At 61.7% G+C, this 115343-nt stretch carries 97 protein-coding genes and 7 pseudogenes (2 of these 104 running past the window's edge); 57 read left to right on the forward strand and 47 right to left on the reverse strand.

The window, feature by feature from the left end:
* Positions 1–1724 carry the 5' portion of an OsmC domain/YcaO domain-containing protein gene (locus tag AYR47_RS23535; protein WP_061437168.1) on the reverse strand. Its footprint begins 475 nt before the window's first position, so only the first 1724 of its 2199 coding nucleotides appear in the window; it begins with the start codon at positions 1722–1724; its stop codon lies off the left edge, out of view.
* 162 nt (positions 1725–1886) lie between these two features.
* Here AYR47_RS23535 and AYR47_RS33475 point away from each other — a divergent pair.
* The 3 genes and pseudogenes from AYR47_RS33475 to AYR47_RS23545 all read left to right on the forward strand — a co-directional run.
* Positions 1887–2159: pseudogene (locus AYR47_RS33475) on the forward strand (PAS domain-containing protein); the annotation flags it as partial.
* 258 nt (positions 2160–2417) lie between these two features.
* On the forward strand, positions 2418–3452 hold the full coding sequence (locus AYR47_RS23540) for a methyl-accepting chemotaxis protein (protein ID WP_420492076.1): 1035 nt from the start codon (positions 2418–2420) through the stop codon (positions 3450–3452).
* Between the two features lie 82 nt (positions 3453–3534).
* A complete protein-coding gene (locus AYR47_RS23545) occupies positions 3535–4155 on the forward strand; it encodes a LysE family translocator (RefSeq protein ID WP_061437171.1) in 621 nt (206 codons plus the stop codon).
* Here the strand turns inward: AYR47_RS23545 and AYR47_RS23550 are convergent.
* Genes AYR47_RS23550 through AYR47_RS23560 form a run of 3 tightly spaced genes read right to left on the reverse strand, consistent with a single transcriptional unit; the run spans position 4142 to position 6872 of the window.
* The gene (locus tag AYR47_RS23550; protein WP_061437173.1) at positions 4142–5320 is read right to left on the reverse strand and encodes an arabinose transporter; all 1179 of its coding nucleotides are present in this window, start codon (positions 5318–5320) and stop codon (positions 4142–4144) included. The genes AYR47_RS23545 and AYR47_RS23550 overlap by 14 nt on opposite strands.
* A 13-nt stretch (positions 5321–5333) precedes the next feature.
* The gene (locus AYR47_RS23555) at positions 5334–6200 is read right to left on the reverse strand and encodes an SDR family oxidoreductase (RefSeq protein ID WP_061437175.1); all 867 of its coding nucleotides are present in this window, start codon (positions 6198–6200) and stop codon (positions 5334–5336) included.
* 15 nt (positions 6201–6215) lie between these two features.
* Positions 6216–6872 (reverse strand): O-methyltransferase, encoded by a 657-nt coding sequence (locus tag AYR47_RS23560; protein ID WP_033896570.1) that lies wholly within the window; start codon positions 6870–6872, stop codon positions 6216–6218.
* Between the two features lie 111 nt (positions 6873–6983).
* Between AYR47_RS23560 and AYR47_RS23565 the strand changes: the two genes are divergently transcribed.
* Positions 6984–7649, forward strand: coding sequence for a TetR family transcriptional regulator (locus AYR47_RS23565; RefSeq protein WP_033896571.1), 666 nt, complete (start codon positions 6984–6986; stop codon positions 7647–7649).
* On the opposite strand, the gene AYR47_RS23570 is transcribed toward AYR47_RS23565, so the two are convergent.
* Positions 7603–8124 (reverse strand): GNAT family N-acetyltransferase, encoded by a 522-nt coding sequence (locus AYR47_RS23570; protein ID WP_061437177.1) that lies wholly within the window; start codon positions 8122–8124, stop codon positions 7603–7605. The two genes, AYR47_RS23565 and AYR47_RS23570, sit on opposite strands and share 47 nt — an antisense overlap.
* A 102-nt stretch (positions 8125–8226) precedes the next feature.
* Between AYR47_RS23570 and AYR47_RS23575 the strand changes: the two genes are divergently transcribed.
* Positions 8227–8787, forward strand: coding sequence for a cysteine hydrolase family protein (locus AYR47_RS23575; RefSeq protein WP_061437179.1), 561 nt, complete (start codon positions 8227–8229; stop codon positions 8785–8787).
* 9 nt (positions 8788–8796) lie between these two features.
* Here AYR47_RS23575 and AYR47_RS23580 read toward each other — a convergent pair whose 3' ends face one another.
* The 3 genes from AYR47_RS23580 to AYR47_RS23590 are packed head-to-tail and all read right to left on the reverse strand — an operon-like array spanning position 8797 to position 11278.
* Positions 8797–9258, reverse strand: coding sequence for an NUDIX hydrolase (locus tag AYR47_RS23580; RefSeq protein WP_061437181.1), 462 nt, complete (start codon positions 9256–9258; stop codon positions 8797–8799).
* Positions 9259–9274: 16 nt separating this feature from the next.
* Positions 9275–9718, reverse strand: coding sequence for an HIT family protein (locus AYR47_RS23585; RefSeq protein WP_061437185.1), 444 nt, complete (start codon positions 9716–9718; stop codon positions 9275–9277).
* 48 nt (positions 9719–9766) lie between these two features.
* Positions 9767–11278, reverse strand: a complete 1512-nt coding sequence (locus AYR47_RS23590) for an FAD-dependent oxidoreductase (protein WP_061437187.1) — start codon at positions 11276–11278, stop codon at positions 9767–9769.
* A gap of 50 nt (positions 11279–11328) precedes the next feature.
* Here AYR47_RS23590 and AYR47_RS23595 point away from each other — a divergent pair, with 50 nt between their 5' ends.
* Positions 11329–11826 carry a MarR family winged helix-turn-helix transcriptional regulator gene (locus tag AYR47_RS23595; protein ID WP_033896578.1) on the forward strand — a complete coding sequence of 166 codons (498 nt, stop codon included), beginning with the start codon at positions 11329–11331 and terminating at the stop codon, positions 11824–11826.
* Positions 11827–11878: 52 nt separating this feature from the next.
* On the opposite strand, the gene nirD is transcribed toward AYR47_RS23595, so the two are convergent.
* Entirely contained in the window at positions 11879–12241 is a 363-nt protein-coding gene (nirD, locus tag AYR47_RS23600) for a nitrite reductase small subunit NirD (RefSeq protein ID WP_061437189.1), read from the reverse strand.
* Positions 12241–14781 carry a nitrite reductase large subunit NirB gene (gene nirB / locus AYR47_RS23605; RefSeq protein WP_061437191.1) on the reverse strand — a complete coding sequence of 847 codons (2541 nt, stop codon included), beginning with the start codon at positions 14779–14781 and terminating at the stop codon, positions 12241–12243. Before nirB ends, nirD begins: the two co-directional genes overlap by 1 nt.
* 622 nt (positions 14782–15403) lie before the next feature.
* Between nirB and AYR47_RS23610 the strand changes: the two genes are divergently transcribed.
* The 3 genes and pseudogenes from AYR47_RS23610 to AYR47_RS33485 all read left to right on the forward strand — a co-directional run bounded on the left by AYR47_RS23610 (position 15404) and on the right by AYR47_RS33485 (position 21467).
* On the forward strand, positions 15404–19378 hold the full coding sequence (locus AYR47_RS23610; RefSeq protein WP_061437193.1) for a bifunctional nitrate reductase/sulfite reductase flavoprotein subunit alpha: 3975 nt from the start codon (positions 15404–15406) through the stop codon (positions 19376–19378).
* 232 nt (positions 19379–19610) lie between these two features.
* A pseudogene (locus AYR47_RS33480) lies at positions 19611–20564 on the forward strand (cache domain-containing protein); the annotation flags it as partial.
* Positions 20565–20762: 198 nt separating this feature from the next.
* Positions 20763–21467 (forward strand): methyl-accepting chemotaxis protein, encoded by a 705-nt coding sequence (locus tag AYR47_RS33485; RefSeq protein WP_420492077.1) that lies wholly within the window; start codon positions 20763–20765, stop codon positions 21465–21467.
* Here AYR47_RS33485 and AYR47_RS23620 read toward each other — a convergent pair.
* The 3 genes from AYR47_RS23620 to AYR47_RS23630 all read right to left on the reverse strand — a co-directional run bounded on the left by AYR47_RS23620 (position 21457) and on the right by AYR47_RS23630 (position 24063).
* Positions 21457–22251 (reverse strand): alpha/beta fold hydrolase, encoded by a 795-nt coding sequence (locus AYR47_RS23620; protein WP_061437194.1) that lies wholly within the window; start codon positions 22249–22251, stop codon positions 21457–21459. The genes AYR47_RS33485 and AYR47_RS23620 overlap by 11 nt on opposite strands.
* Before the next feature lie 77 nt (positions 22252–22328).
* Complete coding sequence (locus AYR47_RS23625; RefSeq protein ID WP_016979969.1) at positions 22329–23231, reverse strand: LysR family transcriptional regulator; 903 nt, start codon at positions 23229–23231, stop codon at positions 22329–22331.
* A 55-nt stretch (positions 23232–23286) separates the two neighbouring features.
* Positions 23287–24063, reverse strand: coding sequence for a nucleotidyltransferase domain-containing protein (locus AYR47_RS23630; protein ID WP_033896585.1), 777 nt, complete (start codon positions 24061–24063; stop codon positions 23287–23289).
* Between the two features lie 136 nt (positions 24064–24199).
* Here AYR47_RS23630 and AYR47_RS23635 point away from each other — a divergent pair, with 136 nt between their 5' ends.
* Entirely contained in the window at positions 24200–25150 is a 951-nt protein-coding gene (locus tag AYR47_RS23635; RefSeq protein ID WP_061437197.1) for a SphA family protein, read from the forward strand.
* Positions 25151–25156: 6 nt separating this feature from the next.
* Here AYR47_RS23635 and AYR47_RS23640 read toward each other — a convergent pair whose 3' ends face one another.
* Positions 25157–26185, reverse strand: a complete 1029-nt coding sequence (locus AYR47_RS23640) for a UV damage endonuclease UvsE (RefSeq protein WP_033896587.1) — start codon at positions 26183–26185, stop codon at positions 25157–25159.
* A 172-nt stretch (positions 26186–26357) separates the two neighbouring features.
* On the opposite strand from AYR47_RS23640, the gene AYR47_RS23645 reads away from it, so the two are divergent.
* From AYR47_RS23645 to AYR47_RS23655, 3 genes are all read left to right on the forward strand, one after another.
* Complete coding sequence (locus tag AYR47_RS23645; protein WP_061437199.1) at positions 26358–26771, forward strand: DUF2231 domain-containing protein; 414 nt, start codon at positions 26358–26360, stop codon at positions 26769–26771.
* Positions 26768–28060 (forward strand): PQQ-dependent sugar dehydrogenase, encoded by a 1293-nt coding sequence (locus AYR47_RS23650; protein WP_033896589.1) that lies wholly within the window; start codon positions 26768–26770, stop codon positions 28058–28060. Before AYR47_RS23645 ends, AYR47_RS23650 begins: the two co-directional genes overlap by 4 nt.
* 70 nt (positions 28061–28130) lie before the next feature.
* Entirely contained in the window at positions 28131–29051 is a 921-nt protein-coding gene (locus tag AYR47_RS23655; protein WP_033896590.1) for a bifunctional helix-turn-helix transcriptional regulator/GNAT family N-acetyltransferase, read from the forward strand.
* 37 nt (positions 29052–29088) lie between these two features.
* On the opposite strand, the gene AYR47_RS23660 is transcribed toward AYR47_RS23655, so the two are convergent.
* The gene (locus AYR47_RS23660) at positions 29089–30492 is read right to left on the reverse strand and encodes an MFS transporter (RefSeq protein WP_033896592.1); all 1404 of its coding nucleotides are present in this window, start codon (positions 30490–30492) and stop codon (positions 29089–29091) included.
* A gap of 143 nt (positions 30493–30635) precedes the next feature.
* A complete protein-coding gene (locus tag AYR47_RS23665) occupies positions 30636–31166 on the reverse strand; it encodes a GNAT family N-acetyltransferase (protein ID WP_033896593.1) in 531 nt (176 codons plus the stop codon).
* A gap of 153 nt (positions 31167–31319) precedes the next feature.
* On the opposite strand from AYR47_RS23665, the gene proP reads away from it, so the two are divergent.
* Both proP and AYR47_RS23675 read left to right on the forward strand, forming a co-directional pair.
* Positions 31320–32822 carry a glycine betaine/L-proline transporter ProP gene (proP, locus tag AYR47_RS23670; RefSeq protein ID WP_033896594.1) on the forward strand — a complete coding sequence of 501 codons (1503 nt, stop codon included), beginning with the start codon at positions 31320–31322 and terminating at the stop codon, positions 32820–32822.
* Between the two features lie 52 nt (positions 32823–32874).
* On the forward strand, positions 32875–33387 hold the full coding sequence (locus tag AYR47_RS23675) for a GAF domain-containing protein (RefSeq protein WP_061437201.1): 513 nt from the start codon (positions 32875–32877) through the stop codon (positions 33385–33387).
* Here the strand turns inward: AYR47_RS23675 and AYR47_RS23680 are convergent.
* Positions 33380–34201, reverse strand: a complete 822-nt coding sequence (locus tag AYR47_RS23680) for an AraC family transcriptional regulator (RefSeq protein ID WP_033896597.1) — start codon at positions 34199–34201, stop codon at positions 33380–33382. The genes AYR47_RS23675 and AYR47_RS23680 overlap by 8 nt on opposite strands.
* Before the next feature lie 98 nt (positions 34202–34299).
* Between AYR47_RS23680 and AYR47_RS23685 the strand changes: the two genes are divergently transcribed.
* Together AYR47_RS23685 and AYR47_RS23690 are read left to right on the forward strand one after the other, a co-directional pair.
* Entirely contained in the window at positions 34300–35511 is a 1212-nt protein-coding gene (locus AYR47_RS23685; RefSeq protein ID WP_016979981.1) for an MFS transporter, read from the forward strand.
* 109 nt (positions 35512–35620) lie between these two features.
* Positions 35621–36787, forward strand: coding sequence for a GGDEF domain-containing protein (locus tag AYR47_RS23690; protein WP_061437203.1), 1167 nt, complete (start codon positions 35621–35623; stop codon positions 36785–36787).
* On the opposite strand, the gene iolG is transcribed toward AYR47_RS23690, so the two are convergent.
* On the reverse strand, positions 36784–37788 hold the full coding sequence (gene iolG / locus AYR47_RS23695; protein ID WP_061437204.1) for an inositol 2-dehydrogenase: 1005 nt from the start codon (positions 37786–37788) through the stop codon (positions 36784–36786). The genes AYR47_RS23690 and iolG overlap by 4 nt on opposite strands.
* A gap of 34 nt (positions 37789–37822) precedes the next feature.
* Positions 37823–38849 (reverse strand): annotated as a pseudogene (locus AYR47_RS23700) (LacI family DNA-binding transcriptional regulator).
* A 125-nt stretch (positions 38850–38974) separates the two neighbouring features.
* On the opposite strand from AYR47_RS23700, the gene AYR47_RS23705 reads away from it, so the two are divergent.
* The 3 genes from AYR47_RS23705 to AYR47_RS23715 are packed head-to-tail and all read left to right on the forward strand — an operon-like array spanning position 38975 to position 41909.
* Positions 38975–39811, forward strand: coding sequence for an SDR family oxidoreductase (locus AYR47_RS23705; RefSeq protein WP_033896604.1), 837 nt, complete (start codon positions 38975–38977; stop codon positions 39809–39811).
* A complete protein-coding gene (locus tag AYR47_RS23710) occupies positions 39811–40944 on the forward strand; it encodes a phytanoyl-CoA dioxygenase family protein (protein WP_061437206.1) in 1134 nt (377 codons plus the stop codon). Before AYR47_RS23705 ends, AYR47_RS23710 begins: the two co-directional genes overlap by 1 nt.
* Before the next feature lie 41 nt (positions 40945–40985).
* A complete protein-coding gene (locus AYR47_RS23715; RefSeq protein ID WP_033896606.1) occupies positions 40986–41909 on the forward strand; it encodes a sugar ABC transporter substrate-binding protein in 924 nt (307 codons plus the stop codon).
* A 95-nt stretch (positions 41910–42004) separates the two neighbouring features.
* Here the strand turns inward: AYR47_RS23715 and AYR47_RS23720 are convergent, their stop codons facing one another.
* Positions 42005–42427, reverse strand: a complete 423-nt coding sequence (locus AYR47_RS23720) for an MAPEG family protein (protein ID WP_061437207.1) — start codon at positions 42425–42427, stop codon at positions 42005–42007.
* Entirely contained in the window at positions 42420–42725 is a 306-nt protein-coding gene (locus AYR47_RS23725) for a DUF2834 domain-containing protein (protein ID WP_061437208.1), read from the reverse strand. Before AYR47_RS23725 ends, AYR47_RS23720 begins: the two co-directional genes overlap by 8 nt.
* Before the next feature lie 84 nt (positions 42726–42809).
* On the opposite strand from AYR47_RS23725, the gene AYR47_RS23730 reads away from it, so the two are divergent.
* Both AYR47_RS23730 and AYR47_RS23735 read left to right on the forward strand, forming a co-directional pair.
* Positions 42810–43598 carry a helix-turn-helix domain-containing protein gene (locus AYR47_RS23730; RefSeq protein WP_061437209.1) on the forward strand — a complete coding sequence of 263 codons (789 nt, stop codon included), beginning with the start codon at positions 42810–42812 and terminating at the stop codon, positions 43596–43598.
* 54 nt (positions 43599–43652) lie between these two features.
* A complete protein-coding gene (locus AYR47_RS23735; protein ID WP_061437210.1) occupies positions 43653–45362 on the forward strand; it encodes an amidase in 1710 nt (569 codons plus the stop codon).
* 169 nt (positions 45363–45531) lie between these two features.
* Here AYR47_RS23735 and AYR47_RS23740 read toward each other — a convergent pair whose 3' ends face one another.
* Both AYR47_RS23740 and AYR47_RS23745 read right to left on the reverse strand, forming a co-directional pair.
* Entirely contained in the window at positions 45532–46002 is a 471-nt protein-coding gene (locus AYR47_RS23740; protein WP_061437212.1) for a RidA family protein, read from the reverse strand.
* Complete coding sequence (locus tag AYR47_RS23745; protein WP_061437214.1) at positions 45999–46217, reverse strand: DUF6434 domain-containing protein; 219 nt, start codon at positions 46215–46217, stop codon at positions 45999–46001. Before AYR47_RS23745 ends, AYR47_RS23740 begins: the two co-directional genes overlap by 4 nt.
* Before the next feature lie 247 nt (positions 46218–46464).
* Between AYR47_RS23745 and AYR47_RS23750 the strand changes: the two genes are divergently transcribed.
* The gene (locus AYR47_RS23750; RefSeq protein WP_016979456.1) at positions 46465–46896 is read left to right on the forward strand and encodes a nuclear transport factor 2 family protein; all 432 of its coding nucleotides are present in this window, start codon (positions 46465–46467) and stop codon (positions 46894–46896) included.
* 28 nt (positions 46897–46924) lie between these two features.
* Here AYR47_RS23750 and AYR47_RS23755 read toward each other — a convergent pair whose 3' ends face one another.
* A complete protein-coding gene (locus AYR47_RS23755; RefSeq protein WP_033896612.1) occupies positions 46925–48250 on the reverse strand; it encodes an aminotransferase-like domain-containing protein in 1326 nt (441 codons plus the stop codon).
* A gap of 90 nt (positions 48251–48340) precedes the next feature.
* Here AYR47_RS23755 and AYR47_RS23760 point away from each other — a divergent pair, with 90 nt between their 5' ends.
* A complete protein-coding gene (locus tag AYR47_RS23760; RefSeq protein ID WP_061437216.1) occupies positions 48341–49231 on the forward strand; it encodes a DMT family transporter in 891 nt (296 codons plus the stop codon).
* On the opposite strand, the gene AYR47_RS23765 is transcribed toward AYR47_RS23760, so the two are convergent.
* A complete protein-coding gene (locus AYR47_RS23765; RefSeq protein ID WP_038841845.1) occupies positions 49228–49782 on the reverse strand; it encodes a YceI family protein in 555 nt (184 codons plus the stop codon). The genes AYR47_RS23760 and AYR47_RS23765 overlap by 4 nt on opposite strands.
* 134 nt (positions 49783–49916) lie before the next feature.
* Between AYR47_RS23765 and AYR47_RS23770 the strand changes: the two genes are divergently transcribed.
* Together AYR47_RS23770 and yghX are read left to right on the forward strand one after the other, a co-directional pair.
* Positions 49917–50411: a PaaI family thioesterase gene (locus AYR47_RS23770; RefSeq protein WP_033896616.1), complete on the forward strand. Its 495-nt coding sequence runs from the start codon at positions 49917–49919 to the stop codon at positions 50409–50411.
* A 43-nt stretch (positions 50412–50454) separates the two neighbouring features.
* Entirely contained in the window at positions 50455–51342 is an 888-nt protein-coding gene (gene yghX, locus AYR47_RS23775) for a YghX family hydrolase (protein ID WP_061437218.1), read from the forward strand.
* On the opposite strand, the gene AYR47_RS23780 is transcribed toward yghX, so the two are convergent.
* Positions 51339–52523, reverse strand: a complete 1185-nt coding sequence (locus AYR47_RS23780) for a DUF2252 domain-containing protein (protein WP_061437220.1) — start codon at positions 52521–52523, stop codon at positions 51339–51341. The genes yghX and AYR47_RS23780 overlap by 4 nt on opposite strands.
* A gap of 78 nt (positions 52524–52601) precedes the next feature.
* Complete coding sequence (locus AYR47_RS23785; protein ID WP_061437222.1) at positions 52602–53480, reverse strand: LysR family transcriptional regulator; 879 nt, start codon at positions 53478–53480, stop codon at positions 52602–52604.
* A gap of 128 nt (positions 53481–53608) precedes the next feature.
* Between AYR47_RS23785 and ampC the strand changes: the two genes are divergently transcribed.
* Positions 53609–54763, forward strand: coding sequence for a class C beta-lactamase (ampC, locus tag AYR47_RS23790; protein ID WP_061437224.1), 1155 nt, complete (start codon positions 53609–53611; stop codon positions 54761–54763).
* A 21-nt stretch (positions 54764–54784) separates the two neighbouring features.
* Here ampC and dctM read toward each other — a convergent pair whose 3' ends face one another.
* The 8 genes and pseudogenes from dctM to AYR47_RS23830 form a co-directional block, all read right to left on the reverse strand.
* The gene (dctM, locus tag AYR47_RS23795) at positions 54785–56065 is read right to left on the reverse strand and encodes a C4-dicarboxylate TRAP transporter large permease protein DctM (RefSeq protein WP_033896621.1); all 1281 of its coding nucleotides are present in this window, start codon (positions 56063–56065) and stop codon (positions 54785–54787) included.
* Positions 56065–56697, reverse strand: a complete 633-nt coding sequence (locus tag AYR47_RS23800) for a TRAP transporter small permease (RefSeq protein WP_061437226.1) — start codon at positions 56695–56697, stop codon at positions 56065–56067. The genes dctM and AYR47_RS23800 overlap by 1 nt, the downstream gene beginning before the upstream one ends.
* 173 nt (positions 56698–56870) lie before the next feature.
* Positions 56871–57855: pseudogene (locus tag AYR47_RS23805) on the reverse strand (TRAP transporter substrate-binding protein).
* Positions 57856–57957: 102 nt separating this feature from the next.
* On the reverse strand, positions 57958–58773 hold the full coding sequence (locus tag AYR47_RS23810; RefSeq protein WP_061437228.1) for an HpcH/HpaI aldolase/citrate lyase family protein: 816 nt from the start codon (positions 58771–58773) through the stop codon (positions 57958–57960).
* A gap of 18 nt (positions 58774–58791) precedes the next feature.
* Entirely contained in the window at positions 58792–59985 is a 1194-nt protein-coding gene (locus AYR47_RS23815) for a CaiB/BaiF CoA transferase family protein (RefSeq protein WP_033896625.1), read from the reverse strand.
* A 9-nt stretch (positions 59986–59994) separates the two neighbouring features.
* Positions 59995–61344 carry an MmgE/PrpD family protein gene (locus AYR47_RS23820; RefSeq protein ID WP_061437230.1) on the reverse strand — a complete coding sequence of 450 codons (1350 nt, stop codon included), beginning with the start codon at positions 61342–61344 and terminating at the stop codon, positions 59995–59997.
* 10 nt (positions 61345–61354) lie between these two features.
* A complete protein-coding gene (locus AYR47_RS23825) occupies positions 61355–62518 on the reverse strand; it encodes an acyl-CoA dehydrogenase family protein (protein WP_033896628.1) in 1164 nt (387 codons plus the stop codon).
* Between the two features lie 28 nt (positions 62519–62546).
* Positions 62547–63365: an FAS1-like dehydratase domain-containing protein gene (locus AYR47_RS23830; RefSeq protein WP_061437232.1), complete on the reverse strand. Its 819-nt coding sequence runs from the start codon at positions 63363–63365 to the stop codon at positions 62547–62549.
* A 131-nt stretch (positions 63366–63496) separates the two neighbouring features.
* On the opposite strand from AYR47_RS23830, the gene AYR47_RS23835 reads away from it, so the two are divergent.
* The gene (locus AYR47_RS23835) at positions 63497–64396 is read left to right on the forward strand and encodes a LysR family transcriptional regulator (RefSeq protein ID WP_033896643.1); all 900 of its coding nucleotides are present in this window, start codon (positions 63497–63499) and stop codon (positions 64394–64396) included.
* Here the strand turns inward: AYR47_RS23835 and AYR47_RS23840 are convergent.
* The 4 genes from AYR47_RS23840 to AYR47_RS23855 are packed head-to-tail and all read right to left on the reverse strand — an operon-like array spanning position 64383 to position 70599.
* Entirely contained in the window at positions 64383–67259 is a 2877-nt protein-coding gene (locus AYR47_RS23840; RefSeq protein WP_061437234.1) for a bpX6 domain-containing protein, read from the reverse strand. The genes AYR47_RS23835 and AYR47_RS23840 overlap by 14 nt on opposite strands.
* Positions 67252–69048, reverse strand: coding sequence for a hypothetical protein (locus AYR47_RS23845; protein ID WP_061437236.1), 1797 nt, complete (start codon positions 69046–69048; stop codon positions 67252–67254). Before AYR47_RS23845 ends, AYR47_RS23840 begins: the two co-directional genes overlap by 8 nt.
* A complete protein-coding gene (locus AYR47_RS23850) occupies positions 69035–69481 on the reverse strand; it encodes a bpX5 domain-containing protein (protein ID WP_061437237.1) in 447 nt (148 codons plus the stop codon). The genes AYR47_RS23845 and AYR47_RS23850 overlap by 14 nt, the downstream gene beginning before the upstream one ends.
* Complete coding sequence (locus AYR47_RS23855; protein ID WP_033896635.1) at positions 69478–70599, reverse strand: AAA family ATPase; 1122 nt, start codon at positions 70597–70599, stop codon at positions 69478–69480. Before AYR47_RS23855 ends, AYR47_RS23850 begins: the two co-directional genes overlap by 4 nt.
* 91 nt (positions 70600–70690) lie before the next feature.
* On the opposite strand from AYR47_RS23855, the gene AYR47_RS23860 reads away from it, so the two are divergent.
* From AYR47_RS23860 to AYR47_RS23875, 4 genes are all read left to right on the forward strand, one after another.
* Positions 70691–71011, forward strand: coding sequence for a hypothetical protein (locus AYR47_RS23860; protein ID WP_061437239.1), 321 nt, complete (start codon positions 70691–70693; stop codon positions 71009–71011).
* Between the two features lie 94 nt (positions 71012–71105).
* Positions 71106–72920 (forward strand): serine hydrolase domain-containing protein, encoded by a 1815-nt coding sequence (locus AYR47_RS23865; RefSeq protein WP_061437241.1) that lies wholly within the window; start codon positions 71106–71108, stop codon positions 72918–72920.
* Between the two features lie 17 nt (positions 72921–72937).
* Positions 72938–73729 (forward strand): MipA/OmpV family protein, encoded by a 792-nt coding sequence (locus tag AYR47_RS23870; protein WP_082461374.1) that lies wholly within the window; start codon positions 72938–72940, stop codon positions 73727–73729.
* 123 nt (positions 73730–73852) lie between these two features.
* Complete coding sequence (locus AYR47_RS23875) at positions 73853–77908, forward strand: hypothetical protein (protein WP_061437243.1); 4056 nt, start codon at positions 73853–73855, stop codon at positions 77906–77908.
* Positions 77909–77914: 6 nt separating this feature from the next.
* Here AYR47_RS23875 and AYR47_RS23880 read toward each other — a convergent pair whose 3' ends face one another.
* Both AYR47_RS23880 and AYR47_RS23885 read right to left on the reverse strand, forming a co-directional pair.
* Complete coding sequence (locus AYR47_RS23880; protein ID WP_033896639.1) at positions 77915–79192, reverse strand: ATP-binding protein; 1278 nt, start codon at positions 79190–79192, stop codon at positions 77915–77917.
* On the reverse strand, positions 79193–79900 hold the full coding sequence (locus AYR47_RS23885) for a winged helix-turn-helix domain-containing protein (RefSeq protein ID WP_028616383.1): 708 nt from the start codon (positions 79898–79900) through the stop codon (positions 79193–79195).
* Positions 79901–80057: 157 nt separating this feature from the next.
* Between AYR47_RS23885 and AYR47_RS23890 the strand changes: the two genes are divergently transcribed.
* Positions 80058–81257 (forward strand): MFS transporter, encoded by a 1200-nt coding sequence (locus AYR47_RS23890; RefSeq protein ID WP_033898479.1) that lies wholly within the window; start codon positions 80058–80060, stop codon positions 81255–81257.
* Here the strand turns inward: AYR47_RS23890 and AYR47_RS23895 are convergent.
* The gene (locus AYR47_RS23895; protein WP_016979482.1) at positions 81213–81815 is read right to left on the reverse strand and encodes a tRNA-(ms[2]io[6]A)-hydroxylase; all 603 of its coding nucleotides are present in this window, start codon (positions 81813–81815) and stop codon (positions 81213–81215) included. The genes AYR47_RS23890 and AYR47_RS23895 overlap by 45 nt on opposite strands.
* Before the next feature lie 156 nt (positions 81816–81971).
* On the opposite strand from AYR47_RS23895, the gene AYR47_RS23900 reads away from it, so the two are divergent.
* On the forward strand, positions 81972–82835 hold the full coding sequence (locus tag AYR47_RS23900) for a universal stress protein (protein WP_061437245.1): 864 nt from the start codon (positions 81972–81974) through the stop codon (positions 82833–82835).
* 3 nt (positions 82836–82838) lie between these two features.
* On the opposite strand, the gene AYR47_RS23905 is transcribed toward AYR47_RS23900, so the two are convergent.
* Positions 82839–83309, reverse strand: coding sequence for a DUF1289 domain-containing protein (locus tag AYR47_RS23905; protein ID WP_016979484.1), 471 nt, complete (start codon positions 83307–83309; stop codon positions 82839–82841).
* A 397-nt stretch (positions 83310–83706) separates the two neighbouring features.
* Between AYR47_RS23905 and acnB the strand changes: the two are divergent.
* Positions 83707–86316, forward strand: a pseudogene (acnB, locus tag AYR47_RS23910) (bifunctional aconitate hydratase 2/2-methylisocitrate dehydratase).
* Between the two features lie 870 nt (positions 86317–87186).
* Here acnB and AYR47_RS23915 read toward each other — a convergent pair.
* Positions 87187–88464 (reverse strand): serine/threonine transporter, encoded by a 1278-nt coding sequence (locus tag AYR47_RS23915; protein ID WP_033902418.1) that lies wholly within the window; start codon positions 88462–88464, stop codon positions 87187–87189.
* Between the two features lie 284 nt (positions 88465–88748).
* Between AYR47_RS23915 and AYR47_RS23920 the strand changes: the two genes are divergently transcribed.
* The 5 genes from AYR47_RS23920 to AYR47_RS23940 all read left to right on the forward strand — a co-directional run bounded on the left by AYR47_RS23920 (position 88749) and on the right by AYR47_RS23940 (position 93032).
* Complete coding sequence (locus tag AYR47_RS23920) at positions 88749–89342, forward strand: TetR/AcrR family transcriptional regulator (RefSeq protein WP_033902417.1); 594 nt, start codon at positions 88749–88751, stop codon at positions 89340–89342.
* A gap of 184 nt (positions 89343–89526) precedes the next feature.
* Complete coding sequence (locus tag AYR47_RS23925) at positions 89527–90051, forward strand: cysteine hydrolase family protein (RefSeq protein ID WP_061437247.1); 525 nt, start codon at positions 89527–89529, stop codon at positions 90049–90051.
* 53 nt (positions 90052–90104) lie between these two features.
* Positions 90105–91058, forward strand: coding sequence for a 2-hydroxyacid dehydrogenase (locus AYR47_RS23930; RefSeq protein ID WP_033902415.1), 954 nt, complete (start codon positions 90105–90107; stop codon positions 91056–91058).
* 129 nt (positions 91059–91187) lie between these two features.
* Positions 91188–92255, forward strand: a complete 1068-nt coding sequence (locus AYR47_RS23935; RefSeq protein ID WP_033902414.1) for a phosphotransferase family protein — start codon at positions 91188–91190, stop codon at positions 92253–92255.
* A gap of 9 nt (positions 92256–92264) precedes the next feature.
* Complete coding sequence (locus tag AYR47_RS23940; RefSeq protein ID WP_016980158.1) at positions 92265–93032, forward strand: SDR family oxidoreductase; 768 nt, start codon at positions 92265–92267, stop codon at positions 93030–93032.
* Here AYR47_RS23940 and AYR47_RS23945 read toward each other — a convergent pair.
* A pseudogene (locus tag AYR47_RS23945) lies at positions 93033–93477 on the reverse strand (carboxymuconolactone decarboxylase family protein).
* Between the two features lie 155 nt (positions 93478–93632).
* Here AYR47_RS23945 and pdxR point away from each other — a divergent pair.
* The 3 genes from pdxR (at position 93633) to AYR47_RS23960 (ending at position 95930) form a co-directional block, all read left to right on the forward strand.
* A complete protein-coding gene (pdxR, locus tag AYR47_RS23950) occupies positions 93633–95066 on the forward strand; it encodes a MocR-like pyridoxine biosynthesis transcription factor PdxR (protein WP_033902411.1) in 1434 nt (477 codons plus the stop codon).
* 84 nt (positions 95067–95150) lie between these two features.
* Positions 95151–95432 carry a putative quinol monooxygenase gene (locus AYR47_RS23955; protein ID WP_061437249.1) on the forward strand — a complete coding sequence of 94 codons (282 nt, stop codon included), beginning with the start codon at positions 95151–95153 and terminating at the stop codon, positions 95430–95432.
* Positions 95433–95528: 96 nt separating this feature from the next.
* Complete coding sequence (locus AYR47_RS23960; protein WP_033902409.1) at positions 95529–95930, forward strand: cupin domain-containing protein; 402 nt, start codon at positions 95529–95531, stop codon at positions 95928–95930.
* 3 nt (positions 95931–95933) lie between these two features.
* On the opposite strand, the gene AYR47_RS23965 is transcribed toward AYR47_RS23960, so the two are convergent.
* Positions 95934–96563, reverse strand: a complete 630-nt coding sequence (locus AYR47_RS23965; RefSeq protein WP_061437251.1) for a DNA-3-methyladenine glycosylase I — start codon at positions 96561–96563, stop codon at positions 95934–95936.
* A 217-nt stretch (positions 96564–96780) separates the two neighbouring features.
* On the opposite strand from AYR47_RS23965, the gene AYR47_RS23970 reads away from it, so the two are divergent.
* The 4 genes from AYR47_RS23970 to AYR47_RS23985 all read left to right on the forward strand — a co-directional run bounded on the left by AYR47_RS23970 (position 96781) and on the right by AYR47_RS23985 (position 100311).
* On the forward strand, positions 96781–98106 hold the full coding sequence (locus AYR47_RS23970) for a C4-dicarboxylate transporter DctA (protein WP_177075616.1): 1326 nt from the start codon (positions 96781–96783) through the stop codon (positions 98104–98106).
* A 52-nt stretch (positions 98107–98158) separates the two neighbouring features.
* Positions 98159–98860 (forward strand): FadR/GntR family transcriptional regulator, encoded by a 702-nt coding sequence (locus AYR47_RS23975; RefSeq protein WP_033902406.1) that lies wholly within the window; start codon positions 98159–98161, stop codon positions 98858–98860.
* Between the two features lie 18 nt (positions 98861–98878).
* Complete coding sequence (locus AYR47_RS23980) at positions 98879–99586, forward strand: GntR family transcriptional regulator (protein WP_033902405.1); 708 nt, start codon at positions 98879–98881, stop codon at positions 99584–99586.
* A gap of 104 nt (positions 99587–99690) precedes the next feature.
* Positions 99691–100311, forward strand: coding sequence for a hypothetical protein (locus AYR47_RS23985; protein WP_061437253.1), 621 nt, complete (start codon positions 99691–99693; stop codon positions 100309–100311).
* A 55-nt stretch (positions 100312–100366) separates the two neighbouring features.
* Here AYR47_RS23985 and AYR47_RS23990 read toward each other — a convergent pair.
* Positions 100367–105236 (reverse strand): annotated as a pseudogene (locus AYR47_RS23990) (NAD-glutamate dehydrogenase).
* A 490-nt stretch (positions 105237–105726) separates the two neighbouring features.
* Between AYR47_RS23990 and AYR47_RS23995 the strand changes: the two are divergent.
* The 10 genes from AYR47_RS23995 to AYR47_RS24040 form a co-directional block, all read left to right on the forward strand.
* Positions 105727–106080 (forward strand): hypothetical protein, encoded by a 354-nt coding sequence (locus AYR47_RS23995; protein WP_061437254.1) that lies wholly within the window; start codon positions 105727–105729, stop codon positions 106078–106080.
* A gap of 147 nt (positions 106081–106227) precedes the next feature.
* Positions 106228–107187 carry an AAA family ATPase gene (locus AYR47_RS24000; protein WP_003174327.1) on the forward strand — a complete coding sequence of 320 codons (960 nt, stop codon included), beginning with the start codon at positions 106228–106230 and terminating at the stop codon, positions 107185–107187.
* 5 nt (positions 107188–107192) lie between these two features.
* A complete protein-coding gene (locus AYR47_RS24005; protein WP_033902401.1) occupies positions 107193–108125 on the forward strand; it encodes a DUF58 domain-containing protein in 933 nt (310 codons plus the stop codon).
* On the forward strand, positions 108122–108616 hold the full coding sequence (locus AYR47_RS24010; RefSeq protein ID WP_028616472.1) for a DUF4381 domain-containing protein: 495 nt from the start codon (positions 108122–108124) through the stop codon (positions 108614–108616). Before AYR47_RS24005 ends, AYR47_RS24010 begins: the two co-directional genes overlap by 4 nt.
* The gene (locus AYR47_RS24015; protein WP_033902400.1) at positions 108609–109697 is read left to right on the forward strand and encodes a vWA domain-containing protein; all 1089 of its coding nucleotides are present in this window, start codon (positions 108609–108611) and stop codon (positions 109695–109697) included. Before AYR47_RS24010 ends, AYR47_RS24015 begins: the two co-directional genes overlap by 8 nt.
* Positions 109694–111433, forward strand: a complete 1740-nt coding sequence (locus AYR47_RS24020) for a tetratricopeptide repeat protein (protein WP_061437256.1) — start codon at positions 109694–109696, stop codon at positions 111431–111433. Before AYR47_RS24015 ends, AYR47_RS24020 begins: the two co-directional genes overlap by 4 nt.
* A complete protein-coding gene (locus tag AYR47_RS24025) occupies positions 111430–113070 on the forward strand; it encodes a BatD family protein (protein WP_061437258.1) in 1641 nt (546 codons plus the stop codon). The genes AYR47_RS24020 and AYR47_RS24025 overlap by 4 nt, the downstream gene beginning before the upstream one ends.
* 387 nt (positions 113071–113457) lie before the next feature.
* Positions 113458–113691: a DUF6124 family protein gene (locus AYR47_RS24030; protein WP_033902397.1), complete on the forward strand. Its 234-nt coding sequence runs from the start codon at positions 113458–113460 to the stop codon at positions 113689–113691.
* Between the two features lie 82 nt (positions 113692–113773).
* Positions 113774–115015, forward strand: a complete 1242-nt coding sequence (locus tag AYR47_RS24035) for an exonuclease SbcCD subunit D C-terminal domain-containing protein (RefSeq protein WP_061437260.1) — start codon at positions 113774–113776, stop codon at positions 115013–115015.
* Positions 115012–115343, forward strand: partial view of an SbcC/MukB-like Walker B domain-containing protein gene (locus AYR47_RS24040; protein ID WP_061437262.1) — the 5' portion only. 3307 nt of this gene lie beyond the right edge of the window; the window shows 332 of its 3639 coding nt (coding positions 1–332); the start codon lies at positions 115012–115014; its stop codon lies beyond the right edge, outside the window. Before AYR47_RS24035 ends, AYR47_RS24040 begins: the two co-directional genes overlap by 4 nt.

Below are 115343 nucleotides of genomic sequence, written 5' to 3' on the forward strand. Positions count from 1 at the left end.
AACGCTTCCTCGTCGAGGCGGTGCAGGTTGAGAATGTCCTCGCGGAAAAACAGCGCCTTGTTGGTGTTGTCCCAGATCAGGTCGTCCACCGGGTAGATTTCCGAATAATCCGGTACCAGGATGCGACACGCAGTGGCGCCGAGGTGTTCGTACACGGCCATGTAGGACTCTTTACCCATACCCTCCAGAATGCCGAACAAGGTCGCGGCTTCCTGGGCATTGGAGTCTTCGCCTTCGCCTGAGAAGTCCCACTCGACAAACTCGTAGTCCGACTGCGAACTGAAGAAGCGCCACGACACAACGCCGCTTGAGTCGATGAAGTGCTCGACGAAGTTATTCGGCTCGGTCACCGCCTGACCTTCGAAGGTCGGCTGCGGCAAATCGTTTAGGCCCTCGAAACTGCGACCTTGCAACAGCTCGGTGAGACTGCGCTCCAGCGCCACTTCCAGGCTTGGGTGCGCGCCGAACGAGGCGAACACACCGCCGGTGCGCGGGTTCATCAGGGTCACGCACATCACAGGGAATTCGCCGCCCAGGGACGCGTCTTTCACCAGTACGGGAAAGCCTTGGGCTTCGAGGCCCTGGATACCGGCGAGAATGCCAGGGTACTTGGCCAACACCTCGGCCGGTACGTCCGGCAACGCGAACTCGCCTTCGATGATTTCACGCTTCACGGCGCGCTCGAAGATCTCCGACAGGCACTGCACCTGGGCTTCGGCCAAGGTGTTGCCGGCGCTCATGCCGTTGCTGAGGTAGAGGTTTTCGATCAGGTTGGACGGGAAGTACACCACCTCATCGTCCGATTGGCGCACGAACGGCAGCGAAACAATGCCACGTTCTTCATTGCCGGAGTTGGTGTCGAACAGGTGCGAGCCGCGCAGTTCACCCTCGCGGTTGTAGACCTTCAGGCAGTAGGCGTCGAGGATTTCACCAGGCAACTCGTCGTTGGGGCCTGGCTGGAACCAGCGCTCATCCGGGTAATGCACAAACGGTGCATTGGCCAGTTCCTCACCCCAGAACTGATCGTTGTAGAAAAAGTTGCAGTTGAGCCGTTCGATGAACTCACCGAGTGCCGACGCCAGGGCGCCCTCTTTGGTCGCGCCCTTGCCGTTGGTGAAGCACATCGGAGAATGCGCATCGCGGATATGCAGCGACCACACGTTGGGCACGATATTGCGCCACGACGCGATTTCAATCTTCATGCCCAGGCCGGCCAGGATGCCGGACATGTTGGCGATGGTCTGCTCCAGCGGCAGGTCCTTGCCAGCGATATAGGTGCCGCCCTCGGAGGTGGAATTGGGCATCAACAAAGCCTGGGCGTCGGCGTCCAGGTTTTCGACTTCTTCGATGACGAACTCAGGCCCGGCCTGCACCACTTTCTTGACGGTGCAACGGTCGATGGAACGCAGGATGCCTTGGCGGTCCTTGTCGGAGATGTCCGCCGGCAGCTCGACCTGGATCTTGAAGATCTGGTTATAGCGGTTTTCCGGGTCGACGATGTTGTTCTGCGACAGGCGAATATTCTCGGTGGGGATATTGCGCGTCTGGCAGTACAACTTCACGAAGTACGCCGCGCACAACGCCGACGACGCCAGGAAGTAATCGAACGGCCCCGGTGCCGAGCCATCGCCTTTGTAGCGGATGGGCTGGTCGGCAATCACCGTGAAGTCGTCGAACTTGGCTTCAAGCCGGAGGTTGTCGAGAAAGTTGACCTTGATTTCCATGGGGGCACACCAGAATAACGGCTAAACAAAAATGGCCGCCATTATGAGGGGTTTCACCGGGAAGTTTCAGGCTTTTGACCAGTGGCTGGCGAATTGGCCAATGTGGATTAACCTTTTCGCAGATGGCGCCGATGGACTGTGGGCAACCAGGGAGTAGTCGGAATGCGCAATAACCAGCCCGTAACACAGCGTGAGATTTCCCTCGCGCCTTCGCAAAAACTCATCTCCGCCACGGATGTCCGAGGTGTCATCACTTACTGCAACGATGCCTTTGTCGACATCAGCGGCTTTGAACGCGCCGATTTGATTGGCGCCCCGCAGAACATCGTGCGTCACCCCGATGTGCCCCCCGCCGTGTTTGCGCACATGTGGAGTGCACTCAAGCAAGGCCTGCCCTGGATGGGCATCGTCAAGAACCGCTCGAAAAACGGCGACCATTATTGGGTCAACGCCTACGTCACCCCCATATTCGATGGCAGCAAAGTAGTGGGTTTCGAGTCTGTGCGGGTCAAGCCCACGACCGATGAGATCCGTCGGGCCCAGGCCTTGTATCGGCGTATCAGCCAGGGCAAGCCGGGCGTTCCACGCCAGGACGCCTGGCTGCCGGCCGCCATCAGCTGCGTGCCGTACGTGGCAACCGGGCTTGTCGGCAGCTTCGCCGGTATCTTCCTGAGTGCGCCCGTCGCCGTTGCTGTGGCCGTTGCAGTTGCAGTACCGGTGGGCGTGCTCTGCTCGCACTGGCGTCAAGGCAGCACAATACGCCTGTTGCAGGGTGTGGAGCCCTCGACCTCGGATGCGTTGATCGCGCAGATGTACAGCGACGCCAGCGGGCCACAGGCACGTCTGGAAACGGCGTTTCTCAGCCAGAACGCACGCCTGAAAACCTGCCTCACCCGCCTGCAAGACAGCGCCGAGCAACTGAGCGCCCTGGCCGGGCAATCCGATCAGTTGGCCACCGCCAGCTCCAAGGGCCTGGACCGCCAGCGCGTCGAAACTGAACAGGTCTCGGCCGCTGTCAACCAGATGGCCGCCACCACCCAGGAAGTCGCCAGCCATGTGCAACGCACCGCCGACGCCACCCAGCAGGCCAACGTCCTGACCGGGCGCGGCCGCGAAGTGGCACGCGACACCCGTGAGGCGATTGAGCGCCTGTCTGCGGTGGTCAGCGAAACCGGCGCTACCGTGGCGCAACTGGCCAAGGACAGCGACGAAATCGGCAGCGTGGTGGACGTGATCAAAGGCATTGCCGACCAGACCAACCTGCTGGCCCTCAACGCCGCCATCGAAGCAGCGCGTGCCGGCGAGCAAGGCCGTGGTTTTGCCGTGGTGGCCGACGAAGTGCGGCAACTGGCACAACGCACGTCCCAGTCAACCACCCAGATCCACGGGTTGATCACTCAACTGCAAGCGTCCTCCAACAATGCCGTGCAAAGTATGGAACACGGCCAACGCCAGGCCCAGGAAGGCGTGGCCTGGGTGCTGGAGGCGGACCAGGCGCTGGTCGGCATCAGCGAAGCGGTGTCCCATATCACTGACATGACCACCCAGATCGCCGCCGCCACCGAGGAACAGAGCGCGGTCGCCGAGGAAATCAGCCGAAACATCACCACCATCGCCGAACTGGCTGACCAGACGTCGATACAAGCCCATCAATCCACGGACCTGAGCAAGGAGCTGACGAACACCGCATCTACCCAATACGCGTTGGTGGAGCGATTCAATCGCTGATACCCCCTAAGCAGGTTCGCCTCTTTGCGGGGCGACCCGGCTTGGGTTAACGTTCTCCCACGCCCCTTGCATGAATCCCCCCATGTCCATCACCGACAACCTCCTCGCCTTCACCTTCGCCGCCACGCTGCTGACGCTCACGCCCGGCCTTGATACGGCGCTGGTACTCAGGACCGCCACGGTGGAAGGCAAGCGCCAGGCGTTGCAAGCCACGTTGGGGATCAACGCGGGTTGCCTGTTGTGGGGCGCGGCGGTTGCCTTTGGCCTGGGTGCGTTGATTGCGGTGTCGGAAGTCGCCTTCAACCTGCTCAAGTACTGCGGCGCCGCGTACCTGGCCTGGCTGGGCTTGAACATGTTGCTGCGTCCACGTCGCTCATTGGCGAGCGCCGAGGTGCAGGGCAAACCTGCCGGCAACTGGTTTATCAAAGGCATGCTGGGCAACGTGCTCAACCCCAAGGTGGGGATTTTCTACGTGTCGTTCCTGCCGCAATTCATCCCCCAGGGTCAGCCGTTGATCCTCTGGACGTTCGGTCTGGTCAGTATCCACGTGCTGCTTGGCGTGATCTGGGCACTGGTGCTGATCGGTGCTACGCAGTCGCTTTCCGGCTTCCTGCGCCGCGAAAAGGTCATCCAGTGGATGGACCGCACCACCGGCCTGATCTTTGTGTTGTTCGCTGCACGGCTGGCGTTCAGCAAGCGTTGAGCAGCGGCTTTCTCGTCAGCAACGCCCAAGCGACCACCCCCGACAGCGCCACCGCGACCGCGCCTGCCAAATACACCGACGCCACCCCTGCCGCCCCAGCCAAAGCCCCAGCCAATGGGCTGGCGATGCCCAGGGAAATATCCAGGAACGCCACATAGGCCCCCATCGCCAACCCACGGGTGTGCGGCGGCGCGCGCTTGATCGCTTCCACTCCAAACCCCGGAAACGCCAGCGAATAACCAAAGCCCGTAAATGCCGCGCCCAGGTATGCCATCAACGGATCATTCGCGCCCCAGATCAACAACTGCCCCGCCGCCTCGATCAGCACGCAGACCAGCGCCACCTTCGCACCGCCGAGCTTGTCCGGCAGATGCCCGAAGAAAATCCGCGCACCGATAAACGCCAGCCCGAACGCGGTAAACGCAAACGACGCATTGCCCCAATCCTTGGACGCAAACAGCAGCGCGACAAAGGCAGCAATCACGCCAGAGCCGATGCTGGAAAATGCCAGCCCCAAGCCCGGCAGCCAGACCGCCCCGAGTACCGAGTAGAACGACGTACGCCGCTGACTGGTCGGTGCAACGCCCTTCGCACCGATCACGACGCCAACCGCCAACAACGGCATGATCAAGCTGGCAATGGACAGCCCACTGAACCCCCATTGGTTGTTGATTGCCACACCCAACGGCGCACCCAGCGCGAAGGCGACGTAAATCGCGATACCGATCCAGGCCATCACCTTACCGGTATTCTGTGGCCCTACCCGCCCCATGCCCCAGCCCATGGAGCCGGTGATGACCAGGCTTTCGCCCAGCGCCAACACCACACGCCCGGCCAGCAGCAACCAAACCGACAGCACCGGCGAATCGACAAACGCCAGCGAAACCAGGTACAGCAGCCCCGAACTGGCCGCCACCAGCATGCCCAGCAACATAGCGCGCTTGGGGCCACGCATATCAGCAAAGTTGCCGGCCCAAGCCCGCGACAGCAACGCTGCCGCGAACTGCGCGCCAATCACCACGCCCACCACCAGCGTGCCCATGCCCAATGTCTGATTCAGGTGCAAAGGCAACACGGGCAACTGCATGCCGATAATCAGGAAACCGACGAACACCGCCAACGTAATCGGCAACATACTCATCAGCACGGTTCTGTGTTGTGTCATCAAAACTCTCCGCTCAGCGCCTGAAGTAATCGGCTTGATCAAGGTCTGCCAACAAGCTTGGGCCCGTTGGTGTCCACCGCAGCCGCTCGCGGGTCTGCTCACTGGAAACGGCCATATCAGCGCCGGCCATATTGGCGAACCAGCCAAAATGTTCGCGTGGTCGGGATTCAACCGGCATGCCCAGTCGCCGTCCGATCACCTCGGCAATCGCCTTGAATGGCACCGCCTGGTCCGCGACTGCGTGATACGCAGGCTGGCTAAGGTCATCATCCAGCACCCGGCGATAGACCCGCGCCGCGTCGGTGCGGTACACCCCCGACCAGCAGTTCTGCCCGTCGCCGATATACGCCGACACGCCAGTCTCGCGGGCCAGGCGGATCAGGATCGGCAAGAAACCGTGGTCGCCCACGCCATGCACCGAAGGCGCCAGGCGCACCGTTGCCGCCCGCACGCCGCGTGCAGCCAGCGCCCTCGCGGCGGCTTCGGACTGGCGTGGCGATGCGGCATTAGGCAGGTCTGCCTCGACCGCACCGCATGGCAGGCCGGACAAACCCGAAGTGACGATCAGCGGCGTGTCCGAACCTCTCAACACCGACTCGAACGCCTCGATCACCCGGCGGTCCTGCTCGCAGTTTTCGATAAAGCGCGAGAAGTCGTGATTGAACGCGGTGTGAATCACCGCATCCGCCGTCCAGGCGGCGCGGCGCAAGGTGTCCAAGTCATCCAGGGTGCCGCGCAGCACCTTGGCGCCGGTGGCGGCAAGCGCCTGCGCCTTGTCGTCGGCGCGAGCCAGGCCGGTCACCAGGTAGCCGGCATTGAGCAGGTCCTTGACCACTTCGGAGCCAACCCAACCGGTGGCTCCCGTGACAAATACGTGCATGAGTTGAGTCCTCGATTAGCCCAGGCGCATTGAGAGTTCGATGTCATCGGTAAAGGGCACCGACAAGTAGCCGTTCTCCGGGGCGCGTACGTAGGCCAGGTATTCAGGGCAATAATCGGTGTTGTCTGCCACCACCAGTGCGCCGGGGCGCAGGTGGCGTTCCACCAGGTTCAGCACGTCGCCATACAGTGTTTTGGCGCCGTCCAGCAGCAACAGATCGACAACCTCTGGCAAGTCGCTGGCCAGGGTCACCAGCGCGTCACCTTCACGAATGTGGATCAGGTCGCTCACGCCGCCTTCGATGAAATGCTCGCGCGCCAGGGCGATCTTCGAGGCTTCGAATTCGCTGCCGATCAGCACACCGCCGCCGTTGTCGCGCAGTGCGGCAGCCAGGAACAAGGTCGACAGCCCAAACGAAGTACCAAACTCGACAATCGCCCGCGCCTTGTTGCTGCGAGCCAGCATGTAGAGCAGCTTGCCGGTGTCCTGGGACACGGGTAGCCACAGGTCCTTGAGCATCGAATACAGAGCCACGTACTCGGTTTTGCTGTGCATCAGCCGTTCGCGTTCTGCCTGAGAGACCGAGTTCAGCAGCGGGCTGGTGGCCGCATCGGCCTGGGCGTAGAGACGTTCAATCAGGGGCGCTAGAGGCGCGGTGGTCAGGCTCGACATAATTGATTTCCAGTGAGTTGGGACTAAGATGCGACTAATTCGTCGCATTAAAAGTATGCGAGTGATTCGCATCCTTCGCTATTCGCATTAGCCCTGCTTCAGGAGCCCTGTATGACCAACCGCCAGACCCCGCGTATTTCCACGCGTAAACAGCCGCAACAGGCCCGTTCCACCGAGTTGGTGGCGGCAATTCTGCAGGCGGCTATTCAGGTTTTGGCCAAGGAAGGCGCCACCCGTTTCACCACCGCACGGGTCGCGGAAAAGGCCGGCGTGAGCGTGGGGTCGGTGTACCAGTACTTCCCCAACAAAGCAGCGATTCTGTTCCGGTTGCAGAGTGATGAGTGGCAGCAGACTACCCAGATGCTGCGCGACATCCTGGAGAAACGCGACGAAACGCCACTGGACCGCCTACGCACGTTGGTGCACGCCTTTATCGAGTCGGAATGCGAAGAAGCACAGATGCGCGGCGCGCTGAGCGACGCGGCGCCGCTCTATCGCGATGCACCGGAAGCCCTGGAAGTGCGCGCGGCGGGACGGCAGGCGTTCAAGGGGTTCATGCTGGAGTTGTTGCCTGAGGTGTCAGTTGACAAGCGGATCCTGGCCAGTGATTTGATCCTGACCACGCTCAGTTCAGTGGGGAAGGAGTTTTCCAACAGTCCGCGAACGGCTGAAGAAATTGCGGTGTACTCCGAGGGGATGGCTGATATGTTTCGTGCGTATGTGAATGCGCTCAACCTGGTCGAAAGGGCAACCGATATCTCATTTCTTCCAGAGTGACACCTCCCCTCTGAAGATGACGTTCACTCCCAGGGTCCTCAAGACAGCCCGCCTTGCTATAAAACCGGATAGCCCTTTCATTACGGCTCAAGACCCAAAGCGTCAAACACTCATACCCTTGCTCGATCAAGAACTGCAGGCCCGCATTCCACAACGCCAGCCCCACGCCGGCTTGCCAATACTTGGCTAAAACATAAATGGCCATGACCTCACCAGTGTTTGCTCCGGCAGCTTCTTCGTCTCGACTGGCACCGACCGATATCCAGCCGATAACTTGCCTATCCAGCTCGGCGACCCACACGTAGGACTCGCCCGACTCAATCGAGCGAACCCAAAAGGATTCACGCCGAGCCAGCGTTGCGTCCAACCCCTTCAAGAACTCGGCAGGCATCAGGTCGCGATAGGCTTCCTGCCAACTGCGGATATGCACCTGGGCGATGGCGTTGGCGTCGCCAGGTAACGCTTTGCGGATCATTGATCGATTCCTTATTCAGTCAATGTCCTTCAAGTAAACCCAACCTTCATGACCGTTTACCCTCATGGTATGTTTCGAGCCCCATACGCAAAAGGAGGTGCCATGCAATCGTTAGCCACCAACGCTGCACTGCTGATCATCGACATGCAGCAAGGCATGAACCAGCCCAAGCTGGGGCGACGCAACAATCCGGATGCTGAGGTGCAGATGCAGCGCCTGCTGAATGCCTGGCGCCAATCCGACCGCCCTGTCGTGCATATCCGGCACATGTCCCGCTCGCCCAACTCGGTGTTCTGGCCGGGTCAACCGGGCTGCGAATTCCAGCCAGCGCTGCAACCGCTGGCGCATGAGCATGTGGTCGAAAAGAACGTTCCGGATGCCTTCGTCGCCTCAGGGCTGGAACGCTGGCTGCATGCACGCGGCATCCGACAGTTGGTGATCGTCGGCGTGATCACCAACAACTCGGTCGAGGCCACGGCACGCTCCGGCGGTAATCTGGGTTTTGCGGTGACGGTGGTTTCAGATGCCTGCTACACCTTCGATCAAACCGATTTGTCCGGGCGCCTGTGGCCGGCTGAAGACGTGCATGCGCTGTCGCTGAGCAACCTGGCGATGGACTATGCCGCCGTGATGGAGACCGACGAAATCCTGGTTCATTGTTGACCACGACGGTCAGGTAGCGGGTTGAAACACGCCCTCTTTCACAAGCATATCGATCAGTGATTGCGGCCAGACTGTCTCTTCGGTAGAGCGCAGCGCATTGACAGACCACCAACGATGATCCGCCATGACCTGCGTCTCATGGGCGGTCCATTCCGCTTTTGACAGGTCCTCATCGGGTGCGTGAACCAGATAATACTGCTCAATCGCCAACACCGTTTCCCCGCAAGGCAGCATCAAGGGGACCTTGCGGTCCGCAATGGGCGCCGCAACAGTGTCAACCTTGATTCCCGTTTCCTCACGCAGCTCGCGTATTGCAGCCACCTCGAAGGTTTCACCAGCCTCTACGCCACCGCCAGGCGTAGCCCAATAATTTTGCCCGGCCAATGGTCCGTCTTTATGGACGAACCTGAACAGAAGCACCTCATGGGAGGGGTTGATCACCAGCAGGCGTGACGCCTTTCGTTCGCGCATTGAATCCATCCCTTCCTTAGGCCGATGTCGTCGTTTCCAACAATTGCGCAATCGCTTTGCGCAATTCCCCATGCTCACTTTCCGCATACGGCTGTGCGTTTTTCCAGTCATAAAACCACGCTGGCATCTTGCGTTTGTCGTCCGGTTCCGAGGCGTAGCGCGGGAAAATGTGACAATGCAGTTCCGGCTCGGAATTGCCTAAAATCTCGTAGTTCATACGCAGCGCACCAGTGGCCTGCAACACCGCATCGCCCAGGAGGGCCATGTCCAGCAGGTAGGCAGTGCGGGCCTCGGTATCGAGGTCGTTCAGACTGGCAACGACCGGGTCAGGCAGCAGCAGGCAGTAACCAGGGAGAAACTGTACATCACCCATGACCGCCCAGCCCGAGGCCATGCGGCATATAACCTTGTCGTTGGTGCTGTTACGGGCCTGTGCTACACGTTCGGTGATAAGCGCCATGCAAAATCCTTGATCAACCTGAAGTCCAGGCGGCATCTTAACGCGATTTCAAGCACTGCCATCCACCTGCGCGCACGGCATAACCTGCTGAAGGTAAGCGTCCAGGACATCGGTATTCGCTGACGAACCCATCGCACCGATATACCCATCAGGTCGCACCAGCACCCACTCGCCCATCGCCAGTTCGTAGGCATGTTTAACGTAGCCATGGTCGTCGAGCACATCACCCTCAGGTCCAACTCTATGGACATGCAAGCCCGGCCGAGTAGGCACCACCCCGCGCGCTACGCCATAACTGAGCACCGTCCAGTGCGTTCCCTTGAACAGATGGAACAGCCGCAACGCCTGCCCAGCGGCACCTCGGACCGGCGCGTCCGGCGCCCGGTCGCCCGCTGCAACGCCTTTACGCACGGGGCTCTTCAACGCCAGCGAGGACTCTGGATAGGCAATATCCAACTGATGCACTTCCCTGCCCCGACGCAGTTCGCCGTTCTTCATCTCACCCAGCAATTGGGTGGACAAACCAAGCACGCAAGCGGCGACAGGCCGACGCTCCGCTTCATAGGTATCCAGTAAATCATCAGGTGCCCCCTGTACCACCGCCGCCAGCTTCCAGCCCAGGTTGTAAGCGTCCTGCACGCTGGTATTCAGGCCCTGGCCACCGGTGGGTGGATGGATATGGGCGGCGTCCCCCACCAGCAGCACCCTCCCCACGCGGTATTGATCCGCCAGGCGGGCATTCATGGTGTAGGCCGACGACCAAGACACCGCGTGCACCTGGATATCGGCGCGACCGGTGCGATGGGCGATGATTACGGTGAGCCCCTCGGCACTGAAATCGACGTCAAGATCCGCGGGAATCGGCCCCTGAATCTGGAACAGCTCGGTGCCGGCCAGGGGGCATATCGCAATTTGGCGCTGCATATCGCCGTCACCAAAACGGTGCCAGGCATCACGCGTGAGGCCGCTAAGTTCGACATCCGCCACCAAAGCGCGTACGCCAAGGGTCTTGCCGGGAAAGCCGATATCCAGGGCATGTCGAACAAAACTGCGCCCCCCATCAGCACCCACCAACCAACGCACACGGATGTGTTCTTCACCTGCGTTGCCGATCAGCCGTGCGGTGACTGCGTTGCCGTCCTGCTCAAATCCAACCAGTTCACAAGCAAATTCAGGCTGATGCCCCCACTCAAGCAGACGTTCGCGCATCACGCGCTCGGTCAAAAACTGCGGCACCATCAACGGTTGTCGGTAAGGCTCGGCGGGCATCGACGCCTTGGATTCTGTGAATTCTGTTTCGCTGTAGCTGCCATCGTCGCGGTAGCGCCGGTCAGTCGGATAGACTCCACCCACTGCCATCAGACGGTCGAGAATACCCAGGTCTTCGAACACTTCCTGAGACCTTGGCTGGATACCTTTACCGCGTGAACCCTGGAAGGGATGCGCATTTTTTTCGATCAGCCGAAAAGTGATACCCCTTCTCGCCAGGTCGATTGCCAAGGTCAGGCCGGCGGCACCGGCACCGCAAATCAGTACATCGACAGCGAATTGCGCTTTCATACTGGATTACCTATATGTGCAATACGCACATATTAAGAGAGGCGAACACCGTGTCAATTAAAAATGTGCAAAAAGCACATATATCCGCCCAACTGCGTGACCTGCATGGTTCATTGGTTGAGATCGTGGGGGTGATGAACCGCCCGCAGCGCGACGAAGCGATGGTGCGCGAAGCCGGGATTTCACTGGATCGCGCCCTGTTTCCGCTGCTGGTGCTGGTGGAAAGGTTGGGGCCGATCGGCGTAGTCGAACTGGCTGACCGCGTGGGCCGTGACTACACCACCGTGAGCCGGCAGGTGGCGAAGCTGGAAAGCCTGGGCTTGGTTCTGCGCCAGGCAAGCGCAGTCGACCGCCGCGTACGCGAGTCGGTGATTACCGAGAAAGGCAAAGCCATGACTGACCGCGTCGACGACGCGCGGGAGAGGATCGGTGTGTCGATCTTCTCCACCTGGGATGAAGGCGACTTCGACAATCTGGTGCGGCTGATGCGCAAGTTTGCCGAGGATATCAAGGATGACTCGGTGCGTGCGACGAAGGGCATTTCCTAAGGCCACGCACGTTTCCTGTGGCAAGCGGGGCAAGCCCGCTTGCCACACAGCATCAATCCAATGCCAATTCCACCACCCCAGCATTCAACCGCACCGGCCAAACCCGCAGCCTCTGATCAGGCGCCTCCAGGCACTGCCCATCCTCGAGCCGGTAATGCTGCTTGTAGATCGGCGCCGCCACCACCAGGTCACCCTTGATACTGCCGATCAAGCCGCGCCCGATCACATTCGCGCCGGATTCCGGGTCATGGTTGTCGATGGCAAACAACGTCTGGTCCTGCGCACCCGGCAGGTAGAACAGCGCCACTTGCGCGCCGTCCAGCCACACCACTACCCCGGAATTGCTCACCAGGTCGGTCTCGCTGCACACACCTTTCCAGGTGGCCAGGTTGCGTTGTGGGTTGGTTTGGCTCATCAGGCAATCTCCTCGGTGACGGGAATCAGGTTGAGTTCGGCGGCCATGATCGGCCGGCGTTGCCCGCGTTCCTGGACGAAGTGGATGTCCGGGTCGGGGCGTTTGTCGTTGACGAAGGTGCGAAAGCGCTTGAGTTTTTCCGGGTCTGCGAGGGTGTTGGCCCATTCGCATTCGTAGCGGTCGACCACCAGTTGCATCTGCGCCTCCAGCTCTACGCCGAGGCCCAGGCTGTCGTGCAGGATCACGTCCTTGAGGAAATCCAGGCCGCCTTCGAGGCTTTCGCGCCAGACCGAGGTGCGTTGCAGCTTGTCGGCGGTGCGGATGTAGAACATCAGGAAGCGGTCGATGTAGCGGATCAGCGTGGCGTCATCCAGGTCAGTGGCGAACAACTCCGCATGGCGTGGGCGCATGCCGCCGTTGCCGGCGATGTAGAGGTTCCAGCCCTTCTCGGTGGCGATCACGCCGACGTCCTTGCTCTGGGCTTCGGCGCATTCACGGGTACAGCCGGACACTGCGAACTTGAGCTTGTGTGGCGAGCGCAGGCCCTTGTAGCGTTCCTCGATCAACAGCGCCATTTTCACGCTGTCCTGCACGCCGTAACGGCACCAGGTACTGCCCACGCAGGACTTCACCGTACGCGTGGATTTGCCATAGGCATGCCCGGTTTCAAACCCGGCGGCGATCAGTTCGCTCCAGATATCCGGCAGTTCGTGCAGTTGCGCGCCAAACAGGTCGATGCGCTGGCCGCCGGTGATCTTAGTATAGAGGTCATATTTCTTCGCCACTTCGCCGATCACAATCAGCTTATCCGCGGTGATTTCGCCGCCTGGAATACGCGGTACCACCGAGTAGGTACCGTTCTTCTGCATGTTGGCCATGAACGTATCGTTGGTGTCCTGCAACGGCACCAGGGACGCGTCCATGATCGGCTGGTTCCAGCACGACGCCAGGATCGAGCCCACCGCTGGCTTGCACACGTCGCAGCCGGTGTGACCACGGCCGTGTTTGGCCAGCAGTTCGTCAAAGGTGAGGATGCCTTCCACGCGCACCAGCGCGTACAACTCCTGCCGGGTGTAGGCGAAGTGTTCGCACAGGCTCTTGTCGACGCTGACGCCACGGGCGATCAGCTCATGCTCGAACACCTGCTTGAGCAAGCCAGCGCAGCCGCCGCATCCGGTGCAGGCCTTGGTCTGGGTTTTGAGCAGGCCGAGGTCGCTGCAGCCGCCGTCGATGGCCGAGCAGATCGCGCCCTTGGTCACGTTGTGGCAGGAGCAGACGGTGGCCGATTCCGGCAGCGCGCCGGGGCCGAGGGTCGGGGCGCCGCTGGACGACGGCAGGATCAGGCTGGCCGGCTCGGGCGGCAGCGTGATGCTGTTTTGCATGTATTGCAGCAGGGTGTCGTAGTAGCTGTTGTCGCCCACCAGCACCGCGCCGATCACATGTTTGCCCGACGCGTCCACCACCAGGCGCCGGTAGCTGGCGCTGGCTTCGTCGATGAACTGGTAGCTGCGCGCGCCCGGCGTGTGGGCATGGGCGTCACCGATGGAGCCCACGTCGACGCCGAGCAACTTGAGTTTGGTCGACATGTCGGCACCCACAAACGGCTCGGCGGTTTGCGCGCACAGCAGCGCGGCGACGCCTCGGGCCATCTGGTAGCCCGGCGCGACCAGGCCGAACAGGCTACCGTTCCAGGACGCGCATTCGCCAATCGCGTAGATGTTCGGGTCGATGCTCAGGCATTCGTCGTTGATCACCACGCCGCCACGCGGGCCGATGTCCAGGCCGGCCTGGCGGGCCAGTGCATCCTGGGCGCGAATACCGGCGGAGAACACGATCAGGTCGGTTTCAAGGAACTCGTCATTGGCAAAATTCATACGGTAGCGGTACTGCTCCCCCGCGCTGATGGATTGGGTGGCGCGCGACAAATGCACGCCCACGCCCAGCCGCTCGATCTGCGCCTTGAGCGCCAGGCCGCCGAAGTCGTCGAGTTGCACCGGCATCAAGCGCGGCGCGAATTCCACCACATGGGCTTCAAGGCCGAGGCTTTTCAGGGCGTTGGCAGCTTCCAGGCCCAACAGGCCACCGCCCACTACCACACCGCGTTTCGCATTGGCGGCGGCCTTACGAATCGCGTCCAGGTCCTCAAGGGTGCGATACACCAACCGCGAATCGCCTTCGGCGCCTTCGATAGGCGGCACGAACGGATACGAACCGGTGGCCAACACCAGCTTGTCATAGGCGACGCAGCCGTTGGCGGTGATCACTTCGCAGCGCGCGCGGTCGATCTCCAGCACCGGTACGCCCAGGTGCAGGGTGACACCCGGCGTCTGGTACAACGCGGCGTCGGACAAAGCCAGCGACTCGGCATCGCGACCGGTGAAGTATTCAGACAGGTGCACCCGGTCATAGGCGCGCATCGGCTCTTCGCTGAACACGTGCAAACGGTAGTGATCCAGCGCGCCGCGCTCGATCAATTGCGCCACACAGTGGTGGCCGACCATGCCATTGCCGACGACGATCAAGGTTTTGAGATGGTTCATAGTAAGCACCCGACAACGCTCATCACGGTTTTAAAAAAGCAAAAAAAAACGCCTGAAACCTTGCGGTTCCAGGCGTCTTTGCCTGTTCTTATGCGGGTTCGGATCGGGCGACTTCGCCGGATTCACCGCTATATGCCCCGGTGTCGATCGTCGTTGACCGAAGTGGGTTGAGGGGGAGCTTGCAGGGTCTGTGCCAAGCCATCTGATAGCCCGTTACAACAGCCAATGTCGTCGCTTAACCCCGCCAAACGCATTGTTCAGCGCCTCCAACTGGTGCGCTCCGCTTCATAAATGTGCACGCCCCACCCTCTGCTGAACATTTTATTGTGGTGAGCGGGCTTGCCCCGCGCCCAAGTCACCTCGGTCTCAAGAGGGCTGCTGCGCAGCCCAGCGCGGGGCAAGCCCGCTCACCACAACAAGCTCTGCTCACCACAGCAGCCCACTCACCAAAAAACGCCAGTTCACCTAACAAACCCCGTCGTGAAAAACCTGGCGCGTGACTTGCTAGGAACACTCCAACCAAGCAGTCAACGCTGACTGCCCTCTCACGACAAAGGCGCCGTGTAATCCCCGTTCTGAACGGAGGGTTGCAAGGCGCCTTTTTTGTTTACGCAGGTTTCAGATGGCCAACCAAAGCATACGCAGCGTGTGTCCTTATTGTGGCGTGGGCTGCGGCATCGTCATGCAGGTGCAAGACAATAAAGTGGTCAAGGTGATCGGCGACAAAGCCCACCCCACCAACTTTGGCCGCCTGTGCACCAAGGGCACCACCTGCGGGCAAGCCATCGCCGAGTCCGGACGCATGGAAAACGCCTATGTACGCCAGGCCCGGCAGAATGACCCGGTGCGCATCGGCATGGACAACGCCCTCCGCGAAACCGCGCGCCGCCTGCGTCACACCCTCGACACCCACGGCCCGGACGCCTTGGCGTTCTACGTGTCGGGCCAGATGTCACTGGAATCCCAATACCTGATCAATAAATTGGCCAAGGGCTTCGTCCGCACATCCAACATCGAGTCAAACTCGCGGCTGTGCATGGCCAGCGCCGGCAGTGGCTACAAACTCTCCCTCGGCGCCGACGGCCCGCCGGGGTCTTATGAAGACTTCGATCGCGCCGACCTGTTCTTCGTGATCGGCGCGAACATGGCTGACTGTCACCCGATCCTGTTCTTGCGCATGATGGACCGGGTCAAGGCCGGGGCGAAGCTGATCGTGGTCGACCCCCGGCGCAGCGCCACGGCGGACAAGGCCAACCTGTTCCTGCCGATCAAACCCGGCACCGACCTGGCGTTGCTCAATGGCCTGCTGCACCTGCTGGTCAAAAACGGCCATACCGCCCCTGCCTTTATCGCCGCCTTTACCCAAGGCTGGGAGGCGATGCCCGAATTCCTCGAGGACTATTCGCCAGAGCACGTCGCCGCCATCACCGGCCTGGCCGAAGCCGATATCCGCCAAGCCGCCGACTGGATCGGCCAGGCCGCCGAGTGGATGAGCTGCTGGACCATGGGCCTCAACCAGAGCACCCACGGCACCTGGCACACCAACGCGCTGTGCAACCTGCACCTGGCGACAGGCGCCATTTGCCGGCCGGGCAGCGGGCCGTTTTCCCTCACGGGTCAACCCAATGCCATGGGCGGGCGCGAAATGGGTTACATGGGTCCTGGACTGCCGGGGCAACGTTCGGTGTTGGTCGAGGCCGACCGCGCCTTTATCGAAGACCTGTGGCAGATCCCCCACGACAGCCTGCCGCGCCAGGCTGGCAGCGGCACCGTGGCGATGTTCGAACAGATGGCCGCCGGGCAGATCAAGGCCTGCTGGATCATCTGCACCAACCCGGTCGCCAGCGTGCCTAACCGACAAACCGTGATCAAAGGCCTGCAAACCGCCGAACTGGTGATCACCCAGGATGCTTTTCTCGATACCGAAACCAACCGCTACGCCGACATCCTGTTGCCCGGCGCGCTGTGGGCCGAGGCCGAAGGGGTGATGATCAACTCCGAGCGCAACCTGACCCTGATGCAAAAAGCCGTCGACGCGCCCGGCGAGACCCTGCCCGACTGGCAGATCATCGCCAGGGTCGCCTGTGAAATGGGCTTTGCCGACGCGTTCACCTATGCATCCGCCGCTGACGTGTTTGAAGAAATAAAACGTGCCTGGAACCCCAAGACCGGCTACGACCTCCGTGGCGCGAGCTACCCGCGCCTGCGTGAGCAGCCGCTGCAATGGCCCTGCGCATCGGAGGATGGCGCGGACCGCAACCCGATCCGCTACCGGGACACAGGCGCCCTCACCTTCGCCACCGAAAACGGCAAAGCCCTGTTCTTCGCCCGCCCGCATATGCCGCCCGCAGAGATGCCCGATGACGTGTTCCCCTTTGTGCTCAACACCGGCCGCGTGCAGCACCAATGGCACACCCTGACCAAGACCGGCAAGGTCGCGACCCTGAACAAACTCAACCCCGGGCCCTTCGTGGAATTACACCCCGAAGACGCAGCCAATCTGGGCATCAAAAACAAGGATCAGGTCGAGATACGCTCCCAGCGCGGCCGCGCCGTACTGCCCGCCGTGGTCACCGACCGTGTACGGCCAGGCAACTGCTTTGCGCCGTTCCACTGGAACGATGTGTTCGGTGAACACCTGGCCATCAACGCAGTGACCAACGACGCGGTGGACCCGATTTCCTTGCAGCCGGAGTTCAAGCACTGCGCTGTCGCCCTGGCCCGCGTCGAGCTGATCGACCATCAATTCCTGGACCGCCCTTCCCCCGTAGCTGAGGACACTCCCATGTCGCGCCTCGACGCCTTCGCCGAAATCGCCGGCATCCGCAACCTCCCCGCGCCGCCACTGAGCGAGGGTGAGCGTACCTACCTCGCCGGCTTCCTCAGCGGCTTGCAAGCCAATACCGCACGCCAGGCAGTAGACGTGCCGACCCTGCCCGCCAATGCACCGCTGGCCGATGCGTCACGGCTTTGGTTGAACGGCTTGCTCGGCGGTTTGTTCAGCCATACGCAATCCCCCGCAGCGCCCTCCCCGGCCGTCACCTTGTTATGGGCCTCGCAAACCGGCAACGCCGAAGCCTTGGCCGAGCGTTTTGCCAAACGGCTGCGCGACGCGGGCATTACCGTGGAACTGAGCGCGATGGCGGATTTCCCGGCGAGCAAACTGGCAAGCACCCACACCCTGGCGCTGATCAGCAGCACCTTTGGCGACGGCGACCCACCGGACAATGGCGAAGGGTTCTGGCACAGCCTCAGCACCGCCGAGACGCGCCTAGAGTCCCTGCGCTTCGCGGTGCTGGCCCTGGGCGACCCGAGCTACGAGCAGTTCTGCAACCACGGCAAACAACTCGACCAACGCCTGTTGGAACTGGGCGCCACCCGCCTGTTGGAACGCGTCGACTGCGATACCGAATTCGAAGCACTGGCCGATGCCTGGCTACTGCGTTTCCAGCAGACCCTGGCCCCGGCAAAGCCCGTCGCGCCCGCCACCCCCGCCGGGAAAACCAAGCTGTACGGCTCACGCCTGCTACTCAACCGACACCTGAACCCGCACAGCGTCCACAAGGAAACCCGCCAATTTGCCCTAGACCTGACCGACTCCGGGCTGACCTACGAAGCCGGTGATGCCCTGGGTGTGCGGCCGCGCAACTGCCCCGAACTGGTCAGCGAGTTGCTCGACCTCACACGCTTGAACGCCAGTACCTGCGTGAACATCGACACCTTCGGCGACGTGCCCTTGCAACAGGCCCTGACCCAGCACTTCGAAATCGCCCGGCCCAGCAGCGACACCCTGGCTTTCATCGCCGAGCGCAGCGCCAACCCTGGCCTCAAGCACTTGCTCAACCCCGAACATAAGGCCGAACTGAATGACTGGCTCTGGGGTCGGCAACTGGCGGATGTGTTGCTGGAGTACCCCGTCGAGTGTTCGGCGGATGAACTGCTGGGCACCCTCAAGCGCCTGCAACCGCGCCTGTATTCAATCGCGTCCAGCGCCAAGGCCTATCCACAGGAAGTGCACCTCACCGTGGCCGCCGTGCGTTACGGCAAACGTAAAGGCGTGTCCTCGACCTTCCTGGCTGACCGGGTCGGCGACGGCGAGGTGCCGTTGTTCATCCAGCCGTCCAAACACTTCCGCACGCCCACTGACGGCGACGTGCCAATGATCATGATCGGCCCCGGCACCGGTATCGCGCCCTTTCGCGCGTTCTTGCAGGAACGTCGCGCGCTGGGTCATCAGGGGCGCAACTGGCTGTTCTTCGGCGAACAGCACGCCGCCAGCGATTTCTACTATCAAGACGAACTGCAAGGCATGCAGCGCGACGGCCTGCTCAACCACTTGAGCCTGGCGTTCTCGCGCGACCAGGCGCAAAAGGTCTACGTGCAGGACCGCATCCGCGAACAGGGGGCCGAGCTGTGGCGCTGGTTGGAGGACGGCGCCAGGCTGTATATCTGCGGTGACGCCAGCCACATGGCCAAAGATGTCGACCAGGCCTTGCGCCAAGTCGCGCAAACCCACGGCGGGCTTGGCGTCGAGGGTGCCGTGGAGTACTGGCGGCAGCTGAGTGAGCAGAAGCGCTATCTGCGTGATGTGTATTGATTGGATACAGAACAATAAGCAGTTTGTATTGTGTACAAAAAACCCTAAAGATTTATCGAAGTCGGGCCGAAACAGCGGTGATAGCAAATCGCCGCAATCCTGATCGAGGTGCACGACGATTTGGCCGCCCTTCACGCTGATGGTCGTCTCGATGAAAATAAAAAATAAGCTGGTACTCGCATTTGTCTCCGTTGCTTTTATCCCGGTAAGCCTGGTGGCCTTGATTTCGGTCATGAACACGCGGACCCAGGCGGTGGAGCAGTTCATCGACGGCAGCACCCGGGAAATCCGTCAGATTGATGGCAACATCCGCCAGTTCTTCGACGGCACGCTGCAAAACGTCGATCAAATGGCTACTGATCCTGTATACACCTCCGTGAACACGCTGAAGAACTACCAGCCTGCCGACGCCGCCAGCCAGCCCATGCCCGCCGAGGCGCAAGCAGTGATCGACCGCTTCGCGCGCTTTGGCGCCACCCACCCAGCGGCGGCGATCCTGTCCATCGGCCTGGAAGACGGCACCTACGCCAAATGGCCGGATGACCCGCAACTGGCCAAGTACGACCCGCGCACCCGCCCCTGGTACAAAGCGGCCATGGCCAGCCCCGGCAAGACCGTGCGCACCCCCGCGTATTACTACGACAAAGACGACGTCGCCCTGGTGGGCACCGCACGCGCATTGCTGGAAAACGGCAAGGCCAAGGGCGTGTTCGTGGTCAGCGTCTCGCTGAAAAACCTCACCGAACTGGTCAAGAGCATCAAGCTGGGTGAAAGCGGTTACGTGATGCTGGTCGAGGACGGCGTGGTGCTGGTGGATCCGCGCAACGCCGCCCACAACTTCAAGCCGCTCAAGGACCTGGGCACAGCCTATGCGCCGTTGGCCGACACCGCACAGGGCTCCACTGAAGTGGTGATCGACGGCGTGCGCTATATGGCGAACGTGTGGACCTCCCCCGGCCTCGGCTGGCGCTATATCGGGCTGATCGAACACCGTGAGGTGATGGCCGAAGCCACGCGCATGACCTACCTCACCGCCATCATCGTCGCGGTGCTGGTGCTGATCTTCGGGCTGATCGCGGCGGCGTTTTCCAAGGTCATCGTCAAGCCTATCGGCCAGGTCAGCACCGGCTTGCAGTCCATCGCCCAGGGCGAAGGCGACTTGCGCCACGAATTGCAGGTCCAGGGTAAGGATGAAACCGCCGAACTGGCCGGCTGGTTCAACAAGTTCCTGGCGGCGATCCGCCAACTGATCCAGCACATCGGCGCAGCCTCGGCCAACTTGCAGAACGCCTCCAAGGTCAACAGCGAGGTGGCGCACAACATGAACGAGGCGGCCGGACGCCAGCGTGAGGCGGTCGAGCTGGTCTCTACGGCGTTCAACGAAATGGTCGCCACCGCCAACGAAGTCGCACGCTCCTGCAGCGGCGCGGCGGAGTCCGCCGAGAACGGGCACCGCCGCGTGGCCGAGGGCAAGCAGCAGATCGAAGTCACCACCGACAACGTCAACCGCCTGGGGCGCCGCCTGACCGAGTCATCCCAGGCCATGGTCGAACTGGAAGCCGGTAGCCGCAGTATCAACCAGATCCTTGGCACCATCCGCGCGATTGCCGAGCAAACCAACCTGCTGGCACTCAACGCCGCCATCGAAGCCGCCCGTGCCGGTGACCAGGGCCGTGGTTTTGCGGTGGTGGCCGACGAAGTGCGCGCACTGGCCAAGCGCACGTCCGACTCCACTGGCGAGATCGAGCAGCTGCTCGGCACCCTGGAAAACAAGACTCAGGAAGTCACGCAGAAAATGGGCAGTTGCCTCGACCTGTCGAAAGCCAGTGTGTCGTCCATCGAAAGCGCGCGGGACAGCTTTGAAGGGATCCAGACCTCGGTCAACGAGATCCGTGACCAGAACCTGCAGATCTCCGCCGCCGCCGAGGAACAACACAGCGTGGCCGAAGAGATCAACCGGCATATCCAACAGATCTACGACGAAGCGCGCCTGGTGGAAAGCCTGGCCAACTCGGCGCAGGACGATTCGGGGCGGCTGTCAAACCTGTCGGATGAGTTGAATGGATTGGTGGGGCGGTTCAAGTCCTGAGGAAGTCAGCGATTGCCTGCCACATCGCGACCGGGTTGGAATACATCGGGAAATGCCCACACTGGGCAATCGGCGCCAGGCGCACGCCGTTGGCCTGGATATGCGCCAGGTAGGACAGCCCGGCATTCTGCTCGCCGTACATGAACATCTTGGGGCACGGCAGCCCGAGGAACTTGCCCATCAGGTCGGCGTTGTCGGAGAGTTCGACCATCGATTGGAAGATCCCGCGCACGGCACCGGCACGCACCTTGTGGCGCAGGCTTGCCGAGTAAAGCGCGCTGGCATACGCGGGTGCCTGGCGAGTGCGCGCGATGAAGGCGCTGAAAAACGCCTCGGGATCCTCTGCCGGGAAATCCACGATCTGGCGGCTGAGAAAGCAGTCTTCGGGGGCGATATTGCCTTCAATGTCGGTAAAGCTCAGCACGCGCTCCGGAAAACGATGGGCCAGCATCAAGGCAGTCAGGCCGCCCATGGAGTGGCCGACCAGGTGGAAGCGTTCGACCTTGAACTGCGCCAGCACCTGCAAGGCGGTTTCCAGCAGGAACGGGATGTTGATGGTCGCCAGGTCGGCACATTGGCTCTCACCGCAGCCGGGCGCGTCGTAGGCGATAAAGGCATGCCCGTCGAACGCCGGGTGCAGGACGATGTCGGCGTAGTCCTCCTTGGTCGAGCCGAACCCGTGCAGGAACAGGATGGGCGCCCGCTCGCCGTCGCGGTGGATCGCCGCTATCTCCACAGCGGTACCGTCTAGGGTCAGTGGAATGAAGAAATGAACGAACGACATGCAAGAGTTCCTTGGCCGAAAAGGTGCCAATTTCAGCGGTTAGCCGCGCGGTGTAAATGACCGATAGCGGAAGGTTGTCATACGCCAATCGTATGAGCCTGGAACTGCGCGACCAACTCGGTCACCAAGGGATTAGGCCGCTCGCTGTTCCAGGCCACCGCCGTGGTAACCACATTGAGTTTCTGGGTCAGCGGCCGTAGCACCACGTTGTCCGGCGCGAGCTTCTTCAGCGACGCTGGCACCAGCGCAATGCCTTGGCCGCAGCTGACGAATGCAATCTGCGAGGCCACCGAGCGCACTTCATGCAGCACCCGTGGCGAGAACCCGCTGGCGCGGCAGGTGGCGATCAGGTTGTCGAAATACACCGGGCTGACCTTGCGCGAAAACATCACCAGCGGCTCGCTGGCCAGGCTCGACAGGCTGATGCGCGAACGTGCAGCCAACGGATGATCGCTGGGCAACGCCACCATCAAGCGATCTTCGCGCACCGGCAACGACTGGATCGCCGGGCCCAGGTCACCGTCCAGCCGGGCGAAGGCCAGATCGATATCCCCGGCTTCCAGCGCCGGCAGCGCCTCGACGCTGTCGATCTCGCGCACCGACACGGTGAGGTGCGGGTATTGCTGCTTGAGTTGATCGATCAGGCCTGGCAACACATCAAACATTGCCGTTGAAATCGCGCCGATGGTCAGCATGCCCGACTGCCCCGCTACCGCCTCTTCCACCGCCAGTTCCAGGCGCTCAAGCTGCTCGGCGAACTTGCGCACTGCCGGCAGGATCGCCGCGCCTACCGGGGTCAACTTGGCGCCCCGCCGGGAGCGTTCGAACAGCTGGACCTTGAGCGCTTGTTCCAGTACCTGGATCTGCTCGCTCAACGGCGGCTGCGACATGCCCAGGCGCTTGGCGGCGCGGCCGAAGTTCTGTTCTTCGGCGACGGCGAGGAACAGCCAGAGGTGGCGGATGAGGCGGAAGTTGATCATGGCGTTTCCATAGGCTTGGCGTATGCAATCAGCAGTTTAGCGCCAATATACCTATCTATTTTTGTTGGGAAACCATCCAGTCGAGAAAGGCGTGAAGTCGAACGGAGAATTTCTCGCCCTCCGCGCTGGGGTTGCGTGCCTCGAACAAAAAGAACGCGAGTTGGGCAACCATCGCCGGGTAATGCTGGAGGAACAGCTTGACGTGGTCCTCAAGCGAGTGCGGCCACATCAAAGCCTGGACCGGGCAAAACAGCTGCGTTGAGCGCACCAGCTTGCGCGATGCTTCACGCTGCAAACGCAGCCGCGCTTCGTCAGTCCGGGCCTGGTCGATGCGCAAGAGATAGCCCTTGAGCACCGCTTCAAAGTCACCGTTCAGCGCCCAGGCAATCTCACGGGATGGGCGGAACGCATCGAAACACGCCGAAAGATCATTGCCCCACACACCACGGCAATGGTGTTTGAGCCAGAACCCCCAGCGGTCTTTGTTCTCGGGTGACAGCACCTGCGCGCAATGACCGATATCGAAGTCGATCTTCGTGATTTCCGGATGCCGCTGCTCCAGGGACAGGCGCGTCAGCTCCAGCTGTTCAAGCAATTCGGGTTGAGGCGGTTCACGAAATATCAACGTGAGATCCAGATCGGATTCACCGGAAATGGCCTCCGCCCTGGCGACACTGCCATACACATAAATGCCGTCCAGGCCCCACTGCGCCGGTGAAAGGGTGGCGCAAACATCGCTGAGCAACGGCTGGAACTCAGGCTGCAGGGGCAAATCGGTCACGGCCAGTACAAATCCTTGGGCGTCAACACCAGTAGGTTGCGATGAATTCACGGGGCACTGTTTCCTTGAGTCAGACCGGCAAGCATGACGGGCAAGGGGCTGACGGCGCAACGACCTTCAATCCTTGGACTATGCTCAAGCGGCCCCTGACAGCACGCACAGTATGGCCAATTGGATAGGAAGTCCTATGAACCCAACGACCCGCGTTTTAAGCCTGCTCACCCTGCTGCCCATCGCGATGGCGCAGGCCGACGACGGCGGTATCAGCTTCTGGCTGCCCGGCCAGTTCGGTGCCCTCGCCGCTGCGCCGACCACGCCGGGCTGGAGCCTGCCGCTGGTTTACTACCATGTGAATGCCAGCGACGGTCGGCACTCAGCCACCCCGCGCGGCGGGCGCACGGTGGTGGGGCTGGATGCCAAGGCCGACCTGTTGTTTGCCAGCCCGACCTACACCTTCGCCACGCCGGTATTGGGCGGTGCCCAGGCGGCGATTTCGGCGGTGGCGGCCGTGGGGCGTTCCGAGGCGAGTGTCGATGCCACCGTGACCGGCCCACGCGGGCGCTCGTTTTCCGGCGGTACCCACGATGCCCTCAAAGGTGCCAGCGATCTGTATCTGCTCGGCACCCTGAAGTGGAACCACGGCGTGCACAACTTCATGGCTTATTCCATGGGCAACCTACCCGTGGGCGCCTATGACCCGGATCGCCTGGTCAATATCGGCCTGGGCCATGCCGCCCTGGATGCGGGCGGCGGCTACACGTTTTTTGACAAGACCAACGAGTTCTCCGCCGTGGCGGGTGTGACCTACAACTGGGAAAACCGCGACACCCACTACCAGAACGGCATCGATGCACACATCGACCTCAGCGCCTCGCACTTCTTCACCGCGCAGACCCACGCCGGACTGGTGGGTTATTACTTCCGCCAGGTGACCGGCGACAGTGGCAGCGGCGCGGTGCTGGGGGATTTCAAGTCGCGCGTGGCCGGGATCGGGCCCCAGGCCGGGCACTTCTTCAAGGTGGGTGATGAGCTGTGGTACGCCAATATCAAGGGCTACTACGAATTCGACGCCAAGAACCGCCCGGACGGCTGGAACATGTGGCTGTCCCTGGTCATTCCGCTGGCCGGCAAAGGCTGACGCGATTCAGGCACTGTGCCGCTTCCAGTGTTCATAGAACGCCAGGCTGGCGACGTTCTTGTCCTTGGCTTCAAGCATGATGTCGAAGCGGTCGAGAAACTGCAGTGCGTAGTCGTTGGTCCAGCGGTTCCACATCTGGGCGCTGTGGGCATAAAGGTCGCGCTTGGACACCACCTGCAACAACGCATCCATTTCAAGCTTGTGCTCGGCGTCGAAACCCAGCTCCTGCAAGCTCTCCTGGGGCTGGGAGTAATGCATAGTCGGACGCACGCCGCGCCAGCTTTCAATCACGCGGGCAACGCGTTCCGAGTGGGGGTCGATATAGTCGTTTTCGTTGATCCAGCAGTGATGGATGTCCAACACCACTGGCGCCAGGTCAGCGACTTGCAGGCAATGGTCGAGGCCGTAGGTTTTCTCGTCGTTCTCAAACGTGATGCAGTTGCGCGCCACCTCTGACAGGCGCGACCACACCGCGCGGGTACCTTCCACGCCAAGGCGGCCGGCGATGTGCACGTTGCACTTGAGGTCCTGGAAGCGACGGCCGTAGCCCATCATGCGGATCATGTCGGCGTGGTATTCGAACTCGGCCAGGCTGTTTTCCACCACGCCGGGATTTTCCGACCCGAGCACGCAGTATTGGCCGGGGTGGAAGGACAGGCGGATATCCGACGCTCGCGCCAACTCGCCGATGGCGGCGAAGCCCTCTACCAATTGGCGCTCGATCGCCGGGTCTTGGTACACGGCAGCGACTTTCGGGTGGCTGTAGAACGGCAGCAGGTCACTGCTCAGACGCAACATGCGCAGGGTCGGCGGTAACTCGGCCACATACGCCAACAGGCGCAACTGGGCGGCCAGGTTATGCGTAACCACTTCCACCAGCTTGTCGCGGGCCACTTGCGGGGTGACGCTGTCCATCCAGCGCAACGTGGTGGTGCGTGGGTTAAACGGGCCCTCAATCAGCTTCAACGCACTGGCGGAGAGCAGGCGCTCGGGATGTTTGTACTGGCACGCAAAGCCGATGCGAGGTTGAGTCATGGAGGCGCCTGGGGAGAGAAAAGGACGGGATGATACGGCGTTAGGCCGGGGCGACCCTAGAGGGTTCCCACTATTTCGAAACGTTTCACGCTGAACTTTCTCACACGCGACGCGTTCACTTCCTATGCGCTGTCCCGTCCAGGGGCGTTATACAACAAGGAGCCGCCACCCCATGACTACCCTTCCCGCCTACCGATTCGGCCCAGGGCCGCTGCATGCGACCTTGCTCGCCGGCACCGTGCCGTTGTTTCTTGGTGCCTTGCTCAGCGACATTGCCTACACCCAGACCTACCAGATTCAATGGGCCAACTTCTCGGCCTGGCTGATTGCCGGCGCGCTGGTATTCGCCGGCTTCGCGTTTTTGTTTGCGTTGGTCAACCTGCTCCGTGCTGAGCGCAAGGCCGGGCAACCCACGCGTTATGTCCTGCTGCTGTTGGCCACCTGGATACTCGGCCTGGTCAATGCCTTCCAACACGCCAAGGACGCCTACGCGTCGATGCCCGGCGGCCTGATCTTGTCGGCGATTGTCTTGCTGCTGACACTGGCGGCCACTTGGACCGGCCTGCGCGCGGGAGGTGTTAAATGAAAACGTCCAGCACATTGACGCTATTGAGCGCCGCCCTGCTGCTCACCGCCTGCGGCGGTGAAGGCGACAAGACCCAGGCCCGTGGCCCCGACCCCAAACTGCCGGAGCAACAAAGCAGCCTGTTGCCGAGCATGAAGATTGCCGAGCCCGCACCCTGGGGCGATCAGAAACCCAAGGTGCCGCAAGGCTACAGCGTCACGGCGATTGCCACTGACCTCGCGATCCCGCGTCAGACCCTGGTGCTGCCCAACGGTGACATCCTCGTCGCCGAAGGCCGTGGCGGCAGCGCGGCCAAGCTCAAACCCAAGGATGTGATCGCCAGCCTGATCAAGGCCGAGGGCAATACCAAGGTCAAGGGCGGCAACCGCCTGACCTTGCTGCGTGACGCCGACGGCGACGGCACCTATGAACTCAAGACGGTGTTCGCCGACAACCTCAACGCGCCGTACGGCCTGGCGTTTGCCAACGGCAAGCTCTACGTGGCCAACCAGGATGCGCTGGTGAGTTTCGACTACGCCGACGGCCAGACCAAAGCCGCTGGCCCGCCCACCAAGGTCACCGACCTGCCGGCGCAGATCAATCACCACTGGACCAAGTCCCTGGCGGTGAGTGCCGACGGCAGCCAGCTTTACGTGGGTATCGGCTCCAACAGCAACGTTACCGAACGGGGCATGGAAGTGGAGATCGACCGCGCGATGGTCTGGCAGATCGACGCCGCCACCGGCGCGCACAAGCCGTATGCCACAGGCCTGCGTAACCCGACGGCGCTGACGATCCAACCGGACACCGGCCAACTGTGGACCGTGGTCAACGAACGCGACGAACTGGGCCCCGACCTGGTGCCGGACTACCTGACCTCGGTGCGTGAAGGCGCTTTCTACGGCTGGCCCTACAGCTACTGGGGCCAGAATGTCGACCCGCGCGCCCAACCGCAGAACCCGGCCAAGGTCGCCGCCGCGATCAAGCCGGATTACAGCCTGGGCTCCCATGTGGCAGCGCTCGGCGTGGACTTCTCCATCCCGGAAATGGGCGAGCAATTCGCTGATGGCGTATTCGTCGGTGAGCACGGCAGTTGGAACCGCGACAACCCGGTGGGCTACAAGGTGATCTTCGTGCCGTTCAGCAATGGCAAGCCGTCCGGTGAGCCGATCGACTTTGCCACCGGCTTTCGGGGTGACGACGGCAAGACCCGTGGGCGCCCGGTCGGCGTGACGGTGGACCCCAAAGGTGCGCTGATCATTGCCGATGACTTGGCCAATACCCTTTGGCGGGTGACGCGTAACCGCTAAGCAAAATGTTTGACATGGTTGCCTGAAGCAACAATATAATTGCTTCAGGCAACCATTCGAGCATTCCCGCATGTCCACTCCCCTGCTTGTCGAACGCGCCGGCATCGTGCGCGGCTTCAATCGCTTCTACACCCACCAGATCGGCGTGCTGCAGGAACACCTGCTGCAAAGCGACTATTCGCTCACCGAAATCCGCGTGATGTACGAGTTGTCTACCCGTGGTGATCTCACCAGCGCCGACCTGTGCCAGATGCTCAGCCTCGACGCGGGCTACCTGAGCCGATTGACCAGTGGTTTCGAAAAGAAGGGCCTGATCCAGAAAGTCCGCTCCGCCACCGACGCCCGCGCGGTGCAACTACACCTCACCGACCATGGCCGTGCAGTGCTGGCGCCCCTGGAACAGCAGACCCAAAGCGAAGTCATCGCCCTGCTCGACAGCCTGCCGGAACCCCAACAGCGGCAACTCACCGACGCCATGAAACGCATCCAGGCCCTGCTGCAAGGCACGGCGCCCAGCTATCTGCTGCGCGACCCACAGCCGGGCGACATGGGTGTGGTGGTGCAACAACAAACCGCGTTGTATGCCCGTGAGTATGGCTGGAACTGGGAGTTCGAAGCGCTGGTGGCGGAGACGGTCGCCAAGTACTTGAGAGCGTTTGATCCAACCTGCGAGCGTTGCTGGATCGCAGAAAAGGACGGCGACGTGGTGGGCTCGGTGTTCGTGATCCGCCACGGCGACACCACGGCCCAGCTGCGCATGCTCTACGTGGACGCCAGTGCGCGCGGCATGGGCATCGGCCAACGGCTGGTGGATGAGTGCGTACGTTTTGCCCGGCAGGTCGGCTACCAACGCATGCAGCTGTGGACAGTGGACATCCTCAGCGATGCGCGCAGGCTTTATCAGAAAGCCGGGTTCGAGTTGATCGAGGAAGAAACGATAGACAGCTTTGGCAAATCCCTGGTCAGCCAGACCTGGGCGCTCACGCTGTGAAGCGGTCCCGCGCCGTTGCGGCGCGGGACGTTGGACCTTACAGGTCGGTGATTTCCTTGTGACGCGGCACCAGCGTCTTCATCACACTCCAGGCCACCAGGTAGGCCAGCGCGCAGATGGCGAACATGATCATGTAGCCGGTGTGGATGTCGCCGACGGACTTGTAGTAGTCGAACACCCAGCCGCCGATCTTGGTCATGACCACGCCACCCAGGCCGCCGGCCATGCCGCCGATACCGACCACCGAGGCCACGGTTTTCTGCGGGAACATGTCCGACACGGTGGTGAAGATGTTGCATGACCACGCCTGGTGCGCCGAGGCGCCCACGCCGATCAGCAATACCGGCACCCAGAAGCTGATATAGCCCAATGGCTGCGCCAGCAACACCACCAGCGGGAACAGCGCGATCACCAGCATCGCTTTCATGCGGCCATCGTAGGGCGCATCGCCGCGTGCCATGAAGTAGCTGGGGAACCAGCCGCCGCCGATACTGCCAACCATAGTCATGCTGTACAGCACCGCCAGCGGCATGACGATATCGGCGCCTTTCATGCCGTATTGCGCCGACAGGTAGGTGGGCAGCCAGAACAGGAAGAACCACCACACACCGTCAGTCATGAACTTGCCAAAGGCAAACGCCCAGGTCTGGCGATACGTGAGCAGCTTGAACCACGAAACTTTTTTCTCCACGGCGCCGGCCGGTGCCGGGGTGAAGGGCTGCACGGTCTGGTCGCTGCGGATATACGCCAGTTCTTCAGGCGACAGGCGTTTTTGCTCATCCGGTTTCTTATAGAGCGCGATCCACACCGCCACCCACACGAAACCCAACCCGCCAATCACGATAAACGCCGCTTCCCACCCCCACAAACCGGCAATCAACGGCACGCAGATCGGTGCCAGGATTGCACCGACGTTGGCGCCGGAGTTGAAGATACCGGTGGCCAGCGAGCGCTCTTTCTTCGGGAAGTACTCGGCGGTGGCCTTGATCGCAATCGGGAAGTTACCCGCCTCGCCAATCGCCAGTACCGCCCGCGACAGCATGAAGCCGGCAATCGACACCGGGATCACCGCCAGGCCAATCGCCCCGCTGATGGCCGCGATGCCCTCGCCCATCGGCACCGAGAACGCATGCATGATGGCGCCTGTGGACCAGATGCCAATCGCCACTACATAGGCCGCCTTGGTGCCGATCTTGTCGACAAAGCGCCCGGCAAACAACATGGAGATCGCGTAGACGAACTGGAACACCGCCGCAATGTTCGCGTAGTCGGTGTTGCTCCAGCCAAATTGCGTAGACAGCTGCGGCGCCAGCAAGCTGAGCACCTGGCGATCAAGGTAGTTGACGGTGGTCGCGAAAAACAGCATCGCGCAGATGGTCCAACGATAGTTGCCTACCGCTTGGCCAACGCGGTGTGCGTTGATGGGCTCGTTCAAGTTCATGGCATCACTTTTTATTTTTGTTAGGTAGGACATATGTAACGTCATATGTCGTCGTACAACTGTCACTTTTATATCGGGACGCCAGAACGCTGTCAATCTGAAAGATTGCCGTTTATCGAGGTATTGCGCGGGTATGTGAAATGTCAGGCAAAAGGAGTTGTAGGATGACGGGCGCGTAGTATCAGGCTGGGTGCCTTACCCGGCACATCGTCAAGCGTACCGAAAGGCTGCATGCCGATTTTTTCCAGCACGCGGATGGATGCCGCGTGATCCGGCCGTACCAACCCGAACACTTCGGGCAAGCCGAGTGTTTCGAAGGCCAGCGTTAATGCATCCCGGCCCAACTCGGTGGCGTAGCCCTGCCCCCAAGCTTCCACCGCAAACCGATATCCAAGATTTATGCGCCTGTCGGTCAGGTAGTCCATCGGCGCGATGCCACCAAAGCCGATGATGTGATCCGGCGCTTCGACGCGTGCGATCGCCCACCAGCCGTAGCCTTGGGATGCCCACTGTGCAAGCCAGTGATCGAGCAGGCGTCGCGCAACCTCCAGGCTGGCCATCGGGCCGGCGGGGTTGAACAGATTGGTCTGCGGATCGCCGTAGATCGCGAACAATCGCTGCACGTCACTCGCGTGTGGTCGGCGGTAGGTCAAACGTGAGGCGACGGCGGACATGCGAATTACTCCCCTGTGAATCTGTAAAGTTCAAGCCATCTGCAAAAAAACACAAATAGTGGTGAATTATTTCATGTCCGCTTGTATCTGAACTGACAGAGCGGTGCCATCGCAACGATGGCACCTCCCCTGTTCTGCTTTAGAGTGTCCCGCATGAAATTACGTAAGAAAAGCGTCAAGCCCATCGGATTGAAAGACATCACCATCGTCGACGACACCAAGGTGCGCAAGGCAATCACCGCCGCCGCCCTGGGTAATGCCATGGAGTGGTTCGACTTTGGCGTCTACGGTTTTGTCGCCTATGTGCTCGGCAAGGTGTTCTTCCCCGACGCCTCGCCCAGCGTACAAATGATCGCTGCACTCGGTACGTTCTCGGTGCCATTCCTGATCCGTCCCCTGGGTGGCCTGTTCTTCGGCGCACTGGGCGATAAATACGGGCGGCAAAAGGTCCTCGCCGCCACCATCGTGATCATGTCCTTGAGCACCTTTGCCATCGGCCTGATCCCGTCCTATGCCTCTATTGGCATCTGGGCGCCGATTTTGCTGTTGCTGTGCAAAATGGCCCAGGGTTTCTCGGTGGGTGGCGAATACACCGGCGCGTCGATCTTCGTCGCCGAATACGCCCCGGACCGCAAGCGCGGCTTCCTCGGCAGTTGGCTGGACTTCGGTTCCATCGCCGGCTTCGTACTGGGTGCGGGCGTGGTGGTGCTGATCTCAAGCATTTTGGGCGAAGCCGACTTTGAGTCATGGGGCTGGCGCCTGCCGTTCTTCCTCGCCCTGCCCTTGGGCATTATCGGCCTGTACCTGCGTCATGCGTTGGAGGAAACCCCAGCCTTCCAGCAGCACATGGACAAAATGGAGCAAGGCGACCGCGAAGGCCTGACCCACGGCCCGAAAGTCTCGTTCAAGGAAGTGGCGACCAAGCACTGGCGCAGCCTGCTGACCTGCATCGGCATCGTGGCGGCGACCAACGTGACCTACTACATGCTGCTCACCTACATGCCGAGCTACCTGTCGCACAACCTGCACTACAAAGAAAACAGCGGCGTGCTGATCATCATCGCGATCATGGTCGGCATGCTGTTCGTGCAGCCGTTCATTGGTTTTATCAGCGATAAGATCGGCCGTAAGCCGTTCATCATCGCTGGCAGTATCGGCCTGCTGTTCCTGTCCATCCCGGCGTTCATGTTGATCACCAGCGGCAAGATCGGCCTGATCTTCGCGGGCTTGCTGATCCTCGCCGTGATCCTCAATTTCTTCATCGGCGTGATGGCTTCGACATTGCCCGCCATGTTCCCGACGCACCTGCGCTACAGCGCGTTGGCCAGTGCGTTCAACGTGTCGGTGCTGATCGCCGGCGTAACCCCGACCGCCGTGGCCTGGCTGGTAGAAAGCACCAACGACCTGTACATGCCCGCCTACTACCTGATGGTGTTTGCCGTGGTCGGCCTGATCACCGGCCTGACTATGAAGGAAACCGCCAACAAGCCACTGCGCGGCGCAGCGCCGGCCGCTTCGGACATGGAAGAAGCCAAGGAATTGCTGCAGGAACACCACGACAATATCGAGCAGAAGATCGAAGACATCGATGCCGAAATTGCCGAACTGGAAGCCAAGCGCAAAAACCTGGTCGAGCAGCATCCCCGTATCAACTAAGCCCTGACCCTGCGTGGCGGCCGAGGCCGCCACGCCATAGGAGTGTTCACGTATGGTTCCAAGCGTTACCGCAGCCTCGTTACTCAGCGCAGATGAACGCGCCGCCATCGCCGAAATCGAAGCCACCACCAGCATCCTGCACCTGATCACGCGACTGACCGGGATGCGCTTCGCCGGTATCGCCAAGTTCACCGACCTGGAATGGGTGGTGTGCTCGGTTTACGACCCGCTGCAAATGGGCATCAACGTCCACGATGTACTCGACCTGGAAACCACGCTGTGCAGCGAGTTCTGCATCAATCCCCAGGCGCTCTTCATCCCCGAGATCAGCAAGAGCGGCCGTTTTGCCACGCGCCCGGTGGTCAAGCAATACGAGATCGAAAGCTACGCCGGTGCGCCAATCTTCCTGCCCGACGGCCGTTTGTACGGTGCGCTGTGCGCGCTGGACTCGCGCGCCATGCTGTTTGACGACCCCAACCTGCCGGAAACCCTCAGCCTGTTCGCACGGCTGATCGGCTGTATTTTCTACGCCAACCTGACACCCACGATCAGTAGCCCTACCTGAAGAAATGACTCGGCGTCTTGCCGAACTGTTTCTTGAACATGCTGGTAAAGGCGCTCGGGCTTTCATAGCCCAGCTCCAGGGCGATATCGATCACCTTCTCCCCCACCGCAATCCTCTCCAAGGCCAGCAGCAGCCGCGCCTGCTGACGCCACTGGCCGAAGGTCATGCCGGTTTCCTTGCGGAACAGGCGCTGGATGGTTTTCTGGTCCAGGTTCAAACGCTCGCTCCAGTGGGCGACCGTGGAGGCGTCGCCGGGCTCTTCCTGCAACGCGAGGCAGATGCGCTGCAAGCGCGGGTCGGAAGGTTGCGGCAAGGACAATGGCAGGGCCGGTAGGATGGCCAGTTCGTCGAGGATCAGGTGCATGATCCGCGCATCCCGTGAATCCTCGGCATACGGCGGTTTCAAGCTCACCGACGCCTTGATCAGCTCGCTCAGCAGCGGCGAGATACTCACCGTTTTCGGTTCGCCTGGCATGTTCGGGAAGCGATCCGGGCGCACAAACACGCTGCGCATCTTCAACGTACCCACGCACCGCAGGGAATGCACCTGCCCGGCAGGCATCCAGATCCCGCGATTGGGCGGCACCGTCCATTGGTTGAGCGCCGAGTACACCACCATCACGCCTTCGATGGCGTAGAGCAGTTGGTGCTTTTCGTGGCTGTGGTCGGGGATCACCCAGTTTTCCGGGTAATCCGTGGCGGAACTGATGACCGCCCAGGCACCTTCGTTGATTTCCTGGAGGAATTCGTTCAGTGGTTTGATCATTTCGCCCTTTTTGCAATAGTTGCCGCCCGAATTACGCGAGACAGGCATTCCCGACGAATCTAGCATGAACGCCGAATCATTTTGTAATGGATGGCGACCTTAAGAAGTTGCCGCCTCTGATTAGCTGCCTTGTATGGAATGCCTGCATGTCGACCCTCACCGCGTCACCCGCCGCTGCAACCACCACACCCCAAGCCAGCCCTTTGGTCATGCGCGTCCTCGGCGCCTGCGCCCTGGCGCATTTGATCAATGACCTGATCCAGGCCGTGCTGCCGTCGATCTATCCGATGCTCAAGGCCAACTACGGCCTGTCGTTCACCCAGGTGGGCCTGATCACCCTGACCTTCCAGCTGACCGCATCCCTGCTGCAGCCGTGGATCGGCTATCACACCGACCGCCATCCCAAGCCGTGGCTGCTGCCAGCGGGCATGGTCTGCACCTTGATCGGCATTCTGATGCTGGCGTTTGTCGGCACCTTCCCGGCGATTCTGCTGGCGGCAGGCCTGGTGGGCGTCGGCTCGTCGACCTTCCACCCGGAAACCTCCCGCGTCGCGCGCCTGGCTTCGGGCGGCCGCTACGGCCTGGCTCAATCGACCTTCCAGGTCGGTGGCAACACCGGCAGCGCTTTCGGCCCCTTGCTGGCGGCCGCGATCATCATTCCCTACGGTCAGAGCCATATCGCCTGGTTTGGGCTGTTTGCCGTGTTCGCCATCTTGGTGCTCTACGGTCTGAGCCGCTGGTATCGCCATCACCTCAACCTGTTCAAGCTCAAGCAAGGCGGCAAAGCCACCCACGGTTTGTCCAAAGGCCGCGTGACTTTTGCCTTGGTGGTGCTGGCCGTGCTGGTGTTCTCCAAATACTGGTACATGACCAGCCTGACCAGCTACTTCACGTTCTACCTGATCGAAAAATTCCAGCTGTCGGTTGCAAGCTCGCAGATGTACCTGTTCCTGTTCCTCGGCGCCGTGGCCGTGGGCACCTTCGCGGGGGGCCCGATCGGCGACAAGATCGGGCGCAAGAAAGTCATCTGGTTCTCCATCCTGGGTGCCGCGCCGTTCACCCTGGCCCTGCCCTACGTCGACCTGTTCTGGACGGCAGTGTTGAGCGTGGTGATCGGGTTCATCATCGCGTCGGCCTTCTCGGCCATCGTGGTGTACGCCCAGGAATTGGTGCCGGGAAACGTGGGCATGATCGCCGGGATCTTCTTCGGCCTGATGTTCGGGTTCAGCGGGATTGGCGCAGCGTTGCTCGGTTTGCTCGCGGATACCCACGGTATCGAGTACGTCTATAAGCTGTGTTCGTTCCTGCCATTGGTGGGTATCCTGACGATCTTGCTGCCCTCGACCAAGGGCGCCTGACCTGCCGATCATCGCCTGGCCGTGTGCCATCACGATGAATGCTCTGAAAAACCTGCGTGTGCGCTTACAATCCCGGTTCTAAACGCACACCAGGCAGACCCGGCAAGAAATGACGCTCGACCCTCCTACGATTTTGGCACTCACCGTTGCCCTGGCAGCCGCTGCCGCCCTGTACCTGGCCGTTGAATGGCGCAGCGTGCGCGAACCTTCGCTGCTGTGCTGGAGCGCCGGTTTCGCCACCATCACCGTCGGTTCCACCCTGGCCCTGCTGCGCCTTAATGGTTACCTGACGATTGGCATCTGGTTCGCCAACGGCTTGCTGGTCACCGCGCACTTCCTGTTTTTGCTGGGCGTGGCGCGGTTCACCCAAACGCGGCTGTCGCTGCTGTGGCTGCTGATGCTGGTGGTCTGGCTGGGCATGCTGATGCTGCCGGCCGACCCTTCCTGGTCCAAAGCCATGCTGGCGGTGCAGTCGCTGCTGGTGGCGTTGCCGACCCTGCGCGCCAGCTTTTTGCTGCGGCCCCACGGCAAATCCCTGAGCATCGGCGCGGTGCAGTTGCGTTATGTGCTGCTGATCCATGGCGCGTTCTATGTGGCCAAGGCGCTGTCGGTGCTGATCCCTGGCACCTTGATCGACCTTGCCGCGTTCAAGGGCGAGATCATCCAGATTTCCCTGGTGGAAGGCGCCATGGCGATCATGCTGATCGCACTGTCGATGACCGGCTCCGAACGCTACCGCCGCGAACAACAGATCGCCCGCCTCGCTGCCCGCGACCCACTGACAGCCCTGTACAACCGCCGCGCCCTCGACCTGCGCGCACCGCGCCTGCTGGCCCAGGTCTCGCCGGCGCAACCCGGCGCTTTACTGCTGATCGACATCGACAACTTCAAGTCGGTCAACGACCTCTACGGCCACACCGCCGGCGACCGTTTGCTGATCGCCTTGAGCGAGATGATTCGTAGTGTGGTGCCCCAAGGCGCGCTGGCCGCACGCCTGGGCGGGGATGAATTCGTGATCCTGCTGAACCCGGCGTCCACCGAGCAGATCGTTGAACTGGGCAGCAGCCTGCGCGACCAGTTCCATCAACTGGCCTCTCAGACTTTCATCACCCCGGCGCCGGTGACCCTGAGCATCGGCGCCAACCTGTTCGACCAGCCGCCACCAAGCCTCACAGCGTTGATCGAGCAAGGCGATACCACGCTGTATGAAACCAAGCGTGGCGGGCGCGACAGTATTCGCCTGGTCGACCGGACCGGCGCCAGTTCCTACGGCTAAAGGTCGTAACTGACCGCCACACTGCGCCCGGTCTTTACCGACTCCAACGCACAGTCCGCCAAATGCAACGCATACAGCCCATCGCGCACGCTGGTGGGCAGTGCCTTGCCGCTGTTCAGTGCATCGATGAACTGCGTCAGCTCATTGCGATACGCATCCGCATAGCGTTCCAGGAAAAAGTGCTGCAACGGCTCCAGCGCCTCGGTGTGTTCGGCGCTCCAATGGCGCAAGGTGCTCGGGCGGTGGTTGTCGGTGAGCAGCACGCCGTTGGCGCCGGACACTTCCACGCGCTGGTCGTAGCCGTACACCGCCTGGCGGCAGCAGTTGATGTGGCATTGCTTGCCGGAGGCGGTGCGCAGCAGCACCATCACGCTGTCGTAATCGTCGATCTCGGCCAGGCTCGGGTCCACCAGGCGGCTGGCGATGGCGCTGACTTCCACCGGCTCTTCGCCGAGCAGGTGGCGGGCGGTATCGAAGTCGTGGATGGTCATGTCGCGCAGGATGCCGCCGGAGTGGGCCAGGTAGTCACGTGGCGCCAGGCCGGGGTCGCGGCTGGTGATGATGACCTGGCGCACCGCGCCGATCTGCCCGGCGTCGAGGGCTTGGCGCAGGCGCAGCATGTCGGGGTCGAAGCGGCGGTTGAAGCCGAGCATCACCTTGCCGCCTTGGCGCTCCACGGCTTGGGCGGCGTTGCGGGCCTTGGCGATATCCAGGTCGATGGGTTTTTCGCAGAGCACCGCCTTGCCTGCGGCCACCGCCGCCAGGAGCAGGTCGATATGCGTGTCGGTAGGCGTGCCGATCACCACGGCGTCGATGTCTTTGCGGGTCAGCACGGCGGCGCAATCGTAGGCGGCTTCGCACCCCAGTTGTGTGCTCAGCGCATCGACGCCTTCGCGCCAGGGGTCGGCCACCAGCACCAGCGTGGCATGGGGGTGGGCGGCGACGTTGGCGGCGTGGATCTTGGCGATGCGCCCCGCACCCAGAACGGCGATTCTCAGCATGGTCGAACTCCTGATGTTGTTATTGAGGGAGTAGTTAATCCGGCAGGTTGAACGGTGTGACGATCTGCACCTGGGAGGGCGCAATCGGCCCGGCCTTCCATAGCCGGTGGTACTGCAAGATGTGCAGGAACAGGTGCCGCGCATCGATCTGCAGGTTGTGATCGATGATCGCCGCGACTTTTTCTTCGCGCAGCAACTGGCGGTTTTCTTCGTCGAGGTCGTGGCCGATAAAGACCTCCAGCGGCCGGCCCTGGGCGGCAAAGGCATCGACAATCGCGCGATTGCCGCCGCCGACGCTGTACACCGCCTTCAATTCGGGATGCTGTTGCAGCGCCTGGGTCACCCGCTCGAAGGTGCGGTCGTACACCCCGTAGCCGCCGCTGACATCCAGCACCCGCAAATGCGCAGCACGCCCACGCAGCCAGGCGCGAAAGCCCATCTCGCGTTCTTCTTCGCCACGGAACAATTCGCTGCCGATCACCACCGCCACGTCCTGGGGCAGCGCCGGCAGCCAGCGCGCCATCAGGTAGGCGGCGGTCTGGGCCGGCGGTGCGGTTGTCCATGCCCACATAGCCGATGCGCTCGCTTTGCGGCAGATCGGTGACCAGGGTCACCACCGGAATGCCCGCCGCAATCAGCTGCTTGACCGCCAGGTTCACCGCCGGTTCATCCGCCGCCTTGAGCACCACGCCCTGGCTGCCGGTGTCCAGGCAGCGCAGCAATTGGTCGTGCATGGCCTGGGGCTCGATCTCTTCGAACAGGTGAAAACGCGGGGCGATCCGGAACGGCGCCAGGCTACCCAGTTGCGCGGTAATCGCCGCCTGCACGGCCGCGCTGAAGCGCTTGGGCGTGTGCATGATCACGTCGACATGAAAGGTGCGCCCCACCGCCAGGCCATTTTTCTCCTGGGACTCCAACTCATCCAGCGCCTGCTCGATGCGCCGCCGGGTCTGGGCGTGCACGCTGCCGCGCAAATGCAGCACACGGTCGACCGTGGCTTTGCTCACTCCTGCCTGGGTGGCGAGTTGCTTGATGGAGAAGTGTTTGGCGCGTTCGAGCATGGGGTTTCGCCTGAGGTGTTTTTGAGGTGTTTTTTGGGCGTTACTGAGGTTTCGCAATGCTAGTCTCAGTTTTGCCCGGCGTCGAGCCAGGCGATGAACAACAACAAAAAATCCTGGAGAACTGCATGCCTAACACCGATCTCGCCACATCGTTCAGCGGCCAATATTTTGTCGTCACCGGCAGCACCCAGGGCCTTGGCGCAGCGGTGGCGCGCACCCTGGCCGAGCGCGGCGCCACCGGGTTGATCATCTGCGGACGCCGTCGCGCCCAAGGCGAAGAGCAGGTACGGCTGCTGGCACAGCTGGATTGCCAGGCGTTTTTTGTCGAGGCGGACCTTGAGAAGGTCGAGGATTGCCGCGCGGTCATCGACGCGGCACGCACCCACTTCGGCACCTTGCATGGGCTGGTGAACTGCGCTGGCATGTCGGACCGCGGCACCATTCTTGACACCTCGCCGGAGCTGTTTGATCGACTGATGGCGGTGAATGTGCGGGCACCGTTCTTCCTGATGCAAGAAGCGTTGAAGCTGATGATCAGCAACGGTGTGGAAGGCGCGGTGGTGAATATCCAGAGCGTCACCGGGCATGGCGGGCAATCCTTTCTCAGCGCCTATGCGGCGTCCAAGGGCGCGCTGGCGATCCTCACCAAGAACGTGGCGTTCAGCGCGCTGCGCAACCGTATCCGCGTGAATGGCCTGAATATCGGCTGGATGGACACACCCCATGAAGATGACATCCAGCGCCAGTACCACGGCGCCCAGGATGGCTGGCTGGAGAGGGCTGAACGCGCACAACCGTTTGGGCGCCTGCTCAAGCCCGAAGAGGTGGCGCGCAGCGTGGCGTTCCTGCTGTCCCGCGAGTCGGGGATGATGACCGGTTCGGTGATCGACCTGGAACAAGGCGTGGTCGGTTGCACCGACGGCGGCAGCCCGCAGCCCAATCAGGCGCTGGGAGGTGTGTGATGTCGGTGTTCGTGACTGAACAGGCCGTGCGCCTGGCGGATTTCAGCGAACTTTGCGCGCAACAGGTCAATGCCGAGGATTACCCGCTGTGCGCGCAAGTGCTGAGCAATGTGCCGATCTATCAGGCCCAGACCCTGCGCAATGCTGAGCGTTTGACGGCGATGAACGAACTGCATCGCCTGTTCCGCGACGGGCCTGGGGTGATGGTGGTGCGCCGGGCTTATGAAGACCTGGAAGTGGTGGACCGCCACAGCCAGGTGTTCGAAGCGATTTTCGCCAACGAGGCCGCGCAAGGGGTGGCCGCCGACCACTTCGCCAAAGCCGGCAGCAATGGGCGCATCTGGAATTCGTTGCAGAAAGCCGCGCTGGAGTCGCCCGCCTCCTTTGTCGAGTACTACGCCAACCCGTTGCTGGGCTTGATCGCCGAGGCATGGTTGGGCCCGAGCTATCAGGTGACCGCCCAGGTCAACGTGGTGCATCCCGGCGGCCAGGCGCAGCAGCCCCACCGTGATTACCACTTGGGGTTCCAGACCAATGACGTGGTGGAGCGCTTTCCCCTGCCCCTGCACCTGCTGTCCCAATACTTGACGCTACAGGGCGCGGTGGCGCACTCGGACATGCCGCTGGAAACCGGCCCGACCCAACTGCTACCGTTTTCCCAGCAATACGCCCTGGGCTATCTGGCGTGGCGGCGCCCGGAGTTCATCGACTACTTCCAGCAACACGCCGTGCAACTGCCGCTGAACAAGGGCGACCTGTTGTTCTTCAACCCGGCGCTGTTCCATGCCGCCGGCACCAACCGCACGCCGGACCGCCAGCGCATGGCCAACCTGCTGCAGATCTCCTCGGCATTCGGCAAACCCATGGAAGCCCTCGACCGCGATCGCATGATGCTCGCGGTATACCCGGCCTTGCTCGATAACACTGCGCTGGATGCCCAGGCCGTGGAGGCGGTGATTGCCTGCACCGCCGACGGCTATTCCTTCCCCACTAACCTGGACACCGACCCACCTTTGAAGGGCCTGGCCCCGCAAACCGGGCAGCAGTTGATGCAGCAAGCCCTCGACGAACGCTGGCCGCTTTCGGACTTTGCCGCTGCCGTGGCGCAGATGCGGGCCAAACGCCAAGCGTGAACCCTCTGTTTTAACAACAACAAGAAGAACGGAGCACCACCATGAAGAAGCAACTCCTTGCGGCACTCTTTACCCTGGCAATCAGCCCCTGGGCGCTGGCCGATATCCGTATCGGCGTGAGCATCGCCCAGGTCGACGATGTCTTCCTCGCGCAAATGCGTGACTACATGGCCGCCCACGCCAAGGCACTCCCCGGCGTAACCCTGCAATTTGAAGACGCCCAAGGCGATGTGGTGCGCCAGCTCAATCAGGTGCAGAACTTCACGGCCCAGGGCATGGACGCGATTATCGTCAACCCGGTGGACACGGCAGCCACACAAAAAATGACCGCCAATGCCCAGCAGGCCAAGACCCCGCTGGTCTACGTCAACCGCCGGCCGGATGCCCAGCAGTTGCCACCGGGCGTGGGCTACGTGGGCTCGGATGAGGTCAAGGCCGGTGAAATCCAGATGCGCTACCTGGCCGAGAAAATGGGCGGCAAGGGCAACCTGGCGATCATGCTCGGGCTGCTGTCCAACAACGCCACGCACAACCGCACGCTGGGGGTGAAGACCGTGCTCAAGGAGTATCCCGACATCAAGATCGTCGAGGAGCAGACCGCCGAGTGGCAACGCAACAAGGCGATCGACTTGATGAACAACTGGATCGTCTCCGGGCGCAAAATCGACGCGGTGGCGGCGAATGCCGATGAAATGGCAATCGGCGCAGCCATGGCAATCAGCCAGGCAGGGATGCAGCCGGGCAAGGACATCCTGGTGGCCGGCAGCGATGGCGGCCCAGCGGGGTTGGACGCGGTCAAGAAGGGCCAGTTACTGGTGACGGTGTACCAGGACAATAAAGGCCAGGCGGTGGGCTCGATTGACCTGGCGGTGAAGATGGTGAAGAAGGAGCCGTACACGGCTGAGCTGACGATTCCTTATCAGCAGATCACCAAGGAGAACTACCAGGCCTTCCTCAATCCTTGATTGGATTCAAGCAAAGACGTTGTTTATGTGGTGAGCGAGCTTGCCTCGCGCGGGGCAAGCCCGCTCACCACAGGAGCTAGACCCGATCCAGGGCTTCATGCCAGCCTCCAGATCAACATCCCGCCCAGGCCGAACAAACAAGCAACCCCTCCTCCGTATGCCACTGTGCGCCAGGGTTGCCATCTCGCCAAATACGCCAGCGTGTGCAAAACCCGCGCAATCACAAAAGCGCAAAACATCCCGCGGGTGGCGACATTGGAGGTCTCCAACGCCACACACAACCCACCCAACACGAAAAACAGCGGGATGTTTTCCAGGTCATTCCTCCACGCCTTGGCCGCTCTCGTGACCTGCGGCAGTTCCTCACCATGGGTCGCACGGTCGAAGAATCGCGCATCCTCCGGGTTGGTAAAGGCCTTGAGCCTCAGGCGAAAAACGCCCTGATAAGCGGAAATCGCAAACATCTTCAGGCACAGCACCAGCACACACAGCGCATAAACGTGCAAAAGATCACTCATCGCGCACCCCGTTCACCACCAGATAGAGCAACGGCCCCACCGACACAAACACCGCCGTCAGCACAAAATATGGCAGCAACGAAACCATCGAGCGTCCGCGCCGCCGCGCATCCCGATACATCCATACACACGCCAGCAACGCCATCAAATACAGGTCGATCACCACCTGCGCAGTGTCCGGCCGCGACATCAATTCGCGGCCAAAGGCCAACAGCGACTGCTCGGCCGTCAGCATCGTTACCAGGGTGTAGAGCGAGAATCCGAGCAAACCGGCCAGGGCGATAAAGCGACTGTTCATGGGTTCTTCCTTGGCGTGATAGAGGCCCCACGTTAGTGATAAGGTTCGGCCCCTCGCAATGACCTCGGAGGTCATGATTCCGCCATGGACAACCCTGCTACTGCCGGCGAACACCTGCGCCAATTGCGCCGGCACGCCAAGCTGAGCCAGCTCGACCTGGCCCTGATCACCGGCATTTCCCAGCGCCACCTCAGTTGCATCGAGACCGGTCGCGCCAAGCCAAGTCCCGGCACGCTACACAACCTGTTGACCACGCTGGAGGCACCGCTGGAGCAGTGCAACCGCGTATTCCTCGCCGCCGGCTATGCGCCGCGTTACGCCGCCACCCCACTCGCCTCGCCCGCCATGGCGGCAATCCGCGAAGCCGTCAGCCATGTGCTGCACGCCAACAATCCGGCCCCTGCCATCCTGCTGGGCAGCCAGTGGGAAGTGCTGGCGGCGAATGCCAGTACCGGCCTGCTGTTTGAATTGGTGGGCATCCGCCCGGATGCGGCTGAGGGCGTGAACTTGCTGACGACGCTGCTGCAGCCAGGCGGCCTGGGCGATCACCTGAGCAATGCCGAGGAGATCCGCACCCTGGCCTGGCAGCGCGCCACCCGTGAGGCGTTGGGCAATCCTGAACTGGCCGCGCTGCTGGCAAGCCTGCCAACTCCGGCCAACACCGAACTGCCCACACACATGCCACCGCTGGTACTGACCCGCGTGCGCTCACGCCAGGGTGAACTGAGCTTTTTGTCCACCTTCACCACGTTTGGCATGCCCCAGGACATTACCCTCACCTCCCTGCGGATCGAACATCTGATTCCTGCGGACGAGGCCACCTGGCAGGTGATGCGCGGCGCTTATGCGGAGTATGCCGCGCTGGTTTTGTGAAATATCTGTCCGTAGACTGCCGCCATACCCCCACTTGAAGGCGGCGAAAAAAACGTGATGCAAGTTACCGAAGTCTCCATTGCCCAATTGCGCGCTGCGCTTGAATCCGGCCAGACCACGGCCGTTGAACTGGTCAACGCCTACCTGGCGCGGATCGACGCCTACGACGGCCCGCAGACCGCCACCGCCTTGAACGCCGTGGTGGTGCGCAACCCCGAGGCCCTGAAAGAAGCCGAGGCGTCCGATGCACGCCGGGCCAAAGGCGAAACCTTGGGGCCATTGGATGGCATTCCTTACACCGCCAAAGACAGCTACTTGGTCAAGGGCCTGACCGCAGCCTCCGGCAGCCCGGCGTTTGCCCACCTGGTCGCCCAGCGTGACGCGTTCACCATCGAGCGTCTGCGCGGCGGCGGCGCCATCTGCCTGGGCAAGACCAACATGCCGCCGATGGCCAATGGCGGTATGCAGCGTGGCGTGTATGGCCGCGCCGAAAGCCCGTATAACGCCGACTACCTGACGGCGCCGTTTGCCTCCGGCTCGTCCAACGGCGCCGGCACTGCGACGGCGGCCAGTTTCGCCGCATTTGGCGTGGCCGAAGAAACCTGGTCCAGCGGACGCGGCCCGGCGTCCAACAATGGCCTGTGTGCCTACACGCCGTCCCGTGGCGTGATATCGGTGCGCGGCAACTGGCCGCTCACACCGACCATGGACGTGGTGGTGCCTTACGCCCGCACCATGGCCGACCTGCTGGAAGTGCTCGATGTGGTGGTGGCCGAAGACCCGGACACCCGTGGCGACCTCTGGCGTTTGCAGCCGTGGGTGCCGATCCCGAGCGTCGCCTCGGTGCGCCCGGCGTCCTACGCTGAACTGGCCGTGACTGCCGAATCCCTCGTCGGCAAACGCTTTGGCGTGCCACGCATGTACATCAATGCTGACCCCGACGCCGGCACCAGTGAAAAGCCCGGCATCGGCGGCCCCACCGGGCAGAAGATCAACACTCGCGCCAGCGTGATCGACCTGTGGAACGACGCACGCCATGCCCTGGTTGCGGCCGGTGCCGAAGTGATCGATGTGGACTTCCCACTGGTGTCCAACTGCGAAGGCGACCGCCCTGGCGCACCCACCGTGTTCACCCGTGGCCTGGTCTCCAAAGAGTTCCTCCACGATGAACTGTGGGAGCTGTCGGCCTGGGCCTTCGATGATTTCCTGCGCGCCAACGACGACCCTGCCCTCAACCGCCTGGCGGATGTGGACGGGCTGAAGATCTTCCCCCACGACCCCGGCACCCTGCCCAACCGTGAGGACGATCTGGCCGCCGGCATGGACGAATACGTGCGCATGGCCGAACGCGGTATCACGCCGTGGAACGAGATCAGCACGGTCCCCGATGGCCTGCGCGGCCTGGAGCAAACCCGCCGCATCGACCTGGAAGACTGGATGGACACGCTCGGTCTCGACGCAGTGTTGTTCCCGACCGTGGCTGATGTAGGCCCAGCGGATGCCGATGTGAACGAAGCCTCTGCCGATATCGCCTGGAGCAACGGCGTGTGGGTCGCCAACGGGAACCTCGCGATCCGCCATCTCGGCGTGCCGACTGTCACCGTGCCAATGGGCGTGATGGCGGATATCGGCATGCCGGTGGGCCTGACCTTTGCCGGGCGGGCGTATGACGATTCGGCGTTGCTGCGGTTTGCGTCGGCGTATGAGGCAACCGGCAGCAAGCGCCTGGTTCCGCCACGTACACCGCCGCTGGCAGCCAGCTAAACGCGGTCAAACCTGTGGGAGCGGGCTTGCTCGCGAATACGGTCCTTCAGCCACAAATAGGCTGACTGATCCACCGCTTTCGCGAGCAAGACCGCTCCCACACTTTCGCCTGTATTTCAAATCAGGCGATGTGGAGCACGGCAATCAACAGGATTACCGCATCGATGGCTCAGCCGTGCGCCACTGCAATCATGTCGATCTCCACCGCCGCCGATTTCGGCAACTGCATCACGCCAATCGACGTGCGCGTGTGCACCCCGGCAGCACCCAGAATCTCGTGCAACAAATCCGACGCGCCGTTGGCCACTTCACTCTGCTGATCAAAATCCTCGGCACTGCGCACGTAAACGGTGATGCGCGGAATTGCCTTGACCCGGTCCAGCGAACCCAAGGCCTGCTTGAGCAAACCCAGGCAGCGCAAGGCGCTGATGCCGGCGGCGATTTGCGCCTGGGCCAAGGTCAAGGTGTCTCCGACCTTGCCCGGCAGCACGATGGCATCGCCGACCCGGGGAATCTGGCCGCTGATGTACAGGTGGTTGGCGTCCCGGACCAGTGGCGTGTAGTTGCCACCGACTTTGAATTCGTCCAGCTGATAGCCGAGGCGTAGCTGGGCGGCCTGGTATTTTTCGTCGGGTGTCATGGCCGTGAATCCTCGTTTCGGCGTTGCCACTCCTCCACCACATCGCCCAGGGTCTTGGGCACCTCGTTGCGGATCCAGGCCATGAACGGCCGGTCGAACCTGAACCCTGGGCCGCAGTGCTCAAGCATGAAGCGGCGTACGTTTTGAGTGTTTTTGTAGTGCGGGGTTACCGGAGTGGCGCGGGTAAGGGTGTCGCTGTGCCAGTCAAAATCCATTTTGTCTCTCGGGCAGTGTCAGGTTTCGGCAGTAGCATAGCGATGTGCTACTGGCACAGGAAGCGAGGCATGATTCAATCAATGTGTTGGGACATCGTATAAGTCGACCTGTGGTTTATAACGCCTTCAAGTCTAATCTTTTCAAGATATTTCGAAATTTCACTTTCCTTCCTCACCCGAAATATTGCATGGTTGTACGACGACTTAAGCTGTCGTGCCAGCCCCCAACAACAATAAGGAAACACCCATGCAAAACGTCAAAGTGCTGATCGGTTTTCTGTGCCTGTTCACCGGTTACGTCGCAGCCGCGCCTGCCCCAGCCGAGAAGGATGTGGCCCAAGCGGTCGACCAACTGACCCAAGCCATGCTGCACCTGGACCTCAAGCAGCTTCACGCGCTGACGGCCGACAAGCTCACCTACGGCCACTCCAGCGGCAAGGTGCAGAACAAAGACCAATTCATCGCTGACCTGGAAACCCATACCAGCGCCTTCAAGACCCTGGAAATGCAAAACCAGACCATCACCCTGCAAGGCGACACCGCACTGGTACGCAACCACTTCCACGCCCTGGCGGTGAACAGCGGGGTTGAAGTGCCTACCGACATCGACAACTTCCAGGTCTGGCAGAAGCAAAAAGGCAAATGGCTGCTGATCGGGCGTCAGGCCTACAAGTACTGATACCTTGCGGTGAGCCGCTGAAACCGGCTCACCACGCCACCACCTTGCGCACCTTGAGCAACGCTTCGCGCAGTGCCGAGATCGGCACCGAACCCAAGGCCAACCGCAACGCATGCGGGACATGCGCCGAGACGGCGAACGGCTCGGCGGTCGACACGGCGATGTTGTCACGCTGCAAGGCCATGGCGATCTGATCGGCCCGGGCGTCTTCCGCCAGGGGTAGCCACAAGAAGTAGGACGAGGGATGGCTGATGTACGCCAGTCCTTTGAACACCTGAGCCGCCAGGGCCTGTCGCGCCTGGGCATCCTCGCGCTTTTGCGCCTCAAGCTGCGCCACCGTGCCATCCTCCAGCCAGGCCACCGCTATGGCGCTCATCACACCGGGCACATTCCAGGTAGTGGCCATGATGGTGCGCTCCAGCGTCTTTACCCATTCCATCGGCGCCGCGATAAACCCCACGCGCAGGCCGGTCGCGACACTTTTCGACAGCCCGCCCACGTACACCGTGCGTTCTGGCGCTAGCGTCGCCACCGGTGGCGGTGCGTCTTCAGCGAGGAACGCGTAGGCCGCGTCTTCAATGATCATCAGATTGTGCTGACGGGCGATGGACACCAGCCGTTCGCGCTGGGACAGAGCCATCACCCAACCGAGGGGATTGTGCAGGGTCGGCATGCTGTACACGGCGCGCACGGGCCGCTTGCGACACAGGTTTTGCAAGGCCTGCAGATCCGGGCCGGTCGGCGTCACCGGGATCGCGACAATTTCCAGGTGCAGGGTCTCGGCCAGCACCTTGAACCCCGAATAGGTCAACGCATCCACCGCAATCACATCGCCGGGTTTGAGCAGCGCCATCATCGTCACCGCCAGGCCATGCTGGGCGCCGCTGACCAGCAGCACCTGCTCGGCGTCGACACTGAGCCCGCGACTGAGCAAATGCCGCGCAAAGGCTGCGCGCTCATGCAGGCGCCCGGCGTGGGGCTGGTAACGCAACAGTGCTTCGAGGTCGCCAGACAGCGCCAGTTGGCGCAACGCCGTGCGCAACAGCTCCGCCTGGCCCGGCAACGAGGGGTAATTGAAATTGAGGTCGAGCATGCCCGCCGTCACCGTCATCTGCCCACTGCCCTGCCCTGGCGGCAACGCGATCTCGCGCACGAAGGTGCCACGCCCGGTTTCGCCGCTGACCAAACCCATGGCTTCAAGCTCGGTGTACACGCGGCTGGCGGTGACCAGCGCCAGGCCATGCTCGGCGGCCAGTTGCCGGTGCGTCGGCAGACGCGTGCCGGGCGGCATGTTGCCGCTGCGGATGGCTTCGGCAAAGGTATCGACCAGGGACTTGTAGCGGGCGCGTGGCATTGGGATGTATCCATGACAATTTTTTGATTGTCCTAATTCTCGCCCCTAGGATGGCCAGAACGCAACCCCTCCGGCTACGGGCACTCCCTCATGGAACGTACATCCCCCCTCAACACCCTGGATACCAGCACCCAGGGCTGGATCAACGGCTTTATTGGCGTGGTGATTTTCAGCGGCTCATTGCCCGCCACCCGATTGGCCGTGATGGAATTCGACCCGGTGTTTCTCACCATGGTCCGTGCCGCGATCGCCGCCTTCCTTGGCGTGATCCTGCTGTGGCTGTTCAAGGAAAAACGCCCCGCGCGCAATCAGTGGGTGCCGCTGGCGATTGTCGCCTTGGGCGTGGTGATCGGGTTTCCCTTGCTCACCGCCCTGGCGCTGCAATACGTGACCTCGGCCCACTCCATCGTATTCATTGGCCTGCTGCCTCTGGCCACGGCCGTGTTTGGCGTGTTGCGCGGCGGCGAGCGGCCGCGTCCGGTGTTCTGGCTGTTCTCGATCCTGGGCAGCGTACTGGTGATGGGTTATGCCGTGGCCCAAGGTTTGAGCGCCGCACCGACCGGCGATCTGCTGATGCTGCTGGCGGTACTGGTGTGCGGCCTGGGTTATGCCGAAGGCGCCAAGCTCTCGCGCAGCCTGGGCGGTTGGCAGGTGATCTGCTGGGCGCTGGTGGTGTCGATACCGGTGGTGGTGCCGTTGAGCCTGATGCTCGCGCCGTCGACCTTCAGCGCCATCAGCCTGCCCGCCTGGTTGAGCCTGGGCTACGTGTCGCTGTTCAGCATGTTGATCGGCTTTGTGTTCTGGTATCGCGGGCTGGCCCAGGGTGGCATTGCCGCCGTCGGCCAGTTGCAGTTGCTGCAACCGTTTTTCGGCCTGGCGCTGGCGGCGGGCCTGCTGCATGAGCAGGTCAGCCTGGGCATGGTGCTGGTGACGGTCGCGGTGATCGGCTGCGTGGCCGGCGCAAAGAAGTTCGCCCGTTAACGCTGCGGCGCGACCATCTTGAACTTGATGTTGATGTCGTTGGACACCACGCTGTTGCCGGCCCACTCACCCTCGCCGATCTTGAAGTCGCCACGCTTGAGGATGAACTCACCGTCGAACACGCCAATGCCGCTCTGCTCCTTGAGCACCACGTCCACGTCCACCGGGCGCGTGGTGCCCTTGATGGTCAGGTTGCCGCTGATCGTGTAGCGGTTGTCGCCCAAGGCTTTGACACCGGTGGACTCGTACACACCCACCGGAAACGTCGCGGTATCAAACCAGGACGCGCGTTGCAGCTCGTCATTCGCGTCCGGGCTACCCGCGTCGATGCTGGCCAGCTGGATCTTGAGCAAGGCATGCCCGGTCTCCGGCTTTTGCGTGTCGAAGGTCAAGGTGCCTTCAAACTCGCTGAACGTACCGTACACCCGCTGCCCCAATTGCTTGTAGGTGAAGCTGATCTGGCTGGCGGTGCGGTTGACGTCCTTGTACTCCACCGCCTGGGCGCTGGAACCATAAGCAAGGATCAAGGCCAGTACGGTGACCGGGGACATAAGACGTTTCATGCAACGCTCCGCAAAGGAAAGGACACAGGTACTGAACTAACACGCCATACCAGGGATTTATTCCATTCGGGCGTTTGTCCTGCTAAACAGAGTAGTCGCCCCACCCATAATAAGGACGTTGCATGCACACCCCCTCACTCCAGGACCTCACCGCGCCGGAAGGCATCTGCTACGGCTGCGGTGGCAGCAACCCCCACGGCCTGCACATCAAAAGCCGCTGGGACGCGGACGGCATCCACCTGGTCGCCGAACACCTGCCCGAGGCCCATTACAGCGGCTGGCCCGACCTGGTCTACGGCGGCCTGATCGCCATGCTGGTGGACTGCCACTCCAACTGGACCGCCATGGCCTACCACTACCGCGCCGAAGCGCGCGAACCCGGCAGCCTGCCGCGCATCGACTGCGTCACCGGCAACCTGGGCATCAAATTCATCAAGCCGACGCCCATGGGCATCACCCTCACCCTGCGCGCGCGGGTCGACGATGACGTGGGACGCAAGACCCGCGTGATCTGCGAGGTGTACGCCGGTGACGTGCTGACCGCCATCGGCGATTCGATCTTCGTGCGTGTCGACACCGGCCAATTGGCCGCCGCCGCCCATGGTCGCGAGGGCTGATCCTGGGCTACATTGACCGCCACCGCTAATCGAGGATGCACCGATGACTCGTCTCACCGCGAAAGACTTTGCCCCCGAACTGCTGGAACTCTATGACGGCTACGCCCACGGCAAGATCAACCGCCGCGAATTTCTCGACCGCGCTGCGCTGTTCACCTTTGGCGGCCTCACCGCTTCGGCCCTGCTCGCGGCCCTGAGCCCCAACTACGCGCTGGCCGAGCAGGTGAAATTCACCGACCCGGACATCGTCGCCGACTACATCAGCTACCCATCGCCCAAAGGCAACGGCACGGTGCGCGGCTACCTGGTGCGCCCGGCCAAGGCCACGGGCAAGCTGCCGGCGGTGGTGGTGGTCCACGAAAACCGCGGCCTCAACCCCTACATCGAAGACGTCGCCCGACGCCTGGCCAAGGCCGGCTTCATCGCCCTGGCCCCGGACGGCCTGACCTCGGTGGGCGGCTACCCCGGCAACGACGAAAAAGGCGTGGCCCTGCAACAGACCGTCGACCCGACCAAGCTGATGAACGACTTCTTCGCCGCCATCGAATGGCTGATGCACCACGACCGCAGCACCGGCAAGGTCGGGATTACCGGCTTCTGTTATGGCGGCGGCGTGACCAACGCGGCGGCGGTGGCCTACCCGGAACTGGGCGCGGCGGTGTCGTTCTATGGACGCCAGCCGGAGGCCAAGGACGTGCCCCGGATCAAGGCGCCGATCATGTTGCACTTCGGTGAACTGGACACGCGGATCAACGAGGGTTGGCCGGCGTATGAGCAGGCGCTCAAGTCCGCCGGAACCACGTATGAAGCGTATATCTACAAAGGCGCCAACCATGGCTTCCATAATGATTCGACGCCACGCTATGACGAGGCGGCGGCGAATCTGGCGTGGGAAAGGACGCTCGGTTGGTTCAATAAATACTTGGCCTAGTGCTCCAGCGCGTAACGCCGGCAATGGTCGAGGTAGCCCTGCTCATGGCTACCCACCAGTTGCACAACACTGCTCCATAACCATGACGGCGCATCCAACTGCCTGGAGCGGTTCTCCTGCAGCACCGCCATCCAGTCTTTGCGTGTAGCACGGTCCATCTGCCGGGCATGCGCAATGCCCACGACCCGTGCCAGATAACCCGCCGCGTGCATGGCGTCGATCTCGCTCAACTCGTCCAGCTCCAACTTCATGTCCTGGGGCAACAGTTCGCGGATAAAGAACCCATGATCCAGAAATCGTGTCGCCACCATGCGCTCCCCCAGGCCCGGTGAAAGCTGACGCGCGCCCTCCACCACACGGCGACCATTGTCCCTGGGCATTTTCGCCCACGCCACACGGGGTGCCGCCGCGCCGACGGCTTCCTTGATGTCGATCAGGCAATACGACTGGTCATCCTTGTCGCCGACGCCGAGCAAGGCGGCATAACGCAACAAACCGAGCGAGCTGCAGCCCTTGACCCAATAGGCCGAATCCAGCAACTCGACCCTGGCATCCTTGGGGCGCCCTTTGAGCGAGGTGACCAATTGATGGATGTCATCCGAGGCACACAGGGTTTCCAGCGCGTTTTTTTCGGCCCGCGACAACGACCAGAAATGCTTGCCCAAAGGAATGCTCGGCCGGGCGTTTTCAATACGTTCACGCGCCAGGTTTTTCCAGGTGCGCTCCACGGCACTGCGCATGCCGGCCTTGACCTGGGACGGACGCGGCGGGGCTTCGTCGGGTTTATCCTTGAACGCCTGTTCGTAGCCCACCATCATTTCTTCGAGCATGCGTGCGGTGGTGACTCCGGGCAGGTCCGAACCGCGCGCGGCAGTGGCCAGGGACAACGCCAGGCGCACCAGGTCGTGAGCGGGGTTGCCGATCACCGTCTGGTCGAGGTCGCGGATGTGCATGTCAATACGGCCCTTGCTGTCGCCGGTCGGTCCCAGGTTGCCGGCATGGCAATCGCCACAGATCCAGATCGCCGGGCCATGGGGTAGACGCCTGCCGGGCTGGCTGTGCAACCACTCGTAGAATTGCACGGTGCTGCCGCGCACGTAGGCGTGGGCCGAGCGCGCCATCTTGAGGTTTCGCAATTGGGTCAGGTGGGACATACGGGCGGAGGGGCGCGGTGTTTTCATGGAATAACTCAAGACAGGTGTTGCGGTAGAGCGCTGCCCTTCAGAAAATGTTTCATTATGTTTCAAAAATAAAACCCTTCAGTGCTGCGCGACCCGCTCCTGCAACCATCCCTTGAACGCCAACATTGCTGGTGTTCCAGCCCGCGACTGCAAACGCGTCAACCAATAGCTGCCCGTGCTGATGCCGATGTCGAACGGCTGGCGGATCACGTCGCTCTCCAATTGCCGCGAAAACATCATGGCCGGCGCCAGTGCCACGCCGATGCCTTGCAAGGCGGCTTCCATCATCGCCAGCGAAGAGTCGAACACGATGCTGCGCGGCACCAGGGTATCGGCGGGCAAACCGGCGGCCTGGAACCACAGGTTCCATTCATCGGTACGGTAGGAGCGCAGCAAGGTGTGTTTAAGCAAGTCTTGCGGTGCGCGCAGTTGCTCGGCCAACTGCGGCACACAGAGTACGGTGAGAGGCGCTTGCAGCAACTCGCAGGCTTCAGTGCCGTGCCAGGCACCCGCGCCGAAGCGGATCGCGTAATCCAGGCCTTCAGCCGCCACGTCGACACGGTTGTTGTGGGTGGACAAGCGCAGGTCGATAAACGGGTAACGCGCCTGGAACTCGGGCAGCCGTGGCAGCAACCAGCCCACCGCAAAAGTGCCCACCGCGCCCACCGTGAGTACCTCGCGGTAATGCCCGCCTTCGAATTGGCTCAAAGTCTGGGCGATGCGGTCAAACGAATCTCGCACCACCGGCAACAAGGTTTCGCCCTCGCTGGTGAGCATCAGGCCACGGGGCAGGCGCTTGAACAAGGTCACGTTCAACTGCGTTTCCAGGCTTTTGACTTGATGGCTGACCGCCGCCTGGGTCACGCACAACTCGATGGCGGCGCGGGTAAAGCTCAAATGCCGGGCCGAGGCTTCAAAGGCGCGCAGGGCATTGAGGGGAAGATGGGAGCGCAGCATGCTTGACCCCAATTAATCTAATGGCAGGTGCGAGATATCATCGTTTGCCCAACGCCCGCGAACTGCCTACATTGGCCACGCCCGCGCAGGCTCTTCATTCAATCGATCACTCTCATGGAAGCGATATCATGCCTCAACTCTCCCTGTCCGGAGTGCGTAACTTTGGCGCCCTGGCGTTATTTCTCGCCGCCGGCCACTGCCTGGCCGCCGACGACCTGCGCGCCGTGGTGGACGCCAGCGTCAAGCCGCTGATGCAGCAACAGTCTATTCCAGGTCTCGTTGTCGGTGTCATCAAAGACGGCAAGGCGCAATACTTTAACTACGGCGTGGCCAGTAAAGATGCCAAACAGCCCGTCAGTGAAAACACGCTGTTTGAAATTGGCTCGGTGAGCAAGACCTTCACCGCCACCCTCGCCGGCTATGCCGTGGCGAGCGGCAAACTGACCCTCACCGACCCGGCCAGCCAGTACCTGCCAGCGTTGCGCGGCGGCAAGTTCGACCACATCAGCGTGCTCAACCTGGGCACCTACACCGCCGGTGGCCTGCCGCTGCAATTCCCCCGCGAAGCGGACAATACCCAGCACATGATCAGCTACTTCCAGCAGTGGAAACCCGACTTCGCCCCCGGCACCCAGCGCCTGTATTCCAACCCAAGCCTGGGCCTGTTCGGCTACCTGGCGGCGCAGAGCCTGAAGCAGCCGTTTGATCAACTGATGGAGAAAACCCTGCTACCGAAAATGGGGCTCAAGCACACGTTCATCACTGTTCCCAAGAGCCAGATGAACCTGTACGCCCAGGGCTATGGCAAGGACGGCAAACCCGTGCGCGTCGGCCCCGGTGCGATGGACAGCGAAGCCTACGGCATCAAGACCAGCGCTTCGGACCTGTTGCATTACGTAGAGGTCAATATGCGCCCGGCAACACTGGACCCAGTGCTGCAACAAGCCATTACCACCACGCACACCGGCTACTACACGGTCGAGCGCATGACCCAGGGGCTGGGCTGGGAGATGTACCCGTACCCGATCAAGCTGGATGCCCTGGTGGATGGCAACTCGACAAAAATGGCGATGGAGCCGCATCCGGTCAACTGGCTGACCCCAGCGCAGGCGCCGCACGCCGACACACTGGTGAACAAAACCGGCTCCACCAACGGCTTTGGCGCGTATGTGGCGTATGTGCCGAGCAAGGAAATGGGGGTCGTGATCCTGGCCAACAAAAACTACCCGAACGGGGAACGGGTGAAAGTGGCCCATGCGATCTTGAGCGCGCTGGACCACTGATCCCCAGAACCCGGTAGCCGGTTACATACCGAGCCAGTGCGGCAGTGCAAGGGAGATAAACGGCAAGTAGGTGACCATGATCAGGAACACCAACAGAATCATCAACCACGGCAACGCCGCACGAATGGTCTGCCCCAGGCTCAGCCCCGTCACCGCCGAGGTCACGAACAGGTTCAACCCCACCGGCGGATGCACCAGGCCGATCTCCATGTTCACCACCATCACGATGCCCAGGTGAATCGGGTCAATGCCCAGCTTCATGGCAATCGGGAAAAAGATCGGCGCCAGGATCAGCACGATGGCCGAAGGCTCCATGAAGCTGCCCGCCACCAGCAGCACCACGTTGACCATGATCAGGAAACCAATCGGCGTCAGCCCTTCGGAGATCACCCACGCGGTGATTTCCTGGGGGATCTGCTCGGTGGTCAGCACATGGGCAAACAGCATGGCGTTGGCGATGATGAACATCAGCATGATCGCCAGGCGCCCGGACTCCAGCAGCACCTTGGGGCAATCGCGCAGCTTCATATCTTTGTAGACGAACAGCGCAACAAACGCCGAGTACACCGCCGCCACCGCCGCCGCTTCGGTCGGAGTGAACATGCCGCTGTAGATGCCGCCGAGGATGATCACCAGCAGCAACAGGCCCCAGAACGCACGGCGCGCGCAGGTTAGCCACTCGCGGAAGGTCGCCCGTGGCTGGGCTGGCAGCTTCTTGATGCGCGCGACGATATAGATCGCGATCATCAGCATCAGGCCCAGCAGCAATCCCGGAATCACCCCGGCCATGAACAGCTTGCCGACCGAGGTTTCGGTGGCCGCCGAGTACACCACCATCACGATCGACGGCGGAATCAGGATGCCCAAGGTGCCCGCGTTACAGATGATCCCGGCGCCGAACTCCTTCGGGTAACCGGAACGCACCATGCCCGCCACGGCAATCGAGCCCACCGCCGCCACCGTTGCCGGTGACGAACCGGACAGCGCCGCAAACAGCATGCACGCCAGCACCGCCGCAATCGCCAGGCCGCCACGGATATGGCCGACACAGGCGTTGGCAAAGTCGATCAGCCGTTGCGCCACACCGCCGGTGGTCATGAACGCGCCGGAGAGCAGGAAGAACGGAATCGCCAGGAAAGTATAGGCGTCAGAGGTCTCGAACAGCTTGATCGCCAGGGAACTCACCGAGTCCTGGCTGAACATCAGGATCGACACGGCGCCGGACAGGCCCAGGGAAATCGCGATGGGCACGCCGAGGAACATGAACACAAACAACAACAGGAATAGACAGAGCACGGCCATCAGTGACGCTCCTCATGGCTGCCGGCCAATTTGCTGGCCTCACCAGCCTCGTCGGCCAGCCCCAACCCGACCTGACGGTGGGTAAAGATGCGGTAGAAAATTTCCAGGTAACGGATGAAGACCATGGCAAATCCGATAGGCACGATCACCACGATGTCACCGACGTCCACGCCGTACTGGTCGAGGTCTTCGGCGCCGATGTGCGCGCCCATCACGGCGCTCACCCACTTGTAGCTGGCGACCATGAACAGCCCGGCATACGCCAGGCAGCACAGGCAGGCAAGCATGCCGAGCACGCGTTGCACCGGGCGCTTGGTCAACTTCACCAGTGCATCCACGCCAAGGTGGCCGGCGGTTCGCACGCCATAGGAAATACCGAAGAAGATCAGCCAGCCGAACATGGCCTTGGTCAGCGCCACGCTCCAGGTCATGTCCTGGGCCCAGGTCATGGTGTGATCGCCCAGGGCATTGAAGAAGTTGCTGCTCAACGCCCACTTGTCAGCCAGGGCAAAGAACAGCGTGTAGATGTTGTTGAGCATGACGTAGACGAATGTCACCAGGGTCATGGCGGCCAGCAGGAAGGCAATAAAACCTTCCTCCAGGTGCTCCCAGACGCGCCTTAGCGTTCGCATGGCAAAACCTCGCGAAAATGAGATGGGTAATGCAAGGCTCAGGATGGAACCGGCTCTAAATGTGGGAGCGGGCTTGCTCGCGAATGCAGTCTGTCAGTTGATAACCCTGGTGACTGACCCACCGCTTTCGCGAGCAAGCCCGCTCCCACATTGGCGCTCGGTACCACCCGCGCTTACTGATTAGACGCGTCTGCCGCCTTGATCAGGTCAGCCCCGATCTCACCCTCGAACTTCTGCCACACCGGGCGCATGGCTTCGCGCCACAGCTGGCGTTGCTCCGGGGTCAGTTCGATGATTTCGCTGGTCTTGGAATCGACGATCTTCTGCTTGGCCGACTGGTTCAGCGCTTCGGCCTGCTTGTTCACCTCGACGGTGACCTCGACCATGATCTGCTCCAGCGTGCTGCGGATGTCCGGTGGCAGGCCATTCCAGAACTTGGCGTTGGTGATCACCATGTAGTCGATCAGGCCATGGTTGGACTCGGTGAAGTACTTCTGCACCTCGTTGACCTTCTGGCTTTCGTAGTTCGACCAGGTGTTCTCGGTGCCATTTACGGTGCCGGTCTGCAAGCCTTGATACACCTCGGCAAAACTCATCTTGCGCGGGTTGGCGCGGATCGCCTTGAACTGCTCTTCCAGCACGCTTGACGCCTGCACGCGGAATTTCAGGCCACGGGCGTCCTTGGGCTCATGCAGCGCCTTGTTCGACGAGAGTTGCTTGAGACCGTTGTGCCAATAGGGCCAGGCCGAGGATGTTCTTGTCCTGCATGGAGGTCAGCAATTCCTTGCCCTGGGCCGCCTGGAAACGGTCGACCGCAGCCAGGTCGTTGAACAGGAACGGCAGGTCGTAGATCTGCACTTGCTTGGTGTATTGCTCGAACTTGGCCAGGGACGGCGCGAGCATCTGCACGTCGCCCAGCAGCAGCGCTTCCATTTCCTTGCCATCGCCGAACAGCGACGAGTTCGGGTACACCTCGACCTTGACCTTACCGGGCAGGCGTTCTTCCGCGAGTTTCTTGAACAGCAACGCGCCCTGGCCTTTGGGGGTGTTTTCGGCAACCACGTGGGCGAACTTGATGACAATCGGGTCCGCCGCCTGGGCCAGGCCCGCGGCAAACAAGGTGGCGGCGCACAGCAGCGCCCGGGAAAGCTTGAGCATGGGAAATCACCTTTTTATTGTTGTGTTGTAGGGCAAGGTGCCTGATGTCACGCGTGTAGTGAATTTCGATTTTTTGATACCTGCGTTCGGTCTGGACGAACGCTAGATCTGAGCGGCCAGCAGCCGTTGCGCGCGCAGCAACACCGGCGCATCCACCATCTGCCCATCGATCTGATAGGCCCCTGCCCCATGGGCGCCGGCATCCACCACGCGCTGGGCCCAGGCCAGGTCTTCGGCGCTGGGCGCCAACGCCTGGTGAATCACCGCCACCTGCTTGGGGTGGATACACAACGCGCCGGCAAACCCCATCTCATAGGCATGCCGAATCGAGCGGCGCAGGCCTTCGGGGTCGTCGATGGCCGGGTGCACGCCGTCCAGCGGTGCAACCAGGCCAGCTGCGCGGGAATGCACGATCAACGCCAGGCGCGCCTGGTCCAGGGCGAACTGCGCGGCCGGGGAATGGCTGCTCAGGTTCAGGTCCAGCGCCAGGTCCAACCCGCCGAACGACAGGCGTTCTACCTGCGCTGCATGGGCGATCTCGGCCACCGCCAGCAAACCCCGCGCACTCTCGATGATGGGCCAGATGACTTTGCCGGTGGCCGCCACCACGGCGACCTGGGCTGCGCTTTCGACCTTCGGCAACAGCACGCCTGCCACATTCGGATGCGCCTTGCAGAACGCCACATCCTCAAAGTGCTCGGCATGTTCCGGCGCGTTGATCCGCACCCACACCTGGGCGGCGGGGTTGGCGGTCAAAAACGCTCCAAGGTTATCCCGCGCCTGGCGCTTGAGCGGCTCTTCCACCGCATCCTCAAAATCCACGATCACCGCGTCGGCACCGCTGGCCAAGGCTTTGGAAAATCGCTCCGGTCGGCTACCGGGTACAAACAACGCCGAACGAACCAATGGCTTGGGCATTTGTAGAATTCCTTATGGTTAGATCACACCGCGCGTGCGCAGGCTGTCGATGGCGTCTGCGGCGTAACCGAGCCCTTCGAGAATGCCTTGGCTGTGCTGCCCCAAACCTGGAACAGCGTCCATGCGCGGGGTGAACGCAGCATTGCGCGCCGGCGGCAACAGCGATGGCAACGCACCGGCCGGGCTGTCGACTTCGCGCCAACTGTCACGGGCCTTGAGCTGCGGGTGATCCCACACGCCTTGCATATCGTTGACCCGGGCGCTGGCGATCTGTGCGTCTTCCAGGCGCTGGATCACCGCCTCGGCATCCAACTGCGCAAAGCTGTCCACGATGATCTGGCGCAGCACGTCGCGGTTGGCAGAGCGCTTGAAGTTGGCGGAGAAACGCTCGTCAGTCGCCAAGGACGGGGTGAGCAGCACCTTGTCGCAGAACGCCGCCCATTCGCGTTCATTCTGCAGGCCGAGCATTACCGTGCCGCCGTCGCCGGTGGGAAACGGTCCATAGGGATAGATCGTCGAGTGCGCCGCCCCGGCACGCGGCGGCTGCGGTGCGCCGTCGAACGCGTAGTACATCGGGTAGCCCATCCATTCCACCAGGCTTTCCAGCATGCTCACATCGATGCGACTGCCCTTCCCCGTCTTGCCGCGCAGCAGCAGCGCCGAGAGGATGCCGCTGTAGGCGTACATGCCCGCCGAGATGTCCGCGATGGAACAACCGGCCTTGGCCATCTGGTCGTCGCCAGGGCCGCCGGTGACGGAGAGAAAGCCGCCTTCGCTCTGGATCAGCAGGTCATAGGCCTTTTTCTTTTCGTACGGCCCGCCTTCGCCATAGCCGGAAATATCGCAGACGATCAGGCGTGGGAAGCGCGCATGCAACGCCTCGAACGACAAGCCCATGCGCGCGGCGGCGCCGGGCGCGAGGTTCTGTACCAGTACGTCGGCGTCAGCCAATAAGGTATCGAGAATAGTGCCCGCCTCGTCCTGCTTGAGGTCCAGCGTCAGGCTTTCCTTGGAGCGGTTGGTCCACACGAAATGCGAAGCCAGGCCACGCACACGTTCATCATAGCCACGGGCAAAGTCGCCTGCGCCGGGGCGTTCCACCTTGATCACGCGGGCGCCCAGGTCGGCCAGTTGACGGGTACAGAATGGCGCGGCAATCGCGTGTTCCAGGCTGACAACGGTGATGCCGTCCAGCGGTCTTGGGTTAGTCATGACAGTTCCTCAAAGCCAGTCGGTCATGGATGCGGCGTTGCGCAGGTCCCAGACCTTGTCGATCAGGGCATTGGCCTGGGCCGGTGTGCGGGCGTTGCTGAATTGGCTGAGGCGCTGGAATTTATCAGCCAACTCCTCACGGCTCAGGGTGTTGCCCGGATCGCCTTTGGGCTCGTCGATGGCGCCGTGCAGCGTGCGGCCATCCAGCGTGGTGACGGTGACGCGACCGAGCCAGCGTTGCGGGTAAGCACCGTCGACGTCGGGGTCGAGGGTCATGCTGACCTTGTCGCGAAACGCCGAGACCGCTGGATCGGTCAACGCCAGCTCATGGAACTCGGTGAGCCCGGCCTTGCCATGCACGGCAATCAGGCCCAGCACGGTGCCCATGGAGAACTTGGCCTGGTGCACGCTGGTCGGTACTTTCACCCTGCCCAGTACATCGATGGCGCCTTGGTGCACGCGTGTTTCCACGTGGGCGATCTGTTCGGCGTGCAGGCCTTCGCGTTGCATCAAATCCAACAGCGCATCGGCGGCCGGATGGGTATGGCGGCATGAGGCGTGGAACTTGAACGAGGTTTCCAGCAACGCCCAGCGGCTGCCCAGGTCGGCGGACAACTTGGCAGGCTCGGCATCACGGGACATACCGGCCGCCAGACCTTGATCGCCCTCCAGAATATTGCGCGCGCCGGTCAGGCCGTCCGCCGTGAGGTAAGCGGCGAGCAAGCCGTCCGCCGCCGCTTTCGCCGTGTGCAGTTGCTTGGAATCGGCGGCATCGCGCAGGAACTCCCACAAGCCGGCCGCCTGGGTGCCCGCGCTGCCGAGCAGGTTGATGAATTGTTCTTCGTTGAAATCCAGCAACTTGCCTACGGCTACCGCCGCCGCCAACGTGCCGACGGTGGCCGTCGTGTGAAAGATACGGTAGTGGGAACGGCCCATGAATTCGCCGATGCGGATACCCGCTTCATAACCGGCTACCGACGCCAGCAGCAAATCGCGGCCGGATTTGCCGAGGTCCTGGGCGGCCGCCAGCGCTGCTGGAAATACCACGGTCGCCGGGTGCAGCACGGAGCTGTTGTGCAGGTCGTCCTGCTCGACCAGATGGGATGAAGCTGCGTTGACCAGCGCGGCGAAATACGCGCTGGTGCTGCCGCCATTGACGATCACCTGCGCCGGACCGCTGCTGGGGCCCATTTTCTGCGCATAACGCTCGAACAACGGAATCGGGTGCGCGCCCTGGCTTGCCAGCGCCGAGGCCAGCCAGTCCAGGTACAAATCTTCGGTGCGCGCCAGCACATCTTCCGGCAGTTGCGCGTAATCCAGTTCGGCGAGGAACCGACACAAGGCTTGGGTATGGCTCATGGTCAGGCCCTCAGAAGCTGCGTGGCAGTTCGAGCAGATGCTCGGCCACGTAGGACAGGATCAGGTTGGTGGAGATCGGCGCCACCTGGTACAGGCGCGTCTCGCGGAATTTGCGCTCCACGTCGTATTCGCAGGCAAAGCCGAAACCGCCGTGGGTTTGCAGGCAGGCGTTGGCCGCTTCCCAGGACGCCTTGGCCGCCAGGTACTTGGCCATGTTGGCGCTGGCCCCGGCATTGGCGCCGCTGTCGTATTCCTCGCAGGCACGCCAACGCATCAGGTCGGCCGCTTCGATCTCGATATGTGCTTCAGCAATCGGAAACTGCACGCCCTGGTTCTGCCCGATGGGCCGGCCAAACACCACGCGGTCGCGGGCATAAGCACTGGCCTTTTCGATAAACCAGCGGCCATCACCGATACACTCGGCGGCGATCAGCGTGCGCTCGGCGTTGAGGCCGTCGAGGATGTATTTAAAGCCCTTGCCCTCTTCGCCGATGAGGCTGTCCAGGGGCAACTCCAGGTTGTCGAAGAACAGCTCGTTGGTTTCGTGGTTGACCATATTGGCGATGGGCTGCACGGTCAGGCCGTTGCCGATGGCTTCGCGCAGGTCCACCAGGAAGATCGACATGCCTTCGGATTTTCTCTTCACCTCGGCCAATGGCGTGGTGCGCGCCAGCAGGATCATCAGGTCGGAATGCTGGATCCGCGAGATCCACACTTTCTGGCCGTTGATCACGTACTTGTCGCCGCGTTTTATCGCGGTGGTCTTGATCTTGGTGGTATCGGTGCCGGTGGTGGGCTCGGTCACGCCCATGGATTGCAGGCGCAATTCGCCGCTCGCAAGCTTGGGCAGGTAGAAGCGTTTCTGTGCCTCGCTGCCGTGCCGCAACAGGGTGAACATGTTGTACATCTGGCCGTGTACGGTGCCGGAGTTGCCGCCGCAGCGGTTCACTTCTTCAAGGATCACCGAGGCTTCCGCCAGGCCCAGGCCGGAGCCGCCGTACTCTTCGGGGATCATCGCCGACAGCCAGCCGGCGTCGGTCAGTGCCTTGACGAAGGCTTCGGGGAAGCCTTTTTCCTCATCAATCCTGCGCCAGTACGCGGCATCGAATTCGGCGCACAAAGCGCGCACACCTTCGCGGATGGCATTGAGTTCTTCATTGTCATTGGGGTTCATTAACGGCTCTCCACCTGTTGTTCTTGGATTATTCGAAATGCACGCTGGCTTGCTGCGCCAGGCCATCGACGTTGCCGGCCCACAGCTGCGCCACACCGGTTTCGATCACGCGGCCGCCCACTTCAAACGGCTGCGGCGCAATCAACGGGCGCACGCCGCGATAGGCAAAACGGCGCAAGGTGGCGCCAGGGTTGGCGCGGCAGAATGCGCGCAGGCTCAGGGTGGCGATCAGCGGCCCATGCACCACCAGGCCTGAATAGCCTTCGGTGCCGGTGACATAGGGGTAGTCGTAGTGAATGCGATGCCCGTTGAAGGTCACGGCGCTGTAGCGAAACAGCAGGGTGGGCGTGGGATCGACGGCTTCAGACCATTCGCCCTGCTCCAGCGCATCACCGCTGCCGGATTTGGGCGGTGTGGGTTCGCGGTAGACGATGTCCTGTTCCTCACGGATCGCCAGGCGACCGTCCTGGGAATAGTCGTGGCGCACGGTGACAAACAGCAGCGAACCGGTGCGACCGGTTTTCTCTTCGACTTGGGTAATGGTCGACACGCGGGTCGCCGCCTCACCGGCCCGCAGTGCCTGCAGGAACTCGATGCGCCCACCGGCCCACATGCGGTTGCGGTTGTCAGCCGGCGGCAGGAAACCGCCACGGGCCGGGTGGCCGTCGCTGCCTAGTGCGGTTTCCGGCAGCGGGTCTTGGAAGAAACACCACTGCCACAGCGGCGGGATGTCCGCGCCGTCTTCGGGCACTTCTTCACCGAAGGTGGCGGCAATACGCTTGAGCAGGTTATGGCTGAGGTGGTCGTGGGCGGTTTCGCTTCGGCCGATCCAATCGGTGGCGCTCATCGGGTGCAGGTCCTCGGGCAGTGAGTGTCTGCCCCGGATCATGCAAGCCTATCGCCGTTCTGAGAATTTGCATTTCAATAAACCGGCGTTCGGTTATGCTGAACGCCGCCATCCTGTACCGGGAGCCTTTCATGCACTTCGATCTGGCCGACCTGCGGCTGTTTATCCATATCGCCGAATCCCCCAGCCTGACCCAGGGCGCCAAGCGCGCGTTCCTCTCGCCGGCCGCAGCCAGCGCAAGGATCAAGGCGCTCGAAGGGCAACTCGACACCCGCCTGCTGTACCGCGACAGCCGTGGCGTGGAGATCACCCCGGCCGGTGAGCGTTTGCTGCACCATGCGCGGTTGATCATGCGCCAGGTGGATTACCTCAAGAGCGAATTCACCCAATACGGTGTGGATTCGGCCGGGCATATCCGCATCTTTGCCAACACCACGGCCGTCACCGAGTTCTTGCCGGAGGTGCTGGCGGGCTTCTTGTCACAACGTCCCGGCGTGACCGTCGACCTGCAGGAACGACTCTCCCGCGATATCGTGCGCGGCGTGCTGGATGGCACCAGCGACATGGGCATCATCGCCGGCCCCGTGGAAGCCTCGGGCTTGCAGGTGTTGCATTTCAGCACCGATGAGCTGGTGTTGATGGTGCCGGTCGGCCACCCCTTGGCGGAACAACCCTCGGTCACGCTGGAACAGACCCTCGCCTACCAGCATATCGGCCTGCACGAAGGCAGCACCTTGCTGAGTTTCCTGCGCGAGCACGTCGAGCGGCTCGGCAAACATTTGTCGCTGCGTATCCAGGTGTCGAGCTTCGAGGCGATCTGCCGGATGGTCGAAGCCGGTGTGGGGATCGGGATCATTCCGGAGTCGGCCGCCGTGCGTCACAGCCGCACCATGCAATTGGTGGCGGTGAAGCTGGACGAACCCTGGGCGATCCGTGAGCGCAGTATCCTGGTGCGGGAACTGGAGGCGTTGCCCGGCACCATTCGTGCATTGATTGCCACGTTGATGCCGGACTCGGTCAGTGCAGGCTGAGGTTACGCAGACGTGCACCGTCCACGGTGATATGGCTCAAACGCCCCTGGTCATCGAATAACAGCCAGCCCTCCCCGCTGCGACGGATGTTCACTTCGTAGCGGGGCCAATGCAGCACCGCACACAGGTGGTCACTGGCGCGATGGATAAAGTGCCAGCGCGTGTCGCGTTCGCCAGCGATATAGCCGAACACCAGCCAGTCAGCATCGAGGGCGATGCGCACCGGGTCGCCGTCGAAGAAACCTTCGTCACAGCCCGGCAGGCGATAACCCTTGCGGTTGCCCGCGACATCCAGGATCAGCGTCGGCTCTTCGTCATCGCGGCACCTGATCGCGTACTCGATGGTTTGATCAAGCGCACAGTACAGCGCGTGGTTCTCCTCCGACTGCGTTGACGCCGGCTCACGCCCGGCCAGCCGACGCTCAGGCAAGCGGTAGTGCCAGCGTTCGACGCCATCACGCGGGTTGTAGAGCCAGAGGAACTCATTGCGCTCATCACCTTTGAGCGCGCGCAGCGTGCCCGGCAAGTCGCTGACGTGCCACAGGGTTTCAAAGTTGCGGTCCACGTCCACCACGCGCAGTTGCCGGCCCTGGCCGAGGGTCCAGGTGCTGCCGTCAAACTGCTCGGCGAACACGTCCAGCACCTGCACGCCCAGGTCGGTGGCGGTACGGTTGACCAGGTCGAGCTTGCTGATGCGCCACACCCTGTCACGGCGGGTCAGCACCAGCGCCATCTGCCGACTGTGGGCCAGGACAATCCGCTGGGCCGGAACGGCGAAGTGATACAGGGTCTTGCCGCTGGCATCCGTCACCACCGCACCGGCCTCGCCCAGTGCCACCAGATAACGCTCGTCATCCAACGACACCGCGTCGTAGACCGGTCGGCTGCCCTGGGTCGGAGCGGTCCACTCCAGCGCATCGTCCACACGGACCAACGAGCGCCGGGCAGGACGCTTGAGCGCCTGACCAGGCAAGTCCGCCTGCAAGCATTTATCGCGGCTCATCTTGACCAGCGATTGCAGCTGATTGAAGTTCAACCCCCCGTGACCACTGAGCTGGTCGGCCAGCACCGCGTGCACCGTCGCGCCGGCCAGCCAACGCAGTGCAGCGGCGTCGGACTTGTGCGCCAGCAGCGCCTGCGCCAGGGCATCGCGCTCGGCGTAACGGTCGGGATCGTCACGCAATTGTTCGATCCAGGGCCCGTAAGCCTCCAGGGTCTGCGGCAGCAGAATCGCGCGTTTGACCAAGGCGCCCATCGCCAGCCGTCCACCGGCCGCTTCAGCATCCAGCAGCCATTGAGCCGCACGCGGGCGCTCATCCGGCAGGCTCCACACCACCTCGACGGCTTGCAGCCACAGGCCTTTGGCGATCAGCGATTCAGCCCATTCCAGGCGCAAGCGCTCGGCAATTTGCGGCTGCTTGGCCTGGAGCAACACCACGGCATCGGCAAATGCATCGTCACGCCGCGCCACCAGCAAGGCACGCTGCCAGTTCTCGGCCAGGCACAGCAGACGCACGATCACCGCCGACGGCATGTCCCAGGCCAGGGCCAAGTCGGCAGCCTGTTGGTAGCGCGCGTGCTTTTCCAGGTAGTCGAGGGCTTCCTGGCGCTCCTTGAGCAGTTCCGCGAGGACGAAGACCGCTTCTTCAATACGGTTCTCGCGCGCCAGGCGTTCGTAGGAGCGGCGATAGACCTCGCGCAGATGCTCGGTCAGGCTTTGTTCGAAATGGTACGCACGGCCGGACCCGCTCTGCTGGCTGAGGGTCAGGTCCTGGCGCCGCTGCGGCGTGCCGAAATTCTGTTCAGCATTCGACTCCTGGCCACCCAAAGGGATGGCATGGCGTAAGGCTTCGGCAAAATCACCGTCCTCGAACATCTCCAGCATGCGCTGCATGTAGGCGGCTTGGCGTTTGCCGTACAGCCTGGACAGTTTTGAGTGCTCGGTCAGGCGGGTCAGCCAACGGCGCCAGGCGGACGGTTTATGCCGGGCCGGTTTGGCCCGTTCTGCGATGCCAGGATCAGCCGGCGCTGAAGGCACGGCGCTGACGGCCTGTACACCTCGGCGCAGGAATTTGTTGATGCCCATCAACACGGCGGTGAACACAATAGCGCTCAGCAGCATGCCCAGGATCACGCCGCTGATGTCTTCAGTGGTCGCGGCCGGAACCGGCGTCAAGGGTTTGGATTGGCCTTGGGTGGCCATCCAGATAAACCCGGCCACCAACGCCAGGGTGGCGCCCAGTTTCAACGCCGGGTACTGCGCGGGCTCCTCGCTGGCCCATTGCCGAGTGGCCTTGGGAGACGCGGCTTTCGGCGCGGGCTGTTGACGCTCCAGCAACGCGCGGATCACACCTTCCTGCTCGGGGCTGACCGGCGCCAGGCCACCGAGGATCTCACGCACATCGATGATATCCGGCGCGGGCAGCACAGGCACAATCGGCGCATGGCAATCGAAGGTATCCAGCAAGGTGTACGCGCTGATCTCCAGCCACAACCCCGGCTCGAGGGCCTCGGCGTCGCGCAACTGCAAGGCGTGAACCTGGCTGCCGCGCACCAGCCACAGGTCGGCGGCGGGTAACGCACGCAGCTCTTCAGCGGTCAGCTGTGCCGAACACAACCCACGCCCCTGGCGGACCAGCGGCCAGCCGGCAAGGGTTTGGCAATCCAATGCGACGGGTGTACTGAACTGCACCCCATCACCGTCGGCAAACCGGTAGGCGACGGCGCCCGCGCGCCAGTGCTCCAGGATCAGGCGGGCCCGCTCCTGCAAAGTGAAACGCTCGGCAGGCAGCCACACGCCGTCGATGGACTGGTGCCCAGTCAGCAGCGGGCGGCGGATCAGCAGGGGTTCTTGCTCACGCATGGGCAGGCTCTTGTTTCAGGTCGCACATGACTTGCAAGCGCATGGCGCGCTCGGTGACGTTGAACACCAGTAACTCCCGCGCCGTGGTCAGCACCGCCACCAGCCCGCTCATGGGACAGAAACTCGCACGGGCAATCGGTGCCGAGGTGGTGAACAGTGTTTGTTGTTGGCCTTCTGAGTACAGGCCAATGGTGTGCTGGTTGGGGCCCAGCAGGACCAGTGAATAGCGCTCCTGCGCAGCCACCTGATGATGCAGGCCGATAGCACTCCAGCCAGGCGCCAGGTCGATCTGCGCCCTTTTTGCGGGGAAGCTGTCGTGGGTCACCAGGCGCCAGCTCTGGCGGCCATCATGGTGAGTGAGTAATGCGCAACCGCCAAAGGCGTGCTTCCAATGGGCGGTACTGGCGAACAGTATCTGGCTGACTCCGGCAGCCGCACCGACTGCGTAGCCGGAACTGCGGACACCGGAGGCCGTTGCGGGGTACGCCACCAGTTGCCCGGCCTCGCTGCGGGCGTAGACCAACAACAACGCATTCAGCTGCGCCAGCCCCATGACATTGTTCGTCACCGAAAAATTCGCGGCTCTCGGTTCATGACCGGGGCGCTGCCAGTGGGCGAGCTGACCGTTTGTATCGAGTAAATACACGCGTTCCGACTGTTGACCACGCAGCCACACTGCGGGCAGAAAGGTCGCGGTGCCCGGTGGCAGGTGCAGCTCTTCGCGCGCGGGCTTGTTGGCAGAAACCAGGCCGGGGATATTCCAGAAGGTCAGGAGGTTGCCATCACCGAGCACCGCCCCAAGGCTGCGATAGTTGAAGGCGGCTGCAAACACATGCTGGTGTTTGCCCCACAGGCGACGTCGCACTTCGAGGGTTTTTTTCTGGTTCTTGTTGGGCAGCTTGATCACCGCCATGCCGTGTTCGTCGAGCAGGCGCAGGGCGACATAGTTGCCGGAGCCGGAGATGACGGGCGGCAATGTCAACGCAACCCGCGCCACCCGCCCGGCAGCGCTTGGCGCCGGAGTATGCACGGCATTATCGAACTGCCCCTTGAGCAGGCGCACCGCCTGTTGCTCGTCGGGCATCGGCAGCGACACGCGCCGCGACTGCAAAGCGAAAGACAGGCTGCGGCCGTCCAGGTTGCGCGTAATCTGCACGCGGTGGGTGCAAGTGGTGGAATCGGTCGGCGGCAAGCGCTGGCCGACCACCCAACACTCTCCAACCGTCTGTTCGGCCAAGGTGTCACGCCAAGCCAGCCAATGGTTGTCGCTGACGACCTCGTAGGTACGGGCTTCGAGCAAGCGCGTAAGCTGCGCCGCCGAGTCCAGCTCCTGCAACACCGGCGTGCCCTGCAGAATGCCCCAGCGCAATTGCGCCCCCGCCTCCTGCGCACGGCGCGCCAGCAACATCAGCAACGCCAAGTGTACCAGGCGTGCAGCGCCCAGTTGCAGGGGGCCGGCGTCGAACAACACCACGATCAGGCGGTTCGCCTCACGGGCGCGGTACTGCGGGGCGAGGAACATATGCTCGCCGCCCACTGCCCGGCGCAGGAACTCATCCGGCACTTCATCGGCCAGCAGCCATTCGCTGGACAGCAACCGCTCATAGGGGCCGCGCCGGTGCAGGTCGCCCAGGCCATCGGGCTCCGGCACGCCACCCTGGTGCAGGCCACGCAGTGGACCGAGCAGCGGGTTGAGACGACCCAGCAGGTCGGCGAACACTGGCAAATGTTCCGGGGCAAACCATTCCAGCCATTGCCGCCAGGGTTGCAGCGCCTCAGGCAGTTGCATGGGTGACTCCCCAATAATCAGCGATACGTTGCAGATGGTCAGGCGACACGACCAGCAAGCGGTCCAGCGGGATCACCGCCGCAGGTTCACGCCACACCAGCAAGGGCGAACGCTTGAAGCGCGCTGAAAAGGCCTGGCCCAGCAAGTCCTGGGGCACATCCGGCTCCCAACTGGTCGGCAACCAGAGGTGTGGCGCACTGGCGCTGGGGGCGGCGTACGCCACGCCGTCGACCCACGGCAGATCAGCCGTCGCGCCGGTCACCACCAACACCTCAGCGTTGGCCGTGGCGTGCAGACGCGCGGCGTGTTCAGCCTCAAGCAACGCCAGGCGCCTAAGCATCCGGCGTGCCGCATCGCCCCAGGCCACGGCGGCTTGTGCCTCGGCAGGTGCCTGGCGTGAGCGCCAGCGCCAAGGGTGGCTCAACGCACTCATTCGGCGGGGGTCAGCAAACGCGTGAGTTGCCCCCGCGCCTGCTGCAACGGCTCGGGCATGGTCTGGCTGTTGAAGTTGGCATCGATCTCGCGCAACAGGCCTTCAAGCACGGTACTGGTCGGCGGCTCGCTACGGGCGAGGTAGTCTTCGGCGGTTTCCAGCAGGCGATTCAAACGTGACATCGGCTGCAACGTGGCCTCTTCCACCGCGCTGAACAGATGGCTGTTGCTGGACGCGGCAAACAGGTCACGCAACACCTCACGACCCTGTTGCTGGGTGGCCTGGGTCGGCAGTACATAGAGCAGCGGCCACAGGTCGGCGTCGCTGGCTTCCAGGCGACCGCCGAGCAATGCGGCAGCGGCGATCAGGCGCTGGGATTTGACGATGCGTCGGTCGGACAGTTGGATACCGGCCTCGCGCAAACGGCGAATGGCCTGGGCCAGGGCGGGACGCACGGCGGTCAGGTCGACGTTTTTCAACGCATGGCCAAGCGTGTCCAGTTGCGCGAGACCCAGCAACTGTTGCACCGGGCGCTGCTCGGACTGCCAGCCACCGGCCAACATGGCTTCCAATTGGTTGTCCGGCACCGACTCGACAAACAGGTGCAGCAAGAAGCGGTCACCAAAGGCCGCCAGCGCTTCATCATCCGGGAGGCCGTTGGCGGCGCCGACGCACACGCGCAGCGGGCATTGCACCTGGGTATGACCCCGGCGGAAACGGCGCTCGTTGAGTACACCCAATAACGTGTTGAGGATCGCAGTGGAGCCCAGGAAGACCTCGTCAAGAAACACGATATCGGCTTCCGGCAACATGCCGCTGACATCGGTTTCCACCGTGCCTTCGCGAAGTTTTTTCAGGTCGACCGCGCCAAACAATTCGGACGGCTCGGTGAAGCGCCCAAGCAGGTACTCGAAGTAACGCCCGCCCATGGACTGCGCGACGCGGCGCACCACCGCACTCTTGGCGGTGCCGGGCGGCCCGATCACCAGGATGTGCTCCTGGGCCACGGCGGCCAGCACAATCAATTCGGCCAATTGCTCACGCCCGACCAAGCCTTCGGTGGCGGCACGCACGGCGTGGCGGATTTGCGCGGCAGCGCTTTGCAATTGAGCAATCATGGGCGTCTTCCCTGAAACCAAAGCGGAGGATCTTGCCTGAGGCTAAGGTATTAGAAAAGTGTTGTTACACACTCTGATCAGGAGTCAGCCCATGCAGCTTGAAAGATCCTGCCATTCGGCGCCGTCACGTTCAGCACTGAACAGTGCCCCCCCTTACCCCTACCAGCGTTGCTACTGCTCGCAATGCGGCAGCGCGCTGTGGGTGTTCAGCCCGGAATGGCCGGAGCTGCCCCATCCATTTGCCTCGGTTATCGACACGCCATTGCCGGTGCAACCGGAGCATACGCACTTGATGCTCGGATCCAAGGCGCCCTGGGTAGACGTCACCTTGCGCAAGGGCGACCTGCAGCTCGATGAATACCCAGAAGAGTCGATCGCCGAATGGCATGAACGTCACGGAGTGCTCCGTTAACAGTCTTTGACAGTTTATCGACAAAGCTGTCAAAGACCGTCGAGCACCGCAGCTCTAGCATTCGAGCCTCCAAACCACCTGTCGGGTGCTCGTCATGCTTCGCACATTGCGCGGTCTTCCGTTGCTCGGTTGCCTGTTGGGCAGTATTGGCTGCCACGGGCAGTCACCTGCCCCGCCGTCAATTCCGAAGGGCGACTACAGCGCGATCATCCGTTACCTGCAAACCCGGATCCCGCGGGACATGGCCCAGGACAACATTCCGGGCCTGTCGATTGCGCTGGTCAACGGCCAGGAGTTGATCTGGGCTCGCGGATTCGGCATGGCCGACAAAGCCAAGGGCTTGCCGGTGACGCCAAACACCGCCTTTCGGGCCGGCGCAATCTCCAAGCTGCTCACCGCCAGCGCGGCCCTGCAACTGGTTGAACAACAGCGACTGGCACTGGACGCACCGATCCAGCAAACCCTGCGCGAATTCTATGTGCGCTCGCGCTTCCACGTCGACCAACACGCCGCAGACCGCGACATCACCTTGCGTCGCCTGCTCAGCCATCAGTCCGGCTTGCCCAGTGAACACCTGCGTGACCTGCGCAACAGCTACGCCATGGGGCAGATGCCAATGCGCCTGTCCGGCGTCTGGCTGAGCACCCCACCCGGCACACAAGTGGCCTACTCCAACCTGGGTTATGCGCTGGTGGGTGCGGCCATCGAGCGCAGCAGCGGCAAGGAGTTTGAAGCCCAATTGCAACATAGCCTGCTCAAACCGCTGGAGATGGACCATGCGAGCTTTGTCGGGACCGCCGCGCAAATCGGCTATCGCGCCCAGGGCTACCAGGAAGGCGTCGCCAGTACCGATGCGCAACTGCGTGACATCGCCGCCGGCGGCTTGTGGGCCAGCCCCAGGGACCTCAGCCATTACGTGCAGATGCTGTTTGCCGAAGGCCTCTACAAGGGCAATCGGGTGATGGCCAGCCGCTCCATCGATGAAATGTTCACCCAGCAAAACACCGGCAATGCCCTGGACTTCGATTGCCAGATCGGCCTGGCGTGGTTTCTGGCCCCCTGCGGTGACGAGCCGATCGGCCCAGGGGTGCGCACCTATCAGCACAGTGGGGGTGGCGATGATTTCGCCGCACAGTTGACCCTGCTGCCGGACCATCAATTGGCCGTAATCATCATGGCCAACGACAGCAATGCCGAAGACCTGGTCGCCACACTAGCCACGGATGCCTTGCGCCTGATGCTTCAGGCGCAAACCGGCGAACAGGTATGCAGCGATGACTGCCAGGCACCCCGTCATGGGCTCAAGCTGCGCCAGGTGCCGGCCGCCATCGACCGTCAGCGCCTGGCCGGGTTCTACGCCACCGCCTGGGGCGTGTTCCGCATCAAAGATGATGACCAGAGGCTGCGCGGCGAACTCGCCGGCTTCAACTTCGAACTGTTGCGTGACGATCAAGGCTGGCTGCGCGCCCAGAAGAAACTCTTCGGTTTCTGGCTCAAGGACCTCGGCGAACTGGGCCAGGTACAACTCGACGTCATCACCGTGCAAGGCCGGCAGATGCTCACGGCGCGCAGTCATGGCCAGCGCATCCCCATCGGCGAACGCATCGACCCGCCGCCACTGCCCTTGGCTTGGGCCGACACCGTCGGCACCTACCAAGTACTCAACACCCATGAACCCGATGCGCCATTGAGCGGCATCAGCGTGCGCCTCGAAGAAGGCTTCCTGGTGATTCGCGGCCAACTGCACGACGAGCCACTGACCGACTACATCCTGCTGCCGGTGGACAACGCCCATGCCGTACTCGCCGGGAACGGCTATGGCCTGGGTGACACCGTCAGCCGCCAGATCAATGGCCTGAGCGCTTCGGGCTACTCCTTCAAACGTACCCATCCACCCTTGAGTTTCTAACCGACATGAAAACCCTGATGAACCCAAAAAATCTGTGCCTGTCCCTGACCTCACTGTGTTTGCTCGCGGGCGCCAACAGCGTGCTGGCTGAGGACTGGACCTACAGCCTCAAGGCCGGCGTGGCCAACCTGCCCCGCTACAGCGGCAGCGACGAACGCATGACCGCCCCAGTATTCGGCGGCGCCATCGTCAGCCCCTGGGGGATTTTCCTCGACACTGACAAGGGCCTGGGCTGGGGCTACGAAGGCAATGCCTTGAGCTTCAGTGCTTATGTCGGCGCCAGTGGATCACGCAAAGACAAAAACGAATCCATGCACCTGGGCTCCAAACGCCTGAAAGGCATGGGCGAAATCAAGTCACGCCCGCAGTTGGGTGTGAGTGCCAGCTACAACCTGGGCGGCATGATTGTCGGCGCCACGCTGGAACATGCCCTCAAGGAAGATGACCACAAGGACAGCGGCAAAGCATTCACCCACCTGGAACTGAGCCTGGGCACCAACCTGTATGAAGGTCGTTTCGGCTCTGTCGACGCCAGCCTCAGCAGCCATTTCGGTGACCGTGACTACCTGCAGACCTGGTACGGCGTGACCACCGACCAAGCGGCCCGCAGCCGTTTCAAAGCCTACAAGGCGGGTGCGGGCAATATCAGCAATGGTATGAACCTGGTATGGAGCCTGCCGATCAGCGAGCACACCCAGTTCTCGACCTTGCTGGATGTGCAGTACCTGGCGGATGAAGCGGGGAAAAGTCCGATTGTGGAGCGGCGGTTGCAAACATCGGTAATGGGCGTGCTGGAATACAGCTTCTGACTGTACGGATCACCGAGAGGTATTTATTTACACATCGGTCATGAACCGCTCCCAGAGGTTGGACACAAAAAGTAGTCAGGTTCCTTCCCTGCTGCCTTGTTGCCAACCCTTGAGAATGTCCAAATGACCGTGCCAGCATTGTCTCGCCCTCTACAAGCGTCGTCCATCAGCTCAAATGAGCACGAGCGCACTGAATCTCCTGCATCGACCCAACCGCAAACCGAGCCATCAGCGCTTGAAAAACTGATCGCTGAGACACCCAGGTTCAAGGCCGATGCAGCACTCAAAAATCTCTACGCCAATGCCTTGTCTAGCGCAGCGAACACGCCACCCCTTTTTACCCGTGTTATCACGGGCATTGAGCCGATCCCCAGCGACTGCACATTTGGACAATGGCGCCAGCACCTCGACACCTTGGTGGCAAGTGACGACTTCAAACAATGGGCTGACGACAATCGTATTGATTTGACCAAGCCCGTACGAATCTTCCCTTCTCGGAACTCCCGGCCAGGCTTTATCAGTGCCACCCTGAAACCCACTCCCTCGGCGCCCGCCAACATCAGCGCGTCGCTGCCACGTACATTCGGTGCCGGCTTTGGTGATGGACTATCGCTGCCAGCCTCCTGGTCGCTGATCATGCAAGCCGCTAACACCCTGAGCAGCGGCAGGACGTCAGTCAGCGTGACCCCGGCAGGTCAATCGTCACCCGATGTGCACGCCGCACGTTCTGCACACATTGAGGAGGTGGCGGCCTTTTACGGAGAAACCGTTCCCGATACCCAGAATGCGCTGCAACAAAGGGCAATCGAATTAAAACAGGCTGGCGCGTTCCCGCACCCCGATACATCTGCAATGCCCGACACATTTGAAATGCGTGGGGAGGTGGCGCTCGAGAATCAACGATATGAAAGGGGCGACATTCAAAACATAACGCTTTTATCCAAGAGTCTTGACGCTGCCTTGCTATCGCTCGGCGCAGACGCTGCAACCTCCTACACGGACCCAACCTTTTTGGGGGTACGCCCCACTCCGGAACAAACCGTTCGCCAGGAGAAGGCCTCGATTGCGGCAACTCTGGAAAATACAGAGCTAAAGATCGACCCTGCCTCTTGGTACTTTCAGGACCAGCAACTGACACCTGAATCAAAGGTTACGCTCAAGCAGTTCATCGTCGACAACGGCTGGTTTGTACCTCAGACAAAAGACGATATAAGTAACTTGATTCAATCCCTGAGGCGAGGGCCATTACCCGCACTCCCCAACGGCAACCTCACTGGCGCCATGGGCTGGCAGGCACCGCTTGATCAACCAGAAAAAAGACAGCTGTACAGCAACGTCCGCTATAACAACCTTAACCTGCCAGGGCTTGACGCTCAGACACTGTTGGAGATTCGAGGCGGGGCATTTACCTACCTGACTAAACACCGCCACTGGACCCGTTCTGAGCTGACTGATCCGCGCAACGTCATTGCGGATATTCTCGACTCGCCCAAAGCCCTTGCCCTGGAAAATGCCCTGCAAAAAAAGATGGGCGCAATTGAAAGCCCCAGCAGCCGAGACTGGGTCATGGGTGCGATGGTGGCAGGGCTGGATTCCGATAACACCTTGATGCCCCCCAAACGCAATCAGACAGCCCAGTTCAATCTGGCTGATGAACGCTTCTACGGCAAACCGTTGAATGACATCAAGCAAGGCCTGATTGACCATCTGACAGAAAGTCACCGCTGCACACAAGAGATGGCACCTGTCGGGGCCCACCTCTTGCTGTCGAGCGCAGCACCCGAATTGTTGGTCAAAGACGTTCCCGCTGAAGTGACCTATGGCTCTCCGGCCTGGTTCCTCCTGAAGACAACGGTGGCGCTGATCGAAGCCAAGAGCCCCGGAAGCAGTTCTTCGTTGAGTTTCCCCGAGGTGCTCAAATACGCGGCGATCGACCCAGTTTCGGAAGAAGACGCTGCACTGCTGAGTGAAGCCAAGCGCGAAACGCTAATCGACTGGGCATTGGTGCACGGTATTTTACCGGCCTCGCCTGACGCAACTTACTCGCCAGAGCAGCTCAACAAGGCACAGGAAACGTTTGCCAGCGTCATGGAATCACTGAGAAAGGTCTCCAACGACTTGACCGCCCCGCTTCCAATGCAGAAAGACATGGCACTGGCGGTACTCAGCGAGCATTTAACCAATGTGTCGTTTGAGCGCGCGATTTTATCGAACCCGAGTATCCGACAAAAAAACGCCTTGGACAGCGGCCCCATGCACGTCACCTTGGGGCCCTATTCGTTGCTGGATGTTTACATTAACAACCCTGAAGAAAACGGATGGAGGTCGCGTGAAAACAACCAGGTGATGGGAAGCGCGCCCGACTACCTTGGTCAACTACCGGACATCAATAATCGGCACCGAATCGCAGTCGCCAATTACAAGCTGGGAAGAGAAGTGGGTCTTGTCAACCGCACCAAACACCTGATTGCACAACTTCCCCTTGAGGATCGCAAACAGCTGGAATACGGAGAGCTCGTCCCTTACTTCGAAGGAACGGTTATTAAACACACCAGTTATGTACCAGGCGCCACGCTACATCATGATCGCAAGACACCCGAACAAGCCCAGGACAGGCGTTCACTCATCATCAAGTCCACACACGGCGCCAACGTAAAATTTTACGAAATCAGCCTACAGCAAAACTATATTAAACATCGCGAAGATCTGGACTCCGACTTTAAGCCGGGGCCACAAGGCCAGTGGATCAAAGAGGATCCTGGTTTTCTGGGCGGCGAGAGGTATTCAAACACTGCAATTGAGACGTTCAGCCTGGAGGAAAAAGACAAAAGCAAATTAACAGCCACGCCGCCCCCCCACCTCACTAACCCAGCTTCGTATACCAGCGACCGCAGCCAATTTCTCGGTGAATTATTGTCCAGACACACCCTTGGCCCTGCGAGCCTCGAAGAACTGGTTGCCGCTACGCGCCACATCACTCAATTCGACAAGGAAGACGATGAGTTCGAGAAAAACCAGGAACTGTTGCTGGGCTCCATTCCCTTCGTCTCGCTTGCCAGAAATGCAATCAAGGGAGACTGGCTGGCAGTTGCTTCGGAACTTATATTTGACGGCGTCATGTATGCGACAACGGCTGGATTTGGCAAGGCTGCGAGATCGGTAAAACCACTGGGAAGCTTGGCAAAAACCGCCGGAAAACCTGTGGGTAAAAAACTGTTTGAGCAGGTGGCAGCCTCAACCTCCGAGAGCGTGGCAAACCGTTTGAATACCCTTCGACCGGGGCGAACCGGCTCGTACAATTTTCCCAAGACGGCCCGTCGTCCGGATATTGCAGAGGGTACTTATAAGAAAGGCCTGACCGAAATATCGACTCCGGCCGCTGCCGATGCAAAAACAGGTAAATTTTTTGCGGTAGATCCCGTGAATAATCGACTGTACGGAAAGCCACTTGAAAACTTCCAACCGAACGTTTCAACCTGGCTCGACGATACCCTGCCGAGCGCATCCAATACTGCCAATGTAGGTAAACATACCGCGCTGGACATCGGGCTGGGGCGCGACAATGTGATCCAGCTGGGCAGCAACATGAAGAAATTCAACGTCATTGACAACGAAGTTTATGTTTTCGTCGATGAGTACAAAAACACCAAGCGACTGAACATCGCAGCCCATGGCAAACCTTATGAGCCGGGAAACAAACTATTCGGGAAGAACGCCGCGACCATCATTATAAATAAAAAGGAATACTCGCCAGGCGACTTGGTGAAGGCTCTGAAATTGAAAGGCTATGACCCATCAACGTTTGATAACACTCGATTGCTTATATGTCACTCCGCCGAAGGGGGGAGTAAATCGTTTGGGCGTCTCATGCAAAAAGAAATCAAAAGACCCGTCAAGGCGTTCGAAGGCACTGTGACTGCTGACTTCAATCCAACTTTTGTCGAGTCTAAACGAACAGCTTATATCGATGCTTTGAAAAACAAGGCTCCCGAGGTGACTGACGCCTATGCTTCATCGCACGCAGAGCAAAAAATACAACATGAGTTTATTGAAAAATTCAAACCTCAAATCAATAAAAAACACGGCACCTTTACTGACGTCAACATTGCTGATGCCGGGCAGCGACCGATAGTCCTGCAACTGCCCGTTTACTACAAACCCGTCAAATTCCTTCCCTGAACAGGATTACTCGGCATACGCCCAGGTCATTCGGAATGAGGCCCCGCCCCACTCCGAATCCAGCACCTGCACCTGGCCGCCATGCCACTGCGACACCCGCTGCACCAGCGCCAGGCCCAGGCCAAAGCCGCCGGTGCGGCGGTCGCGACTGGCGTCCAGGCGCATGAAAGGTTGGAAGATTTTGGAGCGACCTTCTTCCGGTACGCCAGGGCCGTCGTCACACACCCGCACCTCATAGCCGCTGCCAAACTTGACCAGCGACACTTCCACACGACGCTCCGCGTAACGGATGGCGTTGCGCAACAGGTTGATCACCGCACGCGCCATGAAGCGCGGCTCAATCTGGATATAGTCCACCTCGCATGTACGCAACGACAGTTGGATGCCCGCTGCTTCAGCCTCCAGGGCCACGCTGCCGATCACACTGTCGAGCCAACTGTGGGCCTCGATGCTTTCGCGGGTGACCTGGGTGGCACCGCGTTCCAGGCTGGCGTAGGTGAGCAACTCGGACACCATTTCTTCCAGCTCGCCCAGGTCGGCATACATGTCCGCGATCAATTCGCCACGCTGGCGTGGATCGGCCTGTTGCTTGAGCTGGTCAAGTTCGAACGACAGGCGCGCAATCGGCGTGCGCAATTCGTGGGACACAGCGTTGGTGAGTTCGCGCTGGTTGGCGATCAGGCTTTCGATGCGCTCGGCCATATGGTTGAAGTGCCCGGCCAGCGAACGCACGGTGGAACGGCGTGGCAGCAGAATGCGTGAACTGAGATCGTTATCCCCGAAACGTTGGGCGGCCAGGCGGATGTGCTCCAGGTCGCGCCAATGCGGGCGCACCCAGAAATACAGCACGATCGCCAGGCTCAAGCCCAGCAGGCTGTAGGCCCACAAGTACAGCCATTTCGGCTCGTCGGGCAGCTTGATATTGAGCAACTGCGGGCCGCCATCGATATTGGCGATGAACTCCATGAAGTCGCCCCGCACCACCAACTGGCCGGCCGCCAGCAACTGTTGCTCACGCTGGTCCAGCGCCAACTCATCGCGCTGCACCAGTTTGAGGTGCAGGCCGTAATGCGGTTGCAGCTCGCTCAGGCGCGCCTGACGGGCGTCACCGAGCAAGGGCCGCAACTGCTCGACCAAACCATACGCCGGGCCGCGCAGGGCTTCGCGGTTATAGGTTTCATTGGCTTCGGGCAGCAGCTCATCAAAGGTGTAGTTGACCAGCCAGATCGCCCCCGCCAGCCCCAGCGCCAGGATGATGTACAGGCGAATATAGAGCCGCAGCATCTAGGCCTCCCACGCGAACGGATTGAACAGATAGCCCTTGCCCCAGATGGTCTTGATGCACACCGGTTCGCGCGGGTTATCGTTGAGCTTGCCGCGCAGTTTGCTGATGTACACATCGACACTGCGGTTGAGGCCGTCGAACGCAATGCCACGCATGCGGTTGAGGATGTCATCGCGGGACAGGATCGTCCCCGAGTTACTGGCCAACAACCACAACAGTTCGAACTCCATCGTGGTGAGGTCGATCTTGTCGTCCCCCAGGCTGACCACCCGGCAACTGCGATCGATGGCCAGCCGCCCGAAAGCCAGCGACCCGCGCACAGTCGGCTCCGGCGCCTGGCGTCGTTGCAACGCACGCAAGCGTGCCAGCAACACAGGGGGCTTGATCGGCTTGATCACGTAATCGTCGGCACCGGACTCCAGGCCAAGGATGTGGTCCAGGTCATCTTCCTTGGCCGTGAGGATCACGATCGGCGTGTCGGACACCGTGCGAATCCCGCGACACACATGCAGCCCGCTCTGGCCGGGCAGCATCAGGTCGAGTACGACGATCTTCGGCTTGAACTCCAGGAACGCGGCCAGGGCCTCGTCGCCCCGGTGCTCCACGCGCACCTCAAAGCCATGCTGCGCGAGAAAGTGCGCGATCAGCCCTGCCAGTTTTTCGTCGTCTTCAACGAGCAAGACCTTGCCCAGCCCCAGGTTTTCCATAAGTTCTCAGTTTGCAGACACGGATTGAAGAGCGGGCATTATAGGTGGCAAGCTGGGCAACTAAAGCAGCTGGCCAGCATTGGCCGACGAAGCTTCATGCTTTTAAGAGTTTTTAACAAATACCCTGCAATCTTTAACGCCATCCACAGGGAGTTGTATGCGCAAGGATTACCTGGCGTTCTTTGTTTCGCTGTTCCTGTCGCGGCTGGCGGACCAGATTCTACTGTTTATCGTGCCCTTGATCGTGTTCCAGACCACCCAGAGCGTGGCCTGGGCCGGGATGGCGTTTTTTATCGAGTCGCTGCCGCGTTATCTCGCGTTCCCGGTGTGTGGCGCAGTGTGCGACAAGTTCGCGCCGGTGCGCATCCTGCATATCAGCCAGGTTTACCGGGCATTGGCCTGTGTGACGGCCGTGGTTTTGTACGGGGTATTCGACGGCATCGTCTGGATCGTACTGCTCTCGGCGCTCTGCGGCGTGCTGACTACCCAGGGCATCATGGCACGGGAAGTGCTGATGCCCCATGTCTTCCCCCACTACAGCTACGCCAAGACGCTGTCCTATTCGCAGATCGCCGACCAGAGCGGGCTGGTGCTCGGGCCGCTGGTGGCGGCGCTGATGCTGGATGTGTGGGCCTGGCACTGGGTCGTCCTCGGGGTGGCCGGGCTGTTCTTGTTGGCCGACCTGGCGATGCGGCTGTGGCAACGCTCCAGCACCGTCAGCCTGGAAACCTTCGAACAGCACCGGGATATCTGGCTGCGGCCATTGAAGATTGCCTTCGGGCATATCCGCCGACTGCCGGAACTGAAGCGGATCATCACCCTGGCCGTGGGCGTGAACCTGATCGTTGGCGTCACGCTGGCCACGTCTGCGGCGATGGTGACGGGCCAATTTGCACAGGATAAGGACGCCTACGCCCTGCTGCAGGCAGCCGGCGCCTTGGTGACCATCGGGATTCTGTTTTACCTGGCGCGGGCCGGGCTGCCGCTGAAGGTGCTAGGCGGCTTGTCGTATTCGATGATTGCGGTCGGTGCGGTGATCATGGCGGTCAGCCCCGGCGTGTGGCTGTACGCCGTGGGTTTCCTGCTGGTCACCGGTTTCGACAAGATGTTCAACGTCTACCTGCGCAGCACCCGTCAGCGGGTGATTCCCGTGCAGGACTTCGGCAAGACCGTAGGTGTGATCACCTTACTCAACAACCTGCCGCAACCCTTGGCGGGCCTTGCAATTGCGCTGTTGGCGGCACCGCTGGGCACGCAGTCGGTGATCCTGTTGCTGGCCGGGATCACCGCGCTGATCGGCGTGGCCGTGGCCTCAGGCTGGCACGCCACTGTGAAAGCGGAACTCGATATCGGGTGACTCGATCAGTTCCTGCTCGGCCGCCCTCACCCGCTCGATCACCTGGGCGACGTCTTTGGCGTCGCCGTACTGGTAGGCCAGCTTGAGGTAACCCTGGAAGTGCCGCGCTTCGCTTTTCAGTAAACCGAAGTAGAACTTCCCGAGTTCTTCGTCCAAATGCGGCACCAATGCTTCGAAACGCTCGCAACTGCGTGCTTCGATAAACGCGCCCACCACCAGCGTGTCCACCAGCTTGACCGGTTCATGGGTGCGCACTACTTTGCGCAAACCCGAGGCGTAGCGACCAGCATTCAGTTGGCGCAACTCGACCTTGCGTTTTTTCATCAAGCGCATGACTTGTTCGTGGTGCACCAGCTCTTCACGGGCCAGGCGCGACATCATGTTGATCAGGTCCACATGGCTGTAGTACTTGGCAATCAGGCTAAGGGCGGTGCTGGCGGCTTTGAATTCGCAGTTCTTGTGGTCGATCAGCAGGGTGTCCTGATCGGCCAGCGCGGCCTGGACCCAGGCGTCAGGGGTGCGGCAACCGAGGAATTCGTGGATTTCGGGCAGGTTCATCGGGCTCACGGGCAAAAGGATCACAAAAGGCCGGCGATTATACCGACCCCGCCGCAGACCACCAGCCACCGGCCTTGATGTGCATCAACATGACGTGCGCTCGCCAGCAACTATAGTTGTTCCAGGCCCCCGCCCTTTTTTATGGAGATCCCGATCATGCAAGCCATCCGCAGCATCCTGGTGATCATCGAACCCGAGCATTCGGAAAGCCTGGCCCTCAAGCGTGCCAAGCTGATTGCCGGGGTCACCGGCGCGCACCTGCATTTGCTGGTCTGCGACAAAAAGCATGAGCACTCGGCGCTGCTGGCGCTGCTCAAGGCCGGTTTGCAAGAGGACGGCTACAGCGTCAGCACCGAGCAGGCGTGGAATGCCAGCCTGCATGAAACCATTATCGACGTGCAGCAGGCCGAAGGCTGTGGGCTGGTGATCAAGCAGCATTTCCCGGTCAGTCCATTGAAAAAGGCGCTGTTGACGCCTGCGGACTGGAAGTTGCTGCGTTATTGCCCGACGGCGGTATTGCTGGTCAAGACCGCTACGCCGTGGGCTGGCGGGGTGATCCTGGCGGCGATCGATGTGGGCAATACCGACGGTGAGCACCGCTCATTGCACAATTCGATCATTGACCATGGCTTTGATATCGCCCACCTGGCCAAGGCGCAGTTGCATGTGATCAGCGCCCATCCGTCGCCGATGCTGTCGGCGGCGGACCCGACCTTTCAGCTCAAGGAAACCATCGAGGCGCGTTATCGCGAGCAATGCAGGGCGTTTCAGGCGGAGTTCGACGTGGACGACAAACACCTGCATATCGAGGAAGGACCGGCGGACGTGTTGATACCGCATCTCGCCCACAAGCTACAGGCGGCGGTCACGATCATCGGCACCGTGGGTCGCACGGGTATTTCCGGGGCACTGATCGGCAACACCGCAGAGGTCGTGCTGGATACGCTGGAAAGCGATGTGCTGGTGCTCAAGCCAGAAGAAGTGATGGACCGTCTGGTGGAACAGGCCACCAAAGCCTGACAGCTACGCGCCAAACGCATCCTTGAGAAACCCCGGCGCGATATAGCGCTGGTAGTGGGCTTCGGAGAGGATAAAGAACTCCCGATCAATGGCATCGCGCAGGTCCGGCAAGGGCCAATCGCGAAACTCGGGCAACAGCACCATGCCATAGGCCTCCAGATTATTGATCACCCGAGCCCCGCGGGCGATCAACTGGTAGGCCCAGCAGTATTCGGACTGGTGCGGCACGAAGCGGATCTTGCGCTGTTCCAGTTGGCCGCGCAGGGTCTTGGGGTCAAAAACCTCCAGTTTGCCGGCCATCACCTGCACCAGCAGCTGCTCCAAGCGCAGCCAGACCGCACGTTTTTCCTCTTCGCCGTAGCCGTTCCACTGGATCACTTCGTGGTGGAAGCGCTTGCAGCCACGGCACACGAGATCGCCGTAGACCGTGGAGCACAGGCCGACGCAAGGGGTCTTGATAGTTTGGTTGGACATGGGCAACGACACGCAAATCAGCGAAACAATGCGCCATGTTAGCCCTTTGTCTAAGCTTGATCACCCAGCAAACTTGGTTAGGCAACTTACCTTTAGATTTTTTTTGCCGTAGAATCATCCGGCCTTGTAAGGCGCCAATAATCCGCTGGAAGCTGTTTTCAAAGCGTCACGAGCACAGTCGTTCCTTCAGAACGGTGTTGGCGATGGTTAATGACTCGGTAGGTCAGAGCCCTCGCCAACCCTCATCAGCTCCGTTCTGCAGGCGTAAAACTTTGAAAGCAGCTTCTGTGAGGAATGCCGGCAGCGCTGGCTTTGCGGCCCAAAAAGCCCCCGAGCGCATGCGTGCCGTTCATTTCTGGATGAGCGTCCCGTGGGACCACTGATGAGGGTAATAACTGTGCTTGAAGCCTACCGCAAACATATCGAAGAGCGTGCAGCCCTGGGTATCGTTCCCCAGCCGCTTAACGCCGAACAAACCGCAGGCCTGGTCGAGCTGCTGAAAAATCCTCCGGCTGGCGAAGAAGAATTCCTCGTTGACCTGATCACCAATCGCATTCCACCAGGCGTTGACGAAGCTGCCTACGTCAAGGCCGGTTTCCTGTCTGCCCTGGCCAAGGGCGAAGCCACTTCCCCCTGATCAGCAAGCAACGCGCCGTTGAACTGCTTGGCACCATGCAAGGCGGCTACAACATCGTGACCCTGGTTGAGCTGCTGGACGACGCCACTCTGGCTCCGGTCGCCGCCGCCCAACTCAAGCACACCCTGCTGATGTTCGACGCGTTCCACGACGTGGCTGAAAAAGCCAAGAACGGCAACGAACACGCCAAAGCCGTGATCCAGTCCTGGGCCGACGGCGAGTGGTTCAGCAACCGCCCTACCCTGGCCGACAAGATCAGCCTGCGCGTGTTCAAGGTCACCGGCGAAACCAACACCGACGACCTGTCCCCTGCTCCCGATGCCTGGTCCCGTCCTGACATCCCGCTGCACGCCCTGGCCATGCTGAAAATGGCCCGTGAAGGCATCGTGCCGGACGAGCAAGGCAAGACCGGCCCGATGAAGCAGATCGAAGAAATGCGCGGCCAAGGCTTCCCGATCGCCTACGTCGGTGACGTGGTCGGTACGGGTTCGTCGCGTAAATCGGCCACCAACTCCGTCCTGTGGTTCTTCGGCGACGACGTTCCGTACGTGCCGAACAAGCGCGCCGGTGGCTTCTGCTTCGGCAGCAAGATCGCTCCAATCTTCTACAACACCATGGAAGATGCGGGCGCACTGCCAATCGAGTTTGACGTTACCAACATGAACATGGGCGACGTGATCGACCTGTACCCGCATGCTGGCAAAGTCTGCAAACACGGCACCGACGAAGTCATCACCACCTTCGAAATGAAGACCCCGGTACTGTTGGACGAAGTCCGCGCCGGCGGCCGTATCCCGCTGATCATCGGTCGCGGCCTGACCGACAAGGCCCGTGCCGAACTGGGCCTGGGCCCAACCGATCTGTTCAAGCTGCCAGAGGCGCCTGTCGACACCGGCAAAGGCTTCACCCTGGCACAGAAAATGGTCGGCAAGGCCTGCGGTCTGCCAGAAGGCAAAGGCGTTCGTCCTGGCACCTACTGCGAACCGAAAATGACCACCGTGGGGTCCCAGGACACCACCGGTCCTATGACCCGTGATGAACTGAAAGACCTGGCGTGCCTGGGTTTCTCGACCGATCTGGTCATGCAGTCGTTCTGCCACACCGCGGCCTATCCAAAGCCGATCGACGTGACCACCCACCACACCCTGCCTGACTTCATCATGACCCGTGGCGGTGTATCGCTGCGCCCAGGCGACGGCATCATCCACAGCTGGCTGAACCGCATGCTGCTGCCGGACACCGTCGGTACCGGTGGTGACTCCCACACCCGTTTCCCGATGGGCATCTCGTTCCCGGCCGGTTCTGGCCTGGTCGCGTTCGCCGCAGCCACTGGCGTTATGCCACTGGACATGCCGGAATCGATCCTGGTGCGCTTCAAAGGCAAGATGAAACCTGGCATCACCCTGCGTGACCTGGTTCATGCCATTCCTTACTACGCGATCCAGTCGGGTCTGCTGACTGTAGAGAAGAAAGGCAAGAAGAACGCCTTCTCCGGCCGCATCCTGGAAATCGAAGGCCTGAACGACCTGACGCTGGAACAAGCTTTCGAGCTGTCCGACGCCTCGGCTGAACGTTCGGCTGCCGGTTGCACCATCAAGCTGTCGAAAGAGTCGATCACCGAGTACCTGAACTCCAACATCACCCTGCTGCGCTGGATGATCGGTGAAGGCTACGGCGACCCACGCACCCTGGAACGTCGCGCCCAAGCAATGGAAGCCTGGGTCAAGAACCCTGAGCTGATGGAAGCCGATGCCGACGCGGAATACGCGGAAATCATCGAGATCGACCTGGCCGAGATCAACGAGCCGATCCTCTGCGCACCGAACGACCCGGACGATGCCCGTCTGCTGTCGAGCGTTGCCGGCGAGAAGATCGACGAAGTGTTCATCGGTTCGTGCATGACCAACATCGGTCACTTCCGCGCGGCCGGTAAGCTGCTGGAGCAGGTCAAGGGTCAGCTGCCAACTCGTCTGTGGCTGTCGCCGCCGACCAAGATGGACGCTCACCAACTGACCGAAGAAGGCTACTACGGCATCTACGGCAAGGCTGGCGCACGCATGGAAATGCCGGGCTGCTCGCTGTGCATGGGTAACCAGGCACGTGTAGAGCCGAATTCGACCGTTGTGTCGACGTCGACCCGTAACTTCCCGAACCGTCTGGGTGACGGCGCTAACGTCTACCTGGCTTCGGCCCGAACTGGCGGCAGTGGCCTCTACCCTGGGTCGCCTGCCGACCGTCGAAGAGTACATGGGCTACGCAGCGAAACTGGACACCATGGCCAGTGACGTTTACCGCTACCTGAACTTCGACCAGATCGCTGAGTTCCGCAAGATCGCAGCTAGCGCCAACATTCCGGTGATTCAGGCCTAAAGTGTTGATGTGAAGAGGCGCCGCGTATCGTGAGGTACGCGGCGTTTTTTTTATGTCTGGGATATGGGTGGGACTGGGTACATATCCGTTATTTGGGTAACGGCTGATATGGGTTCCGCCCTTACGGCGGGTCACTTTGGAAAAGCCCCAAAGTAACCAAAGGGCTCTTGCCCCAACACTCGGCACCTCGCCTAGGCTCGGTGTGCCCGTAATCCGACAGTGATTTGGGGGGCCGCCGCCACGCGCCATCCATGGCGCGGGGCGGCTAAACCGGCATCCCTGCCGGTTTACCCCCCAAATCCCTGCCGAATTCCGGCCAGCGTGTTTGACGGGGCGCCTAAGATCAAAATCAAAAGCAAGAGCACAGCGGCCTGACAGCCGGCTTGAGTGGTGTGAAGCAAAGGCAACAGCCAACGCGGTCCTGTAGGAGCTGGGGGGACGCCTAGTTCTTGCAGGCGATGGTCTTCAACGATGACGCGGGTAACCAGACAAAACGCGGCGTCCTCACGTTTTTCGCCGGCAAGCCAGCTCCTACAGAAAACGAAAAGCGTATCTACGATGCGAAGCGAGTCGCTCTTGATCTTGATCTGAGGCGCCCCGTTAAACACGCTGGCCGAACGCAGGCTTGAATCCGTGGGTAACCCGGCAGGACGCCGGGTTAGCCGCGCTGGGCCAAGGATGGCCCATCGCGGCGGCCCACGGATTCAAGCCGGAGTGAGGGCACACCGAGCCTAAGCGAGGTGCCGAGTGTTGGGGCAAGAGCGTTTTGGTTACTTTGCCGCTTTTGCAAAGTGACCCGCCGTAAGGGCGGAACCAATACCAGCCGTTACCGCAGCAACGGATATGTAAACCAACAGACCTCGCTCAGCCTCAAGCAAAAAACGAATAAACCACCGCAGTAATCGCCACCAACCCCACCGCCGTGACAAACACATTGGACGCCTGCCCACGGTACTTGGCCATGGCCGGCACCTTGCGGATGGCATACATCGGCATCAGAAACAGGATCGAAGCAATGATCGGACCGCCGAGCGCCTCAATCATCCCGAGAATGCTTGGGTTCAACGTCGCAACGATCCAGCACACCACCAACATGAACGCCGCCGTCATCCGGTCCAGACGCTTGGCCTCAGGACGACGACCGGTCTTCAGCACCAGGCCCTTGAGGCCTTCACTGGCACCGATGTAGTGCCCCAGGAACGACTTGGCAATCGCCACAAACGCGATCAACGGTGCCGCAAACTCGATGGTCGGATTATTGAAGTGGTTTGCCAGGTACGACAGGATCGACAAGTTCTGTGCCTTCGCCTCGGCAAGCTGCGCCGGCGACAGGGTCAGCACGCAGCTGAACACGAAGAACAGCACCATCACCACCATCAGCAGATGTGCGCGCGACAGGATCTGCGAGCTGCGCTCATCCGCGTGGACGCCGTACTGGCGCTTCTGGTCCACCGCAAAGGCCGAGATGATCGGCGAATGGTTGAACGAGAACACCATCACCGGAATCGCCAGCCACAAAGTGTTGAGCAGCGCAGACGGCGCAGGCACCACGCTGGCGGTGCTGAGGATGCCGCCGTTCCAGTGCGGGATCAGGTACACCGCCAGGAACAGCAAGGCGACGATAAACGGATACACCATCAGGCTCATCGCCTTGACGATCACCTGCTCACCGCAACGCACCACGGCCAGCAGGCCGAGGATCAGCACGAACGACAGCAGCGCGCGTGGTGGCGGCATGATGTGCAGTTGGTGCTCCATGAAGCTGCCGACCGTGTTGGTCAACGCCACGCTGTAGATCAGCAGGATCGGGAAGATTGCGAAGAAGTACAGCAAGGTGATCAGCGCACCGGCTTTAATGCCGAAGTGTTCTTCGACCACGTCGGTGATATCGGAACCTTCACGGCCGGACAGCACGAAACGGGTCAGGCCACGGTGGGCGAAGAAGGTCATCGGGAACGCCAGTAGCGCAAGGATCACCAGTGGCCAGAAGCCGCCCAGGCCCGCGTTGATCGGCAAGAACAGCGTACCGGCGCCAATGGCGGTGCCGAACAGGCCAAGCATCCAGGTGGTGTCCTGGCGGCTCCAGCTTGTGAGGGTTGCAGGTGTCGTTGCATAGCGTTCGTCGACGCTATTGGCCTGATCATTCATCCGGTCGGATCTCCGCATTTACACGGCCGGGACGAGTCAGAAAAACCTGACAGGCAGCGCCCCGACCATAGAAGGGGCCGGATTGTCCGGGATTCTTGTGAATAAGCAAAGACTTAGCTGAGGAACGGTGGTGCGGTGCAGGCCCGCAGGGGCACCTGTATACGGCGGTTTTCGGGGCGTGCGGCTGAATGCGGAATATACATTCCCGCACAAATCTATTTTAGAATCGCGCTTGATCCTGTAGTTTTCATCCAGCATCCGCCGTTTATCCAGAGAGCCCTGCCATGCCGCGCGTTTCCCGCAAACAAGCCGAACTCAATCGCGAAATCATCGTCGAGGCGGCCACGCACCTGTTTCGCGAGCGCGGCTTGCACGGTATCAGCCTATCGGACGTCATGGCCGCCGCTGGCCTGACCCACGGCGGTTTCTACGGGCACTTCGCCTCCAAGGAAGCGCTGGCCACCGAAGCCTGCCAGCAGGCCTTCGAGCAAGCGAACCTGGGCTGGCAGGCAAAGATCGATCGCAGTGAAGATCAGCAGACTGCCCGCGAGGCCGTGATGGGGCCTTATCTAACAGCCACCCATCGCGACAACCCTGGAGACGGCTGCCCCGTGTCGGCCTTCGCCCCGGACATGTGCCATGAGCCCGCCGACACTGCCTTGCAACACACCTTTATTGAGGGGGTCGAGAAGTCCCTGGAGGTCTTTGCGCAGCTACAGGATGGAGATCGCCAGGCAATGCTGGCCAAGTACGCAATGATGATCGGCGCAGTGACCCTCGCGCGTGCGACACGTGGCAATCACCTGTCGGATGAATTCCTGGCTGCTGCACGAAATGCCCTACTGGCCGTTGACAGCCCTTCCTCCGTCCCAGCATGATCAGGCCATGAATATTTTCCAGCGCTCCCTCACCCGCACCACCACCACGACCGCTTCCGGCGGGTCGTGCGGTGGCTGTGAGTGCTTGAGCTAGACACTTCACAGATTCAACCCAAGGCCCCGCCAGCAATGGACGGGGCCTTTTTATTGCTCCGCCCGTTCGGCAATCACAAGGAGCAACACCATGGCTGACGCCCTGCTGATCATCGACATGCAAACCGGCTTATACGATGGCCCGGAAAAGCCCTTCGAACGTGAACGTGTGCTCGCCACCATTAACCGGCTGATTCAGCGTGCACGCCTGGCTGGCGCCCCGATCTTCGTGGCGCGCCACACCGGGCCGGCAGGTTCACCGATAGAAGCCGGCAGCCCGCTCTGGCAGTTGTGGCATGAGCTTGAGGTGGATGAGTCCCGCGATCACCTGTTCAACAAGACCCGCCCCAGCTGCTTCCTGGGCACAAATCTAGAAGCGCAACTGAGAGCGGCCCAGGTCAATGAACTGGTGATCGTGGGGATGAAAACCCAGTTCTGCCTCGACACCACTTGCCGGGTAGCCGTGGAATTGGGGTTTTCCGTGGTGCTGCCAGAAGACGGCCACACCTGCATGGACACACCGGCACTCAAGGCCGAAGCGATTATCGAGCATCACAATGCGACCCTGGCCGGGGCGTTTGTAAAGCGTGCACGTGCGGTCGAGATAAGCTTCTGATCGCACAAATACGGCATACTCCTCCCCTCAAACCCTTCAGGAAGAGCCTTCCGATGACCGCTACTGTTTTGGTCCTGGTTGAAACCATCAACGAATACCTGCCCATCATCGAGGGCAATGACTTTCATGTGATCCTGGCACCGACACCCGCCGAACGCGCCGAAGCCATCAAGGCCCACGGCAGCCAGATCAGGGCCGTGTTGACCCGTGGCCCGCTGGGCTTGTACGCCGAGGAAATCGCCGCCCTGCCGCTGCTGGAAATCATCTGTGTGATCGGTGCCGGCTACGAGCATGTAGACCTGCAAGCCGCCAGCAATCGCGGGATCGTCGTGACCAATGGCGCCGGGGTGAACGCGCCATCGGTGGCCGATCACGCCATGGCATTGCTGCTGTCGCTGGTGCGCGGCATCCCGCAGACCGACGCCGCCGTGCGCCGCAGCGAATGGCCGAAAGTGATGCGCCCGTCCCTGGGCGGTAAGCAGTTGGGCATCCTCGGGCTCGGTGCTGTTGGCCTGGAAATCGCCAAGCGTGCAGCCCTGGGCTTCGGCATGGAGGTGAGTTACCACAACCGCCAACCACGCGATGACGTGGACTACACCTACTGCGCCACTGCGGTGGAACTGGCGCGCACCTCGGACTTTCTGATCCTCGCCACCCCCGGCGGTGCCAGCACCCGCCACCTGATCGATCGCCACGCCCTGGATGCCCTGGGCCCGAATGGCTACCTGGTCAACATTGGGCGTGGCAGCGTGGTGGTCACCGCCGACCTGGTCGCGGCCCTGGAGCAACGCCGCATCGGCGGCGCCGCACTGGATGTATTCGACGACGAACCCCAAGTGCCTGACGCCCTCAAGAAGCTCAGCAATACCGTGCTCACCTCCCATGTGGCCGGCCTGTCGCCCGAAGCGGCCCATGACACCGTGCAGCGCGTGGCCGATAACCTGGTGGAATACTTCGCCGGCCGTCCGGTGCTCACGCCGGTTGCCCTGCCCCCGCCCACTCAATGACCGATCAGGCACGCTGATCATCGTCCAACACGCTAACCTATTAAGCCGCCCCGACCTTGTCGCTGGGCGGTTGTGCGCATTAGATTAGGAAATAGTCCAAGGCCTTTAGAATAAGCAGAAGGGATAAGCATGGCGCTGAACGACCAATCGACCCAGATTCGCCCAGGCGAAGAACTTGATGCCAGCCTGATCGATCCCTACCTCAAGGCCCATATCCCCGGCCTGAGCGGCACGCCCACGATCAGCCAGTTTCCCGGTGGCGCGTCCAACCTGACCTACCTGCTGGAATACCCTGGCCAGGAATTCGTGCTGCGCCGCCCGCCCTTTGGCCACAAGGCCAAGTCCGCCCACGACATGGGCCGCGAATACCGCATTCTCAACCAGCTCAAAGATGGCTTCCCCTATTGCCCCAAGGCCTATGTGCATTGCACAGACGAATCGGTGATCGGCGCCGAGTTCTATGTGATGGAGCGGGTCAACGGCATCATCCTGCGCTCCGACCTGCCGCCTGAGCTGGGCCTGGACGCGGCCAAGACCGAAGCGCTGTGCAAAAGCTTCATCGACAAGTTCGTCGAACTGCACCAGGTGGACTACAACGCCTGCGGCCTGGCCGACCTGGGCAAGCCGGAAGGCTATGTAGAGCGCCAGATCCGTGGCTGGAGCGATCGCTACGAGAAAGCCCTGACCCCCGACGCGCCGCGCTGGGAAGCGGTACGCGCCTGGCTCAACGACAAAATGCCGGCCGACCACCCGACATCAAGCATCGTGCACAACGACTACCGCTTCGATAACGTGATCCTCGACCCGCACAACCCGATGCAGATCATCGGCGTGCTGGACTGGGAGCTGACCACCCTCGGCGACCCGTTGATGGACCTGGGCAACACCCTCGCCTACTGGATCGAAGCGGCCGACCCGGCGCCGGTGCAACTGATGCGCCGCCAGCCGAGCAACGCGTCGGGCATGCTCACCCGCCGTGAATTCGTCGACTACTACGCCGAGCGCTCGGGCATCCAGATCGACAACTTCGACTTCTACTACACCTACGGCCTGTTCCGCCTCGCCGGCATCGTGCAGCAGATCTACTACCGCTTCTTCCATGGCCAGACCCAGGACAAACGCTTTGCGCAGTTCATTCACATGAACAAGCTGCTGGAGCAGATGAGCCTGAACGTCATCAGCAAATCGTCCCTTTAAGGAACCGCTATGTCCAAGACCCACCTGTTCGACCTCGACGGCAAGATCGCATTCGTTTCCGGCGCCAGCCGTGGCATCGGCGAGGCCATCGCCAAGTTGCTCGCCCAGCAAGGCGCCCACGTGATTGTCTCCAGCCGCAAGCTCGAAGGCTGCCAGCACGTGGCCGACGCGATCATCGCCGACGGCGGCAAGGCCACGGCCGTGGCCTGCCATATCGGTGAAATGGAACAGATCACCCAAGTGTTCGCCGGTATCCGCGAACAGTTCGGGCGCCTGGATATTCTGGTCAACAACGCCGCCACCAACCCGCAGTTCTGCAACGTGCTGGACACCGATCTCGGTGCGTTCCAGAAGACCGTTGACGTGAACATCCGGGGCTACTTCTTCATGTCCGTGGAAGCCGGCAAGCTGATGCGCGATAACGGCGGCGGCAGCATCATCAACGTCGCGTCGATCAACGGGATTTCCCCCGGTGTGTTCCAGGGCATCTACTCGGTGACCAAGGCCGCTGTGATCAACATGACCAAGGTGTTCGCCAAGGAATGCGCAGCGTTTGGCATTCGCTGCAACGCCCTGCTGCCGGGCCTGACCGACACCAAGTTCGCTTCGGCGCTGGTGAAGAACGACGCGATCCTGAAAATGGCCCTGGCGCAGATCCCCCTCAAGCGCGTGGCCGACCCGAGCGAAATGGCTGGCGCGGTGCTGTTCCTGGCCAGCGATGCATCCAGCTACACCACCGGCGTGTCGCTGAATGTGGATGGTGGTTTCCTGTCCTGATCAAGCATTCGGCGGCTGCTGCCGAAAACTCACCGCCAGGCGGTTCCAGCCACTGATGCCGGACACCGCCATGGTCAGGTCCACCAGTTCCTGCTCGCTGAATTCCAGCCGCACGGCGGCGAACAGTTCATCCGATACCGTCGAGGTCGGCAGTGTCGCGACGGACTCACTCCAGGCCCAACGCGGCCTTTTCCCGCGCTGTGAAGAACGGCGAATCGCGCCAGACGCACAACGCGAACAAACGTCGCTCGGTCTCGCCGCGCTGACGCGCCGCCATCGAGTGCATGTCCGTACAGAAACCACAGTGGTTGAGCTGCGAGACACGGATCTTGATCAGTTCCAGCAAAGGCTTTTCGATGGACAAGCCAAAGGTCGTCGCCTCCAGCATCAGCATGCCTTTGAGCGCCTGCGGTGAGGCGGTGTAGTAATCCAGGCGGGGTTCCATGGGGGCGGCTCTCTGGCGGTGGGTGCAATGACTGTCCAGCCTAGAACCCACACGGCATAAGCCCTATAGCCAATCGGCCGGTTTATGCAGAGACCATTTTGAGCCTACCGCGTACGCGCGTACGCTTGGCGCAACGTCAATGCCCGGAATAACACATGGAACTGCACGTTGTGATCAACGGCCGCAAGGATCTGGCCGAACAGTTGTACCAACAGTTGCGTGAAGCCATTGGCTCCGGGCGCCTGGCCGCCGGTGCGCAGCTGCCGCCCAGCCGCTTGCTCGCCGAGCAATTGGGCGTGTCGCGCAAGACCGTGTCGGACACCTACGCCACCCTGACCTACGAGGGATTGCTGATCGGCAAGACCGGTCGCGGCACCTTCGTCAACGCCCGAGCAGCGCAGAGCGAACGCCTGCAAAGCGCCACCGACCTGGCCTGCGCCGCCAACCTGGCGAAGTGGCAGTCACTGCCCTCGCCCATGCGCCACCCCACCCGCGATAGCACACTGCGCTATGAATTTATCGGCGGCGCCACCAGCCGCAACCAGTTCCCCCAGGATGAATGGCGGCGCTGTACCCAGGACGCGTTGCGGCGCATCGCTCAGAACAGTGGTTTCTACAGCCAGCCCGAAGGCTTGCCGGCGCTGCGCAGCGCTATCGCCGGGCATATCGCGTTCTCACGCGGGGTCAACTGCCGTGACAGCGACATCGTAGTCACCAACGGCGCCCAGCAGGCACTGGACCTGATCGCCCGCGTCGTGCTGGAGCCGGGCAGCATCGTCGCCATGGAAGACCCCGGCTACAGCCCCGCACGCCAGATGTTCATGGCGATGGGTGCCAGCGTCGCCAGCGTGCCGGTGGATGAACAGGGCATTCAGGTCGAGCGGATTCCCGACGGCACACGACTGATCTACGTGACGCCCTCGCACCAGTTCCCGCTCGGCATGCCCATGAGCCTGCCACGCCGTGAAGCCTTGCTGGCACGGGCGTTCGAGCTGGGCGCAATCATCATCGAGGACGACTACGACAGCGAGTTCCGCTACGAAGGGCGGCCCACCGACTCCCTGCAAAGCATGGACACCCGTGGCGTGGTGACCTACGTCGGCACCTTCTCGAAAACCTTGCTGCCGGAGCTGCGCCTGGGCTACGCGGTGCTGCCACCGGCGATTTATGGCGCAGTGCTCAAGGCCAAGCAGCTGACCGACCAGCACAGTTCCACACTGCCGCAATGGGCCTTGGCCAAGTTCATCAGTGAAGGTTACCTGCTCAAGCATATCCGTCGCTGCCACACGGTCTACGCCGGGCGCCGTGAACGCATCCTGCAACGCCTGGCAGGCGACTTGTCGCCGTGGTTCGAAGCGGTGCCTACCGTGGCCGGGTTCCATATGGCGGCGCTGTGCAAGGTGCCGGTGAACATCCCGTTGCTGATGGAACTGGCACGCCGGGTGGAAGTGGGCTTGTACCCCCTGGATGTGTTCTTCCACGATGCGCCAGTACGCCCTGGCCTGATCATCGGCTTTGGCGCTATCGAAACCCTGGACATCGACCCGGCGCTGGACAAGGTGCGCGATATTCTCCAGCAGATTGGCTAGCGGATTTTCCGGCGGATTGGTCATTGGTCCTGGCTTCGCCAGGCTCTAGCCTGTGCACTGACCCCGCCCTCGGAGACCATCGCCATGCCAGCCTGTGCCTTCAACACTGTCCTTGTCCGCGCGGCCGCCGGGCGCTCAGCGGAACTGGGCGAGCGCCTGCAGCAGATAGCCGACGCGGTACTCACCGCCCCCGGTTGCCTGGATTACGGGGTGCAGCGCGACCCGATGGACCCCGACCTGTGGATCGTCACGGGACGCTGGTACTGTGCCGAGCAGCTCAGCGCACACTTCGCATTACCGGCCCTGCAAGGCTTTATCGAATTGACCCGTGAACACCTGGCCCGTCGCCTGGATTTCGACCACTGAAGCATTGGTCTCCTGCTCTTCGCCAGGATTGGTCATTGGTCACCCAGGCCTTGCGGCGTAGGGTGAAGAGGTCTCGAACTACTCGGAAACTTCGCCATGAAACCACTGCTCGCCGCCGCCCTAATGCTCGCCTCGCTCAGCGCCTTTGCCCATGAACCGGTTTATAACCAGGAGTCGATCAAGGTCTTGCAAGAACACGCCTTGACCAATGTACCCGGCAAAAAAACCCTTATGCTCACCGTGGACTATGCCCCTGGTCAGGCCACCGTGCCCCATAGCCACACAGGTACTGCCGTGGCCTATGTGCTGGAAGGCGCGATCACCTCGCGGGTGAATGATGAGAAAGCGAAAACCTACCAGGTCGGCGAATCGTTCTACGAACCTGCGGGCTCCCGGCACTTTGAATCGAGCAATGCCAGCCAGACAAAACCGGCCAAGTTGCTGGTGGTGATGGTGCTGGATGACAAGGCTGAAGTGCTGACGCCTCTCAAGCAGTAAGCCCTAAGGTCGCTGGAACCGCCGGCGCAGGTCCTCGATCTGTGGCCGGCACGCACAGCCTTCCAAATGATCATTGACCATCCCCATCGCCTGCATCAACGCATACATCGTGGTCGGGCCCACATAGGTCCAACCGCGTTTCTTCAAGGCTTTCGACAAACGTACCGAAGCCGGTGATGTGGGATTGCCCGTCCAATACGCCATGTCTACCACCTCAGGGCGCTCGTCTTGACTGGGCTCAAACGCCCACAGCCAGCTCGCCAGCGAACCCGTCTCATCCACCAGTTCACAGGCTCGCCGCGCGTTGTTGATGGTGGACACGATCTTGGCCCGATTGCGCACGATGCCCGGGTCCTGCATCAAGCGCTCGATATCCGCCTCGCCGTACTGCGCCACCCTTCTGAAATCAAACCCGTCGAACGCCGCCCGAAACTGCTCACGCTTGCGCAGGATGGTGATCCACGCCAAGCCCGCCTGGAATCCTTCCAGGCAGACCTTTTCGTACAGCTGGATATCATCCGCCACCGGCACGCCCCACTCCTGGTCGTGATAACGCAGGTATTCCGGCGCAGCCGTGCGCCAGGTGCAGTGGGTCTGCCCGGTTTCGTCAGGGGTCAGTCCTGGTGTGTCCATCCATCACCTCATGTGCCGAGCGGCGGATGATAAGCGAAAAAAATTCTCGCGCACCAACCGCTCAAGCATCGCCGTTACCGACCAACTGGTCAGACCGGGACCTGTCGACCGTCAAATAATTGCTTGTGATTTCAAAAATACCGGGCGTAGACTGGCCGCGCACTGGACTTACCGGTATGACCACAACAATTAAGCCCTGGAACCACCAGGGCACCGAATAGAGATCCCTCCCATGCTCAGATGGTGCTCGCGTTCGATTTTCCTGCAAGTCGTGATTGGTCTGATGCTCGGCATCATTTGCGGCCTGGCCCTTCCCGAATTCTCCTCGCAACTCAAACCCCTGGGTGACGGCTTTATCAAGCTGATCAAGATGCTGATCGGCCTGATCGTGTTCTGCGTGGTGGTCAGCGGCATTTCCGGTGCAGGCGACCTGAAGAAAGTCGGGCGTATCGGCCTCAAGTCGGTGATCTACTTTGAAGTGCTCACCACCGTCGCCCTGGTGATCGGCCTGGTGATGGCCTTCAGCACCGGCATCGGCCAAGGCGCTAATATCCACCTGGAACAGTTGTCTTCCGCCGGCCTCAATGAACTGGCCGACAAGGGCCAGCACATCCGCGGTACCAGCCAGTTCCTCATGGACTTGATCCCCAACTCGGTGATCGGCGCCTTTGCCGACAACAACGTGCTGCAAGTGCTGCTGTTCTCGGTGCTGTTCGGCAGTGCGTTGAACCTGGTGGGCGAAGCCGCCTCAGGTATCTCGCGGCTGATCAACGAATTGAGTCATGTGATTTTCCGCATCATGGGCATGATCGTGCGCCTGGCGCCGATCGGCGTGTTTGGCGCGATCGCCTTCACCACCAGCACCTACGGGCTGGATTCCCTGCAACACCTGGGCAGCCTGGTGGGTTTGTTCTACCTGACGTGCTTTGCCTTCGTCGGGCTGATCCTCGGCCTGGTGATGCGCCTGTCGGGCCTGCGCATGCTGCCGCTGCTCAAGTACCTGCGTGAAGAACTGCTGATCGTGATGGGCACCGCCTCCTCCGACGCCGTGCTGCCACAGATCATGCGTAAACTCGAACACCTTGGCATCGGCAGCTCCACCGTGGGCCTGGTGATTCCGACGGGGTATTCATTCAACCTCGACGGGTTCTCCATCTACCTGACCCTGGCCATCGTATTTATCGCCAATGCCACCGGCACGCCGCTGTCGATGACCGACCTGCTGACTATCCTGCTGGTGTCGCTGATCACCTCCAAAGGCGCCCACGGCATTCCCGGTTCGGCGCTGGTGATTCTGGCGGCGACCCTCACCGCGATTCCGGCGATCCCGGTGGTGGGCCTGGTGCTGGTGCTGGCGGTGGATTGGTTCATGGGCATCGGTCGCGCATTGACTAACCTGATCGGCAACTGCGTCGCCACCGTGGCCATCGCCCGCTGGGAAAAAGACATCGACCTCCAGCGCGCCAACAAGGTGCTGGACGGCCAGCAAGGGTATGCCTTCCAGGCCAAGAAACCGGTGTTGCCGGCGCATCAGGAGTTCTGATTTTGCGGGGCCGGGTGGCCGGCCCTTCATTCATTCTTAAGGAGCGTACGACGTGATCAGCACCTCAACCGTCGTCAATTCAGTGGTAGAAAAACTCCGCGCCGCCTTGGCGCGTGGCCAGTGGCGCCGGGGTGAAATGCTCCCCGGCCAGCGCGAACTGGCCGAACAGATGGGCATCAGCCGCCCCAGCCTGCGTGAAGCGGTGATCGTGCTGGAAACCCTCGGCCTGGTGCGTTCTATGCCCGGCAAAGGCGTGGTGGTGCTGGAAACCAGCGTCAGCGAACCCCAGTCCAGCGACGCCGTGGCCGACGCCAGCCTGGAAGACATCCTGCAACTGCGCTACACCCTCGAACCCTTCATTGTCGGCCTGGTGGCCCAGTCCATCAGCAGCAAGGAAGTCGGCCAACTGCGCCTGACCCTGATGGACATGCGCGAAGCCCTCGACGCCGGCGACGCCGAAGCCGGGATGAACGCCTACATCGGCTTTCACGAAGAACTGTTCGCCCTCACCTCCAACCCGATCTTCCAGAACGTGGTGCAACAGACCAGCAACGCCCTCAAGCAAAGCGCCCAGGTACTGCGCAACTCGCCGGAACACCTGGCCGAACGCCTGCTGGAAAACGACGCCGTGGTGCGCGCCATCCGCAACAAGAACAGCGCCCTGGCCAGTGCCGAGATGCGCCGGCACATCCTTCAGGAAGGCCTGCGCATGGGCATTCGCTTGAACATCCCGGACGACCATCTGGGCAGCTGATTTTTTTGGAGACAGGCCATGACCGCCCACGCCTTGCACTACGAACCGATCCTCCCGACCCTGCGCCTGGTCGCTGGTAAAAAACCTTCGGTGGACGACATCTACCCACGCCTGTTCGACGCGATCCTGGAACAGCGGATCGCCCCGGCCAGTCGCTTTACCGAAGAAGGCCTGGGCGAGATCTTTGGGGTGAGCCGCAGCGTGATTCGCCGCGTATTGGCAAAGCTGTCCCATCAGCAAGTGATCATCCTGCGTCCCAACCAGCGTGCTCAGGTGGCGGCGCCGGATGCACAGCAGACCCGCCAAATCCTGGAAGCCCGCCGCCTGACGGAAATGACTGTGGTGCAACTGGCCTGCGCGCAGGCAACATCGACGCAGATCCGGCATTTGCGCGAACTGATCGCGCGGGAGCGTGAGCATATTGAACGGGACCAACGCGGGCCAGCCATCCGCCTCTCCGGCGAATTCCACCTGCAACTGGCAGCAATGGCACGTAACGCGCCCTTGGCGCAATTTCTCAACAGCCTGGTGCCGTTAACGTCCTTGATCATCGCCCAGTACGAAGCGAAGGCGTGCACCTATTGCGCGTGGCAGGAGCATGAAGCGATTGTGGATGCAGTCGAACAACGCGATGTGAACCGCGCAATGAACCTGATGACCCAACACCTGGATCACCTGGAAGCCAAATTGCTGAGCCACGATGGCCAAATGGCCCACCCTGGCTGACTACAATTACAACGCTGATCTACGAAATCACCGACAGCAGGGACCGTCATAGAACCGCAGAATTGCATTCATTCCTAAAGCCTTGAACGCGGATGAATAGCACTATGCACCCCCTCACTTTCGCACTGGTCACTGGCCTGGTCGTCACACAGTTCAGTGTCGATGCACGGGCCGGCGACGCGTTAACTGCCGGGACTTACATCATCACCCCGGCAGCCCCCGTGTGGTTGCTTGAACAGCCCTACGCAGATAGCCCCATGCTCACCGCCCGCACCTTCGGTGGCAGCGCTTACGGCGACTACCATGTCAAGGCCAGCCTTGAGATCAGCTGTTCCCCACAGAGCCCGAACGCCAGCCTTGCACTGCAGATCACACCGACAGCACTGGGCTTTGACGTCGCGCCTTTCGAAGGTCCAGACGCCAGCACCGATGGTCCGTTGCGTATCACTACGGCAACACGCACGGCCATCGACCACCCGGTAAACGGCATCTGGACTTACGGCGGAGCGTTCCAGATCGGCACGGTATTTGCGCTCAGTGCTGCTGTTCCCCATGACGAATTAGCCTACTGGGCCAACGATGCCTCACGCGGCCAGACACTAAAACTTTCGGTAGCGCCAGCCAAAGAGGGTGGCAAGCCGCTGACCGCGACATTCTTATTGCCTGCTAACAACAACGGTTTGAAAACAGTTATCCAGCCCTGCCTGGGCAACGCCAGTTTTTAAGCCATAAAAAAAGCCCCGTATCTCAGGATACGGGGCTTTTTGTCCTACAGCGGAATCAAGCCGGTTGCAGCACCGACTGACCGCTCAATGCCAGGTCCAGCAACTCACGGTTGGCCACCGCGTACATGGCGTAGTCCGTCCCCACAGCGGCACGGATTTCCACCATCATCGCCACCCAACGCTGCGCCATGTCCTTGTGCTGCTCAAGCCACAGGGCCACGCGGGCTTCCATGTCTTGTGGCGCGTCGGCCATTTGCAGCACGGAGATGGTGATTGCGCGTTGCTGCCAGTCCACGTCGTCGCGGAAGGCTTCACGGGCCTGGGCCTGCCAGTTGTTGGCCACCGGCAGATCGCTGATCTGCTGCAGGTACCACGGCAAGTCCAAGGCGCTGCCGACGGCGAAGTAGGCCTTGGCCACTTCGGCGGCGTCATGCCCGGTCACATCAGCGGCTTCGATGATCGGCAGCAAGGTGTACAGGTGAGTAGTGCCTGCAACCATGCGTGCCAACAACTCCGGCACACCGGCTTCGGTGTATTTGCCGTAGCGGTTCTGCCAGCCTTCGCGGGTCGGGCCTTCCAGCAGTTCGTCGAGCTTGAGGCCCAACGCCGCCAGGTGCGGACCGAAGTGCGCGGTGTCACGGCCAGCGTCCTGCTCGTTGCGACGGCTGCGCAGGAACCAGCGTGTAGCACGGCGGCCCAGGCGCATCAGCTCATCCATCAACTCCAGTTGCACGTCAGCGGAAACCTGGTGGTCCAGGGCTTCGATCTGGCGGAACCAGTGCGGGAGGTGGAAGATGTCACGCACGATCACATAAGCGCCTGCCACGTTCGCCGGGCTCATGCCGGTCGACTCTTTGAGTCGTTGAACGAAGGTGATACCCATGTGGTTGACCAGGTCGTTGGCGATCTGGGTGCTGACGATCTCACGCTTCAGGCGGTGGCGACGCATGGCCTCGGAGAACTTGGCGACCAGGCTCGGTGGGAACGCGGTTTCCATGTCACGGGTCAGGTAGTCGTCATCCGGCACCAGCGACTTGAGCAGCGCTTCCTTGAGGTCGATCTTGCTGTAGGAGATCAGCACCGACAGTTCCGGACGGGTCAGGCCCTTGCCATTCGCGGCGCGCTCGGTGAGCTGCTCCTCGGTCGGCAGGTACTCGATGGCGCGGTCCAGCTTGCCACGGCCTTCCAGGTCGCTCATCAGGCGCTTGTACTCGGCGGCACGCTCGTAGGCACGGCGCGCGGCCAGGGACAGGGCCTGGGTTTGCTTGTAGTTGTTGCCCAACACCAGGTTGCCGACTTCGTCGGTCATGCTCGCCAGCAACTGGTTGCGTTGCTTGTCGGTCATGTCACCGGCCTGCACCACTTCGTTGAGCAGGATCTTGATGTTCACTTCGTGGTCGGAGCAGTCCACGCCACCGGCGTTGTCGATGAAGTCGGTGTTGGAACCGCCGCCATTGAGGCCGAATTCCACACGACCCAGCTGGGTCATACCGAGGTTACCGCCCTCGCCCACTACCTTACAGCGCAGCTCGTTGCCGTTGACGCGCAGCGCGTCGTTGGCCTTGTCGCCCACGTCGGCATGGCTTTCGGTGCTGGCCTTGACGTAGGTGCCGATACCGCCGTTCCACAACAGGTCCACCGGCGCCTTGAGCAAGGCATTCAGCAGTTCGGTCGGGGTCAGCTTGTCGGCCGCGATGTCGAAGCGCTCTTTCATCTGTGGCGAGATGGCAATGCTCTTCGCGCTGCGCGAGAAGATACCGCCGCCTTCAGACATGATGCTGGTGTCGTAGTCGGTCCAGGCCGAACGCGGCAGCTCGAACATGCGCTGACGCTCGACGAAGCTGGTGGCCGGGTTCGGGTTTGGATCGATGAAGATATGCAGATGGTTGAAGGCCGCGACCAGTTGTAGCTTGTCGGACATCAACAAGCCGTTACCGAACACGTCACCGGCCATATCGCCAACGCCCACCACGGTGATGCTGTCTTCCTGCACGTTGATGCCGCGCTCACGGAAGTGACGCTGCACGCCGACCCACGCGCCCTTGGCGGTGATGCCCATCTTCTTGTGGTCGTAACCGGCGGAACCACCGGACGCGAACGCGTCACCCAGCCAGAAGCCGTAGTCGATGGCGATGCCGTTGGCGATGTCGGAGAAGGTCGCAGTGCCCTTGTCCGCAGCCACCACCAGGTACGGGTCATCGTTGTCATGGCGCACAACGTTGGCCGGCGGTACCAGGGCGCCGTCCTTCAGGTTGTCGGTGATGTCCAACAGGCCGGAAATGAAGATGCGGTAGCAGGCGATGCCCTCGGCCCGCGATCTCGTCACGGCTGCCGCCCAGTGGCAGGCGACGCGGCAGGAAGCCGCCCTTCGCACCCACTGGCACGATGACCGAGTTCTTCACTTGCTGGGCTTTTACCAGGCCGAGCACTTCAGTGCGGAAGTCTTCTTCACGGTCGGACCAGCGCAGGCCGCCGCGCGCGACGTTGCCAAAGCGCAGGTGCACACCTTCGACGCGTGGCGAGTACACGAAGATTTCAAACTTCGGCACCGGCTTAGGCAGTTCAGGGATCGCGTGCGGGTTGAACTTGAAGCTGAAGTACGACTTGTTCTGGCCGTTGGCGTCAGTCTGGTAGAAGTTGGTGCGCAGGGTCGCCTTGATCAGGTCCAGGTAGCGACGCAGGATGCGGTCTTCGTTGAGCACCTGAACGTCGTCCAGGGCCGAAAGAATCGCTTGTTCCAGGCGTAGCTGCTTGTCTTCCAGGTCGTCGCTGGTGAGCTTGCGCGCCAGGTAGAAACGGGTCTTGAACAACCGGGTCAACTCGCGGGCGATGTCGGTGTGGTTGTTCAGGGTGCTGGCGATGTAACCCAGGTCGAAGCCCAGACGGATCTGCTTCAGGTAACGGGCGTAGGCACGCAGCAGTGCCACGTCGCGCCATGGCAGGCCGGCGGTGAGTACCAAGCGGTTGAACGCATCGTTTTCGGCGTCGCCATGCACGATGTGCACAAACGCGTCCTGCAGGGTGTCGTTGAGCTGCTGGATGTCCAGGTTCACGCCTTCGGCGGCAATGAACGCGAAATCGTGGATCCAGAACTCACGGCCATTGGCGTGACGCAGGCGGTACGGGAACTCGCCCAGCACCCGCAGGCCGAGGTTTTCCAGGATCGGCAGCACGTCGGACAGCGCCAGCGGGGTATCGGCGTGGTAGAGCTTGCAATGCAGCTCGCGCTGGCCAGACACCTGGCCCAGCGGCTGGTAGAAGCTCATCACCAGCGGGTTGGCTTCGGTCAGGCTGAGCAAGTGCTGCATGTCGACCACGGCCGAATGCGCGGCGAAACGCTCGCGGTAACCGGCTGGGAAGCCTTTAGGGAAGTCGGCCAGCACGTTGGTGCCGTGCGCTTCGCCGAAGCTTTCCACGACCAGGCTGGCGTAGTCGTCCTGCCAGCTGCGGCAGGCCTGCACCACTTCTTTTTCCAGTTGCAGCGGGTCGATGTCCAGGCGGTTCTTCGGGTCAACCCGCAGGATCAGCTGTACACGGGCCAGCACGGACTCGGAGAAGAACGTCCAGAATTCGCAATCCGAGGCCTTCAAGCGATCCATCAGCACTTGCTGGATCTTCTGGCGCACTTCGGTGGAATAGATGTCGCGCGGCACGTAGGCCAGGCAGTAGCAGAAACGACCGTACGGGTCTTTGCGCAGGAACACGCGGATCTTGTTGCGTTCCTGGATCTGCACAATCGACATCACGGTGCTGAACAGCTCGTCGACCGGGGTCTGGAACAGGTCGTCGCGTGGCAATACTTCAACCACCTGCGCCAGTTCCTTGCCCAGGTGAGCCTTGGGCTGGAAGCCGGAGCGGCGTTCGATTTCCGCAACCTTGCGACGGATATACGGAATCACCCGCACGCTTTCGCCATACACCGACGAGGTGTACAGGCCCATGAAGCGGTGTTCCTTGATCACTTTGCCGTCGGCGCTGATCTCACGGATCGACACATAGTCCGGATACGCCGGACGGTGCACGCGGCTCGGATGCGCGGCCTTGGCGAACGACAGCACAGTCGGTTCACGCAGGTAGGCTACGGCATAGTCTTCGATGCGCAGGTCGTCGGCGGTGAGGCCAGCGCGCAGCAGTTTGGTCAGACCGAGGAACGAATCGGCGTCATATTCGATATGACCGCCGTCTGCCTCGTCACGTACCACGAACTCTTCATAGCCGAGGAAGGTGAAGTGGTTGCCCACCAGCCATTCCAGGAAGTTCTTGATCTCGGCTTTCTCTTCGCCGTCGATGCTGAACTGGCTGGCGTCGATACCGGCCAGCAGGTCCTGGACCTTGGCTTTCATCGGTTCGAAATCGGCTACGGCCACGCGCACTTCGCCCAGCACCTGCTCCAGCTCTTTGCTCAGCACGTTCAGTTCGGCGGCGTTGGCGCAGCGGTCGATTTCCAGGTACATCAGCGATTCTTGCAGGATGCCTTCGCCCTGGGTGCCTTTTGGCAGGATCTCCAGCAGCTCGCCCTTGGCGCCACGGCGTACGCTGAGCACGGTGGTCTGCAAGGTGTGAATGCTGTAGCCGCGACGGTTCAGCTCGGTACGCACCGAATCCACCAGGAACGGCAGGTCATGGTGCAGCACTTCGACCGCGGTATGGGTCGACTGCCAGCCATGACGTTCGTAATCGGGGTTGTAGACCCGCACTTGCGGTTGGGTGTGGTCAAAGCGCTCAAGCAGGCGCCAGGCAGAAAGAGTGCAACCGGCCAGGTCGGAAAGGCGACGCTGGGTCAGTTCGTCCAGGGAAATGATGCCGAAGAATTGTTCAGCGAACAGCGCCACTTGTGGCAGTGCCTGTTCACTGATGTGCTGCGCCAGTGCCGCTTGCAGTTGATGCTGGAAGTCGGCCTTGCTGGCTGCGGTGAAGAACGCCATCTGTGGTACTCCGCTTGGGCTTGTTATTGATGGAAGCGTCGCGTGTTATCCCCTTGCGGGGAGACCGTCAGCGCTGTTCGCTGGTACTGATATAAGCACACTAGCGAATCAGGGTGACAGGTGGGTGAAGCTGGACAAGACAATGAGGTCACATACAACTTCCATAAGATGCGCACCTTGCCGGGTGACGGTACGACGGGCAGGTCAGGCGCCTGGCTCATGCACATCCGTTGCGCAGCTTAACGAGTGTGGGAAGCCCACTGCTTGCGACGCTGCGACATATTCGGTCATCGGTAAGCAGGCGTGGGGTTGCGACTTGGGCAACCCGCTATTTCCAGGCAAAAAACCGCCTGTTGAACCGCCTGCGAGTACCAGAAATGACTGATATTGCCCGTCAGGTCATGCACTGGGTCTGACACAGGATGCAGCACAAAATTCGCCGCAATGGCACAATTGCCCGCATTACGCCTTACCCCAGACAGGATTCCCCATGCTGCAGCTGAAAACCGATGCCCTGATGGTCACCCCGTGCGATGACGAAGAAGACAACATGGCGATGCTGTGCTGCCACGGCAAGAACGGCGAGATGTTCATGCTGACCCGTTACCCGGATGAAGACGAAGTGGAACTGACCTGGGATTACGAGCCGTCGACCCTCGACCGGCTGAAAGTCACCCTGGGCGCCACGACGCTGCTGGTTGAGCTGGCCGCAGGCGATGCCGATGCACTGGGCGGCAAGGACCAGCTGGAGATCACCCACGCCACCAGCGCGTCGGACCTGGCCGAAGTCGAGGAAACCCTGCAAAACATCCTCAAAGGCACTGGCACCTACGTCCGCGCGTGATGCCTCGCACACAAAATTCCTACAAGTATTGCCAAAAATACCCGTTACGCCGTTAGTCGCCAGCCCCTTCGATGCATTAAAGTAAGCCTCCCAAGCCCGGCGTTTTTTTCTCGACCACCGGGCTCATCTCTCCAGGAACCGTCATCGATGGAACATCGTGAAGCGCTGCTTGCGCTGCGAACCTTTCTTTCTACGCAGATTCTCGGCCAGGAAAAACTCATCGATCGCCTGTTGATCGCCTTGCTCGCCGACGGCCATATGCTGGTGGAAGGCGCGCCGGGCCTGGCCAAGACCAAGGCCATCAAAGAGTTGGCCGAAGGCATCGAAGCGCAGTTCCATCGTATCCAGTTCACCCCCGACCTGTTGCCCGCCGACATCACCGGCACCGAGATCTATCGCCCGGAAACCGGCAGCTTCGTGTTCCAGCAAGGACCGATCTTCCACAACCTGGTGCTGGCGGACGAAATCAACCGCGCCCCGGCCAAGGTGCAGTCGGCCTTGCTGGAGGCCATGGCCGAGCGCCAGGTCAGCGTCGGGCGCAGCACGTATGACCTGTCGCCGCTGTTCCTGGTGATGGCCACGCAAAACCCCATCGAGCAGGAAGGCACCTACCCGCTGCCCGAGGCCCAGCTCGACCGTTTCCTGATGCATGTGAAAATCGGTTTCCCGGACGCCGCCGTCGAGCGGCGCATCCTGCAACAAGCCCGTGGCGAAGCGCTCAACGGCGAAACCAAGCCGGAGCGCCGCGTCAGCCAGCAGGCGATCTTCGCCGCACGCAAGGAAATCCTCGGTCTGTACATGGCAGACGCCGTGGAGGAATACCTGGTGCAACTGGTGATGGCCACGCGCACCCCGGCCAAGTTCGACCCGGAAATGGCCGAGTGGATCGCCTACGGCGCCAGCCCACGCGGCTCCATCGCCCTCGACCGCTGTGCCCGCGCCCATGCCTGGCTGGCCGGTCGCGACTTCGTCAGCCCGGAAGATATCCAGGCGGTGCTGTTCGACGTGCTGCGCCATCGCATCATCCTGTCGTTCGAGGCCGAAGCCGCCGGCATTGACCAGGACCGTGTGGTGCAGCGCATTCTCGACGTCGTTGCCGTCGCTTGAAACCCATGAACGCCGGTGATGGGATCCGCGTCACGCTCAGCGAATTGATCGAGATGCGCCATCGCGTGCGCGAAGTGCAGCTGTTTTCCACGCCGAGTCAGCGCAGCCCGTTGATCGGCCTGCACCACTCCAAGCTGCGCGGGCGTGGCGTGGACTTCGACCAGGTGCGCGTGTACCAGGCCGGCGACGACGTGCGCACCATCGACTGGCGCGTCACCGCACGCACTCAGGAGCCGCACACCAAGCTGTTCCATGAAGAACGCGAACGGCCGATCTTCATCATGGTGGAGCAAAGCTGCCGGCTGTTTTTCGGCTCGGGGCAGATGTTCAAGTCGGTGCTGGCCGCCCAAGCCGCCAGCCTGATCGGCTGGGCCGCGCTGGGGCATAACGACCGTGTGGGCGGGCTGGTGTTCGGCGACAACGAGCACTACGAAATCAAGCCGCGCCGCAGCAAGCAAAGCCTGCTGCAACTGCTCAACCGCCTGGTGCGGGTCAACCAGAGCCTGAGCACCGAAAGCCGCCCCGAAGCCGACGCCCTTGGTATGGCCCTGCGCCGTGGCCGCGAAGTGTTGCGCCCTGGCAGCCTGGTGATTGTGATCTGCGATGAGCGCGCACTGACCGAAGGCGCCGAGCAACAGCTGAGCTTGCTGTCGCGGCATTGCGATTTGCTGCTGTTACCGATCTCCGACCCACTGGACCATGCCCTGCCCGCCGCCGGGCTGCTGCGTTTCGCCGAACGCGGTGCCCAGCTGGAACTGGACACGCTGAATTTCGACCTGCGCCAGGCCTACAAGGCCCAGGCCGAAGCGCGCCTTGCGCGCTGGGAGCTGCTCGCGCAGAAACTGCGCGTACTGCTGATGCCCTTGAGCACCCAGAGCGAAATGGTCGAGCAACTACGCGAATACCTCAACCCGCAACGCCCGGTTAAAAAACAATGAGCAGCCTTGACCAACTGCAACCGCTGATCGCCCCACCCGCCATCGGCTTCTGGCCGCCCGCGCCGGGTTGGTGGCTGTTGCTGCTGGTGATTCCGCTGCTCGGCTGGGGCCTGTGGTCACTGCGTCGCTTTCTGCCGACCCGCCGCCCCATCGCCCGTGCCGAACAACCCTTGGACCCGCTGCGCATCGCCGCCCTGGCAGAGCTTGCGCTCATGCCCAAGCCTTACGATGGCGCGCCCGCCGGTGCCTGGCTGCAACAGCTCAACGGCCTGCTCAAGCGCCTGTGCCGCAACGACTACCCCTACAGCCAGAGCCACACCCTCAACGGCCGCAAATGGCTGGCATTCCTCGACAACCGCTGCCCCGCCGCAGGCCTCACGCGCTGGATGGTCTTGGTCGAAGGCGCCTACAAACCCGAATGCAAACTCGACGACAAGGCCATCGCCGGCCTGACCCAGGCCGTCGACACCTGGATTCGCAAACATGTTTGAGTTCGCCTGGCCGTGGATCTTCGCCCTGTTGCCCTTGCCGTGGTTGATGCGCCTTGTGCTGCCGGCCGCCGACAGCGGTGAGCCCGCCTTGAAGGTCAGCTACCTCAGCGACCTTGAAGGCCTGGCCCGTCGCCGCGCCCGCGTCAACCTGCCCGGCTGGCGCCAGCAAGCGCCGTTCGTGGTGCTGTGGTTGCTGCTGCTCACCGCCGCCGCGCGCCCGGAATGGCTCGGCGAACCGTTACCGATTGCCGCCAGTGGCCGCGATCTGCTGGTGGCGGTGGACGTGTCTGGCTCCATGGATTTCCCCGATATGCATTGGCAGGACGACGACGTAAGTCGTTTGAGCCTGGTCAAGCACCTGCTTGGCGATTTCCTTGAGGAGCGTGAAGGCGACCGCGTCGGCCTGATCCTGTTCGGCAGCCAGGCCTACCTGCAGGCGCCACTGACTTTTGATCGCCGCACCGTGCGCGCCTGGCTGGACGAAGCGCGCATCGGCATCGCCGGCAAGAACACCGCGATTGGTGACGCCATCGGCCTGGCCCTCAAACGCCTGCGCCAGCGCCCGGCGCAGAGCCGCGTGCTGATCCTGGTCACTGACGGTGCCAACAATGCCGGGCAGATCGACCCGCTGACCGCCGCGCGCCTGGCGGCGGAAGAAGGCGTGAAGATCTACCCGATCGGCATCGGTGCCGACCCGGAACAAACCGGTTCCCTGGGCATCCTGGGCGTCAACCCGAGCCTGGACTTGGACGAACCGGCACTCAAGGCCATCGCCGAAGCCACCGGCGGCCAGTACTTCCGTGCCCGCGATGGTGAAGAGTTGCAAGCGATCAAAGCGACCCTCGACAAACTCGAGCCCGTCGAACAGCAACCCACCCAAGCGCGCCCGGCCCTGGCGTTGTACAGCGCGCCACTGGCCCTGGCCTTGGTGCTGAGTATGTTGCTGGTGATTCAGGAGCGCTGGCCGAACAACGCGTTGCAACGGCTGTTCAACAAACTGTCGAGCAAGGGGATTTTCCTGCAACAACACCCTGAGTGGCGCCAGCGCCTCAAACGCCTGCGTTTGCGGAGGCGTCGATGATCGACCTGTGGCCGCATTGGTTTCGTCCATGGTGGTTGTTGCTGCTGCCGTTACTCGGCTGGTTGCTGTGCCACCTGTGGCACCGGCAAAAGCGCGCCGGGCGCTGGCAGATGATCCTGCCGCCGGCCTTCCACGCGGTGTTGCTCAGTGGTGGCAACGGCCGCGAGAGCAAATCGCCCTGGGTGGTACTGGGCATTGCCTGGCTGTTAGCCGTATTGGCGTTGCTCGGCCCGAGCTGGCAGCGTGTGGAGCAGTCCAGCCAGAAGCCTTCCGACCCGTTGGTGGTGCTGCTGGAACTGACCCCGGAAATGCTCGCCACCGACAGCCCGCCCAACCGCCTGGAACAGGCACGGCGCAAGCTGTACGACTTGTTGCAGGCACGTACCGATGCGCAAACCGCCATCGTCGTGTATGCCGGTAGCGCCCACACGTTGGTGCCGCTGTCGGACGACCTGGCCACCAGCCGCAACTTGCTGGAAGCCTTGCGCCCGTCGATCATGCCTGAGCCCGGCCATCGCGCCGACCTGGCCGTCGAGAAAGCCCTCGGCCTGCTCAAGCAAGGTGGCCTCGGCCAGGGTCGCTTGCTGCTGATCGGTTCGTCGCTGTCCAAACAGGAACGCCAGGGCATTCGCCTGCTGCTGCAAAACGCACAATCGCCCACCTTGTCGATCCTTGGCATCGGCAGCCGCGAAGGCACGCCAGTCACCCAGGAAAGCGGTGAATTCCTCAAGGACGAACAAGGCGCGATCCTGGTACCGCGTCTCGACAGCCCGACACTCAAGGCCTTCGCCAGTGAAATGGGCGGCCGCTACCGTGCCGCGCGCCTGGACGACAAGGACCTGCGCCAACTCGGCGTGCTCGACCCGCCGCAAACCTTGCGCAATGACGGCCAACTGCTGCACCTCGATACCTGGGCCGACCAGGGTTACTGGCTGCTCCTGCCCCTGCTGCTGCTCGCCGCCTGCGCCGGACGGCGTGGTTGGTTGTTCTGCCTGCCGCTGCTGCTGTTGAGTGCGCCGCAGCCCAGCTACGCGTTCGGCTTGCAAGACTTGTGGCTGCGTCCCGACCAGCAAGGCCAATACCTGCTGAAGAAAAAGCGCCCCGCCGAAGCCGCCGAACACTTCGAAGACCCGCAGTGGAAAGGCGTGGCGCTTTACGAGGCCGGCAACTATGCCGAGGCGATCAAACTGTTTGCCGAAGGCAATGACGCCTACTCCCACTACAATCGGGGTAACGCCCTGGCCAAGTCCGGCGAACTGGAAGCCGCCATTGACGCCTACGAACAGGCCCTCGAAGCCCAGCCCGACCTGCAACCAGCCCTGAAAAACAAGGCGCTGGTGGAGGCACTGATGCAGGAGCAGGCCGAACCGGAACCCGCCGAACCTGCAAAAAACGAGGATGACGAAACCACCCAACCCGGCCAAACTGCGCAACCGGGCGCCAGCGGGCAAAACGCCACGGGCGGCGAGCCGTCTTCCCAGGGCCAGGGCGAAGCCGGGACTGACGACACCCAACCCGGCAACACGCCGCAAACCACGGGTAACGAAGTGCCGGGCAGCGAACTGGGCGACGAACAAACCACCACCCCGCCGCTGCGCCCCAATGACGCCAGCCTCGACGGTGAGCACCGCCAGGCCCTGGAGCAATGGCTGCAGGAGATCCCGGACAACCCCGGCGAACTGCTGCGCCGCAAATTCTGGTACGAACAGCAACAACATCAGGACAAGACTCGATGAGCCGCCGCACCACCCTACTGCTCCTGCTCGCCCTTTCGGCAGGCCACGCCCAGGCGGCGAACCTGTCCGCCAGCGTCGACCGCAGCCGCGTCAACTCCGGGGAAACGGTGGAACTGACGGTGGAATCCAGCGATGTCACGCAGTTCGGCAAGCCAGACCTGACGCCGCTGGATGCGCAGTTCGAAGTCAGCGGCACGCGCCAGATCAACCAACTCACCACCCTGGGCGGCGATAACCACGCCACCACGCGCTGGATCATCACCCTGCTGCCCAAGGAAAACGGCACGGTGGTCATCCCGCCCCTGCAGGTGGGCGACTACAAGACCCAGCCGATCAGCCTGCAAGTGGTCGAAACCGCCAGCCAGAACACCGCCGCCGAGCTGGCGCCGGTGTTTGTCGAGGCCAACCTCGACCAGACCAGCGTCTACGTGCAGGCCCAGGCGCTGTTGACCGTGCGCGTCTACCATTCGGTGTCGCTGTATGACGACAGCAGCCTCACGCCCTTGCAGATTGCCGATGCGCGCGTGGAGCAGTTGGGCGAGTCGCGCACCTACGAGAAGGTCATCAACAGCATCCGCCACGGCGTGATCGAAACCCGCTACGCGATCTACCCGCAACACAGCGGCACGCTGGCGATCCCGGCGCAGACCTTCAGCGCGACGCTGGTGGAGTCGCGCCCGCCCCAGGAAAACACCCTGCAAGGCACCAAGCCGGGCAAGCTGATCCACGTCAGCTCGGCGGAGTTGCCCCTGGTGGTCAAACCCAAGCCCGCGCTGTACCCCGCTGATACCCCGTGGCTGCCAGCGCGCAGCCTCACCCTCAGCGAAAGCTGGAACCCGGAGCCGGAGCATGTGCAGGTCGGCGACTCCCTGACCCGCAGCCTCACGGTCAAGGCCGAGGGCCTGTCCAGTGCACAACTGCCGGCCCTGCCCAGCACCGAGATCAATGGCCTGCGCCGCTACCCGGACCAACCGGTGCTCGCCAACCAGACCAACGACCGTGGCCTGATCGGCAGCCGCGAAGACCGCGAAGCCCTGGTGCCCACCCGCGCCGGCAGCCTGGAACTGCCCGCCGTGGACGTGGTGTGGTGGAACACCCACGAAGACCACCTTGAGCGCACCAGCCTGCCCGCGCGCACCCTGCAGGTTGCGATCAACCCGAGCCTGGCAGTGGACACGCCCGCCACGCCCACCGTCATCACCGCGCCAGATGATGAGCGCCTGTGGCTGTGGCAACTGAGCACGTTGATCCTCGCCTGCACCACCCTGCTGGGGTTTGGCTTGTGGTGGCGTGCCCGCCGGCAACCGGCCGTGCAACGTGCCGCGCAAACCGGCCCGAGCCCGCGCACGCTGCTCGACGACCTCAAGCGCGCCACCCAGGCCAACGACCCGCAAGCCACCCGTCAGGCCCTCGACGCCTGGGCCCGCCAACAGCCGGAAACCTTGGCGGACATGGCCGCGCGGTTCGTGCCGCTGTCGGATGCGTTGGATGGCTTGAACGGCGCGCTGTACAGCGAGAGCGGGCATTTCTGGCTGGGTGAAGACCTGTGGCGTGCGGTGAAGGCGATCCCGATGGCTGAGCGCGAGGTGGACCCGGCGGCGGACACCACCAGTTTGCCGCCGCTCTATCCCAAATAACCCGCCTGCTGTGGTGAGCAGGTTTTTTGTGGTGAATGGGCTTGTTGTGGTGAGCGGGACGCCCAGCCGATCAACTGTCATGCATTGTTAAAGGCCAGCAATCCATATCGCTTTAATTTGCAGGAAGTTTCCTAGACAATCCCACGGCCTTGCGCCTGCTCACTCCACTGGCTAGCCTTCGCTCCGTCGCTGCACATCAGCGATCGGGTGTGAGATCCCGTGAATTTGTAGGCGCCATGAGCAACATGCTCTATGGCAGCTGTGTGCGGGCAGACTTCGGTCTGGCCGGGTGCGCCTACAAATCCGGTATCTCACCCCGCACATAGCTGCCACCTTTTGACGTGTGAGATCGGCAAAAGAATGGCTCCAAACCCTGTAGGTACCTTCATGAACAAAATCGTCCCCGACCCACCACCCACCTTCACCGTTCACCACGACCTCAGCTTCGAAGACGCCCTCGCCCAGATCTGCGACCTGCTGCGTTGCGCAGCCGCGACCGCTGCTGGCACCACCCAAGCGCTAAGCAGTGATCAGCGCCACATGGCCGGCGCCACCGAGCACTTGATCAACAGTGCCAGAATCCTGGCTGACCGAGCGCTAGACTGCCTGCACACCGCCTGACCCTTGTGGGAGGGCGCTTGTCCCCTCCCACAGGTTTACAGGGTAAACTCCCCTCCTTTTCATCTCTTCAACGGAGTTCGCCTTGCGTCTGTTTCACACCTCCGACTGGCACCTGGGCCAAAACCTCCACGGCCAGGAACGCGACTTCGAACACGCCTGCTTTCTTGAGTGGCTGCTGGGCCAACTGAACACCCATCTGCCGGATGTGCTGCTGATCGCCGGCGATATCTTCGACACTGTCAACCCGCCGCTCAAGGCCCAGGAGCGTCTGTATGACTTCATCATCAGCGCCCACGAACAGAACCCCAAGCTGACCATCGTGATGATCGCAGGCAACCACGACTCCGGCTCGCGTATTGAGCTGCCCGCCCCCTTGATGCGCCGCCTGCGTACCCATGCATTGGGCCGGGTGCTGTGGCTGGATGACGGCCAACTCGACGCCGAACGCCTGCTGATCCCGCTGCCGGACGCCAAAGGCAAGATCGCCGCCTGGTGCCTGGCGCTGCCGTTCCTGCGCCCGGCGGAAGTGACCGGCGCGCACCTGGGTGACGACTACCTGCGCGGCATCGGCCAGGTGCATGAATGGCTGATCGCCGCCGCCAACGCCAAGCGCAAAAAAGGCCAGGCGCTGATTGCCATCAGCCACGCGCACATGGCCGGTGGCTCGGTGTCGGAAGACTCTGAGCGCAGCCTGATCATCGGCAATGCCGAGGCGCTGCCGGCCAGTCTGTTTGATCGAAGTGTCGCTTACGTCGCCCTCGGCCATTTGCACAAGCCGCAGAAGGTCAATGGCGAAGAACGCATTCGCTATAGCGGTTCGCCAATTCCGCTGTCGTTTTCCGAAATCGGCTACAAGCACCAGATCCTCGACGTGACGTTCCAGGGCCAATGCCTGGTGAACGTCGAACCGATCCTGATTCCGCGCTCGGTCGACCTGCAACGCCTGGAAGCCGCGCCGCTGGCCGATATCCTCAAGGCCCTGGCCGAGTTGCCCGACGTCGATCTGCTGGCCGAAACCCAGCGCCACCCTTGGCTGGAAGTGCGCGTGCGCCTCGACGAGCCGCAACCCGACCTGCGCCAGCAGATCGAAAGCGCCCTGCAAGGCAAGGCCGTGCGCCTGGTGCGCATCGCCGCTGAATACGCAGGTAACGGCAGCCGTGAAGACGAAGGCGACGACCGCCTGATCGAACTCGACCAGCTCACGCCCCAGGAACTGTTCAGCCGCGCCTGGCTGGACAGTTATGGCAGTGAAGTGGATGAACAGACCTTGAAGGACTTCGCCGTGCTGCTCCAGGAAGTGCAACAGGAGGAGGAACAGCCATGAAGATCCTCGCCATCCGCCTGAAAAACCTGGCTTCTCTGGCCGGCCCGTTTGAAATCGACTTTACTGCCGAGCCCCTGGCCAGTGCCGGGTTGTTCGCGATTACCGGGCCGACCGGCGCGGGTAAAAGTACCCTGCTTGATGCCTTGTGCCTGGCGTTGTTTGGCGCGGTGCCACGCCTGGGCGACACCGGCCAGGCGAAGATGCCGGATGCCGACAGCGACATTTCCATCGGTGACCCGCGCACCTTGTTACGGCGCGGTACCGGTGGCGGTTATGCCGAAGTGGATTTTGTCGGCGTGAGTGGCCGGCGCTATCGCGCGCGCTGGGA

The sequence above is a fragment of the Pseudomonas azotoformans genome (genome assembly GCF_001579805.1).
Classification (GTDB): domain Bacteria; phylum Pseudomonadota; class Gammaproteobacteria; order Pseudomonadales; family Pseudomonadaceae; genus Aquipseudomonas; species Aquipseudomonas azotoformans_A.

Bases quoted from the DNA above. Each gene is read 5' to 3' on its own strand.
- AYR47_RS23560 (WP_033896570.1), bottom strand. From the start codon at position 6,872: ATGTCGAGCCTGACCACCGCGCCTCTAGCGCCCCTGATTGAACGTCTC.
- AYR47_RS24010 (WP_028616472.1), top strand. From the start codon at position 108,122: ATGAGCAGCCTTGACCAACTGCAACCGCTGATCGCCCCACCCGCCATC.
- proP (WP_033896594.1), top strand. From the start codon at position 31,320: ATGAAATTACGTAAGAAAAGCGTCAAGCCCATCGGATTGAAAGACATC.
- AYR47_RS23900 (WP_061437245.1), top strand. From the start codon at position 81,972: ATGCAAGCCATCCGCAGCATCCTGGTGATCATCGAACCCGAGCATTCG.
- AYR47_RS23655 (WP_033896590.1), top strand. From the start codon at position 28,131: ATGTCCACTCCCCTGCTTGTCGAACGCGCCGGCATCGTGCGCGGCTTC.
- AYR47_RS23835 (WP_033896643.1), top strand. From the start codon at position 63,497: ATGCACTTCGATCTGGCCGACCTGCGGCTGTTTATCCATATCGCCGAA.
- AYR47_RS23665 (WP_033896593.1), bottom strand. From the start codon at position 31,166: ATGTCCGCCGTCGCCTCACGTTTGACCTACCGCCGACCACACGCGAGT.
- AYR47_RS23610 (WP_061437193.1), top strand. From the start codon at position 15,404: ATGGCCAACCAAAGCATACGCAGCGTGTGTCCTTATTGTGGCGTGGGC.
- AYR47_RS23925 (WP_061437247.1), top strand. From the start codon at position 89,527: ATGGCTGACGCCCTGCTGATCATCGACATGCAAACCGGCTTATACGAT.
- AYR47_RS23825 (WP_033896628.1), bottom strand. From the start codon at position 62,518: ATGAACCCCAATGACAATGAAGAACTCAATGCCATCCGCGAAGGTGTG.
- nirD (WP_061437189.1), bottom strand. From the start codon at position 12,241: ATGAGCCAAACCAACCCACAACGCAACCTGGCCACCTGGAAAGGTGTG.
- AYR47_RS23995 (WP_061437254.1), top strand. From the start codon at position 105,727: ATGCTGCAGCTGAAAACCGATGCCCTGATGGTCACCCCGTGCGATGAC.
- AYR47_RS23890 (WP_033898479.1), top strand. From the start codon at position 80,058: ATGCGCAAGGATTACCTGGCGTTCTTTGTTTCGCTGTTCCTGTCGCGG.
- AYR47_RS23980 (WP_033902405.1), top strand. From the start codon at position 98,879: ATGACCGCCCACGCCTTGCACTACGAACCGATCCTCCCGACCCTGCGC.
- AYR47_RS23685 (WP_016979981.1), top strand. From the start codon at position 34,300: ATGTCGACCCTCACCGCGTCACCCGCCGCTGCAACCACCACACCCCAA.
- AYR47_RS23620 (WP_061437194.1), bottom strand. From the start codon at position 22,251: ATGTCGTTCGTTCATTTCTTCATTCCACTGACCCTAGACGGTACCGCT.
- AYR47_RS23705 (WP_033896604.1), top strand. From the start codon at position 38,975: ATGCCTAACACCGATCTCGCCACATCGTTCAGCGGCCAATATTTTGTC.
- AYR47_RS23905 (WP_016979484.1), bottom strand. From the start codon at position 83,309: ATGTCCAACCAAACTATCAAGACCCCTTGCGTCGGCCTGTGCTCCACG.
- AYR47_RS23740 (WP_061437212.1), bottom strand. From the start codon at position 46,002: ATGACACCCGACGAAAAATACCAGGCCGCCCAGCTACGCCTCGGCTAT.
- AYR47_RS23840 (WP_061437234.1), bottom strand. From the start codon at position 67,259: ATGCGTGAGCAAGAACCCCTGCTGATCCGCCGCCCGCTGCTGACTGGG.
- AYR47_RS23750 (WP_016979456.1), top strand. From the start codon at position 46,465: ATGCAAAACGTCAAAGTGCTGATCGGTTTTCTGTGCCTGTTCACCGGT.
- AYR47_RS23715 (WP_033896606.1), top strand. From the start codon at position 40,986: ATGAAGAAGCAACTCCTTGCGGCACTCTTTACCCTGGCAATCAGCCCC.
- AYR47_RS23565 (WP_033896571.1), top strand. From the start codon at position 6,984: ATGACCAACCGCCAGACCCCGCGTATTTCCACGCGTAAACAGCCGCAA.
- AYR47_RS23625 (WP_016979969.1), bottom strand. From the start codon at position 23,231: ATGATCAACTTCCGCCTCATCCGCCACCTCTGGCTGTTCCTCGCCGTC.
- AYR47_RS24015 (WP_033902400.1), top strand. From the start codon at position 108,609: ATGTTTGAGTTCGCCTGGCCGTGGATCTTCGCCCTGTTGCCCTTGCCG.
- AYR47_RS23955 (WP_061437249.1), top strand. From the start codon at position 95,151: ATGCCAGCCTGTGCCTTCAACACTGTCCTTGTCCGCGCGGCCGCCGGG.
- dctM (WP_033896621.1), bottom strand. From the start codon at position 56,065: ATGGCCGTGCTCTGTCTATTCCTGTTGTTGTTTGTGTTCATGTTCCTC.
- AYR47_RS23545 (WP_061437171.1), top strand. From the start codon at position 3,535: ATGTCCATCACCGACAACCTCCTCGCCTTCACCTTCGCCGCCACGCTG.
- AYR47_RS24025 (WP_061437258.1), top strand. From the start codon at position 111,430: ATGAGCCGCCGCACCACCCTACTGCTCCTGCTCGCCCTTTCGGCAGGC.
- AYR47_RS23870 (WP_082461374.1), top strand. From the start codon at position 72,938: ATGAACCCAAAAAATCTGTGCCTGTCCCTGACCTCACTGTGTTTGCTC.
- AYR47_RS23855 (WP_033896635.1), bottom strand. From the start codon at position 70,599: ATGATTGCTCAATTGCAAAGCGCTGCCGCGCAAATCCGCCACGCCGTG.
- ampC (WP_061437224.1), top strand. From the start codon at position 53,609: ATGCCTCAACTCTCCCTGTCCGGAGTGCGTAACTTTGGCGCCCTGGCG.
- AYR47_RS23555 (WP_061437175.1), bottom strand. From the start codon at position 6,200: ATGCACGTATTTGTCACGGGAGCCACCGGTTGGGTTGGCTCCGAAGTG.
- AYR47_RS23590 (WP_061437187.1), bottom strand. From the start codon at position 11,278: ATGAAAGCGCAATTCGCTGTCGATGTACTGATTTGCGGTGCCGGTGCC.
- AYR47_RS23985 (WP_061437253.1), top strand. From the start codon at position 99,691: ATGCACCCCCTCACTTTCGCACTGGTCACTGGCCTGGTCGTCACACAG.
- AYR47_RS24005 (WP_033902401.1), top strand. From the start codon at position 107,193: ATGAACGCCGGTGATGGGATCCGCGTCACGCTCAGCGAATTGATCGAG.
- AYR47_RS23650 (WP_033896589.1), top strand. From the start codon at position 26,768: ATGAAAACGTCCAGCACATTGACGCTATTGAGCGCCGCCCTGCTGCTC.
- AYR47_RS23570 (WP_061437177.1), bottom strand. From the start codon at position 8,124: ATGATCCGCAAAGCGTTACCTGGCGACGCCAACGCCATCGCCCAGGTG.
- AYR47_RS23810 (WP_061437228.1), bottom strand. From the start codon at position 58,773: ATGCCCAAGCCATTGGTTCGTTCGGCGTTGTTTGTACCCGGTAGCCGA.
- AYR47_RS23575 (WP_061437179.1), top strand. From the start codon at position 8,227: ATGCAATCGTTAGCCACCAACGCTGCACTGCTGATCATCGACATGCAG.
- AYR47_RS23760 (WP_061437216.1), top strand. From the start codon at position 48,341: ATGGAACGTACATCCCCCCTCAACACCCTGGATACCAGCACCCAGGGC.
- AYR47_RS23915 (WP_033902418.1), bottom strand. From the start codon at position 88,464: ATGAATGATCAGGCCAATAGCGTCGACGAACGCTATGCAACGACACCT.
- AYR47_RS23935 (WP_033902414.1), top strand. From the start codon at position 91,188: ATGGCGCTGAACGACCAATCGACCCAGATTCGCCCAGGCGAAGAACTT.
- iolG (WP_061437204.1), bottom strand. From the start codon at position 37,788: ATGCTGAGAATCGCCGTTCTGGGTGCGGGGCGCATCGCCAAGATCCAC.
- AYR47_RS23930 (WP_033902415.1), top strand. From the start codon at position 90,105: ATGACCGCTACTGTTTTGGTCCTGGTTGAAACCATCAACGAATACCTG.
- AYR47_RS23730 (WP_061437209.1), top strand. From the start codon at position 42,810: ATGGACAACCCTGCTACTGCCGGCGAACACCTGCGCCAATTGCGCCGG.
- AYR47_RS23800 (WP_061437226.1), bottom strand. From the start codon at position 56,697: ATGCGAACGCTAAGGCGCGTCTGGGAGCACCTGGAGGAAGGTTTTATT.
- AYR47_RS24020 (WP_061437256.1), top strand. From the start codon at position 109,694: ATGATCGACCTGTGGCCGCATTGGTTTCGTCCATGGTGGTTGTTGCTG.
- AYR47_RS23690 (WP_061437203.1), top strand. From the start codon at position 35,621: ATGACGCTCGACCCTCCTACGATTTTGGCACTCACCGTTGCCCTGGCA.
- AYR47_RS23720 (WP_061437207.1), bottom strand. From the start codon at position 42,427: ATGAGTGATCTTTTGCACGTTTATGCGCTGTGTGTGCTGGTGCTGTGC.
- pdxR (WP_033902411.1), top strand. From the start codon at position 93,633: ATGGAACTGCACGTTGTGATCAACGGCCGCAAGGATCTGGCCGAACAG.
- AYR47_RS23770 (WP_033896616.1), top strand. From the start codon at position 49,917: ATGCACACCCCCTCACTCCAGGACCTCACCGCGCCGGAAGGCATCTGC.
- AYR47_RS23710 (WP_061437206.1), top strand. From the start codon at position 39,811: ATGTCGGTGTTCGTGACTGAACAGGCCGTGCGCCTGGCGGATTTCAGC.
- AYR47_RS23635 (WP_061437197.1), top strand. From the start codon at position 24,200: ATGAACCCAACGACCCGCGTTTTAAGCCTGCTCACCCTGCTGCCCATC.
- AYR47_RS23895 (WP_016979482.1), bottom strand. From the start codon at position 81,815: ATGAACCTGCCCGAAATCCACGAATTCCTCGGTTGCCGCACCCCTGAC.
- AYR47_RS23675 (WP_061437201.1), top strand. From the start codon at position 32,875: ATGGTTCCAAGCGTTACCGCAGCCTCGTTACTCAGCGCAGATGAACGC.
- AYR47_RS23815 (WP_033896625.1), bottom strand. From the start codon at position 59,985: ATGACTAACCCAAGACCGCTGGACGGCATCACCGTTGTCAGCCTGGAA.
- AYR47_RS23940 (WP_016980158.1), top strand. From the start codon at position 92,265: ATGTCCAAGACCCACCTGTTCGACCTCGACGGCAAGATCGCATTCGTT.
- AYR47_RS23860 (WP_061437239.1), top strand. From the start codon at position 70,691: ATGCAGCTTGAAAGATCCTGCCATTCGGCGCCGTCACGTTCAGCACTG.
- AYR47_RS23850 (WP_061437237.1), bottom strand. From the start codon at position 69,481: ATGAGTGCGTTGAGCCACCCTTGGCGCTGGCGCTCACGCCAGGCACCT.
- AYR47_RS23965 (WP_061437251.1), bottom strand. From the start codon at position 96,563: ATGGACACACCAGGACTGACCCCTGACGAAACCGGGCAGACCCACTGC.
- AYR47_RS23745 (WP_061437214.1), bottom strand. From the start codon at position 46,217: ATGGATTTTGACTGGCACAGCGACACCCTTACCCGCGCCACTCCGGTA.
- AYR47_RS23755 (WP_033896612.1), bottom strand. From the start codon at position 48,250: ATGCCACGCGCCCGCTACAAGTCCCTGGTCGATACCTTTGCCGAAGCC.
- AYR47_RS23785 (WP_061437222.1), bottom strand. From the start codon at position 53,480: ATGCTGCGCTCCCATCTTCCCCTCAATGCCCTGCGCGCCTTTGAAGCC.
- AYR47_RS23645 (WP_061437199.1), top strand. From the start codon at position 26,358: ATGACTACCCTTCCCGCCTACCGATTCGGCCCAGGGCCGCTGCATGCG.
- AYR47_RS23780 (WP_061437220.1), bottom strand. From the start codon at position 52,523: ATGAAAACACCGCGCCCCTCCGCCCGTATGTCCCACCTGACCCAATTG.
- AYR47_RS23550 (WP_061437173.1), bottom strand. From the start codon at position 5,320: ATGACACAACACAGAACCGTGCTGATGAGTATGTTGCCGATTACGTTG.
- AYR47_RS23875 (WP_061437243.1), top strand. From the start codon at position 73,853: ATGACCGTGCCAGCATTGTCTCGCCCTCTACAAGCGTCGTCCATCAGC.
- yghX (WP_061437218.1), top strand. From the start codon at position 50,455: ATGACTCGTCTCACCGCGAAAGACTTTGCCCCCGAACTGCTGGAACTC.
- AYR47_RS23585 (WP_061437185.1), bottom strand. From the start codon at position 9,718: ATGGCGCTTATCACCGAACGTGTAGCACAGGCCCGTAACAGCACCAAC.
- AYR47_RS24030 (WP_033902397.1), top strand. From the start codon at position 113,458: ATGAACAAAATCGTCCCCGACCCACCACCCACCTTCACCGTTCACCAC.
- AYR47_RS23765 (WP_038841845.1), bottom strand. From the start codon at position 49,782: ATGTCCCCGGTCACCGTACTGGCCTTGATCCTTGCTTATGGTTCCAGC.
- AYR47_RS23640 (WP_033896587.1), bottom strand. From the start codon at position 26,185: ATGACTCAACCTCGCATCGGCTTTGCGTGCCAGTACAAACATCCCGAG.
- AYR47_RS23920 (WP_033902417.1), top strand. From the start codon at position 88,749: ATGCCGCGCGTTTCCCGCAAACAAGCCGAACTCAATCGCGAAATCATC.
- AYR47_RS23580 (WP_061437181.1), bottom strand. From the start codon at position 9,258: ATGCGCGAACGAAAGGCGTCACGCCTGCTGGTGATCAACCCCTCCCAT.
- AYR47_RS23845 (WP_061437236.1), bottom strand. From the start codon at position 69,048: ATGCAACTGCCTGAGGCGCTGCAACCCTGGCGGCAATGGCTGGAATGG.
- AYR47_RS23830 (WP_061437232.1), bottom strand. From the start codon at position 63,365: ATGAGCGCCACCGATTGGATCGGCCGAAGCGAAACCGCCCACGACCAC.
- AYR47_RS23680 (WP_033896597.1), bottom strand. From the start codon at position 34,201: ATGCCTGTCTCGCGTAATTCGGGCGGCAACTATTGCAAAAAGGGCGAA.
- AYR47_RS23820 (WP_061437230.1), bottom strand. From the start codon at position 61,344: ATGAGCCATACCCAAGCCTTGTGTCGGTTCCTCGCCGAACTGGATTAC.
- AYR47_RS23660 (WP_033896592.1), bottom strand. From the start codon at position 30,492: ATGAACTTGAACGAGCCCATCAACGCACACCGCGTTGGCCAAGCGGTA.
- AYR47_RS24000 (WP_003174327.1), top strand. From the start codon at position 106,228: ATGGAACATCGTGAAGCGCTGCTTGCGCTGCGAACCTTTCTTTCTACG.
- nirB (WP_061437191.1), bottom strand. From the start codon at position 14,781: ATGAACCATCTCAAAACCTTGATCGTCGTCGGCAATGGCATGGTCGGC.
- AYR47_RS23960 (WP_033902409.1), top strand. From the start codon at position 95,529: ATGAAACCACTGCTCGCCGCCGCCCTAATGCTCGCCTCGCTCAGCGCC.
- AYR47_RS23885 (WP_028616383.1), bottom strand. From the start codon at position 79,900: ATGGAAAACCTGGGGCTGGGCAAGGTCTTGCTCGTTGAAGACGACGAA.
- AYR47_RS23725 (WP_061437208.1), bottom strand. From the start codon at position 42,725: ATGAACAGTCGCTTTATCGCCCTGGCCGGTTTGCTCGGATTCTCGCTC.
- AYR47_RS23865 (WP_061437241.1), top strand. From the start codon at position 71,106: ATGCTTCGCACATTGCGCGGTCTTCCGTTGCTCGGTTGCCTGTTGGGC.
- AYR47_RS23880 (WP_033896639.1), bottom strand. From the start codon at position 79,192: ATGCTGCGGCTCTATATTCGCCTGTACATCATCCTGGCGCTGGGGCTG.
- AYR47_RS33485 (WP_420492077.1), top strand. From the start codon at position 20,763: ATGGTCGCCACCGCCAACGAAGTCGCACGCTCCTGCAGCGGCGCGGCG.